The organism is Streptomyces sp. 1-11 (assembly GCF_007176755.1).
Taxonomy (GTDB): domain Bacteria; phylum Actinomycetota; class Actinomycetes; order Streptomycetales; family Streptomycetaceae; genus Streptomyces.
The window spans coordinates 170,496-285,838 of the sequence record NZ_BJTV01000004.1 but is presented as its reverse complement, the minus strand read 5'-3'; the positions used below and the strand labels follow the sequence as shown (position 1 = coordinate 285,838).

90 protein-coding genes (2 of these 90 cut by a window edge) are annotated in these 115,343 nt (G+C 74.5%); 48 read left to right on the top strand and 42 right to left on the bottom strand.

Annotation, left to right across the window (positions count from 1 at the left end; genetic code table 11):
* The 3 genes in view from TNCT1_RS10945 to mgt are tightly spaced (at most 56 nt apart) and all read left to right on the top strand, a layout consistent with a single transcriptional unit that may run on beyond the window.
* On the top strand, positions 1 to 804 hold the 3' portion of the coding sequence (locus tag TNCT1_RS10945; protein ID WP_143630671.1) for a carbohydrate ABC transporter permease. Its footprint begins 33 nt before the window's first position; 804 of the gene's 837 nt are visible here — the last part of the coding sequence; its start codon lies beyond the left edge, outside the window; its stop codon occupies positions 802 to 804.
* Positions 804 to 2,102, top strand: a complete 1,299-nt coding sequence (locus TNCT1_RS10940; protein ID WP_143630670.1) for an ABC transporter substrate-binding protein — start codon at positions 804 to 806, stop codon at positions 2,100 to 2,102. Before TNCT1_RS10945 ends, TNCT1_RS10940 begins: the two co-directional genes overlap by 1 nt.
* Before the next feature lie 56 nt (positions 2,103 to 2,158).
* Positions 2,159 to 3,355, top strand: coding sequence for a macrolide-inactivating glycosyltransferase (mgt, locus tag TNCT1_RS10935; protein ID WP_143630669.1), 1,197 nt, complete (start codon positions 2,159 to 2,161; stop codon positions 3,353 to 3,355).
* Between the two features lie 78 nt (positions 3,356 to 3,433).
* Here the strand turns inward: mgt and TNCT1_RS10930 are convergent, their stop codons facing one another.
* The gene (locus TNCT1_RS10930) at positions 3,434 to 5,683 is read right to left on the bottom strand and encodes an MMPL family transporter (RefSeq protein WP_143630668.1); all 2,250 of its coding nucleotides are present in this window, start codon (positions 5,681 to 5,683) and stop codon (positions 3,434 to 3,436) included.
* A gap of 396 nt (positions 5,684 to 6,079) precedes the next feature.
* On the opposite strand from TNCT1_RS10930, the gene TNCT1_RS36920 reads away from it, so the two are divergent.
* The 3 genes from TNCT1_RS36920 (at position 6,080) to TNCT1_RS10915 (ending at position 7,612) form a co-directional block, all read left to right on the top strand.
* A complete protein-coding gene (locus tag TNCT1_RS36920; RefSeq protein WP_143630846.1) occupies positions 6,080 to 6,142 on the top strand; it encodes a DUF1697 domain-containing protein in 63 nt (20 codons plus the stop codon).
* A 43-nt stretch (positions 6,143 to 6,185) separates the two neighbouring features.
* Positions 6,186 to 6,827, top strand: coding sequence for a DsbA family protein (locus TNCT1_RS10920; protein WP_143630667.1), 642 nt, complete (start codon positions 6,186 to 6,188; stop codon positions 6,825 to 6,827).
* 467 nt (positions 6,828 to 7,294) lie between these two features.
* Entirely contained in the window at positions 7,295 to 7,612 is a 318-nt protein-coding gene (locus tag TNCT1_RS10915) for a hypothetical protein (RefSeq protein WP_143630666.1), read from the top strand.
* Positions 7,613 to 7,654: 42 nt separating this feature from the next.
* Here the strand turns inward: TNCT1_RS10915 and TNCT1_RS10910 are convergent, their stop codons facing one another.
* The 15 genes from TNCT1_RS10910 to TNCT1_RS10840 all read right to left on the bottom strand — a co-directional run bounded on the left by TNCT1_RS10910 (position 7,655) and on the right by TNCT1_RS10840 (position 22,708).
* Complete coding sequence (locus TNCT1_RS10910; RefSeq protein WP_143630665.1) at positions 7,655 to 8,404, bottom strand: sirohydrochlorin chelatase; 750 nt, start codon at positions 8,402 to 8,404, stop codon at positions 7,655 to 7,657.
* A gap of 5 nt (positions 8,405 to 8,409) precedes the next feature.
* A complete protein-coding gene (locus TNCT1_RS10905) occupies positions 8,410 to 9,294 on the bottom strand; it encodes an ABC transporter permease (RefSeq protein ID WP_143630664.1) in 885 nt (294 codons plus the stop codon).
* Positions 9,281 to 10,066 carry an ABC transporter ATP-binding protein gene (locus TNCT1_RS10900; RefSeq protein ID WP_143630663.1) on the bottom strand — a complete coding sequence of 262 codons (786 nt, stop codon included), beginning with the start codon at positions 10,064 to 10,066 and terminating at the stop codon, positions 9,281 to 9,283. The genes TNCT1_RS10905 and TNCT1_RS10900 overlap by 14 nt, the downstream gene beginning before the upstream one ends.
* Positions 10,067 to 10,100: 34 nt before the next feature.
* Entirely contained in the window at positions 10,101 to 11,213 is a 1,113-nt protein-coding gene (locus TNCT1_RS10895; RefSeq protein ID WP_143630662.1) for an aliphatic sulfonate ABC transporter substrate-binding protein, read from the bottom strand.
* A gap of 209 nt (positions 11,214 to 11,422) precedes the next feature.
* Complete coding sequence (locus TNCT1_RS10885) at positions 11,423 to 12,757, bottom strand: sulfate adenylyltransferase subunit 1 (protein WP_143630660.1); 1,335 nt, start codon at positions 12,755 to 12,757, stop codon at positions 11,423 to 11,425.
* 2 nt (positions 12,758 to 12,759) lie between these two features.
* Positions 12,760 to 13,704, bottom strand: coding sequence for a sulfate adenylyltransferase subunit CysD (cysD, locus tag TNCT1_RS10880; RefSeq protein WP_143630659.1), 945 nt, complete (start codon positions 13,702 to 13,704; stop codon positions 12,760 to 12,762).
* Complete coding sequence (gene cysC / locus TNCT1_RS10875; RefSeq protein WP_235902517.1) at positions 13,701 to 14,333, bottom strand: adenylyl-sulfate kinase; 633 nt, start codon at positions 14,331 to 14,333, stop codon at positions 13,701 to 13,703. Before cysC ends, cysD begins: the two co-directional genes overlap by 4 nt.
* Complete coding sequence (locus TNCT1_RS10870; protein ID WP_143630658.1) at positions 14,330 to 15,040, bottom strand: phosphoadenylyl-sulfate reductase; 711 nt, start codon at positions 15,038 to 15,040, stop codon at positions 14,330 to 14,332. Before TNCT1_RS10870 ends, cysC begins: the two co-directional genes overlap by 4 nt.
* Positions 15,037 to 15,219 carry a hypothetical protein gene (locus TNCT1_RS10865; RefSeq protein ID WP_143630657.1) on the bottom strand — a complete coding sequence of 61 codons (183 nt, stop codon included), beginning with the start codon at positions 15,217 to 15,219 and terminating at the stop codon, positions 15,037 to 15,039. The genes TNCT1_RS10870 and TNCT1_RS10865 overlap by 4 nt, the downstream gene beginning before the upstream one ends.
* Positions 15,216 to 16,916 (bottom strand): nitrite/sulfite reductase, encoded by a 1,701-nt coding sequence (locus TNCT1_RS10860; protein WP_143630656.1) that lies wholly within the window; start codon positions 16,914 to 16,916, stop codon positions 15,216 to 15,218. The genes TNCT1_RS10865 and TNCT1_RS10860 overlap by 4 nt, the downstream gene beginning before the upstream one ends.
* 129 nt (positions 16,917 to 17,045) lie before the next feature.
* Positions 17,046 to 17,129: a putative leader peptide gene (locus TNCT1_RS36915; RefSeq protein WP_310739661.1), complete on the bottom strand. Its 84-nt coding sequence runs from the start codon at positions 17,127 to 17,129 to the stop codon at positions 17,046 to 17,048.
* Positions 17,130 to 17,267: 138 nt separating this feature from the next.
* Complete coding sequence (locus TNCT1_RS10855) at positions 17,268 to 17,831, bottom strand: GNAT family N-acetyltransferase (protein WP_143630655.1); 564 nt, start codon at positions 17,829 to 17,831, stop codon at positions 17,268 to 17,270.
* 69 nt (positions 17,832 to 17,900) lie between these two features.
* Positions 17,901 to 19,229 carry a hypothetical protein gene (locus TNCT1_RS10850; RefSeq protein WP_143630654.1) on the bottom strand — a complete coding sequence of 443 codons (1,329 nt, stop codon included), beginning with the start codon at positions 19,227 to 19,229 and terminating at the stop codon, positions 17,901 to 17,903.
* 247 nt (positions 19,230 to 19,476) lie between these two features.
* Positions 19,477 to 20,769 carry a GAF domain-containing protein gene (locus tag TNCT1_RS10845; protein ID WP_143630653.1) on the bottom strand — a complete coding sequence of 431 codons (1,293 nt, stop codon included), beginning with the start codon at positions 20,767 to 20,769 and terminating at the stop codon, positions 19,477 to 19,479.
* A gap of 301 nt (positions 20,770 to 21,070) precedes the next feature.
* Complete coding sequence (locus TNCT1_RS10840; RefSeq protein WP_143630652.1) at positions 21,071 to 22,708, bottom strand: acyl-CoA dehydrogenase family protein; 1,638 nt, start codon at positions 22,706 to 22,708, stop codon at positions 21,071 to 21,073.
* 132 nt (positions 22,709 to 22,840) lie between these two features.
* Here TNCT1_RS10840 and TNCT1_RS10835 point away from each other — a divergent pair, with 132 nt between their 5' ends.
* Together TNCT1_RS10835 and TNCT1_RS10830 are read left to right on the top strand one after the other, a co-directional pair.
* Positions 22,841 to 24,070, top strand: a complete 1,230-nt coding sequence (locus tag TNCT1_RS10835; RefSeq protein ID WP_235902516.1) for a YihY/virulence factor BrkB family protein — start codon at positions 22,841 to 22,843, stop codon at positions 24,068 to 24,070.
* Positions 24,071 to 24,164: 94 nt separating this feature from the next.
* Positions 24,165 to 24,848, top strand: coding sequence for a helix-turn-helix domain-containing protein (locus tag TNCT1_RS10830; protein WP_143630651.1), 684 nt, complete (start codon positions 24,165 to 24,167; stop codon positions 24,846 to 24,848).
* On the opposite strand, the gene TNCT1_RS10825 is transcribed toward TNCT1_RS10830, so the two are convergent.
* The 3 genes from TNCT1_RS10825 to TNCT1_RS10815 form a co-directional block, all read right to left on the bottom strand.
* Positions 24,834 to 25,232 carry a VOC family protein gene (locus tag TNCT1_RS10825; RefSeq protein ID WP_143630650.1) on the bottom strand — a complete coding sequence of 133 codons (399 nt, stop codon included), beginning with the start codon at positions 25,230 to 25,232 and terminating at the stop codon, positions 24,834 to 24,836. The two genes, TNCT1_RS10830 and TNCT1_RS10825, sit on opposite strands and share 15 nt — an antisense overlap.
* Before the next feature lie 93 nt (positions 25,233 to 25,325).
* On the bottom strand, positions 25,326 to 25,511 hold the full coding sequence (locus tag TNCT1_RS10820; RefSeq protein ID WP_143630649.1) for a DUF397 domain-containing protein: 186 nt from the start codon (positions 25,509 to 25,511) through the stop codon (positions 25,326 to 25,328).
* On the bottom strand, positions 25,508 to 26,332 hold the full coding sequence (locus TNCT1_RS10815; RefSeq protein WP_143630648.1) for a helix-turn-helix transcriptional regulator: 825 nt from the start codon (positions 26,330 to 26,332) through the stop codon (positions 25,508 to 25,510). Before TNCT1_RS10815 ends, TNCT1_RS10820 begins: the two co-directional genes overlap by 4 nt.
* Before the next feature lie 603 nt (positions 26,333 to 26,935).
* On the opposite strand from TNCT1_RS10815, the gene TNCT1_RS10810 reads away from it, so the two are divergent.
* Positions 26,936 to 28,507: a carboxylesterase/lipase family protein gene (locus TNCT1_RS10810; RefSeq protein WP_143630647.1), complete on the top strand. Its 1,572-nt coding sequence runs from the start codon at positions 26,936 to 26,938 to the stop codon at positions 28,505 to 28,507.
* Between the two features lie 253 nt (positions 28,508 to 28,760).
* Here the strand turns inward: TNCT1_RS10810 and mmuM are convergent, their stop codons facing one another.
* Positions 28,761 to 29,690: a homocysteine S-methyltransferase gene (mmuM, locus tag TNCT1_RS10805; RefSeq protein WP_143630646.1), complete on the bottom strand. Its 930-nt coding sequence runs from the start codon at positions 29,688 to 29,690 to the stop codon at positions 28,761 to 28,763.
* Between the two features lie 273 nt (positions 29,691 to 29,963).
* Between mmuM and TNCT1_RS10800 the strand changes: the two genes are divergently transcribed.
* The gene (locus TNCT1_RS10800) at positions 29,964 to 30,422 is read left to right on the top strand and encodes a hypothetical protein (RefSeq protein ID WP_143630645.1); all 459 of its coding nucleotides are present in this window, start codon (positions 29,964 to 29,966) and stop codon (positions 30,420 to 30,422) included.
* 33 nt (positions 30,423 to 30,455) lie between these two features.
* Here TNCT1_RS10800 and TNCT1_RS10795 read toward each other — a convergent pair whose 3' ends face one another.
* The 4 genes from TNCT1_RS10795 to TNCT1_RS10780 form a co-directional block, all read right to left on the bottom strand.
* On the bottom strand, positions 30,456 to 31,040 hold the full coding sequence (locus tag TNCT1_RS10795; protein ID WP_143630644.1) for a TetR/AcrR family transcriptional regulator: 585 nt from the start codon (positions 31,038 to 31,040) through the stop codon (positions 30,456 to 30,458).
* 101 nt (positions 31,041 to 31,141) lie between these two features.
* Positions 31,142 to 34,006: a glycoside hydrolase family 2 TIM barrel-domain containing protein gene (locus TNCT1_RS10790; RefSeq protein ID WP_143630643.1), complete on the bottom strand. Its 2,865-nt coding sequence runs from the start codon at positions 34,004 to 34,006 to the stop codon at positions 31,142 to 31,144.
* A 22-nt stretch (positions 34,007 to 34,028) separates the two neighbouring features.
* Complete coding sequence (locus TNCT1_RS10785) at positions 34,029 to 35,285, bottom strand: ROK family protein (protein WP_373920466.1); 1,257 nt, start codon at positions 35,283 to 35,285, stop codon at positions 34,029 to 34,031.
* A gap of 110 nt (positions 35,286 to 35,395) precedes the next feature.
* Entirely contained in the window at positions 35,396 to 36,649 is a 1,254-nt protein-coding gene (locus TNCT1_RS10780) for an FAD-binding protein (RefSeq protein ID WP_143630641.1), read from the bottom strand.
* A gap of 123 nt (positions 36,650 to 36,772) precedes the next feature.
* On the opposite strand from TNCT1_RS10780, the gene TNCT1_RS10775 reads away from it, so the two are divergent.
* The 13 genes from TNCT1_RS10775 (at position 36,773) to TNCT1_RS10715 (ending at position 61,868) form a co-directional block, all read left to right on the top strand.
* Positions 36,773 to 37,780, top strand: coding sequence for a hydroxyacid dehydrogenase (locus tag TNCT1_RS10775; protein WP_143630640.1), 1,008 nt, complete (start codon positions 36,773 to 36,775; stop codon positions 37,778 to 37,780).
* Positions 37,781 to 37,892: 112 nt separating this feature from the next.
* On the top strand, positions 37,893 to 39,212 hold the full coding sequence (locus TNCT1_RS10770; RefSeq protein WP_143630639.1) for a radical SAM protein: 1,320 nt from the start codon (positions 37,893 to 37,895) through the stop codon (positions 39,210 to 39,212).
* A gap of 255 nt (positions 39,213 to 39,467) precedes the next feature.
* Positions 39,468 to 40,976: a cellulose-binding domain-containing protein gene (locus TNCT1_RS10765; protein ID WP_143630638.1), complete on the top strand. Its 1,509-nt coding sequence runs from the start codon at positions 39,468 to 39,470 to the stop codon at positions 40,974 to 40,976.
* A 329-nt stretch (positions 40,977 to 41,305) separates the two neighbouring features.
* Positions 41,306 to 42,028, top strand: a complete 723-nt coding sequence (locus TNCT1_RS10760) for a Crp/Fnr family transcriptional regulator (protein WP_143630637.1) — start codon at positions 41,306 to 41,308, stop codon at positions 42,026 to 42,028.
* 108 nt (positions 42,029 to 42,136) lie between these two features.
* On the top strand, positions 42,137 to 42,994 hold the full coding sequence (locus TNCT1_RS10755; protein ID WP_143630636.1) for a hypothetical protein: 858 nt from the start codon (positions 42,137 to 42,139) through the stop codon (positions 42,992 to 42,994).
* On the top strand, positions 42,991 to 45,591 hold the full coding sequence (locus TNCT1_RS10750; RefSeq protein ID WP_143630635.1) for a hypothetical protein: 2,601 nt from the start codon (positions 42,991 to 42,993) through the stop codon (positions 45,589 to 45,591). Before TNCT1_RS10755 ends, TNCT1_RS10750 begins: the two co-directional genes overlap by 4 nt.
* Positions 45,584 to 47,326, top strand: a complete 1,743-nt coding sequence (locus TNCT1_RS35975; RefSeq protein WP_216856609.1) for a hypothetical protein — start codon at positions 45,584 to 45,586, stop codon at positions 47,324 to 47,326. Before TNCT1_RS10750 ends, TNCT1_RS35975 begins: the two co-directional genes overlap by 8 nt.
* Positions 47,323 to 47,877: a Pycsar system effector family protein gene (locus TNCT1_RS10740; RefSeq protein WP_143630634.1), complete on the top strand. Its 555-nt coding sequence runs from the start codon at positions 47,323 to 47,325 to the stop codon at positions 47,875 to 47,877. The genes TNCT1_RS35975 and TNCT1_RS10740 overlap by 4 nt, the downstream gene beginning before the upstream one ends.
* A gap of 59 nt (positions 47,878 to 47,936) precedes the next feature.
* Positions 47,937 to 50,267 (top strand): VWA domain-containing protein, encoded by a 2,331-nt coding sequence (locus TNCT1_RS10735; RefSeq protein ID WP_216856608.1) that lies wholly within the window; start codon positions 47,937 to 47,939, stop codon positions 50,265 to 50,267.
* Between the two features lie 127 nt (positions 50,268 to 50,394).
* Positions 50,395 to 54,162, top strand: a complete 3,768-nt coding sequence (locus TNCT1_RS10730; protein ID WP_143630633.1) for a tubulin-like doman-containing protein — start codon at positions 50,395 to 50,397, stop codon at positions 54,160 to 54,162.
* The gene (locus TNCT1_RS35525) at positions 54,159 to 57,128 is read left to right on the top strand and encodes a hypothetical protein (RefSeq protein WP_160160388.1); all 2,970 of its coding nucleotides are present in this window, start codon (positions 54,159 to 54,161) and stop codon (positions 57,126 to 57,128) included. The genes TNCT1_RS10730 and TNCT1_RS35525 overlap by 4 nt, the downstream gene beginning before the upstream one ends.
* A gap of 76 nt (positions 57,129 to 57,204) precedes the next feature.
* Positions 57,205 to 59,307: a hypothetical protein gene (locus TNCT1_RS10720; RefSeq protein WP_235902512.1), complete on the top strand. Its 2,103-nt coding sequence runs from the start codon at positions 57,205 to 57,207 to the stop codon at positions 59,305 to 59,307.
* A complete protein-coding gene (locus TNCT1_RS10715) occupies positions 59,304 to 61,868 on the top strand; it encodes a hypothetical protein (protein WP_143630632.1) in 2,565 nt (854 codons plus the stop codon). The genes TNCT1_RS10720 and TNCT1_RS10715 overlap by 4 nt, the downstream gene beginning before the upstream one ends.
* A gap of 53 nt (positions 61,869 to 61,921) precedes the next feature.
* Here the strand turns inward: TNCT1_RS10715 and TNCT1_RS10710 are convergent, their stop codons facing one another.
* Together TNCT1_RS10710 and TNCT1_RS10705 are read right to left on the bottom strand one after the other, a co-directional pair.
* Entirely contained in the window at positions 61,922 to 63,661 is a 1,740-nt protein-coding gene (locus TNCT1_RS10710) for a DEAD/DEAH box helicase (protein ID WP_143630631.1), read from the bottom strand.
* An 87-nt stretch (positions 63,662 to 63,748) separates the two neighbouring features.
* Positions 63,749 to 63,952 (bottom strand): cold-shock protein, encoded by a 204-nt coding sequence (locus tag TNCT1_RS10705; protein WP_030180551.1) that lies wholly within the window; start codon positions 63,950 to 63,952, stop codon positions 63,749 to 63,751.
* A gap of 440 nt (positions 63,953 to 64,392) precedes the next feature.
* Between TNCT1_RS10705 and rsgA the strand changes: the two genes are divergently transcribed.
* The 4 genes from rsgA to TNCT1_RS10685 all read left to right on the top strand — a co-directional run bounded on the left by rsgA (position 64,393) and on the right by TNCT1_RS10685 (position 68,917).
* Entirely contained in the window at positions 64,393 to 65,532 is a 1,140-nt protein-coding gene (gene rsgA / locus TNCT1_RS10700) for a ribosome small subunit-dependent GTPase A (RefSeq protein WP_143630630.1), read from the top strand.
* A gap of 139 nt (positions 65,533 to 65,671) precedes the next feature.
* Complete coding sequence (locus TNCT1_RS10695; protein WP_308789277.1) at positions 65,672 to 67,066, top strand: DNA-3-methyladenine glycosylase 2 family protein; 1,395 nt, start codon at positions 65,672 to 65,674, stop codon at positions 67,064 to 67,066.
* Positions 67,063 to 67,587 carry a methylated-DNA--[protein]-cysteine S-methyltransferase gene (locus TNCT1_RS10690; RefSeq protein WP_143630628.1) on the top strand — a complete coding sequence of 175 codons (525 nt, stop codon included), beginning with the start codon at positions 67,063 to 67,065 and terminating at the stop codon, positions 67,585 to 67,587. Before TNCT1_RS10695 ends, TNCT1_RS10690 begins: the two co-directional genes overlap by 4 nt.
* 154 nt (positions 67,588 to 67,741) lie before the next feature.
* Positions 67,742 to 68,917, top strand: coding sequence for a GDSL-type esterase/lipase family protein (locus TNCT1_RS10685; protein WP_143630627.1), 1,176 nt, complete (start codon positions 67,742 to 67,744; stop codon positions 68,915 to 68,917).
* Between the two features lie 4 nt (positions 68,918 to 68,921).
* Here the strand turns inward: TNCT1_RS10685 and TNCT1_RS10680 are convergent, their stop codons facing one another.
* Positions 68,922 to 69,404, bottom strand: a complete 483-nt coding sequence (locus tag TNCT1_RS10680; RefSeq protein WP_143630626.1) for a DUF456 domain-containing protein — start codon at positions 69,402 to 69,404, stop codon at positions 68,922 to 68,924.
* Between the two features lie 53 nt (positions 69,405 to 69,457).
* Entirely contained in the window at positions 69,458 to 70,447 is a 990-nt protein-coding gene (locus tag TNCT1_RS10675; RefSeq protein WP_143630625.1) for a LuxR family transcriptional regulator, read from the bottom strand.
* Positions 70,448 to 70,852: 405 nt separating this feature from the next.
* On the opposite strand from TNCT1_RS10675, the gene TNCT1_RS10670 reads away from it, so the two are divergent.
* The 3 genes from TNCT1_RS10670 (at position 70,853) to TNCT1_RS10660 (ending at position 75,188) form a co-directional block, all read left to right on the top strand.
* Positions 70,853 to 72,586 carry a protein phosphatase 2C domain-containing protein gene (locus TNCT1_RS10670; RefSeq protein WP_143630624.1) on the top strand — a complete coding sequence of 578 codons (1,734 nt, stop codon included), beginning with the start codon at positions 70,853 to 70,855 and terminating at the stop codon, positions 72,584 to 72,586.
* A 78-nt stretch (positions 72,587 to 72,664) separates the two neighbouring features.
* A complete protein-coding gene (locus tag TNCT1_RS10665) occupies positions 72,665 to 74,407 on the top strand; it encodes a pyruvate dehydrogenase (RefSeq protein ID WP_143630623.1) in 1,743 nt (580 codons plus the stop codon).
* 328 nt (positions 74,408 to 74,735) lie between these two features.
* Positions 74,736 to 75,188, top strand: coding sequence for an ATP-binding protein (locus tag TNCT1_RS10660; RefSeq protein WP_143630622.1), 453 nt, complete (start codon positions 74,736 to 74,738; stop codon positions 75,186 to 75,188).
* Between the two features lie 86 nt (positions 75,189 to 75,274).
* On the opposite strand, the gene TNCT1_RS10655 is transcribed toward TNCT1_RS10660, so the two are convergent.
* Both TNCT1_RS10655 and TNCT1_RS10650 read right to left on the bottom strand, forming a co-directional pair.
* Positions 75,275 to 76,312 carry a DUF2637 domain-containing protein gene (locus TNCT1_RS10655; RefSeq protein WP_143630621.1) on the bottom strand — a complete coding sequence of 346 codons (1,038 nt, stop codon included), beginning with the start codon at positions 76,310 to 76,312 and terminating at the stop codon, positions 75,275 to 75,277.
* A gap of 302 nt (positions 76,313 to 76,614) precedes the next feature.
* Complete coding sequence (locus TNCT1_RS10650; RefSeq protein ID WP_143630620.1) at positions 76,615 to 77,454, bottom strand: (2Fe-2S)-binding protein; 840 nt, start codon at positions 77,452 to 77,454, stop codon at positions 76,615 to 76,617.
* Positions 77,455 to 77,619: 165 nt separating this feature from the next.
* Here TNCT1_RS10650 and TNCT1_RS10645 point away from each other — a divergent pair, with 165 nt between their 5' ends.
* Positions 77,620 to 78,402 carry a GntR family transcriptional regulator gene (locus tag TNCT1_RS10645; RefSeq protein ID WP_143630619.1) on the top strand — a complete coding sequence of 261 codons (783 nt, stop codon included), beginning with the start codon at positions 77,620 to 77,622 and terminating at the stop codon, positions 78,400 to 78,402.
* Between the two features lie 276 nt (positions 78,403 to 78,678).
* On the opposite strand, the gene TNCT1_RS10640 is transcribed toward TNCT1_RS10645, so the two are convergent.
* The 3 genes from TNCT1_RS10640 to TNCT1_RS10630 all read right to left on the bottom strand — a co-directional run bounded on the left by TNCT1_RS10640 (position 78,679) and on the right by TNCT1_RS10630 (position 81,880).
* On the bottom strand, positions 78,679 to 79,200 hold the full coding sequence (locus tag TNCT1_RS10640) for a DUF2231 domain-containing protein (protein ID WP_143630618.1): 522 nt from the start codon (positions 79,198 to 79,200) through the stop codon (positions 78,679 to 78,681).
* 71 nt (positions 79,201 to 79,271) lie between these two features.
* Positions 79,272 to 80,039, bottom strand: a complete 768-nt coding sequence (locus tag TNCT1_RS36235) for a hypothetical protein (RefSeq protein WP_174266230.1) — start codon at positions 80,037 to 80,039, stop codon at positions 79,272 to 79,274.
* A 167-nt stretch (positions 80,040 to 80,206) separates the two neighbouring features.
* On the bottom strand, positions 80,207 to 81,880 hold the full coding sequence (locus TNCT1_RS10630; protein ID WP_143630616.1) for a PucR family transcriptional regulator ligand-binding domain-containing protein: 1,674 nt from the start codon (positions 81,878 to 81,880) through the stop codon (positions 80,207 to 80,209).
* A 343-nt stretch (positions 81,881 to 82,223) separates the two neighbouring features.
* Between TNCT1_RS10630 and TNCT1_RS10620 the strand changes: the two genes are divergently transcribed.
* From TNCT1_RS10620 to TNCT1_RS10600, 5 genes are all read left to right on the top strand, one after another.
* Positions 82,224 to 83,117, top strand: coding sequence for a xanthine dehydrogenase family protein subunit M (locus tag TNCT1_RS10620; protein WP_143630614.1), 894 nt, complete (start codon positions 82,224 to 82,226; stop codon positions 83,115 to 83,117).
* Positions 83,117 to 83,686, top strand: a complete 570-nt coding sequence (locus TNCT1_RS10615; RefSeq protein ID WP_143630613.1) for a (2Fe-2S)-binding protein — start codon at positions 83,117 to 83,119, stop codon at positions 83,684 to 83,686. The genes TNCT1_RS10620 and TNCT1_RS10615 overlap by 1 nt, the downstream gene beginning before the upstream one ends.
* 1 nt (position 83,687) lies before the next feature.
* On the top strand, positions 83,688 to 86,108 hold the full coding sequence (locus tag TNCT1_RS10610) for a xanthine dehydrogenase family protein molybdopterin-binding subunit (RefSeq protein ID WP_143630612.1): 2,421 nt from the start codon (positions 83,688 to 83,690) through the stop codon (positions 86,106 to 86,108).
* 194 nt (positions 86,109 to 86,302) lie between these two features.
* Positions 86,303 to 87,760, top strand: a complete 1,458-nt coding sequence (locus TNCT1_RS10605; protein WP_143630611.1) for an NCS2 family permease — start codon at positions 86,303 to 86,305, stop codon at positions 87,758 to 87,760.
* Between the two features lie 115 nt (positions 87,761 to 87,875).
* Entirely contained in the window at positions 87,876 to 89,027 is a 1,152-nt protein-coding gene (locus tag TNCT1_RS10600) for an XdhC/CoxI family protein (protein ID WP_143630610.1), read from the top strand.
* Positions 89,028 to 89,042: 15 nt separating this feature from the next.
* Here TNCT1_RS10600 and TNCT1_RS10595 read toward each other — a convergent pair whose 3' ends face one another.
* Both TNCT1_RS10595 and TNCT1_RS10590 read right to left on the bottom strand, forming a co-directional pair.
* Positions 89,043 to 89,483 carry an SRPBCC family protein gene (locus tag TNCT1_RS10595; RefSeq protein WP_143630609.1) on the bottom strand — a complete coding sequence of 147 codons (441 nt, stop codon included), beginning with the start codon at positions 89,481 to 89,483 and terminating at the stop codon, positions 89,043 to 89,045.
* Positions 89,484 to 89,566: 83 nt separating this feature from the next.
* Positions 89,567 to 90,340, bottom strand: coding sequence for a polysaccharide deacetylase family protein (locus TNCT1_RS10590; RefSeq protein WP_174266245.1), 774 nt, complete (start codon positions 90,338 to 90,340; stop codon positions 89,567 to 89,569).
* 185 nt (positions 90,341 to 90,525) lie between these two features.
* Between TNCT1_RS10590 and TNCT1_RS10585 the strand changes: the two genes are divergently transcribed.
* Together TNCT1_RS10585 and TNCT1_RS10580 are read left to right on the top strand one after the other, a co-directional pair.
* On the top strand, positions 90,526 to 91,167 hold the full coding sequence (locus TNCT1_RS10585) for a phosphoribosyltransferase (protein ID WP_143630608.1): 642 nt from the start codon (positions 90,526 to 90,528) through the stop codon (positions 91,165 to 91,167).
* 23 nt (positions 91,168 to 91,190) lie between these two features.
* Positions 91,191 to 91,658, top strand: a complete 468-nt coding sequence (locus TNCT1_RS10580) for a TIGR03668 family PPOX class F420-dependent oxidoreductase (protein WP_143630607.1) — start codon at positions 91,191 to 91,193, stop codon at positions 91,656 to 91,658.
* Positions 91,659 to 91,849: 191 nt separating this feature from the next.
* Here the strand turns inward: TNCT1_RS10580 and TNCT1_RS10575 are convergent, their stop codons facing one another.
* Positions 91,850 to 92,143 (bottom strand): hypothetical protein, encoded by a 294-nt coding sequence (locus TNCT1_RS10575; protein ID WP_143630606.1) that lies wholly within the window; start codon positions 92,141 to 92,143, stop codon positions 91,850 to 91,852.
* Between the two features lie 212 nt (positions 92,144 to 92,355).
* Here TNCT1_RS10575 and TNCT1_RS10570 point away from each other — a divergent pair, with 212 nt between their 5' ends.
* From TNCT1_RS10570 to TNCT1_RS10550, 5 genes are read left to right on the top strand one after another with little or no spacing between them, the layout of a single operon-like run.
* A complete protein-coding gene (locus TNCT1_RS10570; protein ID WP_143630605.1) occupies positions 92,356 to 94,050 on the top strand; it encodes a serine protease in 1,695 nt (564 codons plus the stop codon).
* Positions 94,047 to 96,326 (top strand): serine/threonine-protein kinase, encoded by a 2,280-nt coding sequence (locus TNCT1_RS10565; RefSeq protein ID WP_143630604.1) that lies wholly within the window; start codon positions 94,047 to 94,049, stop codon positions 96,324 to 96,326. Before TNCT1_RS10570 ends, TNCT1_RS10565 begins: the two co-directional genes overlap by 4 nt.
* 40 nt (positions 96,327 to 96,366) lie before the next feature.
* Positions 96,367 to 97,902, top strand: a complete 1,536-nt coding sequence (locus tag TNCT1_RS10560; protein ID WP_143630603.1) for a VWA domain-containing protein — start codon at positions 96,367 to 96,369, stop codon at positions 97,900 to 97,902.
* On the top strand, positions 97,899 to 98,966 hold the full coding sequence (locus TNCT1_RS10555) for a hypothetical protein (RefSeq protein WP_235902509.1): 1,068 nt from the start codon (positions 97,899 to 97,901) through the stop codon (positions 98,964 to 98,966). The genes TNCT1_RS10560 and TNCT1_RS10555 overlap by 4 nt, the downstream gene beginning before the upstream one ends.
* A complete protein-coding gene (locus tag TNCT1_RS10550; protein WP_143630602.1) occupies positions 98,963 to 100,267 on the top strand; it encodes an ABC transporter substrate-binding protein in 1,305 nt (434 codons plus the stop codon). Before TNCT1_RS10555 ends, TNCT1_RS10550 begins: the two co-directional genes overlap by 4 nt.
* Before the next feature lie 22 nt (positions 100,268 to 100,289).
* On the opposite strand, the gene TNCT1_RS10545 is transcribed toward TNCT1_RS10550, so the two are convergent.
* Positions 100,290 to 101,138 (bottom strand): patatin-like phospholipase family protein, encoded by an 849-nt coding sequence (locus tag TNCT1_RS10545; protein WP_143630601.1) that lies wholly within the window; start codon positions 101,136 to 101,138, stop codon positions 100,290 to 100,292.
* 176 nt (positions 101,139 to 101,314) lie between these two features.
* Here TNCT1_RS10545 and TNCT1_RS10540 point away from each other — a divergent pair, with 176 nt between their 5' ends.
* Positions 101,315 to 102,658 carry a diacylglycerol kinase family protein gene (locus TNCT1_RS10540; RefSeq protein ID WP_143630600.1) on the top strand — a complete coding sequence of 448 codons (1,344 nt, stop codon included), beginning with the start codon at positions 101,315 to 101,317 and terminating at the stop codon, positions 102,656 to 102,658.
* A gap of 199 nt (positions 102,659 to 102,857) precedes the next feature.
* Here the strand turns inward: TNCT1_RS10540 and TNCT1_RS10535 are convergent, their stop codons facing one another.
* Positions 102,858 to 103,868, bottom strand: a complete 1,011-nt coding sequence (locus TNCT1_RS10535) for a polyphosphate kinase 2 family protein (protein WP_143630599.1) — start codon at positions 103,866 to 103,868, stop codon at positions 102,858 to 102,860.
* Positions 103,869 to 103,998: 130 nt separating this feature from the next.
* Between TNCT1_RS10535 and TNCT1_RS10530 the strand changes: the two genes are divergently transcribed.
* Positions 103,999 to 105,105 carry a winged helix DNA-binding domain-containing protein gene (locus TNCT1_RS10530; protein WP_143630843.1) on the top strand — a complete coding sequence of 369 codons (1,107 nt, stop codon included), beginning with the start codon at positions 103,999 to 104,001 and terminating at the stop codon, positions 105,103 to 105,105.
* Positions 105,106 to 105,261: 156 nt separating this feature from the next.
* Here the strand turns inward: TNCT1_RS10530 and TNCT1_RS10525 are convergent, their stop codons facing one another.
* From TNCT1_RS10525 to TNCT1_RS10510, 3 genes are all read right to left on the bottom strand, one after another.
* Positions 105,262 to 106,053, bottom strand: a complete 792-nt coding sequence (locus tag TNCT1_RS10525; RefSeq protein WP_143630598.1) for a trypsin-like serine protease — start codon at positions 106,051 to 106,053, stop codon at positions 105,262 to 105,264.
* A 238-nt stretch (positions 106,054 to 106,291) separates the two neighbouring features.
* The gene (locus TNCT1_RS10515; protein ID WP_143630596.1) at positions 106,292 to 109,117 is read right to left on the bottom strand and encodes a helix-turn-helix transcriptional regulator; all 2,826 of its coding nucleotides are present in this window, start codon (positions 109,115 to 109,117) and stop codon (positions 106,292 to 106,294) included.
* 168 nt (positions 109,118 to 109,285) lie between these two features.
* Positions 109,286 to 110,122 (bottom strand): helix-turn-helix transcriptional regulator, encoded by an 837-nt coding sequence (locus tag TNCT1_RS10510; RefSeq protein ID WP_143630595.1) that lies wholly within the window; start codon positions 110,120 to 110,122, stop codon positions 109,286 to 109,288.
* A 126-nt stretch (positions 110,123 to 110,248) separates the two neighbouring features.
* Between TNCT1_RS10510 and TNCT1_RS10505 the strand changes: the two genes are divergently transcribed.
* Complete coding sequence (locus tag TNCT1_RS10505; protein WP_143630594.1) at positions 110,249 to 111,922, top strand: AMP-binding protein; 1,674 nt, start codon at positions 110,249 to 110,251, stop codon at positions 111,920 to 111,922.
* Complete coding sequence (locus TNCT1_RS10500) at positions 111,919 to 113,529, top strand: AMP-binding protein (protein ID WP_143630593.1); 1,611 nt, start codon at positions 111,919 to 111,921, stop codon at positions 113,527 to 113,529. Before TNCT1_RS10505 ends, TNCT1_RS10500 begins: the two co-directional genes overlap by 4 nt.
* 19 nt (positions 113,530 to 113,548) lie before the next feature.
* Here TNCT1_RS10500 and TNCT1_RS10495 read toward each other — a convergent pair whose 3' ends face one another.
* Positions 113,549 to 114,211 (bottom strand): hypothetical protein, encoded by a 663-nt coding sequence (locus TNCT1_RS10495; protein ID WP_143630592.1) that lies wholly within the window; start codon positions 114,209 to 114,211, stop codon positions 113,549 to 113,551.
* A gap of 304 nt (positions 114,212 to 114,515) precedes the next feature.
* On the opposite strand from TNCT1_RS10495, the gene gcl reads away from it, so the two are divergent.
* A protein-coding gene (gene gcl, locus TNCT1_RS10490; RefSeq protein ID WP_143630591.1) for a glyoxylate carboligase crosses the window boundary here: on the top strand, positions 114,516 to 115,343 show its beginning. Its footprint extends 960 nt past the window's final position; the window shows 828 of its 1,788 coding nt (coding positions 1-828); its start codon is at positions 114,516 to 114,518; the stop codon falls past the right edge of the window.

Genomic DNA, 115,343 nt, shown 5'->3' with positions numbered 1-115,343 from the left:
CAGTACGCGGCCCTGCTCGCCTATCTCGTCTTCCTCGCGTTCCCGCTGCTGTGGCTGCTGTCCACCGCCTTCAAGCCGCCCCGCGAGCTGGGCAGCCTCCACCCCACCTGGATCCCGCGCCACCCGACCCTCGCCAACTTCCGGCAGGCCTTCGATGAGCAGCCGCTGGCGCACGCCGCGCTGAACTCCCTGCTGGTGGCGCTCGGGTCCGCCGTCGTCGCCGTACTGATCGCCACCCCGATGGCGTACGTCATGGCGCGGCACCGCTCGGCGCTGTCCCGGGCGGCCACCGCATGGGTGGTGGTCAGCCAGGCGTTCCCGTTCGTGCTGGTGATCATCCCGTTGTTCCTGCTGCTGAAGCACTTGCGGCTGATCGACTCCCTGGTGGGGCTGGTGCTGGTGTACGTGGTGTGGGCGCTGCCGTTCGCGCTGTGGATGCTCGCCGGGCACGTCCGGGCGGTGCCGGCCGAGCTGGAGGAGGCGGCGGCCGTGGACGGCGCGGGCCGGCTGCGGACGCTGGTCTCGGTGACCGCGCCGCTGCTGGCCCCGGGGATCGCGGCGACGGCCCTGTTCGCTTTCGTCACCGCGTGGAACGAGTTCTTCTTCGCGCTGGTCCTGCTGAAGAGCCCCGGCAGACAGACCCTCCCGGTCGTGCTCACCCACTTCATCGGCGCCGAGGGAGTCGCCGACCTCGGCCCGCTGGCCGCCGCCGCGTTCCTGGCCACGCTGCCCTCCCTGCTCGTCTTCGCCCTCGTCCAGCGCCGGATCACGGGCGGCCTGCTCGAAGGGGCGGTGAAGAGCTGATGCGGCACCCGCGCGGAACCGGCCTCGGGGCGGTCGCGGCACTGACCGTCCTGCTGCTCCTCCTCGCGGGCTGCGCCCCGTCGCGGAGCGGGCGCGGCGGGCCCGTCACCCTGCGCTTCCAGTCCCTGGCCTGGCAGCAGGAGTCGGTGGCCGTCAACAAGGAACTGGTCGCGGAGTGGAACGCCGCCCATCCGGACGTCAGGGTCGAGTACGTGCAGGGAAGCTGGGACAGCGTGCACGACCAGCTGCTCACCTCCTTCGAGGGCGGCGAGGCCCCTGACGTCATCCACGACGCCTCCGACGACCTGGCCGACTTCGCCTACGGCGGCTACCTCGCCGACCTCACCGGACTGCTGCCGGCCCGGCTCCAGTCGGACATCCCGCGGCGCAGTTGGCGGGCGGCCGCCTTCGGGGACGGCGTCTACGGGGTGCCGTTCCTCCAGGAACCCCGGGTGCTGATCGCCAACCGCGCCTGGCTGCGCTCGGCGGGCGTGCGCATACCGACCGCCGGGCGCCCGTGGAGCTGGGCCGAGTTCCGGCGGATCACCGAGCGCCTCAGCGGTCCCGGCAGGTACGGCGTGGCCTGGCCGCTGAAGGAACCCGTCTCCGCCACGCTGAACCTGTCCCTGTCGGCGGGCGGCCGGCTCTTCCACCGGGGCGCCGACGGCAAGGTGACGGTACGGTTCGGCGCCGGTGACGCGGTCGTGCCGCGCACGGTCCACGACCAGGTCGCCACCGACCGCAGCGCCCCCGCCTCGACGCTGGGCAGCGGCGGCTCGGACACCCTGCCCGGCTTCTTCGGCGGCCGGTACGCGATGGTCCCGCTGGGCTTCTCCTACCGTCAGCAGATCGCCCAGCAGGCGCCGAAGGGCTTCGACTGGCAGGTGCTGCCCGCCCCCGCGGGCGCCGGGGGACTCACCCAGGGCGTCAGCCCGCAGACCCTGTCCGTCGCCGCGGACTGCCCGCACAAACGGGAGGCCGCCGAGTTCATCGGCTTCCTGCTCCGCCCCCGGAACATGGTCCGCCTCGCCCTCGGCGACTGGATGCTGCCCACCGGCACCGAGGCACTGAAGGACCCCGCGCTGCACACCGCCGATAACGGCTGGGCCACCGGCACCGCGCTCGCGGCCCACCTCCGCCCCGCCCCCGCCCAGTCCGTGCGCGGCTACCCGGAGTGGAAGGACAAGGTCGCCACCCCCGCCTTCCAGGAGTACTACAGCGGCTCGATCGGCCTGGCCGGCCTGCGGGAACGCCTGGAGCGTGACGGCAACCTGGTGCTGGCCCGCTACCAGCGCTGAACCGGCCGCCGTAATCCGTTTGAACGAGACGTCTCGTCTCGCCTAGCCTCGTCGGCATGACCGCTCCCGCCCACATCGCCATGTTCTCCGTCGCCGCCCACGGACACGTCAACCCCAGCCTCGAGGTGATCCGCGAACTCGTCGCCCGCGGCCACCGGGTCACCTACGCCATCCCGCCGGCCTTCGAGGAGAAGGTGGCCGCGACCGGGGCCCGGCCCGTGCTCTACCACTCCACGCTGCCCGGCCCCGACGCCGACCCCGAAGCCTGGGGGAGCGGCCTGCTGGATCACGTGGAGCTCTTCCTGGACGACGCCGTCCAGGCGCTCCCGCAGCTCGCCGCGGCCTACGAGGGCGACGAACCGGACCTGGTGCTGCACGACATCACCTCCTACCCGGCCCGCGTCCTCGCCCACCGCTGGGGCGTCCCCGCGGTCTCCCTCTCGCCGAACCTGGTCGCCTGGGACGGCTACGAGGAGGAGGTCGCCGAGCCCCTGTGGGCGGAGCCCCGGAAGACCGAGCGCGGCAGGGCCTACTACGCCCGGTTCGGCAACTGGCTCACCCGGAACGGGATCACCCGGCACCCGGACCGGTTCGCCGGGCACCCCGACCGCTCGCTCGTCCTCATCCCGAGGGCGCTCCAGCCGCACGCCGACCGCGTCGACGAGCGGGTGTACACCTTCGTCGGCGCCTGCCAGGGCGACCGGTCCGACGAGGGCGGCTGGCAGCGGCCCGCGGACGCCGAGAAGGTGGTCCTCGTCTCCCTGGGCTCGGCGTTCACCAAGCGGCCCGCGTTCTACCGCGAGTGCGTCCGCGCCTTCGGCGGCCTGCCCGGCTGGCACCTGGTCCTGCAGATCGGCCGCCAGGTGACCCCGGCCGAGCTGGGCGACGTGCCCGCGAACGTGGAAGTGCACCAGTGGGTGCCGCAGCTTGCGGTCCTGCGGCAGGCCGACCTGTTCGTCACCCACGCCGGCGCCGGCGGCAGCCAGGAGGGGCTGGCCACCGCCACCCCGATGATCGCCGTACCGCAGGCCGTCGACCAGTTCGGCAACGCCGACGTGCTGCAGTCCCTCGGCGTGGCCCGGCGCCTGCCCACCGAGGAGGCCACCGCCGGCCGTCTGCGCGCCGCCGCCCAGGCCCTCACCGGCGACCCGGAGGTGGCCCGGCGGCTGAAGGAGATCCAGGCGGGGATGGCCGAGGAGGGCGGCGCGCGGCGCGCCGCCGACCTGATCGAGGCGGAGCTGCCCGCGCGCTGACCTCCGCGCCCGCACGTCACGCGCGCACGGGGGCCCGCCGGTTCCCCAGGACCGGCGGGCCCCCGTCCACGGGCCGGATCAGACGGTCAGCCGCTCGCCCTCCTCGCGCACGGGGGCCGGCGCGACCGGCTCCGGGGCCTCGTCGTGGGTGAGGTCCGGCAGGCGGTGCAGCCACTTCGGCAGGTACCAGTTGCGCTCGCCGAGCAGCGCCATCACGGCCGGCAGCAGCACCCCGCGGATGACCGTCGCGTCGATCAGCACCGCGGCGGCCAGGCCCACGCCCATCTGCTTCATCGACTGCATGGACAGCGTGCCGAAGATCGCGAACACCGCGACCATGATGACGGCGGCGCTGGTGACGACGCCGGCCGTGGTGACCACGCCGTGCTGGATGGCGTCCCTGGTGCTGCGGCCGCGCAGCCGGGCCTCGCGGATCCGGGAGACCACGAACACGTGGTAGTCCATGGACAGGCCGAACAGGATCACGAAGAGGAACAGCGGCAGCCAGGTGACGATCGCGCCGACGCCCTGCGCGCCCACCAGCGAGGCGCCCCAGCCGTGCTGGAAGACGGCGACGAGGATGCCGTAGGCGGCACCCACCGACAGCAGGTTGAGCACGATGGAGGTGATCGCGACGGTCAGCGAGCGGAACGACAGCAGCATCAGCAGGAAGGCGAAGACGACCACGAACACGAAGACCGGGAGGACGGAGCCGACGAGCTGGTCGTTGAAGTCGTGGTTGCCCGCGACCTGCCCGGTGATCGGCGCCCGGACGCCCGCCACCTTGCCGAGCGTGGCGGGCCGCACCTCGTCGCGCAGCTTGTCCAGGCTCCGGACCGCGTGGTCCATGTCCGAGCCGCCGACCAGGGGTACGGAGACCAGGGCGACGTTCTGCGCCCGGTGCACCTGGATGTCGACGGGGCCGCGCGAGGCGCCCGAGGAGATGGCCTGCCGCTTGAAGTCGGCCAGCGCCCGCCGCACCTGCGGTGCGCCGATGTCCTTGGCGCTGACGACCACCTGGGCGGGCTCGGAGCCGCCGGGGAAGGCCTCGTTGAGCCGGTCGTAGGTCTGCACGATCGGCAGCGAGTCGCCGAACTCCTGGTCCAGCGTGAGCTGCTGGGTCTTCATGCCGAGCGCGGGCGCGGCGACGGCGAGCAGCGCGCCGGCCGCGACGGCCACGGCGACCAGCGGCTTGGCCAGCACTCCGCGCAGCACGGCGGTCCAGAACCGGCTCTCGCCGCCGCCGGCACGCCGGCGCCGGCGGCCCAGGAACGGGATGCGCCCCTTCTCCACCCGCTCGCCCAGCAGGGAGAGCAGCGCGGGCAGCACGGTCACCGAGCCGACCATGGCGACGGCGACCACCATCAGCGAGGCCAGGCCCATCGCCTCGAACTCGGCCAGCCCGGTGAACAGCATGCCCGCCATCGCCACGCACACCGTGACCCCGGAGACGATGATCGCGCGGCCGCTGGTGGCGGCCGCGATGCGCAGCGCGGCGCCCGCGTCCCGTCCGGCGTCCCGCTCCTCGCGCTCGCGGCGCAGGTAGAACAGGCAGTAGTCGACGCCGACGGCCATGCCGACCAGCAGCATCACGGAGTTGGCGGTGTCGCTCATCGGCTGGACGTGGCTGACGAGGCCCATCAGGCCCATCGTCGCCACGATCGCGGTGATCGCCAGGGCCACCGGCAGCAGCGCGGCCACCAGGGCGCCGAACGCGATCAGCAGGATGCCGAGGGCCACCGGCACGGCCGAGTACTCGGCCTTCCGGAAGTCGTCCCCGAAGGCGTCCTTGTACTGCTTGTTCATGCTGGCGCCGCCGATCTCCTCGATCCGCAGGCCGTCGTGCGCCTTCTGCACCCCGGCGACGGCGGTCAGCACCGGCTCGACCCGGTCGGCGGCGGTCTCCGCGTCGCCGCGCATGTCGAACTGCACGAGCGCGGTACGGCCGTCCCGGGAGATGGTGTGCGTGTCGTACGGGGAGGTCACACGGGTGACCTTCCCGGTGCCGCCGACGGCCCGGACCACGTCGGCGACGGCGGCCCTGAACTCGCCGCTCGTGGCCTTGAGGGCGCCGTCCCGGGACTGGATCAGCACGGTCTCGCCGGCCGGCTGCTCGATGCCCGCGTCCTCGATGATCTTCGCCGCGGTGTGTGTCTCCCCCTTGAGCTGGTCGCTCTGGTCTACGTCGACCCGGCCGGCCGCCGAGCCGAACCCCATGGCCAGGACGACGAACAGCACCCATATGCCGACGGCGGCCCAGCGGTGCCGGGCGCTCCAGCCGCCGGCGCGGGCGGCCAGTCCCCGCACGCGCACGTCCGTGTTCCCCATGACGGGCTTTCCCCCTCGTATGCGGTGACGGCCCCCTGCCGCCACGTCCTTCCTCGTTCCGTTCCGACGGTATGGGCCGCGCGGGAGGGTCTCGTCGTACTGCCCGGTGAACCGGCGCCGGCCCGGGTCATCGCCGGGGAGGACACCGGGCCCTTACATCTTTCGGGGCTTCCCGGGGGCGCGTCTCGGGGTGAGGACCGCCCGCGCCGGGCCGTGTCCGATCCGCCGTCGTAGATCCACTTTGTGATTACGAAAGCTTGTTGAACAAGTCACAGGTGCGTGTAGAGGTTGAACCGCGGGCCGTCGATCGGCCAGAGTCTCACGCAACCCGGTTCGTCCCGGCCCGGCCGTCGTGCCCGCCCCCACGGGGCACGACGGCCGTTCTAGTCTGTCCGGGTGACGACTTATGCGGCGCTGCTGCGCGGGATCAACGTCGGCGGCAGCAGGAAAGGGCCGTGATTGGACCGGGATTCCACGCCACCGGCTGACTAGCGTGACCGGTATGACACACGCCGACCACAGCCGCGACGCCGGTTCCGGCCCCATCCGGGTCGACTTCTGGTTCGACTCCGCCTGCCCCTTCGCCTGGATCACCTCACGCTGGCTGCTGGAGGTCGAGCGCCTGCGCCCGCTCGACCTCCGCTTCCGCCCCATGAGCCTCTACCTGCACAACGTCGGCAACGAACTCCCGGACTGGTACCGGGACCTGGTCGACCGGTCGATCGGGCCGGTCCGGGTCGCGGTGGCCGCGGCCGAACGGCACGGCGAGAAGGTGCTGCGCGACCTGTACACCGCGTTCGGCACCCGCATCCACGAACGCAAGGCCGCCGACTTCGACGTGGTGATCGCCGAGTCGCTGGCCGAACTCGGCCTGCCGGCCGACCTGGCGGACGCCGCCCACGACCCCGGGTACGACGCCGCGGTGCGCCGCGGTCACGACGCGGGCGCCGAGCCCGAGTCGGGCGGCTACGTGGGCACGCCCACCATCCACGTCGACGGCACGGTGTGGTTCGGCCCCGTCCTGCGTGCCGTGCCGCGCGGCGCCGAGGCCGCGGAGCTCTTCGACAGCTTCCGGGTGCTGGCCCGCCACCCCGACTTCTTCGAGCTCAAGCGCACCCGCACCGGTGCGCTCCGCTTCGACTGACTCCTAGGTCGTGTCCGCACGACCTAGGGCACGAGGGTCCGCGAGTGACCCACGAGGTCCCGGTCGGCGGGAAGCGGGTGGCCGATAAGCACCCCTCCGGCGCGGCGGGCCGCGAGACCCGGTGACGCGTCCGCCGGGCCGCGCGCAGAACGGGGTGCCGGCCCCGGTCCGACGTCACAGGGGAACGCCGGACCGCGGCCGGCGGTCGCGCGACGCCCGCCCCGCCGCGGCCCGCGGGGAGGCGCACCGCGCTCCCCGGGGCGGCGCCCTGTCCGTTCCGCCGGGAGTGTCCGCCCTGGTCAATGGGCCCGGATCACTCGTACGGGTGACTGTTTTCGGCCCTTCCGCACGCGTGGGCGCGACGGCACCAGACTCCTGGACGTGGCCGGAGCCACGGCGTCGGTGACGTCGGCGCTCCCGGACCCAGCCCGGTACGGCCCCTCCAGACCAGGAGTCAGGACAGGACGATGAGCACGTACTACCACGGGAACATCAACGGCCCCGGTCACCTGGGCGCCCACGGCCGGACCGGCGACGACGGACCGGACCCGGAGACCGTCTTCCGGCTCGCCGAGGGGCTCCTGGCGGCGCTGCGCGCCGAGCTGCCGGGGCTCGCCGTCCACGGGGAGGTCATCATGGCCGCGCTGGAGGAGGCCGCCGCGGACGGCGGCCCGCCCAACCGGGGCCGCATCCGTTCGAGCCTGGACGACATCGCCATCGGCGCCCCGGCCGGCACCGGCAGTCTCGCCTTCACCCAGCAACTGGCGCACCTGCTGCAGCTGTGAAAGGGGCCGGGCCCCGCCGCCACGGGGTCCGGCCGCGCGTCGTCAGGCGCCGAGCGCCGCCCGGGCCGGCAGGCCCGCCGAGTCGTAGCGGGCCAGCAGGAGCCGTGCCACCTCGGGGGCCGGGCCCAGCACGTCCGCCAGGACGTCCGCGTCCGCAGCGCCGCGCGCGATGCGGTCCGGCAGGAAGCCGGGGGCGAGGACGTAGGGCGCCACGGCGACCCGTTCGCAGCCGAGGGCGCGCAGTTCGCGTACCGCGTCCTCGGTGCGGGGAAGGGACGCGGAGGCGAACGCGGGCCGCACGGCGCACCAACCGGTGTGCCACCACTCCCGCGCGATGTCGGCGATCACCGCGATCGCCTCCGGGTCGGAGGACCCCGCCGAGGCCAGCACGACCCCGGTCGAGGACTTGTCGGCGGGCGTCAGCCCCGCCTCGTACAGGCGCCGTTCCAGTGCCGACAGCAGCAGCGGCGACGGCCCCAGCACCTCGGCCTGCCGGATACGCAGGCCGCGCGGCGCGTCCCGCAGGACCGCCGGGATGTCGGCCTTCGCGTGGAAGGCGCGGGTCAGCAGCAGCGGCAGCGCCACCACGTCCCGCACGCCCTCCGCGGCCAGCGACTCCAGTACCCCGTGCACGGACGGGATGTTGAAGTCCAGGAAGCCGGCCTCCACGCGCAGCCCGGGCCGCAGCGACCGCACCCGCTCCACCAGGGCGTGCACGGTCGCGGCGTGCCGCGGATCGCGGCTGCCGTGGGCGATCACCAGCAGAACGGGCCGAACCGGCTTGCCGTACACGGGAATCAGCTCTTCACCAGGAGGCCTCGGCTGCGCAGCACCCACCGCTCGAGCGGGGAGAAGATGAGCAGGTCGATGGCGATGCCGACGAACAGGATCAGGAAGATCGCCTCGAACACCATGGACATGGAGCTGGCGTTGCGGCCGTTCTCCAGCAACGCGCCCAGGCCGATGCCGAGGTCGGGGGAGGAGGCGATGATCTCCGCCGCCATCAGCGAGCGCCAGGAGAAGGCCCAGCCCTGCTTCAGGCCGGCCAGATAGCCCGGCAGCGCGGCCGGCAGCACGATGTGCCAGGCGCCCCTCAGTCCGGTGGCGCCCATCGTGCGGCCCGCGCGCAGGAACAGCGGCGGCACCTGGTCGATGCCGGACACCAGGCCGTTGGCGATCGACGGCACCGCGCCGAGGAGGATCACCGCGTACATCATCTGGTTGTCCAGACCCAGCCAGATCACCGCGGGCGGCACCCAGGCCACCGACGGCAGCGACTGCAGACCGGACAGCACCGGGCCGATGGCCGCCCGCACGAACCTCACCCGGGCCACCAGCAGGCCCAGCGGGGTGCCGATGGCCAGCGCGAACAGGAAGCCCAGCAGACCGCGCGAGACGCTGGTCCAGATGTAGCCGAGCAGCTTGCCCTCCAGCCAGGCACGCCTGAACTCGGCGCCCACGTCGGCGGGCGAGGGCAGCTTCGTCGGGTCGTCGACGATCTTCAGCGAGATCAGCGCCTGCCAGACGGCCAGCACCACCACGGTGGCGACGACCGGCGGCAGGATCTTGCGGACGAAGGTCTGCCGCAGGGGAGCCCGGCCGGCGACGGAGGTCTCCAGGGCGTCAAGGCCCGCCTCGACGCTTCCCGAGTCCGTTGCGGCTCTCGTCTCAGTGCTGGCCATGGCGGCGGATCTCCCCACGCAGTACCTCGGTGATCTCCAGGGACAGTTCGGCCACGGGCGCGTCCTCGATGCGCCGCGGCTGCGGGATGTCCACCCGCCACTCCCGGGCCACCCGGCCCGGCCGGGACGACAGCAGCACCACCCGCTGCGCGAGCCGGACCGCCTCCCGCACGTTGTGCGTGACGAACAGGACGGACAGCCCCGTCTCCTCCCAGATCCTGGTCAGTTCGTCGTGCAGCAGGTCGCGGGTGATGGCGTCCAGCGCGGCGAACGGCTCGTCCATCAGCAGGAGCTGGCTGTCCTGTGCGAGTGCCCGGGCCATGGCAACGCGCTGCCGCATACCGCCGGACAGCTCGTGCACCCGCTTGCCGTACGAGCCCTGCAGCCGGACCAGTTCGAGCAGCTCCTCGGCCCTGCCGCGCCGCTCGCTCTTCGCGACGCCCCTGAGTTTCAGGGCGAGTTCGATGTTCTTGCCCGCGGTCAGCCACGGGAACAGCGCGTGCTCCTGGAACATCAGGGCGGGGCGCCCGTGGGTCGCGATGCTGCCGGCGGTGGGCCGGTCGAGCCCCGCCACCAGGTTCAGCAGCGTCGACTTGCCGCAGCCCGAGGCACCCAGGAGGGTGACGAACTCGCCGGGCGCGACGTCCAGTGTGATGTCGTCGAGGACGAGTTGCCGTCCGGCCGGCCCGGCGAAGGACTTCGAGACGTGCTCGATGCGGGCCGCGTACTCGACCGCTTCTGCTTCTTCGGCCTTGGCGAGGGCGGTTGCCATGGTCGTCACCTCCTGGGGACGCTCGGATCCGGGCTCAGCCGACGCCGAGACCGGCGTCGTCGACGGTGCTCTCGCCCTTGGCCTTCAGGACCTTGTTCAGCGGGGCGAGGTCGTAGATGCCGTCCAGCTTCGGGTCCTGAAGGAGGCCCGCCTTGACCGCGTGCCGCGCCTCGGTGCCGAGGGTCGCGGCCAGCGGGTCGTCGGTGATCTGGATGGACTTCCAGGCCGGGTCCAGGACGCCGGCCGGCAGCTCCTTGCCGGAGTCGACGCCGAGCTGCTTGTTCGCCGCGGTCCTGGCCTCGTCCGGGTGGGTGTTGATCCACGCGTTGGTGTCGACCGAGGCCCGCAGCACCGCTTCGACGGCCTTCGGGTGCTCCTTCAGGAACTTCTGCGACACGATGATGTTCGTGATCACGAACTTCTCGCCGGGCCACAGCGACGCCTCGTCCAGCAGCACCTTGCCGCCCTCGGCGACCAGCTTGGACGCGGTCGGCTCCGGCACCCAGGCGCCGTCGACCGAGCCTGACCTGAAGGCGTCCGGGGTCACCTTGTTGTCGGTGCGGACGACGGAGACGTCGCCCTTGCCGCTCTCGGCGTCGACCTTCCAGCCCTGCTCCGCGACCCAGTCGAGGAAGGCCACGTCCTGCGTGTTGCCGAGCTGAGGAGTCGCGATCCGCTTGCCCCGGACGTCCTTCAGGGACTTGACCTTCTTGGGGTTCACCACCAGCTTCACCCCGCCGGAGGCCGAACCGCCGACGATCCGCAGGTTCTTGCCGTCCGACTTGGTGTAGCCGTTGATCGCCGGGGACGGCCCGATCCATCCAATGTCGACGGAGCCCGAGTTCAGCGCCTCGATCTCGGACGGACCGGCGTTGAACACCTGGTAGTCCGCGCTGGTCGCGCCGAGCGCCTTCTGGAAGAAGCCCTTCTGCCTGCCCACCAGCGCGGTCGCGTGGGTCAGGTTGCCGAAGTAGCCGATCCGCACGGAGTCCAGGCCGTCGGTCTTCTCGGCTCCGGCGGCGATCCGGGCGCCCGCGTCGCCGCCCTCGGCCTCGGACCCGTAGCCGCAGGCCGCGAGCGTCAGCAGGGGGAAGGCGGCCAGCGCGGCCAGGCCGCGGCGAAGCAAGGTGGAACCACTGGCAGGCACGGGAGGTCTTCCTCTCGTCGGCCCGGCGGTCACGGTCTCAGGCCGTGGCCGGGAGGTCGGCAGGGGGTCTTCGTCGCTGGGCGCGCGTGCGGTGCGCGTACGTCACCGCGCACATCGCGCCACTCCGCCCTGCCCGCTGCCGAGGGCGCCGCTGCCGACGCGGCCGCCCTCCTTGGCGAACGTCGAGTAGAAACCGAGGGAGTTCATGGTCAGAAGTCCCAGCCGTCCTCGTCGGAGGCGTCCTTGACCGGCTCGGGGGAGGCGAACGACTCGCCGACCATGCCGGCGGTCAGCGTGGTCCCGTCGCTCGGGTCGATCAGGATGAAGGAGCCGGTGCGGCGCGAGTCGGCGTAGGAGTCGGCCGGCAGCGGTTCGGCGGTGCGGATCTTCACCCGGCCGATGTCGTTGGCGACGAGCTGCCCGGGATGCGGGTGCAGGGAGAGGTCGTCGAGCGTGAGCCGGGACGGGATGTCCTTCACGATCGCCTTGACGGTGCGGGTGCCGTGCTTGAGCAGCACCCGGTGCCCGACGGCCAGCGGCTGGTCGGCGACGTGGCAGACGGTCGCCTCCACGTCCTGGGTGACGGCCGGGGCGTCCTTCGCCGGCACGATCAGGTCGCCGCGCGAGACGTCCAGGTCGTCCTCGAGCAGCACGGTCACCGACTGCGTCGTCCACGCCACGTCGACCGGCCGGCCCAGCAGGTCGATGCCGGAGATCCGGGTGGTCCGCCCCGAGGGCAGCACGGCGACCCGGTCGCCGACCCGGAAGGTGCCGGCCGCGATCTGGCCCGCGTAACCCCGGTAGTCCGGGTGCTCGGCGGTCTGCGGCCGGATCACGAACTGCACGGGCAGCCGCGCGTGGCAGTGCGCCAGGTCGTGGCTGACCGGGACCGTCTCCAGGTGCTCCAGCACGGTCGGGCCGCCGTACCAGTCCATGTTCGCGGACGGCTCCACCACGTTGTCACCGGCCAGCGCCGAGATCGGGACCGCGGTGACCTCCGGGACGCCCAGCTCGGTGGCGTACGCGGTGAACTCCTCGGCGATCGCGGCGAAGACGGACTCCTCGTACGCGACGAGGTCCATCTTGTTGACCGCGAGGACCACGTGCGGCACCCGCAGCAGCGCGGCGATCGCCGCGTGCCGGCGGGTCTGCTCGACCACGCCGTTGCGGGCGTCGACGAGGACCACCGTCAGCTCGGCCGTGGAGGCGCCCGTCACCATGTTGCGGGTGTACTGCACATGGCCGGGGGTGTCGGCGAGGATGAACCGGCGCCGGGGCGTGGCGAAGTAGCGGTACGCCACGTCGATGGTGATGCCCTGCTCCCGCTCGGCGCGCAGGCCGTCGGTGAGCAGCGCCAGGTCCGGGCCCTCCTGGCCGCGGCTCGCGGACGCCCGTTCCACGGCCTCCAGCTGGTCGGCGAGGACCGACTTGGAGTCGTGCAGCAGCCGTCCGACGAGCGTGGACTTGCCGTCGTCGACGGAGCCCGCGGTGGCGAACCGCAGCAGGGTGGTCTCCGGGAGCGTCCCGGTCGTGGTGGTGCTCATGCTTAGAAGTACCCCTCGCGCTTGCGGTCTTCCATCGCGGCCTCGGAGAGCTTGTCGTCGGCGCGGGTCGCGCCGCGCTCGGTGAGCCGGGACGCGGCGATCTCGGCGATGACGGCCTCCAGCGTGGTCGCGTCGGAGTCGACGGCCCCGGTGCAGGACATGTCGCCGACCGTGCGGTAGCGCACCAGGCGCCGCTCGACGCTCTCGCCGTCCTTGGGGCCGCCCCACTCGCCGGCCGTCAGCCACATCCCGGCGCGCCGGAACACCTCGCGCTCATGGGCGAAGTAGATCTCCGGCAGCTCGATGCCCTCGCGGGCGATGTACTGCCAGACGTCCAGCTCGGTCCAGTTGGACAGCGGGAAGACGCGGACGTGCTCGCCCGGGGCGTGCCGCCCGTTGTACAGGTTCCACAGCTCCGGACGCTGCCGGCGCGGGTCCCACTGGGAGAACTCGTCCCGCAGGGAGAACACCCGCTCCTTGGCGCGGGCCTTCTCCTCGTCGCGCCGGCCGCCGCCGAAGACCGCGTCGAATTTCTCGCTCTGGATCCTCTCCGTCAACGGGAGGGTCTGCAGCGGGTTGCGGGTGCCGTCGGGACGCTCCTTGAGCACACCGCGGTCGATGTAGTCCTGTACGGACGCCACGTGGAGGCGCAGCCCGTGTTCGGCGACCACACGGTCCCGGTACTCCAGCACCTCGGGGAAGTTGTGTCCCGTGTCCACATGCAGCAGTGAGAAGGGGATCGAGGCCGGGGCGAACGCCTTCAGCGCGAGGTGCAGCATCAGGATCGAGTCCTTGCCACCGGAGAACAGGATCACCGGGTTCTCGAACTCGCCCGCGACCTCGCGGAAGATGTGCACCGCCTCGGACTCCAGCGCGTCCAGGTGCGACAGGGCGTACGGAGTGTCCGTGCCCTCGCCACCGGCCGCGGTCTCGGCGACGGTCGTCATGCCAGTCCCCTCTCACTGAGCAGGGCATGCACCGAGGCCGCGGACTCCCGCACGGTCTGGTGCTGCGATTCGATCCGCAGGTCGGGTGTCTCGGGCTCCTCGTACGGGTCGTCCACGCCCGTCAGCCCCGACAGCTCACCCGCCGCCTGCTTGGCGTACAGCCCCTTCACGTCCCGCACCGAGCACACCTCGACCGGGGTCGCCACATGGACCTCCAGGTAGGGCGTCCCGTTCCCGGTGTGCCGCTTGCGCACGGCCTCCCGGCTGTCCGCGTAGGGCGCGATCACCGGGACCAGCGCCTTCACCCCGTTGCGGGCGAGCAGTTCGGCGACGAAGCCGATGCGCTGCACGTTGGTGTGCCGGTCCTCTCGGCCGAAGCCGAGGCCCGCCGAGATGAACTCGCGGATCTCGTCGCCGTCGAGCACCTCGACGCGGTGGCCCTCGGCGCGCAGCCGGCCGGCCAGCTCGTACGCGATGGTGGTCTTGCCGGCGCTCGGCAGACCCGTGAGCCAGACGGTGGCTCCGGTGGTCACGTGGTTCTCCTGGATGTCGGTGGCGTCGGTGGCGTCGGTGCGAGCGGTGACAGCCGGACCCGCGGGCGAGGTGCGGGCGGCTGTGCGCGCCGTCATCCGTGCAGCCCGCACTCGGTCTTGGCGCGCCCCGCCCAGCGGCCGGCGCGCGCGTCCTCGCCCTCCAGGACGCGGCGGGTGCAGGGGGCGCAGCCGATGGACGGGTAGCCGTCCGTCAGCAGCGGGTTGGTGAGCACGCCGTGCTCGGCGACGTAGGCGTCCACGTCGTCCTGCGTCCAGCGGGCGATGGGGGACACCTTGACCTTGCGCCGCTTCTCGTCCCACCCGACGACCGGGGTGTTCGCCCGGGTCGGGGACTCGTCGCGGCGCAGGCCGGTCGCCCACGCCCGGTAGCCCTGCAGCCCCTCCTCCAGCGGCCGCACCTTGCGCAGCGCGCAGCACAGGTCGGGGTCGCGGTCGTGCAGCCTCGGGCCGTACTCCGCGTCCTGCTCGGCGACCGTCTGCCGCGGGGTGAGGGTGATGACGTTGACGTCCATCACCGCGTCCACGGCGTCCCGGGTGCCGATGGTCTCCGGGAAGTGGTAGCCGGTGTCGAGGAAGACGACGTCCACGCCCTTGCGGACGCGGGAGGCGAGATGGGCGACCACGGCGTCCTCCATGGAGGAGGTGACGCAGAACCCGGCTCCGAAGGTGTCGACCGCCCACTGGAGGATCTCCAGCGCGGAGGCGTCCTCCAGGTCCCGGCCCGCCCGCTCGGCGAGCGCCTTCAGCTCTTCCTCGGTGCGCTCCTGCTGAGTCGTCGTCATATCCGCTCGTCCCCTCCGTTGTCGGCCCGCTCCAGCCCCCGGGCCAGCAGCCCGAGGAACTTGAGCTGGAATGCGCGGTTGCACGCCGCGCACTCCCAGACGCCATGGCCCTGCTCGCCGGGACGCAGGTCCTCGTCCCCGCAGTAGGGGCAGTAGAAGGGCGCCGCCCGCTCACTCACGACAGCGCCTCCTCGGAAGCACGGGCCGCCCAGGTGGCGAAGCGCTCGCCGTCCTCGCGTTCGGCCTGGTAGCGGGTGAGGACCCGCTCGATGTAGTCGGGCAGCTCGGCCGAGGTGACCTTCAGGCCGCGGACCTTGCGGCCGAAGGCCGCCTCGAGGCCGAGCGCGCCGCCGAGGTGCACCTGGTAGCCCTCGACCTGGTTGCCGTCCGAGTCCAGGACGAGCTGGCCCTTGAGGCCGATGTCCGCGACCTGGATGCGGGCGCAGGCGTTCGGGCAGCCGTTGAGGTTGATGGTGATCGGCTGGTCGAAGTCCGGCAGCCGGCGCTCGAGTTCGTCGATGAGCTGCGCGCCGCGCTGCTTGGTCTCCACGATGGCCAGCTTGCAGAACTCGATGCCGGTGCAGGCCATGGTGCCGCGCCGGAACGAGGACGGCCGGGCGGTGAGGTCCAGCGCCTCCAGGCCCTCCACCAGCGAGTCGACCTGGTCCTGCTCGACGTCCAGGACGATCATCTTCTGTTCCACGGTGGTGCGGACCCGGCCCGAGCCGTGCGCCTCCGCGAGGTCGGCGATCTTCGTCAGGGTCGCGCCGTCGACCCGGCCGACGCGCGGGGCGAACCCGACGTAGAACCGGCCGTCCTTCTGCCGGTGCACGCCGATGTGGTCGCGCCACTGCCGCACCGGCTGCTCGGGCGCGGGGCCGTCGGTCAGCCTGCGGCCGCCGAGGTACTCGTCCTCCAGCACCTGGCGGAACTTCTCCGGGCCCCAGTCGGCGACCAGGAACTTCAGCCGGGCCCGGTTGCGCAGCCTGCGGTAGCCGTAGTCACGGAAGATCGAGATGACGCCCTCGTAGACGTCCGGGACCTCGTCGACCGGCACCCAGGCGCCGAGCCGCACGCCCAGCTTGGGGTTGGTGGAGAGACCGCCGCCCACCCACACGTCGAAGCCCGGGCCGTGCTCGGGGTGCCGGACGCCCACGAACGCGACGTCGTTGATCTCGTGCACGACGTCCAGCACCGGCGAACCGGAGATGGCCGTCTTGAACTTGCGGGGGAGGTTGGAGTACGCCGGGTTGTTCAGGACCCGGCGCTTCATCTCCTCCAGCGCCGGCGTGCCGTCGATGATCTCGTCCTCGGCGATGCCCGCGACCGGCGAGCCGATCATCACGCGCGGGGTGTCACCGCACGCGGTGACGGTCGACAGGCCCACGCCCTCCAGCCGCTGCCAGATCTCGGGCACGTCCTCGATCCGGATCCAGTGGTACTGGATGTTCTGCCGGTCGGTGATGTCCGCGGTGCCCCGCGCGAACTCCTGCGAGACCTCGCCGATGACCCGGAGCTGCGCCGTGGTGAGCGCGCCGCCGTCGATGCGCACCCGGAGCATGAAGTACTCGTCGTCCAGCTCCTCCGGCTCCAGGATCGCGGTCTTGCCGCCGTCGATCCCGGGCTTGCGCTGGGTGTACAGGCCCCACCAGCGCATCCGGCCGCGCAGGTCGCTGGGGTCGATCGAGTCGAAGCCCCGCTTGGAGTAGATCGTCTCAATGCGTGTCCGCACATTGAGACCGTCGTCGTCCTTCTTGACCTGCTCGTTGCCGTTGAGCGGGGTGAAGTGGCCCGCGGCCCACTGACCCTCGCCGCGGTGACGGCTCACCTTGCGACGGGGCGCGGAGGCGGCAGGGTTCTGCGGGGTGGCGGCCATGGTTGTTACGTCCTTCGGAACAGGCGGGAAACGCGGCTCTGACCTGCGCATACGGGCGCGTGGAGGCATGCGTGCGCGACACTGCGCAGCAGCGGGAGAGGTGCGAGGAGATCGGCGGTGCTGGAGCTGTCAGCTCGCCGGACAGATGGCGCTGGACATGCGGCCGAGGTCGACGTGCCGCCGACTCACCAAGGCAATTCCAGTTCCAGGCATGACGGAAGCGTGTCACGCGGATCTCCGGCCAGTCCACCATTGTCCGTAGTGTGGACGGAACTATTCTGAATGGTGAGACGAGTGCTCTGGGTCACGCTCCGGGGGTGTCGTGGGAGCGGGGGAACGGGCGGCCGGGGGTCACGCCCCGGGCCACGGGCCGGGCGTCGCCACCTCGGGCTCCAGTTCCACCTTCGTGTCGAACAGCCGGAAGCCGCGCCGCTGGTAGTTGTCCATGGCGAACTCGCCGTCCTTGCTGCACGTGTGCAGCCACACCCGCTTCGTGGGCGGCCGCCCCGGCCACCGCTCGGCCAGGTCCCAGGCGCGGGCCGCGCCGTGGGACAGCAGGTGGCCGCCGATGCGGCGGCCGCGGAAGGCCGGGATCAGACCGAAGTAGACGATCTCCACCACGCCCTCGTCCTGCGCCTCCAGTTCCACGTACCCGGCGGGGGTGCCGTGGTCGTACGCCACCCAGGTCTCGACGCCCGGACGGCCGAGGAACTCCTGCCACCGCGCGTAGGTCCACCCGAGCCGGTCCGTCCAGCGGATGTCGCCCCCGACCGAGGCGTAGAGGAAGCGGCTGAACTCGGGGGAGGGGACCTCGGCGCGGACGATCCGGACGTCGCCCTCGGGGGCGGCGGCCGGCAGGAGGTCGGCCTGCGAGGTCTGTTCCAGGGACCAGGTGGTGACAGTGACGCTGCTCATGCGGGCCAGGGAACCATCCCAGCGGCCCGCCTGTCGATCGGCCGGGTCACAGGGCCGGTTCCTGGTCCGTCACCTCAGCGACCGGTCGAGCGCGGTCAGGGGCACCGCGAAGAGCATGCGGTCGGAGAGGGACCACACCTCGCCCGTCCGCGCCGAGTACGACAGGGAACCCGACGACTCGGCCCAGCAGTGGCGGGAGGAGTCGGCGCCGCAGCGCGCCGCCCTGGCGTGCGCGCTGTCCTGCCGCCACAGGCCGCCGTGCCCGTCTCCCGTGCCGGACGAGCGTCCCACGTACCAGGACGGCGAGCCCGCTCCGGGCCGCCGGTGGGACAGCGCGCCGCTGATGCCGCTCACCCGCGTCCGGTAGGCCTCGACGGCGTCCGCCCGCCCGGCGGAGTCGGTGGCGAGCAGTCCGCGGCGCGCGGGGTCGCCGTCGAACGCGTACCGCCACAGCCGGGCGCTCCGGTCGCCGCCGGGAGCGGTCCGCTCGGCGGCGACCAGGCTGTCCGGCGCGGTGCCGCTGTCCAGGGAGAGGGTGGCCGGGCAGGGCGGCCCGGAGGCGGTGCAGCGGCCGTCGGCGAAGCGGTAGGAGCCGACGGCGGGCATCACGTACCGGTAGCCGTCGGCGGACCAGCCGCCGGGCACCCGGCCGACGGCGGGGGTGCGGGCCGTGGTGCGCTGGATGCGGTCGAGGTCGTAGACGTAGAGCGCCTCGGAGCTGCCGGTGCGGGTGGTGACGAGCAGCTTGTCCTGGTACCAGACCATGCCGGACATCGCGGAGGACAGGCCGCGGTAGTCCCGGCCGCCGTCGACCGGCACCACCAGCAGGACCCAGCGGTAGACGGGCCGGGCGGGGTCGTCCGCGTCGACGAAGGCGACCCGGGCCAGCTCCCTTCCGGGCCCGCCGGCGGCGGCCCGGGTCCAGCCGGTGAGGATCACCCGGTGGGTGCCCCGGACTCCGTCGTCGGCGGCGTCAGCGGAGGTGGTGACGGAGTGCGGCCGCCAGGAGGTGTCGGCGGCGTCGGCCCGGTCCCAGCAGTAGGCGCGGCCGGCGGGCGGGCTGACGGGCAGGCTCTCGCGGTCGTCCGCCGTGCAGTCGGCGGCCCCGCGCAGGGAGCGGTCGGCGCTCGCGAGGACGGCGCTCACCCCGACCGGGCGGCCCATGGACGCGGCGAGCCGTTTCAGGTCGCGGGCGGGCACCAGGTGTTCCTGGAGCCTGAGCCGGGCGGTGTCGGAGGGGGCGGTCAGCGGCTTGAGCGCGCCGGGGTTCTCGGCGACCTCCGCCTGTGAGGCGCTGATCATCGTGGCCGCCGCGGTGAGCGCCAGCGCGGTTCCGGCGAGGACCGCGCGCAGGGCGGTACCCCGTCTGCGCCGGCGATGTCTGCCACGATGCCTCATGTCGCCCTCCTTCCGGGCTCCGTCACCTCCGTGGCGTTCCGGCCGGTGCCGGGAGGCGGGTCAACTGCGCCTGACGGTCCGTACGTTGACCGAGGAGCAGGTGGGGAGACCCACTGGGATGCTACGGCAGTAAGGGGCGGCGGAGGGTCAAGACCCCCAAATACGCGAAAGACACCCGCGTGAACGGGGCGGTCGGCCCGCGCCGGCGGCGCCCGTGCGCGGCGTCCGCCACCGCTCGCCCGTCCCGTCAGCCGGCGCCCGCCGCCGTCCGCCGTCGTGCGACCACGGCCGGGGCCACCGACTGGGGCAGCAGGTCACGGAGGTCGCCGGGAAGCAGCACCTCGATCTCGGCGTCCTCGCGGAAACGGTAGGGCCGGTGCTGCAGGAGGTCCCCCAAGTAGCGCCGGACCCTGGACATCTCGGCCCGCACCGTGACCGTTCTGGACGGATCGCCGAAGAGGTCCTCCGCGAGGGCCGCCGCGCCCCGCCCGCCGGGGTGTTCGGTGAGCACGTACAGCAACTCGGCGTGCCGGGGACTGAGTTCCCGGCTCCAGGAGCCGGCCGCTCCCGACACGGTCACCGAGGTACGCCCCGCCCCGCCCAGGTCCAGCCGGATCCGGCTCGCGGCGCCCGGCGGCGGCTCGTCCGCCACCCGCAGCAGCCAGCCCCCGGCCAGCGGCTCCACCGCGCAGTGGCCCAGCGGCGGCAGCCACCGGCGTCCCGGCGCCAGCGACTTGGGCAGGCTGAGCCGCCGCACGTACGGCATCCCGGTCACGGCCGCCGCCCAGCCGTCCCGGTCCACCACCAGTGCCGGGCCGTCGAGCCGGGCCAGCACCGGCGCGCCCACCGCGCGCAGCCGTTCCAGCGCGTCCAGGTGCAGCTCCCGCAGCCGGGCCTCGGCGAGTCTGGCGACGGAGTCCACCCAGGACAGGGTCGCCGGATGCATGGTGCGCAGCGGGCCGCTGACGTCCACCACCCCGATGAGCCGGCCGTCCCTGGGGTCGGTGATCGGGGCGCCGGTGCAGGTCCAGGAGGTGTGCGAGCGGACGAAGTGCTCGGCGGCGAACACCTGCACCGGCCGCCGCACCACCGCCGGGGTGCCCACGCCGTTGGTGCCGACGACGTCCTCCCGCCAGTCGGCGCCGAGTTCGAAGCCGAGGCCGTCGGCCTTGCGCAGCACCTGCGGGGACCCCTCCCGCCACAGCACCCGCCCCTCGGCGTCGGCGACGACCATGATGTGCTGGGCGACGTCCGCGACCGAAAGCAGTCCCTCGCGCAGCACCGGCAGCACGTGCCGCAGCGGTGACTCCTCGCGTCTGCGCCGGACTTCGTCGGCGGACAGCAGTCCGGACCTGAAGTCGTGGTCGGGGTCGACCCCGCCGCGCAGCATCCGTCCCCAGGACTGCTCGATCACCGGCCGGGGCGCGATCCGCGCGCGCCGCCCGGCGAGTGTCGCCTCGCGCACCTCGCTCAGCATCCGCGCCGCCCGCGCCGTGTCCACGGCGGCCAGACGCGCCAGGTTCGTCGGCGGGTTCACCACTGGTGGTCCTTCCGGAAGGCCTCGAACACACTTGTCAAGCCGCACCGGGCAGCGGTTTCCGGTCGGCTTCGGTGCCCATACTGCCGCCGGGCGCATGCCGGAGGCACAGACTCCGCGCACAGTCACCGATAAGTTGCAACCCCCTGCAACCCTGGTGAACCCGGCCGGGACGTCCGAGACTTGTCCACGGCGTCGCCCGAGGGCGGCGTTCTGGCCTTTCAACGGGCCCGTTCGGCGGGGGTGGTGCCGTGTCGGCGCAGCACCACCCCCGTCCGTTCCCGCGCGCGGCGCGACGGCCGGATCAGGACACCGGACGCGCCCGCTCCACCAACGGCGCCAGGTCCAGGCCCCCGGGCAGCGTGCCGAACGAGGCGCCCCGGTCGCCGCCGAACCGTGAGGCGCAGAAGGCGTCGGCGACCTCCGGCGGCGCGAACCGCACCAGCAGCGACCCCTGGAGCACCAGCGCGAGCCGCTCCACGAGACGCCGGGCCCGGCCCTCGGCGCCTTCCATGTCGGCCAGTTCGGTGAACAGGTCCTTCACCGCCCGGTCCAGCCGGTGGTCGGCGCCGTGCGCCCGCCCGATCTCGGTGAGGCAGGCGTCCAGCGCGCCCGGCTCGCGCCGCAGCGCCCGCAGCACGTCCAGCGCCTGCACGTTGCCCGCGCCCTCCCAGACGGAGTTCAGCGGCGACTCCCGCACCAGCCGGGGCAGTCCCGACTCCTCGACGTACCCGTTGCCGCCCAGGCACTCGGCGGCCTCCACCGCGACCGGGGCGCAGCGCTTGGTGATCCAGTACTTGGCGGCGGGCACCGCGAGCCGCAGGAAGGCGCGCTCGTGCTCGCTTCCGTCGTCGTGGGCGGCGGCCAGCCGGAGCGCCAGCGTGGTCGCGGCCTCGGACTCCAGCGCGAGGTCGGCCAGGACGTTGCGCATCAGCGGCTTGTCGGCCAGCCTGCCGCCGAACGCCTCCCGGTGCTCGCAGTGGTGCACGGCCTGGGCCACCGCCTGCCGCATCAGGCCGGCCGAGCCGAGCGCGCAGTCCAGCCGGGTCGCCGCGACCATGTCGATGATCGTGCGGACCCCGCGTCCCTCCTCGCCGACCACGCGGGCCCAGGTGCCGTCGAACTCGACCTCGGCGGAGGCGTTGGACCGGTTGCCGAGCTTGTCCTTCAGCCGCTGGATCAGGAACACGTTGCGGCCGCCGTCGGCGAGGACGCGCGGCACGAGGAAGCAGGTGAGGCCCCCGGGGGCCTGCGCGAGCACCAGGAAGCCGTCGGACATGGGCGCCGAACAGAACCACTTGTGCCCGGTGAGCTCGTACGTCCCGGCCTCGGCGAGCGGCCGGGCCCGCGTGGTGTTGGCCCGTACGTCGCTGCCGCCCTGCTTCTCGGTCATGCCCATGCCGAACAGGGCGCCGGCCTTCTCCGCGGCGGGCCTGAGACCGCGGTCGTAGATGGTCGACGTCAGCCGCGGCTCCCACTCGGCGGCCAGCGCCGGATCGGTCCGCAGCGCGGGCACGGCCGCGTGGGTCATCGACAGCGGGCAGCAGTTGCCCGCCTCGACCTGGGTCCACACCAGGAACGCCGCCGCCCGGCGCACATGCCCCGCGGGGCGGTTCCAGGCGGAGGTCAGCCCCGCCGAGACGCCCTTGCCGAGCATCCGGTGCCAGGCCGGATGGAACTCCACCTCGTCGATCCGGTGTCCGTAGCGGTCGTGCGTGCGCAGCCGCGGCGGGAACTCGTTGGCCTGCGCCCCCCACTCCTGCACCTGCTCCGACCCGGCGGCCCCACCCAGCCCGGACAACTCCGCGCGCACCTCGTCCTGCACCTCGGCGGCGGTGTGCCGATCGACGGCCTCCACGAGGGCCCGGTCGGCGCCGAAGACGTCGTAGCCCACCAGCGCGGGCGGCTGGTTCGTCACCGTGTGCGTCGGATTGCCTGCCATGACTGCGAACCTACCCGCGATCGCGCCGATCCTGCTTCCCGGGGCGCCGCCGTGCCGTTGCGGAACCGGCCGGGCCCGGACCGCCACCCCCGGAAGGTGAGGGCGGCCCGGTACGGCGGATACCGTTAGGTCGTGCAGTCAGGAAGTGAATCCCCCGAGCGGCCCGCCGGCCGTCTCCACCGGGCCAGAGCCCTCTACCGGAACGTATCCAAGCGCAGGACCGCCTGGCTGCTTCTCAAGGACACCGTCAACTCGTGCATGGAGTACCGCATCCTGGGCCTGGCGGCCGAGGCGGCGTTCTTCACCCTGCTGTCGGTGCCGCCGCTGCTGCTGAGCCTCATCGGCCTCCTCGGCTACGTCGACGCCTGGACCGGCGCCGACACCATCCAGGGCGTGGAGCACAACATCCTGGAGGCCTCCCGGACCGTCCTGTCGGACAAGGGCGTCAAGGAGATCGCGGAGCCGATCCTGCGTGACGTGATGGCGGGCGGCCGGCCCGACGTCATCTCCATCGGCTTCCTGTTCGCGCTGTGGTCCGGCTCCCGCGCGGTGAACGTCTTCATCGACACCATCACCGTCATGTACGGCCTCGACGGCGTGCGCGGCATCGTCAAGACCCGGCTGATGTCGTTCCTGCTGTTCATCGTGGCCCTGCTGATCGGCTCGGTGGCGCTGCCGCTGATGGTGGCGGGGCCGGACGCCGTCGTGCGGATCGTGCCCTGGTCGGCGACGCTCGTGCAGGTCCTGTACTGGCCGGTCGTGCTGCTCCTCTCGGTCGTCTTCCTGACGACCCTCTACCACGTCTCGGTGCCCGTGCGCTCCCCGTGGATCGAGGACGTGCCCGGGTCCCTGGTGGCCCTCGCCATGTGGGTCCTGGGCAGTCTGCTGCTGCGCATCTACCTCACCCACACCATCGAGGGCGCCACGATCTACGGGTCGCTGGCCGCCTCCGTCGCCGTCCTGCTGTGGATCGGCGTGTCGGCCTTCGCGGTGCTCGTCGGCGCGGCGGTGAACGCCGCCATCGACCGGGTCTGGCCCGCCGCCGCCACGGCCGCCGCCCGCGAGGCGAACGAGCGGGTGCTGGACGCGCAGGTCGCCGAGTACGTCGCCCGGGCCGCCGCGGCGCGCGAGAGCGACCCGGACGATCCCGACATGCCCTCGGAGTTCCCCGAGCGCTGGTCCCGCTTCCTGCCCCCGGAGGACGTGACGGCCCGCCTGCGCAGCCACGCCAGGAACCCGCACCACCACGCCCACAAGGGGGACCGGGCGGCCGGCGGGCCCCGCGCTGCCGGATCCGACGGGGCGAACGGGGTGAACGGCGGCGACGCGGAGCACGGCGACACGCCCCCGCACGGCGGCTGACCGCCGGCGAGGGCGCACGGGGCGGTGCCCTTCGGCTGCCCGCCGGTGACGTTTCCGCCGCCCGGGGCGCCGACCGCGGCGTAGCCTGGCCTCCGTGTACGAGGAACGGCCGTCGCGGCTCGCCGGCGCCGTGGTGTGGCGCCTGACCCCCGGGGACGACGCCGCCCGGACGGTGCTGCCCGACGGCTGCATGGACCTGCTGTTCAGCGAGGGCCGGCTGCTGGTCGCCGGCCCCGACACCCGTGCCCACGTCCCGGAGGGCCCGCCCCGCGCCTGGGCGGGCCTGCGCTTCTTCCCCGGCACCGCGCCCGCACTGCTCGGCGTGCCGGCCACGGAACTGCGCGACACCCGCGTCGAACTGACCGACCTGTGGCCCGCCGCGCGGGTGCGGCGGCTGCGCGACCGCGTCATGGCGGCACCCGACGCGGCCACGGCCCTGGAGGACATCGCCCTGGACCGGGCCGCCGAGTGCGGCCGCCCGGACCCGCTGCTGCGCCGGCTGGTGGAGTCCCTGGACGCGGGCCGTCCGGTCGCGGCGACGGCCGCCGAACTCGGCGTCGGCGAACGCGCGCTGCACCGCCGCTGCCTGACCGCGTTCGGCTACGGCCCCAAGACCCTGGCCCGCATCCTGCGCCTGCAGCGCGCCCTCGCCCTGGCCCGCTCCGGGGTCCCGTACGCCGAGACGGCGGCCCGCGCCGGCTACGCGGACCAGCCGCACCTCGCCCGCGACGTGCGGAACCTGGCGGGCCGGACGCTCGGCGAGCTACTCGGCGGCTAGTGCGGCGAACAGGTCGACGCCGTTGCCGTCGGGGTCGTGCACGGTCGCGTACCGCTGCCCCCAGAAGGCGTCCCAGGGCTTCAGCTCCCCGTGGTACCCGGCGCCCACCAGATCCTCGTACACGGCGTCCACCTCGGCCGGCGAGCCGCACCGGAAGGCGAGCGCGACCCGGCCGCCGGGGGCGGGGGGCCGCCACGCCGGGTGGAAGGACCGTACGGTCTCCTCGGTGTCCAGCGCGAGCACCAGCCCGCCCGGCAGCTCCGCCTCGACATGCGGCTGCGTCTCGGCCCCCTCGGGGAAGACCAGTCCGAGGCGACGGTAGAAGGCGAGCGAGGCGGCCAGGTCGGAGGCCACCACGCCGATCACGGCGAATCGTGGAGTCATGGGCCCACGCTAGGCGGGAGCCGGACCCCGGGTCTTGAAGGAATCGGACAGCACCCGTCGCACTGGCGGTCGCACCCGGGCGGCCCTGCTGCGTCAGACGCCCCTGGTCAGCCTCAGGAAGGCGGCCCAGGAGGCGGGGGCGACGGTGAGGTGGGGTGCGGCGGGGGTCTTGGAGTCCCGGATGTGGACGGCGGTGGGGGCGGCTGCTACTTCGAGGCAGTTGCCGCCCTCGCTGCCGCTGTAGCTCGACCTGAACCACCGAAGTGCGGTGCCGCTCATTGCTCTCCTAGTAGTCGATCCAGCAGGTCCCGGGTGTCCTCGGGGGTCAGGGCCTGCGATCGCAGCATCGCACACTTCTGCGTGAGGATGGCCACCTCGTCCGGATCGGCGATCAGTTGGCTGCCGCGCTGCGTCTCGACGTACGCGAGCCGCTGATGTTCGGGGGTCTCCAGCAGGACGAACGGGCCGTCGAGCGAGGCGTGCGTCGAGCGGTCCAGCGGCAGTACCTGGAGCATCAGGCCGGGAAGCTCCGAGCAGGCGAGCAGATGGCGCAGTTGCGCGGTCCAGACGCCCCTGCCGCCGATCGGAGCGCGCACCACCGGCTCCCAGACGACGAAGCAGGTGATCGGTGCCTCCTTGTGCTTCAGGATCGCCTGACGTTCGAGGCGTGCCTCCGCCAACTGCGTGATCTCGTCCTCTCCGTAGACCGGCACACGGCTGCGGAACACCGCCCGTGCGTACGGACCCGTCTGCAGCAGACCCGGCACCACCTGGTTCTCGTACGACGAGATCGCGATGGCGGCCCGCTCCTGGTCGAGGAACTCCTCCGCCCACATCGGAACCAGATCGACCTCCGGCATCCTGCTCAGGGCGACGGACAAGGCCCCTCTCGTGTCGAGGAGTTCGTCGAGCTGCTCGGCGAGGTCCGGCTTCAGCGGACGTCTGCCCTGCTCGATCGACGCGATCTGCTGCTCGCCGACGACGAACCGCTCGCCCAGCGACCTCTGCGTGTACCCGGCGGCCTCGCGGTGGAGGGCGAGCAGCGCACCCACCATCCGCATCGCCGAGGCGTTCCTGCGTGCCCGTCGGCTCGTTCCCATGCGGTCGAACTCCCCATGTGTGTGCCCGTGTTCACCAACCCGCACCCGTACAAACGAGCTGTACGGGCGCAGGTGGCGGCGGCCGTGGGCCGCCGCGCGGACGGATCGCCGCCCGCCGTGGGCAGGACGGCGCACCGAGTGACGTTTCTGCGGTGAACCCGTTCCGCCATCGAGGTGAGTGGAGCGCACGCATTGCCGGGGCCGGCCGCCCGTCCGGGGGAAGCTTTCGGCTCGGTGAAGGGCCGCGCCCGGGTCCGCGGCGATCGCGGTGGTCACGGCAGTGGTGCTCGGGGCCGGTGCCGTGGCCACCGTGACCGCGCGGGCTCTCGCCGAAATCCCGGGTCACTCGACTCGGCGTGCGCCCCATCCGACATGTCCGCACGGCCGGGGAGGCCGGTGAACCCCCGCAGGGGAGTGCCGGCCTCCCTTTACGGCGTCCGCCGCGTCCCGCTCGGGCGCGTCCCGCGTCCCTCGTACGGCCCAGCCGGAACTCCGTGCACCGGAATACATCCGCGCGGTGTGGTGCTCTGAAGTGAGCGGTGCTCGATCGGTGCCCGGGCGGCCGTACGGCACGGTCCGGGCGTGGTGAAGGGCTGGTGGGCGATGACGGCAGTGCAGCCGACGGGGCCCGAGGTCGGGACACCCCACGGGGCCGTGCGCGGCCGGTACGAGCGGGGTGTCGCGGTGTTCCGGGGGATTCCGTACGCGGCTCCGCCCTTCGGTCCCCGGCGGTTCCGGCCGCCGGAGCCGCCCGAGCCGTGGGACGGGGTGCGGGACGCCGGCGCCTTCGGGCCCACGCCGCCGAAACCGGCGTACTCCGAGGCGTTCGCCCGGTACCTGTCCGACCCCGTGATCGCCGGCGACGACTGCCTCAACCTCAACGTGTGGACCCCGGAACCGGGCCCCGGCGCCCGCCTCCCGGTGCTGGTGTGGCTGCACGGCGGCGCCCTGACCAGGGGTTCCTCCGCCGTACCCGTCTACGGCGGGCACGCGTTCGCGCGGGACGGGGTCGTGCTCGTCTCGGCCAACTACCGGCTGGGCGTCGAGGGCTACGGACTGTTCCCGGACGCGCCGCCCAACCCGGGCCTGCGCGACCAGCTCGCCGCCCTGCGGTGGGTCCACGACAGCATCGCCGCCTTCGGGGGCGACCCCGGCAACGTCACCCTGTGCGGCCAGTCGGCCGGGGCGATCAGCGTCGGCGCCCTGATCGCGGCGCCCCAGGCCCAGGGCCTGTTCCGGCGGGCCGTGCTGCAGAGCGGCGCACCGGAGGTCTCCGAGCGCGACCGGGTGCGCCGCATGGTGCGCCGCATGGCCGGACGGCTGAAGATCCCGGCGACCGCCGAGGCCTTCGCCGCCGTCGACCGCGAGCTGCTGCTGCGCACCCAGGCCGATGTGAGCCGGCTGAGCAGCCCCGTGCTCGGCGGCCCCGCCTTCGGCATCGTCGTCGACGGGGACCTCGTGCCCCGCGACCCGCTCAGGGCCCTGATCGACGGGGAGGCGGCCCGGGGCGCCGACCTGCTCATGGGCTGGACGCGGGACGAGTACCGGCTGTGGCTGGTGCCCGGCGGGCTGGTCGAGCGCGTCGACCGGCTGGGCACGGTCGCCCTGGCCGGGGCCATGGCCCGCTGTCACGCCGGTCACGAGGTGCCGCGCGGCTACCGCGCCGCGCGGCCGGGCGCCGGCACCGCCGAGATCGTCGGCCAGATGGTCACCGACCACCTGCTCCGGCTGCCGCTGCACCGGCTCGCCGACGCCCGCCCGGGCAGCTCCTACCTGTACGAGTTCGCCTGGCCGTCCCTGCTCCCCGGACTCGGCGCCTGCCACGCGCTCGAACTCGGGTTCGTCTTCGGCACCGGCGAGGTGCCCGAGTCGGTCAAGCTGGCGGGGGCGGGCGCGCCGCAGGAGCTGTGTGACGCGATGCACTCGGCCTGGGTGCGGTTCGCCGCGTCCGGGGACCCGGGCTGGCAGGCCTGGGACGCCTCGCATCCGGTGCGGATCTTCGGTGGCGGTGAGCCCAGTGTCGTGTACGGCCCGAGGGACGCCGAGCTGGGTCTGTGGCCGGCCCCCGCCGCCGTCCCCGAGCCCGCGTCCGCCACCGGCGCCAGACCGCCGGGAGCCGTCCGCGCCTCGGCGGTGAGACGCCTGCGTCGCTCGGTCGGCGCCCTACGCCGGTGACGCGGGGGGCCGGAGGGCGTCGGCGTGGAGGCCGGTGCGCCGGGTGACGTCCGGACGGTGTGACGGCGGCGGCGGCGTGCCGCGGGGGGCCGGTGGCGTCGGCGTCCGGGCGAAGCGACCGTGACGTCGTCCGCGTGGACGCCCGCCCCTGCGGACGCCCGCGACGAGGTCGCAGGCGGCGGCGCCGGTGCCGGGGCCCGTCGTCAGGCGCCCGGGAGCGTAGCGCCCCGCTTCCAGGAGCGCGGCGCCCCGCTCACAACGCCCCGGCGATCGCGGTGATGTCCTCCGGGCCCACCCGGCAGCAGCCGCCGATCAGGCGTGCCCCGGCGTCCAGCCACGCCCCGACCTGGTCCGCGCCGAACCTGGACCGGCCGGTCCAGGTGTGCGTCCGCGGGTCCCAGGACTCGCCGCTGTTGGGGTAGACGACGACCGGCTTGCCGGTGACCCGGGCCGCGGTCCGGGCCGCGTACGGCACGTCCTCCGGCGCGCAGCAGTTTACGCCGACCGCGATGATCTCGTCGGCGTCCGCCGCGGGCGCGAACGCCTCCTCCAGCGGCTGCCCGGCGCGCGTACGCCCGCCCTCGACGGTGTAGGAGAGCCAGGCAGGCACCCCCAGCCCGCGCACCGCCCGCACCAGCGCCGCCCCCTCCTCCGCGTCCGGAACCGTCTCCAGGGCCAGCACGTCCGGCGCGGCGGCGGCCAGCACCTCCAGCCTCGGCCGGTGGAACCGTTCCAGCTCCCCGGCGCTCAGCCCGTAGCGCCCCCGGTACTCGGAGCCGTCGGCGAGCATCGCCCCGTACGGACCGGCCGAGGCCGCCACCCACAGCGGGCGGGCCGCCCCGGCCGCCCGCGCCCGGCGTGCCGCCTCCCGGGCCAGCTCCACGCTGAGCACCAGCAGCCGCGCCGCCCGAGCCCGGCCGATCCCGTGCCTGCCGAAGCCCTCGAAGGTGGCCTGGTAACTGGAGGTGATCGCCACGCTCGCGCCGGCCTCGTAGTAGGCGAGGTGCGCCTCGGTGATCGCCTCGGGGCGCTCGGCGAGCAGCCGAGCCGACCACAGTTCGTCGCCGAGGTCGTACCCGGCCGACTCGAGCCGGTTGGACAGGCCGCCGTCGAGCACGACCGGGCCGGCGGCGAGGGCTCCGGCGAGGGCGGGGGAGGCGCCGCCGGGCGGGCTGCTGGTCATGTCTCGACGCTAGTCCAAGCGCGCCGCGCTGACGGCGCGCCCGGCGGGGCGAGGGGTGGAAAGGGTTTGCGCCCGAGCGGTGCGGTCTCGGGCGGCCGGGACTCAGGCCGGCCGGGTCCGGGGCCGGCCGGGTCTCGGGTCGCACCGGCTGGGTGGTCCTCGGCGCCCCCGGGGGAACGAGGTCCGCGTGGAGCGCGGCGCCGCCGAGCGGGGCGGCGGAGGGCGCGGACACTTCGGCCGCCGCCGAACGGATCGGGACCTAGCGTCCTTCCCATGAGCGACACCGAACACGCAACGCCCGCACGGGCCGTCACCGCCATGGTCGAGCACGTGCTGGACCTGGCCGCCGGCTGGACCGCCTGGGACGGCACGCCCGTCCGGGCCGACGACCGTGTGTACACCCCGCACAAGGCGATCCGCAGGGTCGCCGACCACCTCATCGACCATCTGGCCGAACTGGAGGCCCGGCTGGCGGGCGAGACGCCCCAGCCGGACCACTGGCACGCCTCCGCGAGCACCACGGCGGCGGACCTGGCCCCCTTCACCGCCGACGACCTCGACGAGGCCCGCAGCCGTCTCACCCGGCTGGCCCGCGTCTGGGCCGTGCGTCTGGACGCGCTGACCGGCGAACAGCTCGACGCGTCGCCCGGCGAGGGCTGGACCTTCCGGGAACTGGCGCACCACGTGGCGGAATCCGCCTACTACGCCGACGCGGTGGGCGACCTGTCCTGACCGCGTCCGCCCGCGCCGCCGTGGCGGCCCCGCTCAGTGCCCCGGACCCGCCTCCCGGGGCCAGTGGGTGAGGGCGATGTGGAGAGCCTCCACCGCCTTGTCCCAGGAGGCCTGGACGTCCCGGGGGGAGCCGAAGCCGCCGGTCGACTCCAGCGCGCAGTAGCCGTGGAAGGTGCTGCGCAGCAGGCGTACGGCGTCGGTCAGGTCGGGCTCGGCCAGGCCGTAGGCGCGGAGCATGCCGTAGGTGATCTCGGCCGTGCGGCGCAGGGCGGGGGAGTCGGCGACCAGGCGCTGGTCGACGCGGATCTGGGTGGCCGCGTAGCGTCCCGGGTGCTCAAGGGCGTACGCGCGGTAGGCGCCCGCGAAGGCGGCCAGCGCGTCCCGGCCGGCCCGGCCGGCCACGGCGTCCGCGATCCGGTCGATCAGCTCGCCGCCCGCGTGCAGGGCCAGCCGGGTGCGCAGGTCGTTCAGGTTGCGGACGTGCGAGTACAGGCTGGCGTCCTTCACCCCGAAGCGCCGGGCCAGCGCGGAGAGCGTCACGTTGGGGAAGCCCGCCTCGTCGGCGAGTTCGGCGGCGGCCGAGACGATCCTGTCCACGGTGAGCCCCGCACGGGCCATGGGGCACCTCCTTGGCTGCCAAGCGGGCATCCTAGGGCATCGGGTCCGGGCGTCCGGGACGCGGTGCGCGTCCCGGCGGCCCGTGCGTAACCGCTGGTCCGTCAGGCGGGAACCGCCGAGAAGACGAACGAGAACCGGGCGGGCTCGGCCCGCAGGAAGTACCGCGGCAGCGGGCCCGGACCGCAGGACTGGGACCCGAGGCCGTGCAGAGCGTGGTCGAGGTTGACCCACACCGTGTCACCGGGGACGAGGTCGGTCAGGTGGGCCGCCGCGTCCAGGTGCTCGGTGGTCCAGCGCCGGGCGGTGAGGAAGAACTCCGGGTCCCCCTCGACGCGCAGACCGCCGAGCTCCGCCCAGCGGACGCCGGCCCGGGCGCCGTTCTCCTGCGGACGGACGTACGGCGTCTGCAGCTCGTCCACGTCCGACTGCCAGCGGCCGACCTCCGCCGCCGTCACACTGTCCGGGTACGCCTCGCCGGGGCCGCCGCCGTACCACCGCACCCGGTCGGCCGCGGCCAGCCCGAAGCGGACGCCGAGCCGGGGCAGCGGTACCGTCCAGTCGCCGTCCGGGGTCACGGACACCGTCAGTCCGAGCCGCGTCGCGTCCGCCGTCCAGCGGTACACGGCCGACAGCCCGAACTCCCGGGCCGCCGGCGCCACCCGGGTGCGCACCGTCAGCGCGTCCTCGGCCACCTCCACGGCGTCCAGCCGGTGGCGCATGCGGTGCAGGCCGAGCTCGCGCCAGAGCGGGCCGTGGCGGACGTCGCTCTGCCAGGGGGCGCCGTCGTCGTTGTCGGTGGTGGCCCGCCACACGTCCAGGCGCAGCCCGGTCACCGCCACCGGGCCGATCGCGCGCAGGGCGCCGGTACGGGCGTCGAAGGAGGCCGGGCCGAGGGTGATCAGCGACCCGCCGCGCACCGGGCCGCGGGACGCCGGGACCGAGGGGCGGGGGCGTGCGGACACCGCGAACTGGCCCCAGGCGACGACGTGTCCCGCCGGCGCCCAGGCGGTGCCGGCGGCGAGCAGCGCCCGTACCGTCCAGTGGGCCTCGCCCGCCGGGGCCGCGGCCGGCGGTTCCGGCAGCTTCACTTCGGCCGACTCGCCCGGCGCCAGCGGGGGCACCGGCAGGGCGCCGGACGCCACCGTCTCGCCGTCCACCTGGTAGGCCCAGGCGAAGGCCAGGGCCGAGAGGTCGGCGAAGTCGTGCTTGTTGGTGACGCGGACGGCGCCGCCGACGGGGTCGCCCTCGATCGCGACCGGCTCGATCACCTTCTTGTACTCCACCAGGCCGGGGGAGGGCCGCCGGTCCGGGAAGACCAGCCCGTCGCAGACGAAGTTGCCGTCGTGCAGCTCCTCGCCGAAGTCGCCGCCGTAGGCGTAGCCGAACCGCTCGTCCTTGACTCCGTGGTCGATCCACTCCCAGACGAAACCGCCCTGCAGCCGCTCGTGCGCCTCGAAGAGCCGCTGGTAGTCGGCGAGCCCGCCGGGGCCGTTGCCCATGGCGTGCCCGTACTCGCAGAGGAAGAAGGGCAGTTCGCGGCGCCGCCGGGCGCCGCCGTCCAGGCCCCGGCCGATCCGCTCCACCTCGGCGTGCGGGAGGTACATCCGCGAGTACACGTCGGTGTCCCGGCAGTCGAAGTCGCCCTCGTAGTGCACCGGCCGGGAGGGGTCGCGGCCGTGGATCCACTCGGCCATCGCGGTCAGGCCGCGGCCGGTGCCGGCCTCGTTGCCCAGCGACCAGACGACGACGGCGGGGTGGTTCTTGTCCCGCTCGACCATGCGGGCCGCCCGGTCGAGCAGCGCCGGGGTCCAGCGGTCGTCGTCGACGGGGTTGTCCCGCCAGCCCTGCTCGATGAAGCCGTGCGTCTCCAGGTCGCACTCGTCGACCACCCACAGGCCCAGCTCGTCGCACAGGTCGAGGAAGGCCGGGTGCGGCGGGTAGTGGGAGGTGCGGACGGCGTTGACGTTGTGCCGCTTCATCAGCAGCACGTCCTCCCGCATCGTCGCGAGGTCGAGCGCGCGGCCCCGCTCCGGATGCCACTCGTGCCGGTTGACCCCCTTGAACAGCACGGTCCTGCCGTTGACCTTGATCAGCCCGTCCGACAGCTCCACCGTGCGGAAGCCGATACGCAGCGGCACCTGTTCGCCCCCGGCGGCCAGCACCCCGTCGTACAGCCTCGGGGTCTCCGCCGACCACGGCTCGACGGGCACCGTCACCGGCTCCCCGGTGGCGACGTCGATCCCGAGGTCCGGCACGCTCACCCGGCCCAGCGCGCCGGAGTCGACGCGCAGGGTGCCGGTGCCGGCCGCGTGGTCGTAGGAGGCGTGCACGAAGAAGTCGGGGGCGCTGCCCGCCGGGCGGTGCAGCAGCGTGACGTCACGGAAGATGCCCGGCAGCCACCACTGGTCCTGGTCCTCCAGGTACGAGCCCGACGACCACTGGTGGACGCGGACCGCCAGCACGTTGCCGGCCGGCTTCAGCAGAGCGCCGACCGTGAACTCGTGCGGCAGCCGCGAGCCCTTGAACTCGCCCAGCTCGGCGCCGTTCAGCCAGACGCGGGCGCAGGACTCCACACCGTCGAACCGGAGCACCGCACCGCCGTCCGACCGGTCCGGCCAGTCCCCGGGCAGGTCGAAGACGCGCAGGTGGTCGCCGGTCGGGTTCTCGGTCGGGACGCGGGGCGGGTCGACCGGGAACGGGTAGAGGTGGTTGGTGTAGGCGGGTGACCCGTGGCCCTGGAGGACCCAGTGGCCGGGGACGGCCAGCTCGGCCCAGCCGGACGCGTCGTACCCCTCGCGCGCGAAGGAGTCGTCCTCGGCGTCCGCGGTGTCCGACAGCCGGAAACGCCAGCTTCCGTTCAGGGAGAGGGACTTGGCGTCCGAGGCGGCGTACCAGGCCCGGGGCGGCAGCACCCCGGAGCCCGGCGAGACGTCCTCTACGTACGCGGTGTCGGTGCGGAAGGACATCGGTCTCCTAGCTCGTCGGGAGTCAGGTGGCGGCCCGGAGCGGGGTCGCGGCGCGCCTGCCGGCGCGCGGTCTGCCGGCGGACCGCAGTGCCCCCTCCAGCGCGAACGTGGCCGCGCCCAGGGACACCGGGTCGGTGGGGATGGGGGAGAGGACGATCTCGGTGGCCGCCAGCGGCCGCCGCAGCGCGTGCCGGGCCACGGCCGCGCGCACCCCGGCGAGCAGCGGCGCGCCCAGCCGGGACGCCACCCAGCTGCTCAGCACGACCACTTCGGGGTTGAGCAGGTTGATCAGGTCGGAAATCCCGGCGCCCAGATGACGGGCGGTCTCGCGCACCACCTCCAGCGCCACGGGGTCCGCCGCGGCGGCCGCCGCGGCCAGGGCGTCGATGGTCGCCGTCTGGTCCCCGGGGTGCAGCAGCGGTGACCGCGGGCTCAGTTCACTCAGGTTCCGCATGATGCCCAGGGCGCCGACGTAGGTCTCCACGCAGCCGCGGCTGCCGCAGTGGCACAGCCGGCCGTCCAGCACGAGCGTGGTGTGTCCCCACTCGCCCGCGCTGTTGCTGACCCCCCGGTACAGTCCGCCGCCGAGCGCGAGACCGGCGCCGACCCCCGTACCGAGGTTCACCACCACCGCGTCCCCACGGCCCCGCGCGGCCCCGAACCACAGCTCGGCCACCGTGCAGGCGCGCAGCGGGTTGTCCAGGTACAGCGGGCGGTCGATGTGCCCGGCGAGCAGATCGAGCAGCGGGACGTCGTGCCAGTCCCAGTTGGCGGCGTACTCGGCGACCCCGCGGTCCCGGTCCACCTGGCCGGGCACGCTCACCCCGACGCCGAGGACCCGGGCCGGCTCGACCCCGGCCCGGGCCACCACGGTGCCGACGGCGGCGGCGACCAGGGCGGCCACCCGCTCCGGGGCGCTCTCGCCGGGCGGCACGTCCTCGTCGGCGCGAGCCAGTACGTTCAGCGCCAGGTCGAACAGCTCGGCGTGGACGTAGGTCTCCGCGATGTCCACGCCGATCAGGGCGCCGCCGGAGGCGTCGACGGCGACCAGGCCCCGGGGCCGGCCGCCGGCCGAGTCCTCGAAGCCGACCTCGGCGATCATGGACAGCTCCGTCAGCTCGCCGACCAGCGTGGCGATTGTGGCCAGGCTCAGCCCGGTGGCGGCCGCCAGTTCCTGCCGGGAGGTGGGGGAGCCGGCGATGATCTGGCGCAGCACCTCGTAGCGGTTCGCGGTGCGGATGTCGCGTGACGTGCGCTGCACGGGGGCCGCCCCTCCCATGGCGTCGGGCCGGGCCGGGACGGGACCGGCACCGGCGCGGCGACAGGCTATGGGCTGGTGGTGCTTTCGACAAGGGGTTGGGAAAGGGGGTGGGGAAAGCCGCCGCGGGCTCAGTCCCCGAGGACCTCCCGGACGAAGGCGTTGCTGAACTTTCCGGTGGGGTCGAGGGACCGGGCCAGGTCGCGGAAGGCGGCCAGGCGCGGGTACCGGCGGCGCAGCTCGGCGGGCGGCACGGTGAACACCTTGCCCCAGTGCGGGCGGGCGTCGAACGGCTCCAGCGCCTCCTCCACCCGGCGGACCACCGGCAGCACGGCCGGGGTGTCCTCGATCCAGGTGAAGTGCAGCGCCACCGAGTCCCGGCCGTGCGCCGGGCTGAGCCACTGCGGGTCGGCGGCGACGGTGCGCACCTCGCAGGTCTGCAGGACGCCGGCCACCGTCGCCCGGACGGCGTCGAGCGCGTGCAGCGCGTCCAGGGCGGCCGGCCGCGGCAGCAGGTACTCCGACTGCAGCTCGGCCCCGCTGCTCGGGGTGAACTCGGCCCGGAAGTGCGGCAGCCGCTCGTGCCAGGGGCCCGGCTCCCCGAACTGCGCGGTGCAGTTCACCGCCGGCATGCCCGGCACCGGGTGCATCGCGCCGGTCGCGGCGGCGGCCCACGGGAAGTCCACCGGCGCCTGGTCGGTGCGCCGCTTCACCCACACCTGCCGGAAGCCCGGCTCCCGCCAGTCGGTGAACAGACTCACGCTGTACGCCGCCCCCGCCACCGCCTCGTAGTCCAGCCCGGCCAGGGGCAGTTCGGTGAACACGTACTGCTCGACCTCGTACGCCGGCTCCAGCTCCAGGGTGAGGGCGGTGACCACGCCGAGCGCGCCCAGCGAGGTCACCGCGCCGTCGAAGCGGGCGTCCCCCCGGGCGACGACGGCCGTGGAGCCGTCCGCCGTGACCAGCTCCACCTCCCGCACCGCCGTGGCGAGCGGCCCGTTGCCCACGCCCGAGCCGTGGGTGCCGGTCGCCACCGAGCCGGCCACCGAGATGTGCGGGAGCGAGGCCATGTTGGGCAGCGCGAGTCCGTGCGCGTGGACCGTACGGGCGAGTTCCGCGTACCGGACACCGCCGCTCACGCGCACCGTGCGGGCCACGGTGTCCACGTCGACCACCGGCGGCAGGCCGGCGAGCGACACCAGCACCCCGTCGCGGCCGGGCTCGGCGATCCGGTTGAAGGAGTGGCCGCTGCCCAGCACCCGCACCCGCGCGCTGCCGGCCACCAGGGACCGCAGCGCGTCCTGGGTGCCGGGGCGGTGGAACTCCTTGGCCTCGTAGGTGATGTTCCGGGCCCAGTTGGTGACCGTCCGCGCCGTCTGACTCATCCTTGCCGTCCCTTTCTGGGGTGCGTCTTCGTTGACCCTCTCATCCGCCGGGACCTACCGTGGAGAGCGGTTGCTGTCCCAGCGCCCGCGGTCCGCGCGCCGACGACACGGAAGGTTGCTGCGTTGCCCGAGCGCCCCAAGGCACTGTTCGCCATGACGGCACGGAACGTGCCGCGCGTCTTCCCGCCGGACCTGCTCGCCGGGCTCCGTGAGCACGTGGACATCGACCCGGGCCTCGTGGCGGAGGACTTCACCGGCCCCCGGGTCCGGGAGGCCCTGGCCCGCACCGAGATCCTGATCACCGGCTGGGGCTGCCCGCTGCTGGACCCGGCCGCCCTGGACGCCGCGCCCCGGCTGCGCGCCGTGCTGCACGCGGCCGGCTCCGTCAAGGGCTTCACCACGCCCGAGGTCTTCAAGCGCGGCATCGCCGTCTCCTCGGCCGCCGCCGCCAACGCCCTGCCCGTCGCCGAGTACACCCTCGCCATGATCCTGCTCGCCGGGAAGGACGTCTTCGCCGCCCGGGACCTGCTGCGCACCCGCGGCTCCGCCGCCTACGGCGACATCCTGCCCGGCACCGGCAACCACGGCCGCCGGGTGGGCGTCGTCGGGGCCTCCCGGGTCGGCCGCCGGCTGATCGAGCTGCTGCGGCCCCACGACCTCCGGGTGGGCCTCGCCGACCCCTACGTCGACGCGGCAGGGGCGGCCCGGCTCGGGGTCCCCCTGCTGGCCCTGGACGACCTGCTGCGCGCATCCGACGTCGTCACCCTGCACGCCCCGGACACCCCCGAGACCCGGCACCTGATCGGCGCCCGGGAACTGGCCCTGATGCCCTCCGGGGCGGTGCTGATCAACACCGCGCGCGGCGCCCTGGTCGACCACGACGCCCTGGTGGCGGAGCTGCGCACCGGCCGGCTCGGCGCCGTGCTGGACGTCACCGACCCGGAGCCGCTGCCGGCCGACTCGCCCCTGTTCGGCCTGCCCAACGCGTTCGTGACCCCGCACCTCGCCGGCTCGCAGGGCAACGAGGTCGCCCGGCTGGGGCGGACGGTGGTGGCGGAGGCGGCGCGGCTGGCGGCGGGCGATCCCCTGGAGCACGCCGTCGACCACACCGTCCTGGAGCGGACGGCCTGATCCGGGGCGGACGGCACGGCGGCACCGCCGTAGCGGGGGACCCGGCCGGGCCGGCGCGCGGACGGGGGCATACGGTGAGAGCCGAATGTCCGAGCCGGGAGGAGATGACGGAATGGGCAGCCGTACCGCGCTGGTCGAGGATCTGATGGAGCGCTTCCCGCATGTGCCGCGGGAGGCCGTCTTCAAGGAGGACCTGCTCCGGGGCGGAGTCGCCTTCGACGCGTCGGCGCTCAGCGACAACGAGAGCGGCGAGGTCAAGCCGAAGTCGTACTTCATCTTCTCCTTCGACCACGGCACGCTGCCCGAGCTGGGCGAGGCCGCGCTGCGCCGGCCGCCGGAGGAGATCATCCTCACGGGCGGCCCGTACGACCTGCGCCGCACCGTCGTCTCCGTACGGGTGAACCCCGCCTCGCCGTACCGGGTCGCCGCCGACGAGGAGGGGCTGCTCGGCCTGTACCTCGACGGCAGCCGGATCGCCGACGTCGGCGTGCCGCCCATGCCCGAGTACTACCGGCACAAGCTCTCCAACGGGAAGTCGGTGATGGAGGTCGCCCCCACCATCCAGTGGGGCTACCTGATCTACCTGACCGTCTTCCGGGTCTGCCAGTACTTCGGCGCCAAGGAGGAGTGCCAGTACTGCGACATCAACCACAACTGGCGCCAGCACAAGGCGGCCGGCCGGCCCTACACCGGGGTGAAGGACGTCGAGGAGGTGCTCGAGGCCCTCGAGATCATCGACCGGTACGACACCCAGAAGGCGTCCACCGCCTACACCCTCACCGGCGGCGCCATCACCAAGACGGTCGCCGGGCGGGACGAGGCCGACTTCTACGGCCACTACGCCAAGGCCATCGAGGAGCGCTTCCCGGGCCGCTGGATCGGCAAGGTCGTCGCCCAGGCGCTGCCCAAGGCGGACGTGCAGCGCTTCAAGGACTACGGGGTGCAGATCTACCACCCCAACTTCGAGGTGTGGGACCGCCGGCTCTTCGAGCTGTACTGCCCCGGCAAGGAGCGATACGTCGGCCGCGACGAGTGGCACCGGCGCATCCTGGACTCCGCCGAGATCTTCGGCGCGCGCAACGTGATCCCGAACTTCGTCGCGGGCGTGGAGATGGCCGAGCCGTTCGGCTTCACCACCGTCGACGAGGCCATCGCCTCCACCACCGAGGGCCTGCGCTTCTTCATGTCGCACGGCATCACGCCCCGCTTCACCACCTGGTGCCCGGAGCCCACCACCCCGCTCGGCAAGGCGAACCCGCAGGGCGCGCCGCTGGAGTACCACATCCGGCTGCTGGAGGCCTACCGGGCCACGATGGAGGACTTCGGGCTCTCCTCGCCGCCCGGCTACGGCCCGCCCGGACCCGGCCGCGCGGTGTTCTCGGTCAGCTCCTTCATGGACAGCCTGCCCGCCGCGGAGCCGGTGGAGGTCTGACCGGCCGGGAACCTGCCCGGAACCTGCCGGGAACCGGCCGGCCGCACGGTGAGCGGATCGGGGCCCGCGTCCGTATGAGGTACGGGAGTCGCGGGCCCGGCCGCGGTCACGGCGCGCGACGCCGTGATCACTCGGTCCGAACACGGCGCTTGTCAGTCGTGTCGGAGGCGTGAAAGGCTCCTGCCCCGCCGCGGGGTTCGCCCAACTTCCTTGTCTGTGCGGTGAGTTGACCCTGTTCGTGGATGCAGGAGTGCCATGCCCGACCTGCCGGCCCCGGCCCCCAAGGACGCCACCGAGGCGGAGCTGTTCTCGGAGTGCTGGGACGCGGTGCTCAGCTACGCCGACCTGTGCACCTCCGGATCGCTGACGGCCCATCAGCTCGCCACCGAGGCCTTCACGCTGGGCATGCGTGAGCTGCGGGCCGGGGACGGCGCCGTACCCGGGCGCGGCCCCGGCCGGCGTCCGGGCCGGCTGCCGGCGATCCCGGAACTGCTCACCGCGGTGCGGAACACGGCCGCCGGCTGGGAGGCCGGCGGACAGGGGCACAAGCTGGACCCCGACCTGCGGCTGTGGCTCAACTCCGGCCAGGCGGCCAGGTACGCCGGGCCGCCGCCCGGGCGGCCGGTCGCGCTGCGGGGCCTGAGGGACCTGCAGCAGGCGGACGCCGCGCTGCTGTGGCTCGCCGAGGTGGAGGCGCTGCCGCTGCCCGCCGTGGCCCGCAGGCTCGGCCTGGACCCGGCCACGGCCGCCGGTGAACTCGAAGAGGTGCGGGGGCTGTTCCGGGGCCGCTGCCACCGCGCGCACCTCGACTCGCCGTTGGAGCCGGAGTGCCGCGCCTACGCCCGGCTGCTGGACGCGGTGACCCGGTCGGCCGGCGCCGAGACCCCGGCCGACCTCTCGCGGCACCTCGCCACCTGTGCGCGGTGCGCGGAGGCCGCGGCCTGTCTGCGGCCGCACGGCGGCGGCCTGCCCGCCGCGCTCGCCGGCGGGATCGTCGGCTGGGGCGGCCTCGCCTACCTGGAGCGCAGACGGCGCGCCGCCGAGGTCCGGCTGGGCGCCGGCCGCCCGGGCGCGGCCGACGCCGGCCCGGAGCAGCCGGCGGGCCGCGGCCGGGCGCTGCGGGGCGGCCTGCTGGCCGCGGCGGTACTGCTGTCGGCGCTGGCGCTCGGGGTGTCGATGATGCCGTTCGGCGGCTCCGGCGACGACGAGGCGGCGGCCCGCGACGACCGGCAGCCGGTCGCCGACCCCGGCACGTTCCCGCCCCCGGGCGGCTCCCCGGCGTCCCGGGAACCGGCGCCCGGCGACTCCGCGTCCGGGACACCCGCCTCCGCCGCGCCCTCCGCGACCGCTCCCCGCCCCCGGCACGAGACCGGCGGCCCCGACCCCGAACCGCAGGGCACCTCCTCCGGCACCACCGCCGCCGGCCCCGCCCGGCCGGACGCCCCCGCCCCCGTCTGCCGGGTCGCCTACCACCTGGACAACCAGTGGCCCGACGGCTTCCAGGCCACCGTCACCGTCACCACCGACGAGGCGCTCGACGGCTGGCGGGTCGCCTGGAGCTTCCGGGACGGCCAGCAGGTCGGCCAGATGTGGGACGCGACGGCCCACCAGGACGGCTCCCGGGTCACCGCCACCGCCGCCGACTACGACCGGGCGGTCGCCGCGCACTCCTCGCTGTCCTTCGGCTTCATCGCCTCCTGGCAGGGCCGGAACCGGACACCGTACGGCTTCACACTCGACGGGAAGACCTGCGCCGCAGGCTGAGATCCGTGGCGCCGGACTTGCGGAAAACCTGAGTTTCCGCCAATTCACCCCGGTCGCCGACTTGGCGCATTTATGCGAGGTGTCACCCGTAGGGGGTGCTGACCTCGCCGTAGTCGATCGACGCCGACGACCGGAACGGCCCCGCGCCACCGCGCCGTGCGGCCGCCGCGCGCCCATGACACGCACCGTCCGGACGACCTACCTGGCAGTTCCGTCATTACCGGACGGTACCCCCGATGTGGCGCAATTCACTCGCCCGAAACCCGCGTTCTGCCACCATCAACGCCATCGAAAAACCGGCCATCGGCACTGCGGCGGGGGGCGTGGCCATGGGACTGCTCGGCAATGACCTTGCGTTCGCGCAGGCTCTGTCCGCCCAGGAGCGCGAGGGCGTCATGGCCCTCGGCAGCCGCAAGCACTTCCCGCCCGACGCCCACCTCCTGACCGAGGGGGACCGATCCAGTCATGTGCTGATCCTCATCGAGGGCTGGGTCACCGTCTCCGTCTCCACCGACCGCGGCGCCACCCGGCTGATACTCGGCCTGCGCGGGCCCGGTGAGCTGCTCGGCGAGATGGCCGCGCTCGACCCGCACCCGCGCAGTGCCACCGTGCGCGCGCTCGGCCCGATAGAGGCCCAGGTCATATCCGGGGACGCCTTCCGGCGCTTCCTCGCCCTGCACCCCCGCGTCAGCGGACTGGTGATACGCCAGCTCACCTTCCGGCTGCGCAGCGCCGACCAGGAACGGTCCGCGCTCGCCTCCCTCACCGTCCTGCAGCGCCTGGCCGGCCGGCTCAACGAACTCTCCGCGGCCGAAGCCGCCGGCCCCTACGCCCCCGCCGCGGCGGGCCGCCCGTCCGGCCCCGCGCCCGCCGGCTCCGTCGTCCACCTGGCCCAGGACGAGCTGGCCGCCACCATCGGCGCCACCCGGGAGGCCGTCGCCAAGGCCCTGCGGCTGCTGCGCGGCCAGCGCATCGTGCGCACCGGCAACCGGATGGTGGAGATCCTCGATCCGGCCCTGCTCGCCCTCCTCGCGGACGGCCATCACGAGTAACGCACCGTTCGCCGTGTGTAAACGGCTACAGACGGCCCCGCGTCCCGGGCCCGACGCTGATGGGACGACCACCTCTTCTACGAGCGGACAGCACTGCAGGGGGCACGGGTGAACCACGACGCACCGGAACTCACCGAAGAACATTACGAGTTGGTGATCAGCGTCGACGCCAGACGGTCCGGGGAGTACGACGACGTCGACAAGCCGCGGATGCGCGCCCGGATCTACCGGGTGCTGGAGACCGCCTTCGCCCACGCCTCGGTGTCCCGTGACGCACTCCACCTGGAAGACCGCGGGGACGGTGTGCTGGTGGCCGTGACGGGCCGCGTCGCGGTGAGCCGGCTGCTCGGCCTGTGGCTGGTCGAGGTGCGCGAGAAGCTCCGGGACGAGAACCGCGGACTGCGCGTGCCGCTCGGACTGCGCATCGGCATGCACGTCGGCCCGGTCCGCCACGACGAGCGGGGCATCAGCGGCCGCGCGGTCGACCTGGCCTGCCGGCTGGCCGACTCCGCCGTCGCCCGCGACCTGCTGGACGCCAACGGGGCCGACCTGGTGCTGGTGACCTCCCAGTCCCTGTACGAGGACGTGGTCAGCGGCGGCGGCAAGTTCATCGAGCCCGGGCAGTACTCGCGGGCCCGGCTGAAGCTCAAGGAGGGCGAGGTCACCGCCTGGTGCCATCTGCCGGGCCTGCCCGCCCCACGGATCCCCGCCGCCGCCCCGTCCGCGCCGGCCGGCGACACCCTGCCCGCGGACCCCGCCGGCGCCCCGCGGCCCGCCTCCGCCCAGGACCCGGACACCGGCCCGGCCGCGCGCGCGGCCGGCCCGGCCCGGCAGCGCCCGTCAGGCAACCAGTACACCGTGCACGGCGACATGTCCGAGCACCACGACAACGTCTACCAGCAGCCCGTGCACATCGGCCGGATCACCGAACGCGACGGCGAGCGGCGGAAGGGCGGGGACGCGTGAGCGACGACAAGCAGCCGGCCGGCCCGGCCGAGGACACCCCCGACAGGTCCGGCCAGGACCGCTCGCCCGAACCCGGGGACAGGAAGGGGCCCGACGGCGGGAAGGGCCGCGGCGAGCAGAACCGCGACGACGGCAAGGACGACGGCAAGGACGACGGCAGGTCCGGCGGGGACGACGGCGGACCCGGCAAGGACGGCGAGGCCGAGGACGAGGCCGCCGAGCGGGAGAAGGAGCGCGAACGCGAACGGGAGCGCGCCGCCGGGCGGTTCAAGGAGTACACCCGCGACCCCCTGGGCGCCGAGCAGAACGAGGACGGCCCCACCGACCTCGCCGCCGCCGCGCGGACCCGCCGCGCCACCCGGCTGCTGTTCGACGTCGGCCGCGACCTGACCAGCTTCGACCGCTCCTACTTCGGCAACGCCCACATCGGCGACATCAACCTGCGCCTGGACGCCCGCCGTTCCGGCGCCGGGATGCGCAGCGGACCCGTGCCCGACGAGGAACTGCGCCGGCTGCGCCGCGTCCACGTGGAACCGGACGGCTACATACGGCTGCGCAACGCGCTGCGCGCCCGCCGGCTGCTGGTGCTCGGCGCCGCTCCGGGCACCGGGCGGAGCAGCACGGCGCTCTCCCTCCTCGACGAGGTCACCTCCGCCTCGGCCAACGGCGACGACCCGGAGCCCGGCACCGGATCGCGGGTGCGCCGGGTCGACCCGGACGGCGGGGTGCGGCAGCTCGCCGGGTCGCTGGGCGACTCCCACGACGACGGCGAGGAGTCCCGGCGCGGCACCGGCTACCTGCTGGAACTCTCCCTCACCCGGCCCGGCACACTGCCACCCGCCGAGATGGACCTCGACGAGCTGGCCGCCGCCCTGGACCGCCGCGAGGCCTTCGCGGTGATCGTCGTCACCATCGGATCGGCCGCCAACGCGCTGCTCGCCGGCCGGTACGGCATGCTCTGCCCGCCCGCGCCCACCCGGGAACTGCTGCGCACCCGGCTGCTGGAACGGCTGGAGCGCCACGCGGCCACGGCGCCGGACGAGGACGCCGGGCCGGCCGGACTGCTGGCCCGCGCCGAGGAGCTGTGGGCCCGCGAGGAGGTCGAGAACGTCGTCGGGCTGAAGGACCTGCGCCCCGCCGAGGCCGAGCTGATCGCGTCCCTGCTCGCCGGCCACGTGCTCGGCGACATCTCCTACGAGGAGCTGCTGGCCGGCTGCCGGAGCCTGGCCGCCGGCCAGGCCCAGGAATGGTTCGCCGGGGTGGACCGGGCGCTGACGGCACGGCCCGCCGGTGCCGACGCCGACACGCGACGCCCGGACACGGCCGACCTGTTCCACCCGGTGGCGTTCCGGATCGCCCTGGCCGTGCTCGGCGGCGCCTCGCACAGCGCGGTGGCCGCCGCCGCCCACCTGCTGACCTGGGAACTGTCCGTCCAGTGCGACCCCGACAACACCCCGGCCCGCCCGCTGTTCTGCGACGACCCGGAGGCCGACCTGGCGCTGTCCCGCGCCGAGGTGACCGACGGTCAGGTCGAGGTGGCCGGCGCCGAGGTCCCGGCCCGGCTGATCTGGTACCGGGGCACCGCCCTTCCCTCGGCGGTGCTGACCGAGCTGTGGGACCGGCACTTCCCGGTCCGGGCGCCGGTGGTGCGCTGGCTCAGGCTGCTCGCGGACGACCCGCGCTCCCAGGTGTGGATGCGCGCCGCGGTCGCCGCCGGCGAGCTGTGCGTACGGGACTTCGACTACGGCTACGCCGAGCTGGTGCGGCCGCTCGCCGAGGCGGGCACGCCCCGCCGCCGGATCTTCGCGGCCACCACCCTGGACCAGGCCGCCGGCCACGACACCCACCGCAAGACGGTGCACCGGCTGGTCGGCGACTGGAGCCGCGCCGGCGCCCCGGCGCTGCGCTGGACGGCGGCGATGGCGCTCGGGTACGGCAACGCGGCGGCCGGCATGGACGACACGCTGGACGCGCTGGCCCGGATCGGGGTCCGCGACGACGGGGAACAGCTCGCGGCCGCCTCCTTCAACGTCGTCCGGCTGCTGGCGCTGCCGGACGCGGACCAGGTGCTGGCGCGGATGGCCGAGTGGACCCACCACAAGCGCGAGCCGTACCAGGACCTGGGGCTCGTGACCACCGTCCGGCTCGCGCTGACCACGGTGGACGAGCTGCTGACGGCGGACCTCGACGCGCCCCTGGCCAGCCGGGGCGACTGGCCGCTGCCGCTCGCCCTGGCCGCCACCCGCCCCGAACTGGTCGCCCCCATGGCCGACCTGCTGTGGACGGCGCTGAACACGGCACGGGCCAGGGACGTGGCGATGGACGCGCTGGAACGCCTGCTCCGGTCCGCCGTCCGCAAGGACGGCGCCGAATGGACCCGGCCGGGGCTCGCGGCGCTGCTGCCCGCGCTGGCCACCGAGGAGTACGACCGGCGGCGGCTGGACTGGCTGCTGCGCCACATGATGAACGACCCCGAGAACCCCCTCCCCGACGCGCGGGCGCGCGACCTGTGGTGGCTCGCCGTCTCGCCGCGGCGGCCGGACCGCCGGGAGCGGACGCGCCGGGAGAGGACCCGCGAGGAGGACACGCATGGCTGAGGACGAGGACGAGACGGCGGCCGGGGGCACGGCGCCCGCTGGACCGTTCCTGCGGGAGTACGCGCCGCTCGGCGCGTACCCGGTGGCGAGCGCGCAGAAGGCCTGCGTGCTCTTCTACCGCAACGGCGGCCACAGCGTGATCACCGTCGCCGGCGTGCGGCACGTGGACAAGCGGACGCTGGCCCGGCCGTACAACGTCTGCGAGATCGCGCAGGGCACGCACGTCTCGCCGCTCCAGCTCGAACTGCCGGCCGCCGGCGGCACCAGCTTCTTCAAGGCCGAGGTAGACATCGAGTGGGAGGTGACCGACCCCTATCTGGCCGCCGTCCAGGTCGTCACCGACGTCGCGGCCCGGCTCACCTCCCCGGTGCTGGAACGGCTGCGCGAGATCACCCTCACCTACCGGGTGACCGACGCCGAGCAGGCGAACCGCGTCATCACCCGGGAGTGCGTCGGCGGCCGCTGGAGCGACCTGGGCAGCGAACTCGGGCTGCGGGTACGGCTGTACGTCCGGCTCGGGGTGGACGACGAGGCCATCGAGTACGCCAGGCAGCGGCGCGGGGCACAGGCCGACGCCGAGGTCACCCGGGTCCGCCAGGAGTCGTTCCGGCGCATGCTGCAGGGCGGCGAGCTGGAGCAGCTCAGCTTCATGCTGGCCGCCGACCCCGAGGGCGCCAAGGACTTCCTGGAGAAGATCCGCCAGGAGGGCCGGCAGGACGAGCGGGAGCGGGTCGACCGGCTCTACACCATGGCCCTCAGGGGCGAGCTGCACTCGGCGGACGTCGAGACCCAGGTCCTCAACCTGCTCAACCAGGAGCAGCGCCGCCCGCTCCAGGGGCCCATCGGCGCGGTCCCGGCCCGCCGGGAGACCCGGCAGCTCGAGCCCGCCGCCGAAGGGCCGTTCACCCCGGACTGGGTGTCGGACGAACCTCCCCGGCGGCAGTCGCACCGGGCCGAGTCGCACCGCGCGGAGACCTACCGGACGCAGACGTACCGGTCCGAGACCCGCGAGGAGGTGCACCGCGCCGAACTCCACCGGGACGAGGACGCCGTCATGGACGAACCGCCCTCCCGCCCGCGCCGCCGCGCCGAGCCCGGTCCGGCGGACGACTACGACCGGGGGCCCGCCCGGAACCGGACGTACCGGCCGGAGGACTCCGCCGGGGACTACGCGCCGGACCGCCGCGACGACGAGCCGTACCGGCGGACCGACCGCCGTCCGGCGGACGGCCACGACGCCGGACTCCAGGGCGGGCGCGCCCACCGGCCCGGGCCGTACCCTGCGGACGACTACGACCGGGACCCGGGGCGCGGCCGCGCGTACCGCCCGGAGCTCGAACCGGCCGACGACTACGACCGCGAGCCCTCGCGGGGCCGGACGTACCGGCCGGAGCTCGAACCGGCCGACGACTACGACCGGGAGCCCTCGCGGGGCCGGGCGTACCGGCCGGAGCTCGAACCGGCCGACGACTACGACCGCGAGCCCTCCCGGGGCCGGACGTACCGCCCGGAGCTCGAACCGGCCGACGACTACGACCGGGAGCCGCGGCGCGGCCGGACGTACCGGCCCGAGCCCCTTCCGGCGGACGACTACGACCGCGAGCCGTCCCGGGGCCGGACGTACCGGCCGGACCACGCCGGCGACTACCCGGCCGACGACCCCGACCGGGAGCCGCCGCGCGGCCGCAGGCGCCCGCGGGACGACGGCTGGTCCTGGGCGGAAGGGGACGGATGACCGCCGAGGACGAGGCCCCCAGGACCTCCCCCGCCCCGATCGTGCTCGTGCCGGACGGGGGTCGGCACAGCCACGACGGGGCGGGGGAGCGCATCGCCGAACGACTGCTGAGCACGGTCCGCGAGGACGTCGGACGAGCCGACTCCAAGGCCGCCGTGCTGCTGTCCGGGACGCTCGCGCTGCCCGCCTTCCTGCTCGGCCGGCACGGCGCGCCGGGCTGGCACGGGGCCGCCGACGTGACGCTGGTCCTGGCCGGGGCGCTGTGGGCCTGCGCGGTGATCGCGCTGATCGGCGCGGTGATGCCGCGCACCGGCACCCGGCGCGGCCGGGACGGGGTCACGTACTTCGGCGACCTGGTGGCCGCCCGCGACCTCGCGGGGCTGTCCGCCCGGGTGGCCGAGGCGGGGCGCGACCCCGCCGGGTGGCTGCTCGTCCAGGCCGTGGACGTCAGCTCCATCCTGTCCGCCAAGTACCGGGCCATCCGCTGGGGCATGGGCTCGCTCGCCCTCTCGGCGGCATTGGCCCTGGCCTGGGGTCTGACCCCGCGCTGAGCGGGTCCGCCCGCACCGAGCACTCCATGCAGAGACGAACGAGGAATCAGGGGACCGCCGTGGAAACAGTCACGGGAAGACGGCAAGCGCTATGGGGCGGGGCACGCCGCGCCGCGGTCGCGGTGCTGGCGGGCGCCGCGTTGTCCGGCGCCCTCCTGGCGCCGCCGGGCCACGACCCGGCGCCGGCGGCGGACACGCGGCCGGCGTTCCCGGCGGTCAACTACGCCGTGGCCGTGGACGAGTCCGCGAGCCTCGCCGCCGCGGACATGAAGGCCGAGAAGGCCGCCGCGGCCCGGATCGCGCTCGGCGACGTCTCCTCCCAGTCCCACGTCACCGTCTTCGGCTTCGCCGCCGCCGAGTCCGACGGCCAGCGCGCGGTGGACCCGGTGTGCCCGCGGACCGCGCTGGACGCGGCGGGCCGCGACACCGTCGGCGCCTGCGTCACCAAGCTGCGCAGCCGCAGCAGGAGCCAGGGCACCGGCACCGACTTCCCGAGCGCGATACGCCAGGGCGTGCACGACCTCACCGACGGCACCGACCCGTCGCAGCCCCGTGTGCTGTTCCTGCTCACCGACGGCTACATGGACGTCGGCGACAGCCCCAAGTACGGCGACCCCGCGCACCGCGACGCCGAGGGGGACCGGCAGCTCGGCCTGGCGCTGAAGGAGGCCAGGAACGAGCACGTGCAGGTGTGGCCGCTGGGCTTCGGGGACCAGCCGCGCATGGACGAGCTGAAGCGGATGGCCGCCGGCGGGTACCAGAAGGGCTGCGTCGACCTGCCGTCCGCGACCCCCGGACCCAGGAAGGTCGAGCCGGACGCCATCGGCACCACCCTGGAGGACATCTTCGCCGCCGCCCACTGCCTGCGGCACGAGCGCGGACCCGCCCCGACACCGCCGCCGTCCACCCAGGAGATCGACATCTCCCCGCTGGCGACCGTCGGCAGCATCGTGGTCGACAAGGGCGACCCCGCGGTCGAGATCACGTACTACGACCCCAAGGGCCAGAAGGTGCCCACGCACGGCACGTACCACAAGTCGTCCTTCGAACTGGCCGGCGGCAGCGGTGTGGTGGAGGCGCTGAAGATCGTCGACCCGCTGCCCGGCCGCTGGAAGGTGAAGGCCGAGGCGCCCGAGGGACACCGCTCGCTGCCCGTCTCCGTCAGCGTCCTGTGGCAGGGCGAACTGCGCGGCGCCATCACCATGGACCCGCCCTCCCCGCAGGCCGGCGACGAGGTCACGGTGACCATGCGGCTGCAGACCCGCGAGGGCTACCAGATCAGGCACCCCCGCGACTACGCCGGGCTGCGGGTGCGCAGCACGCTCACCGGCGACGGCTTCGCCCCGATGGACCTGGACCTCGCCGACGACGGCAAGGCGGCCGACCCGACGGCGAGCGACGGATCCTTCACCGGTTCCGCGCGCGTCCCGAAGGGCGCCGACGGCGCGCTGAAGGTGAGCGCCACGCTGACCGCCGCCGGACTCAGCGCCGACACCCGCAGCGAGACCGGCGAGGTCGCCCCCGGACAGCTGCCCGTCACCACCTCCCTCGACCTGCCGGCCGCCGGCGTCCACCCCGGCGACAAGGTCACCGGCACCCTGGCCGTGCACAACACCAGCCGCGCCGCGCACACCCTGCGCCTCGCCGTGACCGACCTCCAGCCCGGTCTGCTCTCCGTCGGTCCCACGCGGATCACGCTCGCACCCGGCGAGAGCGGCACCCGGAAGGTGACCGTCGAGGTCGCCCCCGCCGGGGTCTTCGGCGACCGCCTCGGCCACGACGGGCTGAAGCTCGCCGGCACCGTCACCGTCGCCGACACCACCGACCACGACCGGACCCTGGTACGCGCCCCGCTCTCGGTGCGGGTGACGCCCCGGCCGGGCATCTGGGACCAGTACAAGCTGTACTTCCTGGGCGCCGCCGCCCTGCTGGTGGCGCTGGTCCTGGTGGCCGCGGCCTGGACGCGGCAACGCCGGCGCGCCAGGGACCCCTACGGCCTGACGCTGCAACTGGTCGCGGAGGACGGCACCCTCCTGGCGGGACACCAGGCCGGGCACGGCCACAAGCAGTGGTACGAGTTCACCGTCGCCGAAGCGCACCGCAGCCCCCGCATCGAACGCCGCCCCCAGGGCCCGTACGCCGTCCAGCGCAACCCCAAGGGCGGCGGAGCGGTCCTGCGCAGGAAGGGCGGCGGCCGGACCCTGATACCGGTCCGCGGCCAGGTCCCCCTGACCGAGACGCTGCAACTGGCCCTCGGCGAGGACAGACGCCCCCCGAAGAAGCGGAGCCGCCGCCCGCAGCAGCCCGGCAGCCGCCCCGCGCCCCCCACCGCCGACAGCGCCGGCGTGTCCGGAACCACCGGCACCGGCGCCTACAGCTCCTACGAGTGACGCCGGGGCGTGCGGGAGCCGACCGCTCACCGCCCGCCCCGCACCCCACCGCGGCCCCGGCCGCACCCACAACGGACGTTCCCAGCACGAACCCGCGGCCGCCCCGGCCGCGAGCGGGGAGGAAACCATGAAGATCTTCCAGCCGATGCTCTTCGTCGGCCTGGGCGGCACCGGGGGACTCGTCGGCGCCGAACTCGAACGCAGGCTGCGCACCGAACTGTGCGGCCCCGACGGCATGGCACTGACCCGGCAGAGCGGCCACGCCCCCTACCAGCTCCCCGACTGCCTCCAGTTCGTCTACGCCGACTACAGCGAGAGCGACCTGCAGCGGCTGCCGCAGTTCAACGTGGACCCGTCGCTGCGGGCCGCGTACGCCAGGACCTCCCGCGCCACCCACAACCTGCTGCCGAACTTCGACAGTTCGCCCGAGGTCACCAAGATGCTCCGGGCCAGCCTGCGCGAGGAGGTCGCCGGCTGGCTGCCGCCGGTCATCGGCGAGCCCGAGGTCACCCCGCTGCACAACGGCGCCGGCCAGCTCCCCACCGTCGGCCGGGCAGCCCTGTTCGCCACCCTCCGCTACGGCCTCGCCCCGGTCCTGGAGCCGCTGCTGCAGGCGATCGACGCCATGGCCAAGTCGGCCGGTGAACTCAGCGAGCTGGGCGGCGGCAGGGTCACGGGCTGCGACGTGTTCGTCGCCTTCTCGGTGGCCGGCGGCACCGGCGCCGGGATCTTCCTGGACTACCTGCACCTCATCAACCACGCCTTCCAGCTGCGCCGGTTCGACGGGGTGAAGATCTACCCGCTGGTCGTGATGCCGTCCTCGTTCGCCGCCGCCACCGGCGGCGGACGCGAGGCGGAACTCAACGCGGCCCGGGCCCTGGTGGACCTGTTCCGGCTGGTGGACCGGCAGAACGCGCCGACCGAGGGCGCCGAGATCGGCGACCTCGACCACGACGCGGGATTCGGCATCCGCTACCCCGGCACCACACCCGTCCGGCTGCGCACCGGAATCCTGCCCACGGCCTTCCTGTTCAGCCCGACCGCCGGCATCCGGCCCGACGACCTGCGCCGTTCCATCGTCTCCCTGATGATGTCGCTGATCGGCACCGAGCTGGGCGACGGCCGCTCCCGGGGCCGCAAGACGGCCGCCGACGACGACTACCAGACCTTCTCCGCGAGCTTCATCAACCGCGGCGTCGCCCGCAGTTCGCTGTCGCCGACCGGCATCGGCCGGCAGGGGGTCTCCACCAGCCTGGTCGCCTCCATGACCGCGCCCATGGACCAGCTGGCGGACCTGGTGGCCGGCCGGATGCTGCGCGAGGCGGTCACCGAGCTGGTGGAACGCCCCCGGGCCGCGCTGCGCGGCGACAACGGGGTGCTGATGATCCGGCAGCTGTTCGCCGACTCGCACCTCGAAGCGCTGTGGGAGCGGCGGCAGTTGCCGGTGCCCGAGCCCGAACCGCTGCCGCGCGGCGGCAAGAACGTCGAGCAGGCGCTGGGCGAGCGCATCGTCGACATGCAACGTCAGCTCGCCGCCCTGCGCGGGGACGCCGAGCACCAATGCGCGGTCATGGCCGAACGGTTCGCCCCGCGCCCCGCCGTCGACAAGCTGCTCCAGGGCGCCGACCCCTTCCTCGTCGAACGCGTCGTACGCGGCATACCGGACAGCGACAACGGGATCGTCCGGCTCGGTTTCCTCGGCATGCTGGACAGCCGCGCCCGCGCACCGCAGCGCCCGGCGGGGGTCACCGAACAGCCGCCCAAGATCCCCCGGATCAAGGGCCAGCTCGCCGGCATGGCCCCGGCCCGCTGGGGCGACGAGGCCGTCCAGGCCGCCATCCAGGAGCAGGACGCCTGGTACGAGTGGCGCTGCCGCCTGATCTGGCACGAGGCCTGGCGCGACCAGCAGCAGCTCTGGCAGCCGCAGGCGGACGCGGCCGGCGCCGACCTCGACCGGCTGGTGCGGGCCTTCCGCAACCACGGCGACCAGGAGCGCAAGGCCTCCGCGCAGAAGGGCCACGAGCTGTACGAGGACCGCACCGGCATCTCCTACCTGCTGCCGCCGCAGCGCACCCTCAACCACTTCTACGAGGACGTCGTCGCCCGCCTGATCCGGCGTGAGGGCCTGCGGGAGACCGACTACGAGGCGGCGCTGCTGCTCAAGCTGGTCGACGGGGACACCTGGCGGCGCGTCCACACCCGCAGCCGCCGCGACCCGGACGGCGCCGTCGCCCAGGTCAAGGGCCAGCTGGAGGCCCGGATCACCCGGCTGTTCGCCGAGAGCGGCACCCACCTGGAGGAACGGCCGCTGCTGCCGTCCATGGGGACCCTGCTGTCCGCCGCCGCGGGCGACCAGGAGGCGACCGACCAGGTCAGCAAGGAGGCGCTCGACCTGTTCGGACGCAAGCTCGCCGGGCTGCTGCCCGTCGGGTTCACCCCGGAGGGCACCGGACCGCTGCGGGTCCTGGTCACCCACCCGCGGGTGCAGTCGGGGGAGGAGGTGCAGGAGTACCTCGCCAAGACGCTGCGGCTGCCCTCGGACGCGAAGCACTCCGTGGAGTACCGCGGCGTGGAGAGCGACTCCATCACCGTCGTCCTCTTCCGCAGCGAGATGAGCCTCACCCAGGTACCCGAGGCCCGCAAGGTGCTGCGCCAGTGGGCCCGGGCGAAGGAGTCCGAGCAGGCCCAGGACGTGCTGCGCTGGAGGCAGCGCCTGGGGCACCGCGACAGCTGGATGGTCAGCGGCGAGGAGGACCGGCGCACCATCCTGCACCGGCTGCTGTGCTGCATGTGGAACGGCCAGGTGGACGTGGTCGACGGCGACCCGGCCTCCCCGGAGCGGGTCAGGCTGCGGCTGTTCCCGGAGACCGGCCCCCATGTGCCCGGCGTCCGGCTGCGCCTGGGCGACTTCCCCGGCGGGGTGTCGAGCTGGGCGGAGCTGCTGCGGTCGTACGAGCGCTGGACGGTGCTGGATGACGAGCGGACGGTCGAGGACTACTGCCGCAAGCTGATGGGCGCGCAGCCGCTGGGCCTGGCCCGCACCGGCAGCGAACCGCACCCGCTCTTCGTCGAGCTGGTCGAGAAGATCGCCCCGCGCCAGCTCGAGCTGCTGGCCGACCGCCGGGAGCGCGGCGGCGAGCGGGTCGAGGGCTGGGTGCGGCCGCTGTGGGAGTTCTGGGCGGAGACCCTGCCGGCCGCGCTGGACGAGGAGTTCGGCGACCAGCGCGCCGTCCAGCCGACCCTGCGCACCCTGCTGGAGCACGTGCGCGGCGGCTCACCGGACCGGCCCCGCCGGGACGCGACGGAACCCCGGCGCCCGGTGGCCGACGACGACGACTGGGGCACCGCCCCCGTCTCCTCCTACGACACCCACCGGGGAGCACCCGACCGAGGGGACCCCGCCGACGGCGACGCCGCCCGCCCGCGCGGCTACGACCGCGCGCACACGGAGGAGCGGCCGTACGCGGAGGAGCGGCCTTACGGGGCGGAACGGTCCTACGGCGAGCGGTCGTACGGCGAGCGTCCGTACGACGAGCGGCCGTACGGCGACGAGCGGCGGCGCGGCGAGGATCGCGGCGACCGGTTCCGCAAGGACGACGACGAAGGCTGGGGCGGCGACCGGGAGGGCGCCCGCCGGCGCGGCTACGAGCGCCCCCACGGCGAGGACCGCGACGGCCGGCGCGGCGCCGAGGACGACGGGGGCAGGGAGACCTGGACCGAGCGGGAGGGCCGCCGGGACGACCGTGACCCCGCCGGGAGCGGTGCGGAGGAACGGCCGCGCCGCCAGGACGTGCCCGCGGCGCCCTGGGACGACCCCGCTGGACCGGGAGGGCACGGCGGCGGCGCCGACCGCGACCGGACCCGCCGCAACCCCTGGGACGGTGACGCCCAGTGAGCACCGCTCAGGACTTCGCAGCCGTCATCCACCTGGACCTGCGAGCGGGTGCGGCGGAGCTGGACAGCGCCTCGGCCCTGCGCTCCCGGGTGGCCCGGCAACTGGGCCGGGCCGGACTGCCGGAACCCGACGACCCGCTCTTCCTGGTGGTCGACACCCCGGCCGGGCTGACCGACCACCAGCTCCAGTACGAACTGCTCACCGGCTACCGCGCGGTGGGCGAGGTCAGGCTCCTGGTGCTGCTGGTCGGCAGCGCGCCCGGCTCGTACGCCGGTGAGGGCGAGGCGTTCCAGCCCGACCGCAGGCTGGTGCGGCCCGCCGTGCTGCGGACCTCGGGCACCGGGCTGCTGTGGGCCGGTGACCTGCGCTCGGCGCACACCGCCCTGGAGCAGCCCGCCGCCGACGACCCGGACGCGCTGGCCGTCCTGGTCGACGTGCTGTCGGTGCCCGACCTCTACCGCGGGGTGCTGCGGGCGATCGGGTCGCTGCCCGAGGCCGTCGCGGCGCCCGGGGTGCGGCTGCTGGAGCAGGACCTGCCGCCGGAGGTGCGTGACCGGGCCTGGCGCGACGCGCTCACCCGGTTCGCGGGCGAGGACACCGAACTCCCGCCGGACGTCTCGCTGACCGCCTCCTCCGGCGCCGATCTGCCGGAGCCGCTGCGCCGCCTGGTCGCGGCCCGCGGCGGCCGGGACCAGCGGCACCGGGAGCCCGGCGGAGCGGCCGACGACGCCCACCGCGCCTGCGCGGAGGCACTCGACCGCGCCGAGGAGTCGCTGGCCGGGCTGCAGGGCCTGCCCGGGCTGCTGCGGCCCGGCCGCCGGGACGCGTTCGAGGCGGACGTCGACCAGGCCCGCCGGGCGCTGGAGGAGTACCGGGACCTCGTCGGAGCCGCCCTGCGCGGCGGCGGCGCGACCGCGTCGCCCGCCGAGTCGGCCGCGCGGCTCACGGCCCTCGGCCTGCGGGTCCCGTCCGCCGAGGGCATCGGGGACCGGATCGGCGAGGGCCTGCGGGAGTTCGCCGGGAAACTGCTCGGCCAGGCGCTGCCCATGCGGTCGGTGGCCCAGCGGTTCACCGGTCTGGCCGGCCGGGTGGAGCCGGTGCCCGGTTCGGCGCTGCTGCCGAAGCTGGCCGCCGTCCCCGGCGGCGACGCGCGCACGGCCGCCACCGCGGGCGGCACCGCGGCACGGCGGTCCGGGACGGCGGACGGCGCCGAGACGCCCGGTCTCCCGGCCGCCACTCCGCTCGCGGCTCTCGCCGGGCTGCTCGGCGCGCTGTGGCGGGGGCCGTTCCTCCCGCTGGCGCTCGTCGTCCCGCTGCTGTTCGTCGGCGTGGCGGCGCTCGGCGCGGCCCGGCTGCGCGGCGCCGGACGCCCTGGCCGCTGGGCCGTCGCCCCGCGCGTCGCGGCGTTCGCGGGCGCCGCGGCCGGGGTGGCCGTGGCGTACGCGGCCGGACCCCCGCTCGTGGCGGCCGGCCTCGCCCTGGCGGCCGGGTCCGGCGTCGCCGTGGAGACGGCCCGCCGGCTGTGGCGGGCGGCGGCCGCCGCCTGGGAGCCGGGGCGTACGACGGCCGCTCTGCGGCACACCCTGGACCGGCTCGACGCCCTGCTGGCCGAGGCGGTCGGCGAGCACTGGGCCGTCGAGGAGCGCCTGTACTGCGCCGACGCGGCCCGGTCCGTCGCCGGCATGCTGCGCGCGACGGCCGCCGCGGCCGAGGCCGAGGCGGCGCCCGAGGCCGAACGGTTCGACGCGCCGGGCGCCTTCACCGCGCCGGACGCCGGCCCGCCCGCCGAGGACGACTGGCTCACCGGCCCCTCCGCCCTGGAGCCGGACGACGCCGGCCCCGACGACGCGGAGGGCGACTGGGCCAGCGTGTACGCCTGGCAGGACGGGCCGGCCTGGCAGGACGGACCCGCGTGGGAGGAGCCCGCGGGGGACGAAGCGCACGGGAAGGGGCCGCAGGAGAGCCGGGGGAGGACTCCGGGCGGGTCGCGCGGGGACCGCGCCAAGGGGGTCTCGCGCTGGCTCGAGCGGGACAGCGGCGAGGGCGGACCGGAGCTGGTCGCCACCCTGGCCGCCGACCTGACGGACGCCGCCCTGGAGGCGATGAAGCCGTACTGGGGCGCCGTCGAACGCGGCCAGGCCGGCGCCCTCGCCGTGCGGCGCACCGAGGAGCGGGTCCGCGAGGTGCTGTCGACGGCCCGCCGCCACCTCCAGCACAACGGGGTGCTGGCGGCACCGCCGTTCGCCGCCCCGCGCCGGGTCCGCGCCACCTCGGCGAACCTGCTCGGCACGGACCCGCACCGGCCGGCCGAACTGGTCGGCGCGGAGACCGAGCGGCAGTCCGTGGTGCAGCTCTCCACACCCGAGCAGGGCGCGCTGCTCAGCCGCGACCCGGCGGCCGCCGTGTGGCTCAGGTTCGCGCCGCTGGCCGTGCGCGACGAGGTGGAGAAGGCGTGGCGGTCCAGCGGTTCGGCCCAGCCGGAGGACGTCCTGTGGACCTCCTCGGGACGGTACGCCGGCCTGGTCCGGCTCACCCCGCTGCGGATGGGCGTGGTGGAGACCGTCCGCCCCCGCTACGGCTCCGGCCCCGACGACGGCACGGACCCGTACGGCCGCAGGACCCCGGAGGAGCCGGGGAACCCGCACGAGCCGGGGAACCCGCACGAGCCGGGGAACCCGTACGACCGCCCGCGCACCACCGGCAGGCAGGAGCCGTACGACCGTCAGGAGCCGTACGAGCGTGAGGAGTCTTACGACCGTCAGGACTCCTACGACCGTCGTGACTCCTACGACCGCACGGACGCCTACGACCGAACCGACCCGTACGACCGAACGGACGCGTACGGGACCGGCTCCCACGCGTACGACCCGCCGTCCACGGCGTACGAGCAGGCGGCCCCGTACGAGCAGGCGCCCCGCTACGACGGTCCCGACCCGGAGGACCGAGGGGACGGCGACCGCTGGTGACCCGTACCCCGCACCCCGGCCGCCCGCCCGCGCACGGGTGCCGGCCGGCGCACGCGCACGAAGGAGAGGACCGCCGGTGACCAGCCCGCCCACGGACAAACTCGCGTTCAACCTGCCCTCGGGCCGGCGCCGCGTCACCCCCGCCCGCTTCGGGCCCGAGTCCCGGCGCGACCGGCTGCTGCCGCAGCTCATCCGCAACTGCGTGCTCGACGACGAGGGGCAGCAGTGCCTGCAGGTGCGCCTGGGCGCCGCCGAGGCGGCCAACCCGGCGGCCCGCGCCCTGCTGGACACCGAGGCGGGCACCGCGCTGCACCTGCACCGGGTGCTCGACGACACCGAGTACGCGGCGCTCTTCCCGCGCATCATCGGCTACGAACCGGACGCCGCCGAGCCCTTCCTGCTCTACGCGGCGCCCCGGGGCGTCCCCGCCGCCCGCACCCATGTGATGGCCGCCACCGACCAGCAGCGCCTCACCCGGGACCTGATGCTCGCCCTGTGCCTGCTGGCCGACCAAGGCCTGGTGCCGCGCGGCGTCTCGCCCGCCACCGTGCTCTGGGACGGCGCCCGGGTCCAGCTCTGGGGGCTGGAGGCGATGACCCGGACCGGACGGCCGCGGACCCCGTGGGGCCGGCCGCCCTACTGCTCGCCCGAACAGCGCCGGGGCGACGGGCCGGCCGACCCGCGGGATGCGGTGTGGAGCGCCGCCCAGGTGCTCTACCGGCTGGTGACCGGACGGCCCGGACCCGCCGACCGGGCCCCCGCCGACCTCGGCGAACACCGGGCGCTGGACGGGACGTTGCGGCAGGCCTTCGCCCCGCGCGCCGCCGACCGGCCCACGCCCGCCCAGCTGCTCGAACTCCTCGCGCCCGGCGCCGCCCGCCGGGTCCGGCTCGCCCTGCCCGCCGACGAGGAGCGCCCGCACCGGCAGGCCTTCGAGGAGGCCCTGCGGCTCAAACGGCAGGCACCGGCGGCCCGGCCCGCGGACGGCTCCGGGGCCGCGGCGGACGGCCCGGGCGCCGGCGAAGTGCTGTGCCCCTACTGCCTGGAGACCATCCGGCTCGACCTCGGCAAGCTGTTCGTCACCGACAGCAGGATGCAGTACAAGCCGCTGGACCTGGCCGGCATCAACAACCCGGTCCGGCGGAACGACGTCATGCGCGGCGCCGTGCAGAAGTGCACCGCCGACCCGGACTTCCCCGAGCACTTCATCCCGGTGCCCTACCTGACGTACGGCCGCCCGCTGACCGTCGCGATGGTCGGCCAGTCCTCCACCGGCAAGAGCCATCTGCTGACCCAGATGATCGCGGCCGTCACCGACGGCGGCCTCGAACCGTTCGGACTCAAGTGGCAGTCGGTCAACCCCGAACAGCACGCGCGGTTCGTACGGGAACGGGTGCAGCCGCTGCGCAGCGGCCGGGTCCTGGACCACACGGCCGCCCTCGGCCTGGACGACTTCGCCCGCTTCGTGGAGTCGCTGCTCATCACCGACGCGCGCGGCCGGGTGCGTCCGGTCGCCTTCTTCGACCTCGGCGGCGAGGACCTCGTACGCACCGACGCGGCGCTGCGCTTCCTGCTCGGCGTCGACGCCCTGATCTTCGTCGTCGACCCGGCGCTGGCCCTGCCGCTGCCCCAGCTCGACCACGTCAGGGAACGCCTGGACGTCGAGGTGAACCGGGACGGCGACCTCGCCTTCGGCACCGTACTGGACCGGCTGCCGAAGAACGGCCCGTACCTGGACGTGCCGGCCGCGATGGTGCTCGGCAAGGCGGACCTGCTCAGGTTCCAGCCGCCCGTCGACCGCTGGCTGGCCCGCCCACCCGCCACCTCGCTCGACCCCGCGCGGGTCCGCGAGGAGAGCCGGGACGTCTACGGGCTGCTGCGCCGGCACGCCGGCCAGGCCTGGCTGCGCCCCTTCGACGCGATCCGCCGGTGCACCCTGCACGTCGCCTCCGCCACCGGCGGACAGGAGGCGCACGGCCGCTATCCGGCCGGCGCCGGCCCGCGGCGGGTGCTCGAGCCGCTGCTGGCGCTGCTGGCCATGCACGGGCTGATCGACGTGCCGGGCGGCGCCGAGGCGCTGGCGGCCGGGGAGAGCCCCGTGCTGGAGACGGTGCCGTGGGAGGAAGGGCAGAGAGCCGGGGGGCCCGTGGGCTCGTCCGGGGGAGGGGAACATCAGTGAACGGCTTCCAGGACCGGGGTGCGGTGCACCAGGTCGTCTTCCGCTGGGACGGCAACCACGGCCGTCAGGGCACCGGCATGAGCGCCGTCGCCCACTCCTGCTCGCCCGAGCGGGCCGAGCGGCTGGGCCGGGAACTCGGCCGGCTGCTGTGGGTGTCCGGCACGGCGGCGGCCCGGCCGAGCGTGGTGCGCGCCGTGTCCCGCGACGGCGACGTCATGCTCGTCCAGCGCTGGCCCACCACCGACCGGGGCGGCCGGCCGTCCACGGTCAGCCATGTCCTCTTCGGCGGTCCCCGGGCTCTGATGACCCGCCAGTGCCTGGGTCTCGCGTACCGGGGCTGGGGCACCCAGGAGAAGGCCGAACAGGTGAAGGGCCCGCAGCCCGTGATCGACTGCGCGGACCTCGACGAGCTGGCGCGCGGACGGCTGCGCGGCATGCGGGACGCGCTGCCCGGCGTCCAGCACGCGCTGATCCTGGCCACCGCCGAACTGCTCCGGGACCCGGCGCAGCGGGTGTCGCTGCTCCTGGAGGACAAGCCGCCGCGCGACTGGCCGGACGCGGACCAGGTGCCGCTGGTGTACCTCGGGCTGTTCCTGATCTTCCACTCCTGGCTGCGGCAGGAGTGGACGTTCGCCACCTACGACACCGTGGACACCCACCCGCTGCGGCTGATGGCCGTGCCGCGCTGGGAGCCGGACACGGGCGGGTCCGGCCCGCTGGCCCGGATCAGGGGCCGCCGGACGGGGGAGCCCCAGTTCGAACAGCGGGCGGCCGCACGCCTGGTGGAGCACCTCCTCGCCAACCGCGACGCGCCGCCCGGGGTGCCCCAGCTCGTCAAGGAACTCGCCGACGGCGCGGGCCTCGACTGGGAGCGGCGGCGCGCCCGCCTGCGCGACATCCTCGGCCCCGACCGCCCACCCGCCCGGACCCGGCACCAACCCGCTCCGGAGCCCGCACCGCTACGCGAACCCGATCCGGTACGCGAGCCGCCACCGCACGACTCCACGGCCCTGCGCGAACCCCCGTCACATGGCTCCGCGCCTTCGCGAGAGCCGTCGCCGTACGACCCGGTGGCCCTGCGCGAGCCATCGTCACGCGGCTCTGGGTCTTTGCGTGAGCCGTCGCCGTACGACCCGGCGGTCCCGCGTGAGCCATCGTCACGCGGCTCTGAGTCGCGTCGTGAGGCGTCGCCGTACGATCCGGAGGCCTTGCGTGAGCCATCGTCACGTGGCTCTGAGCCGGGGCGTGAGCCGTCGCCGTACGACCCGGCGGCCCTGGGTGAGCCACCCGCACGCGACCCCGCGTCACCGCGTGAGCCGTCGCCGTACGACCCGGCGGCCCTGGGTGAGCCACCCGCACGCGACCCCGCGTCACCGCGTGAGCCGTCACCGCATGATCCCGCAGTGCTGCGCGAGCCCCCGTCCCGTGACCCCGGGCCGCTGCGCGGGTCGTCGTCGCGCGACCCCGCGGTGCAGTCCCCGTCACGTGGCCCCGCACCCACGCCTGGGCATGAGCCCCGCCCCGCGCCTCCGTACGAGCCGCCGCCCCAGCCCGTGCGCGCACCCGAACCCGCGGCCCCGCCCCGCCCGGTGCGCGCGCCCGAACCGGTCTCCCCGCCTCGTCCCGCGCGTGTTCCCGGCCTCGCCCCCGGCGAGTACTCGCCCACCTCAGGACCGGGCCGCGGTGATCCCGCTCCCGCCCCCGGCGCCTCGACCGGGTACGGGACCGGCGGGCGGCCGGTGCCGTCGCTCCCCGACGGGTTCGACACCGCGGCGGCCGCGGCGGTCGGAGCCGTACCGGGCGCCCCGGACAGCCGAGCCCGCCACCGGGACCCGCGCGACCACCGGCGCGGGGACGGCACGGGCCTCCGGATCCCGGCAGCGGAACTGCGCGGACAGTCCGACGAGGTCCTGCTGGACGAACTCCGCTCCCGCCGACTCCCGCCGGACGCGCTCGACCTGGTCCTGGAGGAGCTGGGCAGGACGGACCGCCTCCGGGCGCGTCACCCGGACACACGGCACGCGCTGTGCGCCGAAGTGCTGGCCCGGAACCTCTACTTCGCGCCGCATCCGCCCGGCACCGAGCCCACCCTGTCGAGGGCCGCGATGGCCGACCGCGCGGCCCGGGTGTTCCAGTGGGCCGTGGCGCCGCTGGCCCGGGACGACCGCTATCTGGCCGATCTGCGGGAGCTGTTCTACAGCATGAGCCGGGACCGGCACCCCACCACGGGCAACTGGCTCTGGCAGACGGTCGTCGAACCGGCGAACGGGCAGGTCCCCGACCTGCCGCCGGAGCTGTGGAGCCTGCTGCTGCGGGAGGCGATCCGCAACGCGGCGGCGTCCGCCGCCCCGCCGGCGCCACCCACGGCGCAGCCCACAGCGCGGCCGGCCCACCGGGCCCCCGCCACGTCCCCGGACTCGCCCGGGCCGCCGGCGGGCACCGGACGGCTGTCCGCCGTCCGGGCCCGGCTGGGCGAGCTGACGAGCAACCCGGGCTGTGTGATCGGGGGCCTGGTCGGCCTGATCGCCGTGATGATCACGGCCGTGCTGGTCCTGGTCTGAGCACCGGGCGCTCCGGGAACGCCGTGCGGTGCCCGGGGAGCCGGTGTGGCTGCCTAGGTGGCCGTGGGACGGCGGCCGCCCCGGCGGTCGGTACCGCGGCCGCCGGTGCCGGCGGCGCCGCCGGTGGCTCCGCCGGTGGCTCCGCCGCCCGCCGCCCGGCGCCGGGATCCGCGTCCGTCCTTCCCGGCCGTGGTGCCGGCGGCCGCGCCTGCCCCGGACCGGCGTTCGGCGCCGCGGCCGCCCGTGCCGGAGGCAGTGCCCGCGGCCCGGGCGGACCCGGTACGGCGGCCGGAGCCGCGCCCGCCGGTCGCGGAGGCGTCACCGCCCGCTGCCCCGGCGGCGGCCCTGCGGTCCGGTCCACGGCCGCCCGTCGTGGCGGCCGCACCCGTCGCCGCGCCGCCTCCGCCGCCGCTCCGGCGCCGTCGTCCGGACCGCCCGCCGCGCCCGGCGCCGGCCTTCTGCTCCGGGCGGGACGCCGCAGGCGCCGCCGGCTGCGGGACCTCGATGGTGACGGGCACACCGGACGGCTCGCGCGCGCCGGTGATCGTGACCAGTTCCGCGTCGCTCGACTTCACGCGGGCCGTGCGGGGGCGGATGCCGGCGTCCGACATGAGCCGGGTGATGTCCCGCTTCTGCTCCGGCAGGACCAGGGTGACCACACTGCCGGAACCGCCGGCGCGTGCCGTGCGGCCGCCCCGGTGCAGGTAGTCCTTGTGGTCGGCGGGCGGATCGACGTTCACGACGAGGTCGAGGTCGTCGACGTGTATGCCGCGGGCCGCGACGTTCGTCGCCACCAGCGCGGTGACCCGGCCGTCCTTGAACTGCTCCAGGGTGCGGTTGCGCTGCGGCTGGGAGCGGCCTCCGTGCAGGGCCGCCGCGCGGACGCCGACGGCCAGCAGCCGCTTGGCGAGCCGGTCGGCGGACCGCTTGGTGTCCAGGAAGAGGATGACCCGGCCGTCACGGGCGGCGATGCGGGTGGTGACGGCCTCCTTGTCGGTGCCGTCCAGGACGTGGAGCACGTGGTGCTCCATGGTCGTCACCGCTCCCGCCGACGGGTCCACGGAGTGCACCACGGGGTCGGTCAGGAACCGCTGCACCAGGCGGTCGATGTTCTGGTCCAGGGTGGCCGAGAAGAGCATCCGCTGCCCGTCGGGCCGTACACGCTGGATCAGCTTGGTGATCTGCGGCAGGAAGCCCATGTCGGTCATCTGGTCGGCCTCGTCCAGCACCGTGATGCGCACGTCGTCCAGGACGCAGTCGCCGCGCTCGACGAGGTCGTTGAGCCGGCCGGGGGTGGCCACGAGCACCTCGGCGCCGCGCCGCAGGGTGGTGGCCTGCTTGGTGAGGGACAGTCCGCCGACCACGGTGGCCAGCCGGAGGTTCACCGACGTCGCGTACGGGGTCAGCGCGTCCGTCACCTGCTGGGCGAGTTCCCGGGTGGGCACCAGCACGAGGGCGAGCGGCGCCTTGGGCTGCGCGCGCAGCCCGGCCGTGCGGGCCAGCAGCGCCAGGCCGAAGGCCAGGGTCTTGCCGGAGCCGGTACGGCCCCGTCCCAGCAGGTCACGCCCGGCGAGCGAGTTGGGCAGCGTGGCGGCCTGGATGGGGAAGGGGGTGGTGACACCCTGCGCGGTGAGCGTCTTCAGCAGAGCCGCCGGCATGTCCAGGGCGGCGAAGTCCTCGACGGCGGGGAGTGCGGGTGTGGTGTTCTCCGGCAGCCGGAATTCCCTTGCCGACGACGCGGGCGATGGGGGTGAAGAGGCGCGCCGGTTCGGCTTCTGGGGTCTGCGGGGCATGCGGTGGTCTGCCTTCCTGGAAACAGCACAAACCGGGGTCCGCACCATTTCGGTGCGGGCCCCGGTGAGCGGGTACGCGTCCGGCGATCAGGCGGGGACGATGTTCTCCGCCTGCGGGCCCTTCTGGCCCTGCGTGACGTCGAAGGAGACCCGCTGGCCTTCCTGGAGCTCACGGAAGCCCTGGGTCTGGATGTTCGAGTAGTGGGCGAAGACGTCGGGGCCGCCGCCGTCCTGCGCGATGAAGCCGAAACCCTTTTCGGCGTTGAACCACTTCACGGTTCCCTGTGCCATGACTTTCTCCTTCTGTAGGCAGAGGCCCCATCCGGAGATGCCGGAAAAACAACAAATGCGCCTGAGGATGAACATTCCCGTCAGGCGCACATGAATTCATGGGTACCACAACTGCAACTCCGCAACCCTAGCACAGCCCGGCCGCCCGCCGTCGAGCCGCGGGCCGGCGGCGGGCGGCGGGCGGCGGGCGGCGGGCGGCCGGCGAATAAACCGGTGGCGCCGGGGCGGGCGCCGCCCTAGTGTGAAGAACGCTTCGAGCGGCGGCCGTTGGCCGTCGCCGTCGGCTGATCGAGGAACGGGAGGTGTGACCGATGACTGTCTCCGTGACGGGCGCTGTCCGCGACCAGAAGACCATCCACTCCACCCCCGTGGTCCCCGGCTGACCTTTCCCACGGCGCACACGTGCGCGGAGCCGGGGCCGCCCTTGTGAAGGGTTCCCCTTGTCTTCCTCCGCTTTCTCCGCTTCCCCTTCTTACCCGACTTCCTCCGCTTCCCCGGCTTCCCCGCACCCTCTCGCCGCCTACGGCTGGGACGAGGGCTGGGAGACCGAGTTCGCTCCCCATGCCGAGCTGGGCCTGCTGCCCGGCCGCGTCGTGCGGGTCGACCGCGGCCAGTGCGACGTCGTCACCCCGGCCGGCGTCGTCCGCGCCGACACCGAGTTCGTCGTCCCCCACGACCCGGTGAAGGTCGTGTGCACGGGGGACTGGGCCGCCGTGGACCCCGAAGGCGGCGATCCGCGGTACGTGCGGGCGCTGCTGCCCCGCCGTACCGCCTTCGTCCGGTCGACCTCGTCCAAGCGGTCCGAGGGACAGATCCTCGCGGCCAACGTCGACCACGCCGTGGTCGCCGTCTCCCTCGCCGTCGAACTCGACCTCGGGCGCATCGAACGGTTCCTGGCGCTGGCCTGGGAGTCCGGCGCCCAGCCCGTGGTCGCGCTCACCAAGGCCGACCTGGTCCCGGACCCGGTGACGCTGGCCCACCTCGTCCAGGACGTCGAGACCAGCGCGCCCGGCGTGCCCGTGCTCACCGTCAGCGCCCTGCACGGCGACGGCCTGGACGTGCTCACCGCGCTCGTCGGCGGCGGCACCACCGTGCTGCTCGGGCAGTCCGGCGCCGGCAAGTCGACCCTCGCCAACGCCCTGGTCGGTGCGGACGTCATGGACGTCCGGGCCGCCCGGGACGTCGACGGCAAGGGCCGGCACACCACGACCACCCGCAACCTGCTGCCGCTGCCCACCGGCGGTGTGCTGATCGACACCCCCGGGCTGCGGGGCGTCGGGCTGTTCGACGCCGAGAGCGGGGTCGGGCAGGTGTTCGCCGAGATCGAGGAGCTGGCCCGGCGGTGCCGGTTCCAGGACTGCGCGCACGAGAGCGAACCCGGCTGCGCGGTGCGCTCCGCCGTGGACGACGGGGAGCTGCCGGTCCGGCGCCTGGAGAGCTACCGCAAGCTGCTGCGGGAGAACCAGTGGATCGTCGCGAAGACGGACGCCCGTCTACGCGCCGAGATCAGGAAGGACTGGAAGCGGAAGGGGGCGCAGGGCCGGGCCGCGATGGAGGCAAAGCGGGGCCGCCTGCGGTAACGGCTGCCGGAACCGTCCGAAGACCGTCCCGACCGGAACGCGTCCCGGCGGCCGCCCGCCGGTCCGCTGCCGCCGCCCATCTGCGTGTCCGATTTCCGCCAGCCCGCCCCCGCGGGGGCGGGCCACACTGGAACACGTGATGGACGATGACAGCAGGTACGAGGCGGTGCGCAGCCGGGACGGGCGGTTCGACGGCGCGTTCTTCTTCGCCGTCGTGACCACCGGCATCTACTGCCGGCCGAGCTGCCCGGCGGTCACCCCCAAGCGGTCCAACGTGCGGTTCTTCCGCACGGCCGCCGCGGCGCAGGGTTCCGGCTTCCGGGCCTGCCGGCGCTGCCGGCCGGACGCGGTGCCGGGATCGGCCGAGTGGAACGTCCGCGCCGACGTGGTCGGCCGGGCCATGCGGCTGATCGGGGACGGCGTCGTGGACCGTGAGGGCGTCGCCGGACTGGCCGCCCGGCTCGGCTACAGCGCCCGGCAGGTGCAGCGGCAGCTCACCGCCGAACTCGGCGCAGGACCCGTGGCGCTCGCCCGCGCCCAGCGGGCGCACAGCGCCCGCACGCTGCTGCGGACCACCGACCTGCCGGTCACCGAGATCGCGTTCGCGGCCGGGTTCGCCAGCGTGCGGCAGTTCAACGACACCATCCGCCAGGTCTACGACGCCACGCCGACCGGGGTGCGGGCCGCCGCGCCGCGGGGCCGCGGCGCCCGCCGGGCCACCGCGGACGCGGGTGTCCCGCTGCGGCTCGCCCACCGCGGCCCCTACCAGCGCGCCGCCGTCTTCGACCAGCTCGCGCGCGAGGCCGTACCGGGCGTCGAGGAGGTCACCGGCGCCCTGGGCCGCCGTACCTACCGGCGCACCCTGCGGCTGCCCCACGGCACCGGGATCGCCGCCGTCGAGGAGCGGGCCCGTGCCCCGAAGCCGGGCGGCGGCCGGCACCCGGGCGGCTGGCTCCAGGCGCGGCTGCACCTCACCGACCCCCGGGACCTGACCACCGCCGTGCAGCGGCTGCGCCGGCTGTTCGACCTCGACGCCGACCCGTACGCGGTCGACGAGCGGCTCTCGGCCGATCCCCGGCTCGCCCCGCTGGTCGCCGCCCGGCCCGGCCTCCGTTCGCCCGGCGCCGTCGACCCCCTGGAGCCCGCCGCGCGCGCCCTCGTCGCAGTGGCCGGGGCCGCGGGGCTGGTCCAGCGGTACGGCAAGGCGCTCGACGCGCCCTGCGGCAGCCTCACCCACCTCTTCCCGGAGCCCGGGGCGCTCGCCGGGCCCGAGCCCGGCGGCCCGCTCGGCGCGCTGGCCGCCGCCCTCGCCGACGGCACCGTACGGCTCGACCCGGGCGCCGACCGGGACGAGGCCCACCGGGCGCTGCTCGCGCTGCCCGGCATGGACCCGGCCGTCGCCGCCACCCTCCGGGTCCGCGCCCTCGCCGACCCCGACGTGGCCCCGCCCGGCCTCGACACCCCCGACGCGTGGCGGCCCTGGCGGTCGTACGCCCTCCAGCACCTGCGCACCTCAGGAGAGTTGAACCCGTGACGGACCTGACCTACTGGACGACCGTGGACGCCCCGGTCGGACGGCTGCTGCTCACCGCCGGCCCGGACGGCGCCCTCACCTCGCTGTCCGTGCCCGGCCAGAAGGGCGGCCGGGCCGTCGAGCCCGGCTGGCGACAGGACCCGGGGCCGTTCCGGGCCGCCCGGGACCAGCTGGCCGCCTACTTCGCCGCCGAACTGAAGGAGTTCCGGCTGCCCCTGCGCGCCCACGGCACCGAGTTCCGGCAACGGGTGTGGGACGCCCTCGACACCGTGCCGTACGGCGCCACCACCACCTACGGCGAGATCGCCGCCCGGATCGGCGCGCCCCGCGCCGCCGTACGCGCGGTCGGCGGCGCCATCGGCGCCAACCCCCTGCTCATCCTCCGCCCCTGCCACCGCGTCATCGGCGCGACCGGCGCCCTGACCGGCTACGCGGGCGGCCTCGACCGCAAACTCTGGCTGCTGGACCTGGAGAACGCCCTGCCGGACACCGCCGGCGGCACCGGCGCGGTGACCGGGTAGCGGTACGGCCGGCGGACCCCGGCCGGGACGCCCCGCCCCCGGATCCGGCCACCGCCCTGGGCCGAGCGGGTGGACTCTCGGTGACGTTCCGGGCCCGCGCGCCCGCCCTGTGGCACGGTCGCCTGCGACGGTTCACGGGAAGGGCGGGCGGTACATGGTCAAGGCCGGGCGGGTGCTCGCGGCGCTGTTGCTCGCGTCGGTGCCGGGTACGGCGGCGAAGGCGGTCGCGGAAACCACCGCGCCCCGCTGGACCGGCAGTTGGGAGGCGGCGCCCTCCGGTACCGCCGCCGCGCTGCGCGGCGCCGCCTTCCGCAACGTCGTCCACCTGAGCGTCGGCGGCGGCGCCGTGCGGGTCCGGCTCAGCAACCGGCTGGGCACCGCGCCGCTGCGGCTCGGCGCGGTCACGGTGGCGCTGCGGCGGGGCGCCGGTGCGGACGCCGTGCCGGGTACCCTGCGCACCGCGACCTTCCAGGGCGCGCCGACGGCCACCGTCCCGCCCGGCCGGGACCTGCTGACCGACCCCGTCCCGCTGGCCGTGCCGGCCGCCGCCGATCTGCTGGTCACCGTCCTCACGCCGGACGGTTCCGGCCCCGCGACGTTCCACCGCACCGCCCTGCAGACCAGCTACCTGGCCCCCGTCGGCACCGGCCACGCGGCCGACGAGACCGGCGCCGCCTACACCCGGGCCACCAGCTCCTGGTACTACGTCACCGGCGTCGACGTCCTCGGCACCGCCGAGGGCAGCGTCGTGGCGTTCGGCGACTCGCTCACCGACGGCAACGGCTCCACCCCCGGCGCCAACCACCGCTGGCCGGACCGGCTCGCCGGGCGGCTGACCCGGCTCGGCGTCCTCAACGCCGGTGTCGCCGGCAACCGCCTGCTGCGCGACGGCACCGGGCCGAGCGCCCTGGCCCGGCTGGACGCCGACGCCCTGGACCGGGCCGGGGCACGGACCCTGGTCGTGCTGGAGGGCATCAACGACATCAAGGGCACCCCGGTCGCGGACGACCCGGCCGCCTTCGCCGACGCCTACCGCGCCCTCGTCGCCCGCGCCCACGCCCGCGGCATCCGGGTCGTCGGCGTCACCCTCACGCCGTACGCCGGGTACACCGCGTACACGGCCGCCGGTGAGGCCGTACGCCGGAAGGTCAACGCGTTCATCCGCACCGGCGGCGCCTTCGACGCCGTCGCCGACGCCGACGCCGCCGTACGCGACCCGGCCCGCCCCGAGCGCATCAGGCCCGGCTACGACCCCGGGGACCACCTGCACTTCAACGACGCGGGCATGCGCGCGATCGCCGACACCGTCGCCGCGGTCCTCGCCCGCTGACAGTTCAGCCCCACACCACCGCGCCCAGCCAGGCGCCCGCGATCAGCAGACAGGCGAACAGTTCGGCGAACACGCTGGAACCGCCCGACCGCATGGCCGTGCGCAGAGCCGACACCGCCTCGCCGTGCCCGCCCAGCCGCCGCCGCTCGTGCAGGTAGACGCCGGCCAGGAAACCCGGCAGCGCGCCGAGCACCGGAAGCAGCACGAACCCGACGACGGCGCCCGTCCCGGCGTACCCGGCCATACCGGGCGTGGCGCCGCCCGCCCGCAGCCGGCGCGGGGGCAGCGCCCAGCGCACCACCAGGGACAGCATCAGCACCCCGGACGCGCCGACCAGCACCGCCCAGGCCACCGGACGCGGGTCCTTCAGCGCCCACCACAGCACCGCCGCCCACACCAGCCAGGACCCGGGCGCCCCGGGCACCAGCACTCCGCCCAGGCCCAGCGCGATCACCACGCCGACCAGCAGGAGTTCCCACGCTCCCATCCGCCCAGCCTGCCCGAGGAGCGAAGAAGCCGCAGGTCAGGGGAAGCCGCAGGTCAGCGGGAATCCTCGCGGGACACCCAGCCCCGCTCGTAGGCGTGCCAGCCCAGTTGCAGCCGGGTCGTCACCCCCGCCAGCTCCATCAGCCGCTTCACCCGGCGCTGCACGGTCCGCAGGCCCAGGTCGAGCTGCTTGGCCACGCTCGCGTCGGTCAGCCCGGCCAGCAGCAGCGACAGCACCTCCAGGTCGGTCGAATCCGGCCCGTCCGGCAACTGCTCGGACACTCCCTGGGCGCCCAGCCGGAGCGGCAGCGCCTCCCGCCACACCGACTCGAAAAGGCCCGCCAACAGCTCCAGCAGCCCGCTCGCGTGCACCACCAGCGCGGCCGGCTCCACCGTCCTCGTGGTGAGCGGCACCATGGCGAGCGACCGGTCGGCGATGACCAGCTTCGTCGGCACCCGGTCCACCACGCGCACCCGCTCGTTCCGGCCCAGCGCCGCCGTCAGCTCGGTCAGCCCGTGCGGCGAGTCCAGCACCGAGCGCTCCACCACCACCCGGTAGCGGACCCCGCGCCCGGCCGCCTGCTCCTCCGCGTCGTTCTCCATCCCGGAGACCACCATCGGCTTGCCGGTGACCAGCGCGCACACCTCCTCGGTGGCGCCGAGCTGCATCTGCAGGAAGCGCTGCGCCACCGCCGAGGCGCCGGTCACCACCTCCACCAGGTCGTGCACCTCCGGCTCGGCAGCCGTGACCCGGTACTCCTCGGCCAGCAGCGCCGCCGCCAGCTCGGCCTTCTCCAGCTCGTGCCGCCGCTGCGTCAGCAGCGCGCCGAGCGCCACCCCGGGCGGCGCCGCCACCCAGCGGCCCGGCCGCGCCGGGGACTGGGCCGCCAGGCCGTGCCGCTCCAGCCGGCGCAGCGCGCGCTCGGTGTCCGGCTCGGCCAGCGACAGCCGCCGCGCCAGATCGGCCACCTCGGCGGCGCCCACGGACACCAGCGCCCGGTACGCCGACTCGTGGGTCTCGTCCAGGCCTATCGCTGCCAGCATCGAGCCGCGTTCCCCTTTCCTGAGAACAAGCCGTCCACGCGTGCGCTTGGTGGCGGGAACCGGCCACGGCGCAAACCCGCCGCCGCACATCATCGCCGTACCGGTGGCCACTCTGCCAGGCTGAGCTGCACCGGAGGACACCCGGCCGGGCCCGGGGCGCACAGCCGCGCCCCAGGAGTCCAGGCATGATCCGGCCGGATCCGGCCACTCGTCCGGCGTGGCACCGGTCACCAGACGTCGCCGGGCGGTCCTCCCGTGGGGGGTGGGATCGCCCGGCGGCCATCATGCCGTCCCCGTACGGCGGTTGGGGCTCGCACAGGCGCGCGCCGTGCCACGGCCGACAGCGGCGCCGGAATTTTCCGATGCCCCGTTTCCACGGCCCCCGTGCGGTGGACAATCAGGAACATGAGCCAGCAGGGGGGCAGGCCCGCCCGTCACGACGACGACTGGTGGGGAGAGCTGTACGACGACTCCACCGAGGACACGGGGCCCACACCGGCCCCGGACTCCCTGGACGACCGCTTCACCTCGGCGCGGAACGCGGTGGGGGAGCGGCCCGGCGGTGGCGACGCACCCGGTGAGCCCGGCGGGGGCGCGGGGTCCGGTGCCGCGCCGGCGCACCAGCAGCCGCCGCCCGGCCGGCCGCCCGTGGAGCGCGCCTCCCCGGGTCCGGCGGCGTCCGGGGAACGCGCGGTGCCGTTCCAGCGCGTTCCCGGCCCACCGGACGCACCTCCGGCGGTGCCTCCCACGCCCCCGGCCGCACCTCCTCAGCCTCCGGCGGTGTCTGCCGGGGCCCCGGCCGCGCCTCCCCAGCCCCCGGCTGCACCTCCTGAGCCCCCGGCGGTCCCTCCCGGGCCTTCGGCTGCACCTGGTGAGCCTCCGGCGGTGCCTGCCGTGCCCACGGCCGCTCCACCCCGGTACTCGGCAGCGCATCCCCAGTCTCCGGCGGTCCCTCCCGGGCCCTCGGCTGCACCTCCTGAGCCCCCGGCGGTGCCGCCCGCGCCCTCGGCCGCACCTGGTCAGCCGCCAGTAGCGCCCCCCGGGCCCTCGGCCGCATCTCCCCAGCCCCGGGGCGTACTTCCCCCGCCCCCGACGGTGTCTCCCGCGCCCCCGGCGTTCCCGTCCGCCTCCGCCACCCCCGTGGCGCCCTCGGTTCCCTTGCCTCCCTCCGCGCTCGACCACGTCGGCTCCGGTCCCCCCACCTACGACCCCGAGCCCACCGCGCTGCCCCTCGCCGATCCGGAGGAGCTGGCGGAACAGGTCGCCGACACCGCCCTGGACGGCGCCCGGTACGGGGCCTGCACCCTGCGGGCGGTGTCGCTGCGCGGGGACTCGGCGCGGTACCGGGGCGAGCCGCGCCGGGACGCGCTGCTGACCGCGCGCTTCGGCACGGGCGAGCAGGCGCTGGTGCTCGTCGCCATGGCGACCGGCGCACGGGCGGCGCCGGACGCGCACCGGGCGGCCGCGGAGGCGTGCCGGCTGATCGGCCGGGCCGTCGGCCGCAGTCACGGGCGGCTCGTCGAGGACATCCGGGCCGCCCGGCGCGGTGACCTGAAGTCCGGTCTGCAACGGCTGACCGAGCGCGGTCTCGGCAGACTGCGGGCCGACGCCGCCGAGCGGGGCCTCGACCCGGAGGAGTACGTCGCCGGGCTGCGCTGCCTGCTGCTGCCCGCCGACCCGGACTGCCGTACCCGGGTGTTCTTCGGCGCCGGCGCCGGTGGACTGTTCCGGCTGCGCGGCGGCGAGTGGCAGGACATCGAGCCCGGCGTGCCGGCCGGCGGCGCGGGCGGCGACCCGGTCGCCGGCTTCGGCTCGGCCCCCGCCGAGACCCCCGAGGGCGACCGGCTCACCATGGACTTCGGCATCCCGGTCCCGCCGAGCCCGTTCGAACCCGCGCCCGAACCGCCCCGCGAACCCTTCCGCTTCCGCGCGTCGGTAGCCCGCCCGGGTGATGTGCTGGTGATGGCGACCGGCGGCCTCGCCGAACCGCTGCGCGGCGAGCCCGCGCTCTGCGCCTACCTCGCCCGCCGCTGGTCCGGCCGTACGCCGCCCGGCCTCGCCGCTTTCCTCGCCGACGCCCAGGTACGGGTGAAGGGTTACGCCGACGACCGTACGGCGGCGGCCGTGTGGGAGGCGTGACGGCCGCTCCTGTGACTTGATGGACCGGGAGGGCCCATCCCGGGACAGCGAGGGACAGCGAAGGGGCAGACGACAGCCATGGCCAAACAGAACGTCGCCGAGCAGTTCGTCGACATCCTCGTCCGGGCCGGCGTGCGCCACCTGTACGGCGTGGTCGGCGACAGCCTCAACCCGGTCGTGGACGCCGTGCGCCGCAACTCCGCCATCGACTGGATCCACGTGCGCCACGAGGAGACCGCCGCCTTCGCGGCCGGTGCCGAGGCCCAGATCACCGGCCGTCTCGCGGCCTGTGCCGGCTCCTGCGGCCCGGGCAACCTGCACCTCATCAACGGCCTGTACGACGCGCACCGCTCCATGGCCCCGGTGCTCGCCCTCGCCTCGCACATCCCCTCCAGCGAGATCGGCCTCGGCTACTTCCAGGAGACCCATCCGGACCGGCTCTTCCAGGAGTGCAGCCACTACAGCGAGCTGATCTCCAACGCCAGGCAGATGCCCCGGCTGCTGCAGACCGCCATCCAGCACGCCGTCGGGCAGCGGGGCGTGAGCGTGGTCTCGCTGCCCGGTGACATCGCCGACGAGCCGGCCCCGGAACGCGCCGCCGAGAGCGCGCTGGTCACCTCCCGGCCCACGATCCGGCCCGGCGACGCGGAGCTGGACCGGCTCGTGGACATGATCGACGCGGCCGGCAAGGTCACCCTCTTCTGCGGCGCGGGCACGGCCGGCGCGCACGCCGAGGTGATGCGGTTCGCCGAGAAGATCAAGGCCCCGGTCGGACACGCCCTCAGGGGCAAGGAGTTCATCCAGTACGACAACCCGTTCGACGTCGGCATGAGCGGGCTGCTCGGCTACGGGGCCGCCTACGAGGCCACCCACGAGTGCGACCTGCTGATCCTGCTGGGCACCGACTTCCCGTACAACGCCTTCCTGCCGGACGACGTGAAGATCGCCCAGGTCGACGTACGGCCGGAGGTCCTCGGCCGCCGCTCCCGGCTGGACCTCGCCGTGTGGGGCGACGTGCGCGAGACGCTGCGCTGCCTCGTCCCGCGGGTGCGGGAGAAGACGAACCGGCGCTTCCTCGACCGGATGCTCAAGCGGCACGCCGACGCGCTGGAGGGCGTGGTCAAGGCCTACACCCGCAAGGTCGAAAAGCACGTGCCCATCCACCCGGAGTACGTGGCCGCCGTCCTCGACGAAGTCGCCTCCGACGACGCGGTGTTCACGGTCGACACCGGCATGTGCAACGTCTGGGCCGCACGCTACGTCTCGCCCAACGGCCGCCGCCGGATCATCGGTTCCTTCTCGCACGGCTCGATGGCGAACGCGCTGCCGATGGCGATCGGCGCCCAGTTCACCGACCGGCGCCGGCAGGTCGTCTCCATGTCCGGCGACGGCGGGTTCGCCATGCTGATGGGCGACTTCCTCACGCTCGTGCAGTACGACCTACCGGTCAAGGTGGTGCTGTTCAACAACTCCGCGCTCAGCATGGTCGAGCTGGAGATGCTGGTCGCGGGCCTGCCCTCGTACGGCACCGCCAACACCAACCCCGACTTCGCCGCCGTGGCCCGGGCCTGCGGCGCCTACGGGGTGCGGGTGGAGAAGCCCAAGCAGCTCGCGGGGGCGCTCAAGGACGCCTTCCGGCACAAGGGGCCGGCGCTGGTGGACGTCGTCACCGACCCCAACGCCCTGTCCATCCCGCCGAAGATCAGCGCCGACATGGTCACCGGGTTCGCGCTGTCCGCCTCGAAGATGGTGCTGGACGGCGGCGTCGGCCGCATGGTCCAGTTGGCCCGCTCGAATCTGCGCAACGTGCCCAGGCCCTGAGACAGCGTCCCGCATCGGTGCTTTCCGGCCACTTTCACCGCCCGTGACGGCGGACCGCCCGGCGGTGCCACACGTCCCGATCCGTCCGTCCTGGGGCCCCCGTGGCACGCCACGGCGGTCCCGCCCGGCCGGGCGCGGGCGCGGAGGCGTCCGGGGCGGGGCGCGAGCGGCGGGCGGCCGTGGCCGAACACCCGGCGGTCGGCGGGACTCCAGGACTGGCCGGATGCGCTTTGGGAATGGATCCCCGTGAACGTGTTCGACCAGGAGGGGCAGGGCCGGAAACGTGCGGGCGGGGGTCATGAAGAGGCAGGCGCGAGGGGGCGGTCCCGTGACCATAGGGGCCTCCTCGGCTCAAGCGGGGGAAGAGACCGGCACCATCACGGAACACGACTGGCGCCAGCAGCGGCTCAGGCGCCGGCTGGGGCGGGCGGACCTCAGGGCGGTGCCCGAGGCGCGCCGGGAACTGCGCGAACTGCTGCGGCACTGGGGAAGGCCGGGCCGCTCGGAGATAGCCGAACTGCTCACCAGCGAACTCGTCACCAACGCGCTCGTGCACACCGACCGCGACGCGGTCCTGACCGCCGTCGTCTCGGCGGGCGGACTGCGCGTGGAGGTACGGGACTTCGTGGCCCGCAGACCACAGCAGCGCACACCGGACACCGGTGAGGACACCAACGGCCGCGGCCTGGTCCTGGTGGACTCCCTGGCTGACTCCTGGGGCGTGCTGCCGCACGGCCTGGGCAAGTCGGTCTGGTTCGAACTCGGCGCGGAGGCGGCCTGAGGCGGCCCGGAGACGGACGCGGGACGGGGGCGTGACCACGCGGTCACGCCCCCGTCCCGAGATGAGTCCGGGTCCCGCCCCAGGACCTAGCCGAACTGCTGCTCCAGGTCCTTCAGCTTGCGCTCCAGGGAGTCCAGGCGCGGCAGGGCCATCGTGTCGTCCTCCGCGGTGAGGTCGACGGTGACCGCCTCAGTGCCCTTGCGGACCGGCTGAAGGGACGGACGTGAGCTTACGGGCAGTTCCGGCGCCGATATGGCAGGCTCCGCGGTCGACGCAGCGGGGCCGCGCTCCATGGCCTGCACCTCGACCTGCCGGCCGCCGCGGCCGCCGAAGCCGCGGTGACCCCGGCTGATGGCACGCAGCTGGGCGCGCTCCACCCGCTGCTGGTCACGCCGGCGCCGGCGCGTCTCGTCCTTCTGCCGCTTGTCGTCGCGCACCTCCTCGACCGCCTCGTCCAGGCTGCGCACGCCCTCCAGGAGCATGAGGGACCACGCCTTGAAGGTCTCGCGCGGGGCCCGCAGCCAGCGGACGATGCGGATCTGGGGCAGCGGGCGGGGCACCAGGCCCTGCTCGCGCAGCGCGGCCCGGCGGGTCTGCTTCAGCGCGCGGTCGAACAGCACGGCCGCCGACAGGGACATGCCCGAGAAGAACTGCGGGGCGCCCGCGTGACCGATGCCGCGGGGCGCGTGCACCCAGTTGAACCAGGCCGCCGCTGCGGCGAACATCCAGACCAGTATCCGGGAGCCGAGGGCGGCGTCGCCGTGGCTGGCCTCGCGCACCGCGAGGACGGAGCAGAACATCGCCGCGCCGTCCAGACCGAAGGGCACCAGGTACTGCCAGCCGTCGGTCAGCCCGAGGTTCTGCTCACCGAAGCCGACCAGGCCGTGGAAGGAGAGCGCGGCCGCGACCGCCGCACAGCAGAACAGCAGCACGTAGGAGGCCGTGCCGTAGATGGCCTCCTTGCGCCTGCGGCGCTCCTCGCTGCGCTCCCAGGAGTCGTCCGCACTCGCGTTCTCCCCGGAGGAGCGCTTGCCGCGCGCGAGCACCGCCACCGCCGCCAGCACGCCCAGGAGCAGTACGGCGCCCGGAAGCAACCAGTTCAGCGATATGTCGGTCAGTCTCATCAGGGGTCCCTTGCATTGGGATAGGGCGTGACGCCCGCCATGGTGGCCCACTCCGGACGGCCCTCAGGGGGTTTCGGGGCAAGAGGCCGCCAAGGAGGTGCAAGGGAATGCCCAGGGCGACGTTCTGCTCGAACTGCCGCATGAGGGGCGGGAGTTGAGTTCGAACAAGACTACCCGTACGGATGGTTCCCCGGAAAGTTCCCGGTGCGGGAGGGGGAGTTGTGAATTGCCTGTCCGCGGCGGGTGGTCCGATCGTGATGATCTTAAGGGACGCGCGGGCGTCCCGTGCACCTGAGGGTGTCTCAGGCGACCGCGGCGGCGGCGAGTTTGGCGATCCGGTCGCCGTCGCAGGTGCGCGGGCAGGTGGCGCAGGTGTCCTCCGGGCGCACGGTGTAGAACATGCAGCAGCTCGCCCGGTCCCGGGTGGCCAGCGGCTCGCCGTCCGGGCCGGCCAGCACCCGGAACGCCGCCGAGCCGGCGTACGGCCGCGTCGCCCCGGGCAGCAGCAGTTCGAGTTCCCGCACGGCCCGCCGCGCCTCCTCGGCGCCGAACAGGTGGGCGACGTACCAGAGTCCTTCCACGACCTCGTCGGTCGCCATGCCCCACAGTGCCCGCCCGCGCCGCCGCATCCGCGGCCCGAAGGCGGCGAGCACCGGTTCCAGGTGCTCGGCGACGGCCGCGCGCACCTCGGCCCGCAGCGCCTCCTCGTCCGGCACGACGACCGCGCCGGGCAGCGCGGCCGCCGGGTCGTCCGGCAGGCAGGCGAAGGAGACGGGGCGGACGGCCATACGGCCGGCGGCGCGGTCGTAGGCGACCCGCGACACGGGCAGCCGGGGCACCCGGCGGTGCAGGAACCAGGGGACGGTGATCAGCAGGCAGGCCGGCCAGGCGTAGCGGTGCAGGCCGAAGCTCGCGACGACATCCGGGCGGGCCTGCCGGCCGTAGTCGCGCAGCACCTGGGCCTCGTCCCAGGCGAGGAAGGCGTCGAGCCGCTCCCCGCCCTCGGCGAGCCGGGCGGCGCCGATCCAGCCGCCGCCCTCGGGCAGTTCCCGCGCCGGGCCCGGCTCGGTGACCGTCAGCCCCGGGTAGGCCGCGCTGAGGCGGGTGTACGCGGCGGTGAACGGCGTGGCCGTAGCGGGCATGACGGGATCACCGGACCTTGATCGCGGGACGGCTGCAAAGGTAAGCCTAACCTTATCCATTCTCCAGGGAATTTGAAGAGCCGTCCCGTGCGCCTATGGTGCTTGACGGACAAGTGACGACCCGCCGTTAATGACCCCAAGTGCCGACAAGCCGGAGGAGGCCCCGTGGAGCAGGGTGCGCAGGGCTCCGCCGACCCCTTCGGCCAGTCCCGGGCCCCGGCGCGGCAGCACGCCGCCGAGCCGGCCGCCCGGCCGGACGCCGGCCCGCCCGGGGCGCGGGGCGAGCACACCCACGGGGAGCATCCGCTCCCGCGGCCCAGGGCCGCCGTGCGTCGCTCCTCGGTGCGCGGGCAGATCCTCGACGCGCTGCGGACGGCCCTGGTGGCGGGCGAGCTGACACCGGGCGAGGTCTACTCGGCGCCGGCCCTCGGCGAGCGCTTCGGGGTGTCGGCGACACCGGTGCGCGAGGCCATGCAGCAGCTCACCCTGGAGGGCGCCGTCGAGGTGGTGCCCAACCGCGGCTTCCGGGTCGTGCGGCGGGGCGCGCGGGAGCTGGCCGAGCTGGCCGAGGTGCGGGCGCTGCTGGAGGTGCCGGTGGTGCTGCGGCTGGCCCGTACGGTGCCCGCCGAGCGCTGGGCCGAGCTGCGGCCGCTGGCCGAGGACACGGTGCGCGCCGCGTCCTCCGGCTGCCCGGCCGCCTACGCGGAGACCGACCGCGCCTTCCACGGGGCGGTGCTGTCGCTCGCGGGCAACGCGCAACTGGTCCGGATGGCGGAGGACGTCCACCGGCGCTCCCAGTGGCCCCTGGCCGGCGCCCCGGCCCGGCACCGCAGCACCGACCTGGTGGCCGACGCCGCCGAGCACACCGCTCTGCTGGACGCGCTGATCGCCCACGACCTCGACGTGGTCCGCAACCTGGTCGGCGACCACTTCGCAGGCGCCGCCTGAGGGCGCCCGGCCGTGGCCGGGTCGCGGTCGTGCCGCCCCGGCGTGGTGGCTGGGCCGGATCGTGCCGCCCGGCGTCATGGCCGGGGCGGGTCGTACCGCCTCCCGCCATGGCCGGGTCGGGTCATGCCGCCCCGCGTCGTGGCGCGTCGTACCGCCCAGCCTCGCGTCGTGGCCGGGGCGTACCGCCCGCCGGGTCGTACCGCCTCCCGCCGGGCCCGGAGCGAGGTCGTACCGCCTGGCCGGAGCGGGTCGTGCCGCTCCGGCCGGGGGTGTGGGTCAGGAACCGTCCCGCTCGCTGTGCGCGCTCTTGGAGTAGGCGTCGTGCCAGGCGGCCTTCGCGCCGGAGTCGCCGATGCGGTACACGTCCACCACGGCTCCGGCCGCCACCGCCAGGGACAGCACCGAGACCACGATCCGCACCGGCAGCGCGGTCAGCCGGGCGGCCCGCGCCGGGCCGCCGTCCGCGTCCTGCTGCCGCGGGCCGCGGGCCGACCACCACACGACCGCGGCCAGCACGAACAGGCCGAGCGCCCACGGCAGCAGCCCGTCGCCCAGCTCGGTGTGCCGCCGCACCAGCACGTCGTCGTCGACGTGCCGCTCCAGCCACTCACCGGCCTGGGTGGTCAGCGGCACGCTGACCAGGGCGACGAGGGCGAGCGAGGGCAGCAGCACGCCGAGCCGCCGGGCGGCCCGCGGCCAGACCGCGCCGGCCACCAGGGCCAGCGCGGTCAGCGGTATCAGCACGACGACTATGTGGACCAGCAGCACATGGGCCGGCAGGCCGTTGAGCAGACTCATCGAGCACTCCTGAGGGGGTCGGGGCGCGCCACACTGGCACAGCAACCTCTCAGCCCGCTCTGAGACCGCCCTCAGGCCGTCGCGGCACCCGGCGCCGGCGGCGCCAACTGGCGGGCCAGCCAGGTCGGGACGCCGCCCAGCAGCCGGAACAGCCGCCGGGCCTCCTCCCGCAGCCGTGAGGCCTCCGGCTCCGACTCCGCGTCCGCCAGGGAGGCCAGCGCGGGGGCCGTGCCCACGAGGTAGCCCAGTTCCTCGCGGATCCGCAGCGACTCGGCGAAGCCGTGCCGGGCCTCCGCCAACTCCCCGTCGCGCAGCGCCAGTCCGGCGAGGTGGCGCCAGGTGAAGGACAGCAGCAGCGGATCGGCGTGCGCCGTGGCGCCCGCGTGGGCGCGGCGGTAGGCCGCCCGCGCCGCCTGCGGGGACCGGGCCAGGTTCTCCGCCAGCAGCCCCCGCCGGAAGTCCAGCACCGCCCGTCCCACGGCCCCCGGCGGGATCAGCGCCGCCGCCCGTCCCAGCGCGGCCCGGGCCTCGTCCGCCCGGTCCCGTACGCCGTGCAGCGTGGCCGCGTAGGCGAGTTGGCCGCGTTCGCAGGCGGCCGCCCCACGCTCCTCGTCGGTGTGCGCCTGCGCCTCCGCGGTGCGCAGCGCGTCCTCCGCCTCGGCCCAGCCCCGCTCCGTGTACAGGCACCGTTCGACCAGCAGCGCCGCCCGCTGCAGGGTCGCGGCCGGGGTGTCCGCCGGCAGCAGGGCCGCCGCGTCGGCCCAGCAGGCCCGCGAGCGCAACCGCCATACCGCGGTCTGGAGCGGATCGTCACCGGCGGTCGTTCCGTTACCAGACATGGCGGAATGCGCCACGTTGCCCTCCCCGAGCACGCCGTCGAGCTGTTGAGTGGTGGCGGCATTCCAGCACCAATCATGGTGCTGGGCCAAGGGGATGGGTGAAAGAATTCACAAAGTCGGGGGACCTCGGCGTGACCCGGATCCGGCCGCGCCGTGCCCGCGTCGTCTCAGCTCATCCGCAGCGCCAGGAAGAAGTCCAGCTTGTCCTCGAGGCGCGACAGGTCCCGTCCCGTCAACTGCTCGATCCGGCCGACCCGGTAGCGCAGCGTGTTGACGTGCAGGTGGAGCCGGGTGGCGCAGCGGGTCCAGGAGCCGTCGCAGTCGAGGAACGCCTCCAGGGTCGGGATCAGCTCGGCGCGGTGCCGGCGGTCGTAGTCGGTCAGCGGGTCCAGCAGACGTGCCGTGAAGGCGCGGCGGACGTCGTCCGGGACGAACGGCAGCAGCAGCACGTGCGAGGCCAGCTCCTGGTGGCCGGCGGCGCAGACCCGGCCGGGGCGGGCCGCGGCGACCCGGCGGGCGTGCCGGGCCTCCTCCAGCGCGCCGCGCAGCCCCTCCGCCGAGTGCACGGCGGCGCTGACGCCGAGGGTCAGCCGCCCGTCGTCGGCCAGCCCCGCCGTCAGCGGCTCCCGCACGGCCTGCAGCAGCGCGTCGGCGAGCAGCCCGGTCTCGGAGCCGTCCTGGTCGGCGGAGACCGCCGGGAGCGGCACCAGGGCGATCGCCTCGTCCCCGGTGTGGGCGACGGCGATCCGGTCCGAGGGCTCGGGGCCGGTGGCCTGGGGGTCCACCAGGACCTCCTCCAGCAGCGACTGGGCGACCGGGCCGCCCTCCACCGCCGCGCCGTCCCACTCGACCCGGGCCACGACCACCTGCCAGTGCGGGGCCGCCCCGAGCCCGGGCAGCAGCACCGGCGCGGCCACCCGCAGCCGCGCGGCTATCTCGGCGGGCGCCGCACCGGTCTGCACCAGCTCCAGCACCTCCTGCGCGAGCCGGCGGCGCACGGTGCGCGCCGCGTCCCGCCGGTCGCGTTCCACGGCGATCAGCTGGGTGACGCCCTGCAGCAGGTCGAGGCGCTCCTCCGGCCAGTCCCCGGCGTCCGCCTCCACCGCCAGCAGCCAGTCCGACAGGACCGTCTCGCGGGAGTCGCGGGCGGCCTGCGGGGAGCGCCCGGAGGAGCGGATGGGGAAGAGGGAGTAGGTGGTGCCGTCCAGCGGCACCCGGTGCGGGCCGCGCCGGCCGGTGCGGACGGCGGCCAGGTGCTCGGCGGCGAGCCGCGCGCAGGTCCCGGCCGGCAGCGCCGGACCCGCGACCTTGGAGCCGGCGATCAGCCGGCCGGTGGGGGAGAGCACCCAGGCGCGCAGGTCGAGGTCGGTGCCGAGCAGGTCCAGGACCACGTCGGGGCCGCCGCCCGCCGGGCCCGAGGTCATCATCCGCCGGTGCCGGTCCACCACGGCCGCCAGATCGCCGGCCCGCTCCCCGGAGACCTGCCGCACCACGTGCTCGGTGATCGTCGCGAACGCCACCGACTCGTGCACCGCGAACAGCGGCAGCCGGTGCCGCGCGCAGGCCAGCACCAGGTCGTCCGGCACATCGCCCAGCTCGGCCTCGCCGGCCGCCAGCGCCGCCACCCCGGCCTGCACCAGGATGCGCACGAAGGGCTCGGAGTCGCCGGCGTCGCGGCGCCAGGCCAGGCCGGTCAGCACCAGCTCGCCACCGGACAGATAGCGGCTCGGATCGCGCAGGTCGGTGGTCATGACCCCGCGCACGGAGCGGTCCAGCTCGTCCTCGCCGCCGAGCAGCCGCAGCCCCAGCGCATCGGTGTCCAGCAGTGCGCGCAGCCGCATCTCGTCGCCGCCGTTCTGTGTCTCGAAATCTACGATGAATCCTGATGGGGACCCGTGACGGGCCCGGAACCCGGGTGTCCGGGCCGTACGGCGGGGCCGCCGGGCCGGCACCCCGCGTTTCCCGGGGAAAACGGAGAGGTTACCGATGGCCTCCGTTCATACGAATCTACAAGATGCCCGTCGTGGCCAGCCAACTCCTTCATGGTTTCAGTGACTGACCCCGCCGGAGTACGGGACGGTGTACTGAGCCCACTCCGCGTAAAGAGCACATGAACGAGCCGGGACCGCCGCACACGGATTGGCTCAATCTGCACGACTCACGAGACGAAGAAGAGAGCCGGTCATGGACTTCCTTCGCCCCGCCAGCTGGGAGGAGGCGCTCGCCGTGAAGGCCGAGCACCCCACCGCTGTGCCGATTGCGGGTGGCACCGACGTGATGGTCGAGATCAACTTCGACCACCGGCGGCCCCAGTACCTGCTCGACCTGGGCCGCGTGGGCGACCTGTACGAGTGGGAGGTCGGCGAGGACATCGTCCGGCTGGGCGCCTCGGTCCCCTACACGAAGATCATGGAGAACCTCCGCGCCGAGCTGCCGGGCCTCGCGCTCGCCTCGCACACGGTCGCCTCCCCGCAGATCCGCAACCGCGGCGGCGTCGGCGGCAACCTCGGCACCGCCTCGCCCGCCGGCGACGCCCACCCCGCCCTGCTCGCGGCGGGCGCGGACGTCGAGGTGGAGTCGGCCGCCCGCGGCACCCGGCTCATCCCGATCGACGCCTTCTACACCGGCGTCAAGCGCAACGCCCTCCAGCCCGACGAGCTGATCCGCGCGGTCCACGTCAAGAAGGCGGACGGCCCGCAGCAGTACTCCAAGGTCGGCACCCGCAACGCCATGGTGATCGCCGTGTGCGCCTTCGGCCTCGCCCTGCACCCCGAGACCCGCACCGTGCGCACCGGCATCGGCTCCGCCGCGCCCACGCCGGTCCGGGCGAAGGCGGCCGAGGAGTTCCTGAACGCGGCCCTGGAGGAGGGCGGCTTCTGGGACAACGGAAAGATCGTCACCCCGTCGGTCGCCAAGCGGTTCGCGGAGCTGTGCTCCGGCGCCTGCAACCCGATCGACGACGTCCGGGGCACCGCGAGCTACCGCCGGCACGCGGTCGGCGTCATGGCCCGCCGGACGCTCACCTGGACCTGGGAGTCCTACCGCGGCGCCCGCCGCACCACCGAGGGAGCTGCGTGATGCGAGTCAACTTCACCGTCAACGGACGCCCGCAGGAGGCCGACGACGTCTGGGAGGGCGAGTCCCTGCTGTACGTGCTGCGCGAGCGCCTCGGCCTGCCCGGCTCCAAGAACGCCTGCGAGCAGGGCGAGTGCGGCTCCTGCACGGTGCGCCTGGACGGCGTGCCGGTGTGTTCCTGCCTGGTCGCCGCCGGCCAGGCCGAGGGCCGCGAGGTGGTGACCGTCGAGGGTCTGGCGGACTACGCCAGGCAGCGCTCCTGCGGCGGCTCGGCCGGCACCTCGCTGGACGAGGCCAAGGCCTGGCAGGCCAGGGGCACCGACTCGCAGACCGGTGAGGGCGCCGAACTCAGCCCCGTGCAGCAGGCGTTCATCGACGCCGGCGCCGTGCAGTGCGGCTTCTGCACCCCGGGCCTGCTGGTGGCCGCCGACGAGATGCTGGAGCACAACCCCAACCCGACCGACGCGGACATCCGCGAGGCCCTGTCGGGCAACCTGTGCCGCTGCACCGGCTACGAGAAGATCATGGACGCGGTCCGCCTGGCCGCCGCCCGCCAGTCCGAGGGGGTCTGACATGCCGTCCCCCGCTCTCGGCTCCGCTCGAACGGGCGGTGCCCCCACCGGCACTCCTACGAAGATCACGCAGGGCTCGCAGACCAAGGGCGGCGTGGGCGAGTCCACGCTCCGCCCGGACGGCACCCTGAAGGTCACCGGCGAGTTCGCGTACTCGTCCGACATGTGGCACGAGGACATGCTCTGGGGCCAGATCCTGCGCTCCACCGTCGCGCACGCCGAGATCGTGTCCATCGACACCTCCGAGGCCCTCGCCCTGCCCGGCGTGTACGCGGTGATGACCTACGACGACCTGCCCACCGAGGTGCGCCACTACGGCCTGGAGATCCAGGACACCCCGGTCCTCGCCCACGGCAAGGTGCGCCACCACGGCGAACCGGTCGCGATCGTCGCCGCCGACCACCCGGAGACGGCCCGCCGCGCCGCCGCCAAGATCAAGGTCGAGTACCGGGAACTGCCCGTCATCACCGACGAGGCCTCCGCGACCGCCCCGGACGCGGTCCTCGTGCACGAGAACCGCGACGACCACCACTTCGGGCACGTCCCGCACCCGAACATCGTGCACCGCCAGCCGATCGTCCGCGGCGACGTGGCGGCGGCACGCGGGCGGGCCGACGTCATCGTCGAGGGCGAGTACACCTTCGGCATGCAGGACCAGGCCTTCCTCGGCCCCGAGTCCGGCCTCGCGGTGCCCGAGGAGGACGGCGGCGTCCACCTCTACATCGCCACCCAGTGGCTCCACTCCGACCTGCGCCAGATGGCGCCCGTCCTCGGCCTGCCCGAGGACAAGGTGCGGATGACCCTGGCCGGCGTCGGCGGGGCCTTCGGCGGCCGCGAGGACCTGTCGATGCAGATCCACGCCTGCCTGCTGGCGATGCGCACCGGCAAGCCGGTGAAGATCGTCTACAACCGGTTCGAGTCCTTCTTCGGGCACGTCCACCGCCACCCGGCCAAGCTGTACTACGAGCACGGGGCCACCCGCGACGGCAAGCTGACCCACATGAAGTGCCGCATCGTGCTGGACGGCGGCGCCTACGCCTCCGCCTCGCCGGCGGTGGTCGGCAACGCCTCCTCGCTCAGCGTCGGGCCGTACGTCGTCGAGGACGTCGACATCGAGGCCGTCGCCCTCTACACCAACAACCCGCCCTGCGGCGCCATGCGCGGCTTCGGCGCGGTCCAGGCGTGCTTCGCCTACGAGGCGCAGATGGACAAGCTGGCCGGTGAACTCGGTATGGACCCGGTGGAGTTCCGGCAGCTCAACGCGATGGAGCAGGGCACCCTCATGCCGACCGGGCAGCCGGTCGACTCCCCGGCCCCGGTCGCCGAACTGCTGCGCCGGGTCAAGGCGATGCCGCTGCCGCCCGAGCGCCAGTGGGAGTCCAGCGAGGGCGCCGACGTACGGCAGCTCCCCGGCGGTCTGTCCAACACCACGCACGGCGAGGGCGTCGTCCGCGGCGTCGGCTACGCGGTCGGCATCAAGAACGTCGGCTTCTCCGAGGGCTTCGACGACTACTCCACCGCGCGCGTCCGGATGGAGGTGATCGCCGGCGAGCCGGTGGCCACCGTGCACACCGCGATGGCGGAGGTCGGCCAGGGCGGCGTCACCGTGCACGCGCAGATCGCCCGCACCGAGCTCGGCGTCAGCCAGGTGACCATCCACCCCGCCGACACCCAGGTGGGCAGCGCCGGTTCGACCTCGGCCTCCCGGCAGACGTACGTCACCGGCGGCGCCGTGAAGAACGCCTGCGAACTGGTCCGCGAGAAGGTACTGGAGATCGGGCGCCGCAGGTTCGGCTCCTACCACCCGGCCTGGGCCACGGCCGAACTCCTGCTGGAGGGCGGCAAGGTGGTCACCGACGGGGGCGAGGTCCTCGGCGACCTGGTCGACGTCCTGGAGGACGAGGCCGTGGAGATCGAGGCGGAGTGGCGGCACCGGCCGACCGAACCCTTCGACCTGCGCACCGGCCAGGGCAACGGCCACGTCCAGTACTCCTTCGCCGCGCACCGCGCCGTCGTCGAGGTCGACACCGAACTCGGCCTGGTCAAGGTCGTCGAACTGGCCTGCGCCCAGGACGTCGGCAAGGCGCTCAATCCCCTCTCCGTCGTCGGCCAGATCCAGGGCGGTACGACGCAGGGGCTCGGAGTCGCGGTGATGGAGGAGATCGTCGTCGACCCGAAGACCGCGAAGGTCAAGAACCCCTCCTTCACGGACTACCTGATCCCCACGATCCTCGACACGCCGACCATCCCCGTCGACGTGCTCGAACTCGCCGACGACCACGCCCCGTACGGGCTCCGTGGCATCGGCGAAGCCCCGACCCTGTCGTCCACCCCGGCCGTCCTCGCGGCGATCCGGAACGCGACCGGACTGGAGCTGAACCGCACACCGGTCCGCCCGGAACACCTCACGGGCACCGTGTAGCACCCCGGCCGCCGTCGCGTGCGACGCCGCGACGGCGGCACCCCGGCGCCGGGCAACGCCCGGCCCACAGCCACCCCGGCGCCGGTCAGCGAGTACCACGTTCGTCTCGGGCCGTCCCCCGGGCCGTCCAATCCCAAATCCCGCCTGCCGCCCGACGGCAGCCGGGTGCCCCTGTGAACCTTGGGAGTTGGCCCATGACCCAGCAGTCAGTGGAGCCCAGGACCACAGCCGAAGACGCGGGTGAAGGCACCCGCGTCCCGGCCGGCAGATCCTGGCTCGACCGGTACTTCCACATAACCGGCAGAGGATCGACGGTCGCGCGTGAGGTGCGCGGCGGCATCACCACCTTCATGGCGATGGCGTACATCCTGCTGCTCAACCCCCTGATCCTGTCCGGCAAGGACGTCGCGGGGGACACCCTCGGCCAGAAGGCCCTGATCACCGCGACCGCGTTCGCCGCGGCCCTCACCACCCTGCTGATGGGCTTCGTCGGCAAGGTGCCCCTCGCGCTCGCCGCCGGACTGTCGGTCTCCGGCGTCCTGTCCTCGCAGGTCGTCCCCAACATGACCTGGCCCCAGGCCATGGGCATGTGCGTGCTGTACGGCGCCGTCATCATGCTGCTGGTCGTCACCGGCCTGCGCGAGATGATCATGAACGCGATCCCGCTCGCGCTCAAGCACGGCATCACCATGGGCATCGGCCTGTTCATCGCCCTGATCGGCTTCTACAAGGCCGGCTTCGTGCACCAGGGCAAGGCCACCCCGGTGAGCCTCGGCCCGGCCGGCGAACTCACCGGCTGGCCGGTCCTGCTCTTCGCCGGCACCCTGCTGCTGATCTTCATGCTGCAGGCCAGGAACGTCCCCGGCGCCATCCTCATCGGCATCGTCACCGGCACGGTGGTCGCCGCCGTCCTCAACGGCCTCGGCGTGGTCGCCCCCCAGCAGTGGGCCGGCGGCGCGCCCGCCCTCGAGGGCAGCGCCGTCTCCATGCCCGACTTCTCGCTCTTCGGGCACGTGGAGTTCGGGGGCTGGGGCCAGGTCGGCGCGATGACCGTGGGCATGATCGTCTTCACCCTGGTGCTGGCCGGCTTCTTCGACGCGATGGCCACCATCATCGGCGTCGGCACCGAGGCGAAGCTCGCCGACGACAAGGGCCGGATGCCGGGCCTGTCCAAGGCGCTGTTCATCGACGGCGCCGGCGGCGCGATCGGCGGTGTGGCGGGCGGCTCCGGCCAGACGGTGTTCATCGAGTCGGCCACCGGGGTCGGCGAGGGCGCCCGCACGGGTCTCGCCTCGGTCGTCACCGGACTGTTCTTCGCCGCCTGCCTGTTCTTCACCCCGCTCACCGCGATCGTCCCGCAGGAGGTCGCCTCCGCCGCCCTGGTCGTCATCGGCGCCATGATGCTGATGAACGCCCGGCACGTGGACTGGGCCGACCGCGCCACCGCCATCCCGGTCTTCCTGACCGTCGTCCTGATGCCATTCACGTACACCATCACCACCGGTGTGGCCGCGGGCGTCATCTCCTACACGGCCATCAAGACCGCCCAGGGCAGGGCCCGGGAGATCGGCGCCTTCATGTGGGGGCTGACGGCCGTCTTCCTGGTCTACTTCGCCCTCCACCCGATCGAGGGCTGGCTGGGCGTCCGCTAGGACCTGTCGTCACATTCCCGTCTGCCCTGCGGGCGTACGACGGGAATGTGACGACAGGACCCAGGACCCGCCCGGCCGACTCACCCGAACCGCGATCCCGTTAGGAGACCGACAGATGCTGGACATCGCCGAGGAGCTGAACCGGTGGGTCGAGCAGGGCCGTGACTTCGCCGTCGCCACCGTGGTGGCCGTCGGCGGCAGCGCCCCTCGGCAGCCGGGCGCCGCTCTCGCGGTGGACGCCGACGGCACGGCCGTCGGCTCGGTCTCCGGCGGGTGCGTGGAGGGCGCCGTGTACGAGTTGTGCCGGCAGGCGCTCGAGGACGGGGAGAGTGTCCTCGAGCGCTTCGGATACAGCGACGAGGACGCCTTCGCCGTCGGTCTGACCTGCGGCGGCGTCATCGACATCCTCGTCACGCCGGTCCGGGCGGACGGTCCCGTCCGGCCGGTGCTCGCGGCTGCGCTGGCCGCCGCCGCGAGCGGCGAGGCGGCGGCGGTCGCCCGGATCGCCGAGGGCCCGGCCGCACTGCGCGGCCGCGCCCTGCTGGTCCGGCCCGACGGGTCCCGCGAAGGCGGCTTCGGCGACGTGCCCGAACTGGACCGCACGGTGGCCGCCGAGGCCGGCGCCTTCCTGGACGCGGGCCGCACCGGCACCCTGGAGATCGGCGCCCGGGGCTCGCGCTGCGGGTCCCCGCTGACCGTGCTGGTGGAGTCCTCGGTCCCCGCGCCGCGCATGATCGTCTTCGGCGCGATCGACTTCGCCTCCGCGCTGGTGCGGGTCGGCAAGTTCCTCGGCTACCACGTCACGGTGTGCGACGCCCGCCCGGTCTTCGCCACCCGGGCCCGCTTCCCGGAGGCCGACGAGATCGTCGTCGAGTGGCCCCACGAGTACCTGGAGCGCACGGACGTCGACGGGCGCACCGTCCTGTGCGTCCTCACCCACGACGCCAAGTTCGACGTGCCGCTGCTGCGGCTGGCCCTGCGTCTGCCGGTCGCCTACGTCGGAGCCATGGGCTCGCGCCGCACCCACCTGGACCGCGACGAGCGGCTGCGCGCGGTCGGCGTCAGCGAACTCGAACTGTCCCGTCTGCGGTCCCCGATCGGCCTCGATCTCGGAGCCCGCACCCCCGAGGAGACGGCCCTGTCGATCGCCGCGGAGATCGTCGCGGCCCGCCGCGGCGGCAGCGGCGTCCCGCTCACCGGCGCCCACACCCCGATCCACCACGACACGGCGCCGGCGCGCGCGGACCGCGTCGGTTCGGTGGCCTGAGCGGCTGTCAGCCGGTCACGCCCGCCGGAGCAGCCGGTTCGCCGTGTGTCCGAAAATCGCCCGCGCCGTGCGGGCCACGAGCCCGTCGAAGAGGCGGGGGACGAAGCGGATCCGCGCGTCCTCCCGCCACACCACCCGGGTCCGGCCGCCCGGCCGGGGCGAGACCTCGATCTCGGCCCAGCCGAGGATCAGCCGCCCGTGCTTCTCCAGCCGGCACAGCCCCGCTCCGCCGTCCGCGGGCGGGCGCCAGACGGTGACCTCCATCGGGTCGTCGAAGCCGAACGGGCCGACGCCCGTGCGGGCCACGAAGCCGGTGCCTTCACGGGTCGGCTCGGGGGTGAGGACGGTGATCCGGGTGAGCGGCACCGCCTCGCCGTGGCGGGGCCACTCGGTGAGCCGCCGCCACGCCTCCTCGGGCGGGAGCGGCACGGTGCGTTCGACGGAGAAGAAGGGCACGGCACGATCGTAGGCGTGCGTCGCCGGCCGCCCGCGCCACCGGGACCCCGGATCACCCGCCCGGCCGCGCGCCCCCGGCCCGCTCAGGGCCGGTACACCTTGCCCGGCTCGGCCTTCCCCGGGGCCAGCAGCTGGGGCACCGTCACGAAGACGTAGCCGCGGGCCTTCAGCGCGTCGATGATGCCGGGCACGGCCGGCACGGTGCCCCGGTAGATGTCGTGCAGCAGGATGATGCCGTCCCGGGAGGCCTGCTCCAGGACGCGCTCGGTGATCAGCGCCGAGTCGTCGGTCGTGTAGTCCTTCGCGGTCACGCTCCACAGCACCTCGGCCAGGCCCAGCTCCTTGCAGATCCGGTGCACGTCGGCGTCGGTGCGGCCCTGCGGCGGGCGCATCAGCGTCGGCCGGCGCCCGGTGAGCCGCTCTATCTCCTCGTTGGGCCGCGTCAGTTCCTCGCGTATCCGCTCGTCGGAGATCCGGGTGAGGATCCGGTGGTCCCAGGTGTGGCTGGCGACCTCGTGGCCCTCGGCCGCCATCCGCTTGACCAGCTCGGGATAGGTGTCGATGTGCCGCCTGCCGAGCAGGAAGAAGGTCGCCGGCACCTTCTTCTCCTTCAGGATGTCGAGCAGCCGCGCCGAGTTCTCGCTCGGCCCCGCGTCGAAGGTCAGCGCGATGCACTTCGCCGCACGGCAGTCCACCGCCCCCATCCCGGCCGGCGCCCCGTGGGCCCCCGCCCCCTCGGCGCGCACGGTGCTGGGCGAGGTCGTGTCGACCTGTGCGCAGCCGGAGAGCGCCAGCGCCAGACAGGCGGCCGCCGAGGAGAGCGCGGACAGACGCAACCCACGCGCCGGTCGGCGCATCTTCATGGACGCGGGCAGCGGGGCCGGGCTCTTGCCGGCCGGAGTCATCAGAGGCATGCCGGGACTATACACTCAGTTTATAGCTCCTATGTTCGATTTATTTCGGCCAAGCGAGCGCCCGGCGGCCGGGTCGTAGCACCATGGAGGGGCGGGGGAGTGAGGGACTTCCGGCGAGAGGACCGCGCATGCGCTTCAGCGACCGCGCCGAGGCCGGACGGGCGCTCGCCCGCCCGCTGGGCGACCTGCGCGACCGGGGCGACCTGCCCGACCCCGTCGTCCTGGCCCTGCCGCGCGGCGGGATCGCGGTCGCGGTGCCCGTCGCCCGGGCCCTGGGCGCCCCCCTCGACGTGCTCGTCGTGCGCAAGATCGGCGCCCCGCACCACGAGGAGTTCGCCGTCGGCGCCCTCGCGGCCGGCGACCCGCCGCTCTTCGACGCCGCCACCCTCGGCCATCTGGGCCTGAGCGAGGAGCGGCTCGCCCCGGTCGTGGAGCGGGAGCGGCGCGAACTGGCCCGCAGGGCACGCCGGTACCGCGGCGACCGCCCGCCCCCGGAACTGCGCGGCCGCACCGTGATCGTCGTCGACGACGGCCTGGCCACCGGCGCCACCGCCCGCGCCGCCCTGCGCCATGTGCGGCGCCGGGAACCCGCCCGGCTCGTCCTGGCCGTCCCGGTCGGCGCCCCCGACTCGCTCGACGCGCTCGCGGCGGAGGCGGACACGATCGTCTGCCCTCACCGGCCCGCCGCGTTCAGCGCCGTCGGCCAGTTCTACGACGACTTCGGTCAACTCAGCGACGCCGACGTGCTCGACGCCCTGCACGTGAGCTGACCGGGCGGGGGCGAGGAGCGGACATGCCCCGACTGGGCGAGGCCGAGGCGCGGCGCCGGTTCACCGCCGCACCGGTGGCCCGGCTGGCCACCGTCGACGCGGCGGGCCGCCCGCACCAGGTGCCGGTCGTCTTCGCCCACCACGCCCCCGGCGGCGCCGACCGGCTCGTCACCGCCGTCGACCACAAACCGAAGACCACCACCCGCCTCAAGCGGCTGGCCAACCTGGCCCGGCACCCCGCGGTGTGCCTGCTCGTGGACGCCTACGACGAGGACTGGGACCGCCTGTGGTGGGTACGCGCGGACGGCGAGGCCCGCGTCCTGCCACCCGGCGCCGCCGACCCAGACGCACGGCGGGCGCGGGAGACGGCCCTGGCGCTGCTGTGCGCCAAGTACCCGCAGTACCGCTCGCGTCCGCCGGCCGGACCGGTGGTCGACATCACCGTGCGGCGCTGGACCGGCTGGCGCGCCGAGGCGTCCGAATCGCCGTGAGATCGAGGAAAGATCTGCCCGAGCATGGCGGTGGCCGGCGACAGGAAGAACTTGTCGAGCAGGAGGCGCCCGACGACGGCAAGAGGACCTACGTCAACGGGTGCGGCGGGAACGACTCGACGCTTCCCGCCGGATGCGCCGATCACGAGAACCTGTGGGGGCCTCCACGGCGTTGATCCGGGCGGGAGCCCCTAGGGGTGCGAGCAGATCAGCCCCTCGCTCTTGTCCTTGTACTCCTCCATCTCCTCGGCCGTGTAGCCCGATTCCTTCAGGCTCTGCATCAGCGCCGCGGTGTCGCCGCACAGGCGTGGGCGCTGCCGTGCGAGGTAGGACTTGACGCCTTCCGCGCTCAGGTCCTCCCACGCCCGCTTGAGCTCGTCGTTCTTCTCGTGCGCGTAGGAGAACTCGACCCATTCCCGCTGCGGGGCCGTCAGACGGGACGTGTCGACGGACGTGTCGTTCCCGCCGCACGAGGTGGCCAGCAAGGTGCACGCCACCAGGGCGAGACATGGACGCGCTTTCTTCACGGCTCTCTCTTCCGCAGGGACCGCAGGCGGGCGCATCTTACGGCATGTACGTGCCAATAATGGAGGGCGGGCGTCCGTTCCCGTTCACGTGCCCGGCCCGGCCGCTCCGTCGCGACGACCCCGTGCACACCAGTGGTACCGGGAGGCCACGGGGAGTAACCTCGGCTGACATGACGCGCACGGGGGAGCGAGCCGTCAAGTCACGGTTACGGATACCGTCCTGGATCGCCCGCATCGGGGAACCGGACGGGCCGGTGCTCGGAGCGGGGGTGCTGCTCGCGCCCGACCGGGTGCTCACCGCCGCCCACGTCGTCAGCCCCGGCCGGCCCTACGTCGTCCACTTCCTCGGCGTGCCCGGAGTGCCCGGCGTGGCCGCCACGGTCCGCGCGGACGAGCACGTGCCGCAGCGCGAGGACGCCTTCGGCGACCGCAGCGGCGACCTGGCCCTGCTGCGGCTGGCCGAGCCGCTGCCCGCCGAGCACACCACCCGGCTGCACCGGCTCGCCGCGCCGCACGGACCGGTCAGCATGTACGGCTTCCCGGACGGCGACGCCGGCGGCCGCTGGCACGGCGCCACCCTGGTCGCCGCCCGCGGCCGGGACAGCCAGGTGCAGCTGCGTCCGCAGACACCGGGCGAACTGGCCCTGCCCGGCTTCAGCGGCGGGCCGGTGATCGACCACGAGACCGACCAGGTCATCGGGATCGTGCTCAGCGTCGACGAGGGGTCCGGCTCCGTCTTCAGCTACATGAGCCCCACCGAGACCGTGCTGAGCCATCTGCCGCAGGCCGCCGCCTGGAGCGCCGGCGCCGAGGCCGTGGACCCGGCGCTGCGCAGCACCGCGACGCCCGCCGCGGGCCGGCTCGACGTGCCCTTCGCCACCGAACTGGCCTCCTGGTTCCGGGGCGAGGGCTGGCCGGTGCTGGTCACGGTCGTCCCCACGCGCGGCGCCCGCGCCTGGACCCTCGCCCGCGCGGTCACCCTGGCCGACCGGGAACTGCGCACCCGGCAGACCACCAGCGCCTTCACCCACGACCCGCCCGAGACCGTGCCCCCGGCCGGCGGACACGACCTCGCGCTGGACGTCGCCGACCTGACGGCCGGCCAGGTCATGCGCCGGATCGCCGAACGGCTCGGCATCAGCGGCGACCCCCGGCCGGAGCGGCTCGGCGCCCTGCGCGTCCCGCTCGCCGCCGTACTGGCCGGCGTCGACCGGGCCGCCGACCCCGACGACCTGCTCGCCCTGCTGGAACGGCTCGCCCAGCAGGGCGCCCGGCTGCTGCTGGTCTTCCGCCGCCGGGGCGGCCGCGCGGACCAGGCGGCCGAGTCCTTCGTGCGGCGGCCGCTGCACGGCCGCTGGAGCCGGCTCGGCAGCGAACTCGACCGCATCGTCGACGAGCTGGGCCCCGCGCTGGACGAGCGCCGGGACCGGGTGCTGGCCGACCCCGGCACGCGGCTGCTGCTGGACCAGGCCGAGGCCGGCGTACGGCGCACCCGGATGCTGCGCGAGTGGGTCGCCCACACCCCCGAACGGGAACGCGAACCCGGGCGCGCCGACCTGCTGTTCACCTTCGAGGACGCCGCCGAGCGCCGCCGGCAGCGCCTGGAGCAGGCGCTGGACGCGCTCGGCTCCCGGCTGCGCCGCCGGGAGGAGCTCCTCGGCCGGGTCACCGCCGAGTGGCCGCTGTGCCGGCAGCGTGCCGGGTCCGGGGACGACCGGGTCATGGAGGCCTACCGGCTCTACGAACGCGCCCTGTCCCTGCTGCGGCAGACCCCCTGCGACGTCGAAGAGGCGGAGCGCGCAGCGGAGCGGTTCGTCGGCTTCTGCTCGGCGCCCGCCTCCGGGAACGGGGGCGGCGCCCGATGACCTCGTGCCTGCGGCCCGGCTGCGCCGGCCACGTCATGGCCACCGGCTACTGCGACACCTGCGGCCACCGCCACCAGGAGCCGGCGGGGGGCCGGCGCACCGGACAGCGCCCCGAGCCCCCGGCCCCCCGGCCGGGCGCCGGCGCCGGCGCCGAGGAGCCGCCGGGCCCGGCCCCGGTGCACGTCGTGGCCGGGGTGGGAGAACTCGACCAGCACGGACTGGTCCTGCTGCCCGACGTGCCCGTCCCCGAGGGCGGACTCGTCGAGGACCCCCGGCCGCCCGCCGGCGGCCGCCGCTGCGGCGCGAACGGCTGCACGATGACCATCGGCGTCGGCTACGGCGGCCAGCCCGCCCGCGCCACCGGCCGCTGCCCGCGCTGCGGCACCCACTACTCCTTCCTGCCCCAGCTGGAGAAGGGTGACGTGGTCGCCGGGCACTACCGGATCCTCGGCTGCCTGGCCCGCGGCGGCCTCGGCTGGATCCACCTCGCCGAGGACACCCGCGCCGACGGCTACCGCGTCGTCCTCAAGGGCCTGATCAACGTGCACGACGCGCTCGCCCGCCGCAACGCCGTCGAGGAGCGCCGCTCGCTCACCGACCTGCACCACCCCGACATCGTCCGCATCATCACCTACGCCGAACACCAGGCCGCCGGCCGCTCGCCCACCGGCCACCTCGTCATGGACTACATCGCGGGCCGCTCCCTGCAACAGCTCTTCGACGCCGACGACGTCGAGCGGATCTTCCAGGGCCGGCCCCGCCTCGACCACGTGCTCACCTACGGCTGCAAGATCCTCGGCGCCCTGCAGTACATGCACGAACGCGGCCTGCTCTACTGCGACATGAAGCCCGCCAACGTCATCCACTTCGGCCGCGCGATCAAGGTGATCGACCTCGGCGCGGTCCGCGCGATCGGCGACCGCGCCTCCGCCTACGTCTACACCGCGACCTTCGCCCCGCCGAAGGAGGAGATCGACAGCCGGGGCTGGCACGTCGACAGCGACCTCTACACCGTCGGGATGACCCTCCAGGCCCTGGCCCGGGGCGCCGAACCCGCCCGCGGGCTCGCCCCCGACTCCTTCCGCCGCGTCGTCGACCGCGCCACCCACCGCGAACCCCGCGCCCGGTTCCGGTCCGCCGCCGAGATGTCCCGTCAGCTCTGGGAGGTGCTGCGGGAGTTCCGGTCGCTGCAGTTCGGCGAGCAACTGCCCGAGAGCTCCACCCGGTTCCGCGCCTCCGAGGCCGGACTGGACGCCGGGCTCGGCGCCATCCCCGCCCTGGACCACTGGACCGGCCGCCCCGGCGGAGAGCCCGCCGCGCTGGACGTGTCGCCGCCGCCGCCCGCCCAGGTCGCCGGCGCCCTCGCCGAACCGGTCCCCGACCCCGAGGACGGCGCGGCCCTGCTGCTCGACACCTTCCCGCCCGACGCCCCCGACCGGGTCGCCCGGCAGTGGCCCCGCGAGTCCCGCCTGGGCACTCCCGAGACCGCGCTCTGGCTGTGCCGCGCCTATCTGCGCAAGGGCGAACAGGGCGAGGCGGAGAGCTGGCTGGCCGAGGCCGAGACGCTACTCGGCGAACGCTCCGCCGCCTACGACTGGCGCATCGCCTGGCACCGGGGCGTACTGCACCTGAGCAAGGCCGAGGTACGGCAGGCCGGAAGCTGCTTCGAGGCCGTCTACCGGGCGCTGCCCGGCGAGTACGTGCCCAAGCTCGCCCTCGGCCACTGCGCCGAACACGCCGCCGACGGCAGCCGGGGCCGCGCGATGCGGTTCTACGAGGCCGTGTGGGCACGGGACTTCGCGCACACCGCCGCCGCGTTCGGACTGGCCCGCGGCCACCTGGCCGCCGGTGACCGGGACGCGGCCGTCCACGTCCTCGACGACGTGCCCGCCACCTCCCGCCACTACGACGCCGCCCGCATCGCGGCCGTACGCGTCCGCGCCGGTCTCCTGCACGGCCGTCCGCCCACGCCGGCCGACCTGCGGGACGCCGTACGGCGGCTGCCGGAGCTGCGCCTGGACGGCGGCGCCGCCGACGGCGGGTCGCGGGCCCGGCTGGTAGCCGAGGTCCGGGAGAACGTCCTGCACTGCCGCCCCGAACAGGGCTGGGGTCCGGACTTCCCGGCCGGCGAGCTGCTCGGATCCGGCGCCGAGAACCCGCTGCGCGTCCTGCTGGAGCAGTCCTTCCGGCAGCTCGCCGCGCAGGCGGGCAACGCCGCCGAGCACGGCCGGCTGCTCGACCTGGCCCATGCCGTACGGCCGATGACCACGTTCTGAGCACACCGACCGGACCCGGGAAGCCCGAGAGGAGGCGGCGATGAGCACGGGGAGCACGGAGAGCGCCGGTGAGATCGAGGTGACCCTCGCCGTCGGCCAGAACAAGGAGCTGCCCGTGGCGCCGGCGGCGGAGCGGCCCCGTGTCCGGGAGATGCACGCCATCCTGGAGATCGGCGTCAGCGGCGGGGGCGCCCCGTTCGCCGCCGGCCCCGCCCGCGGCGCCGGGCCCGCGCTCGCCGAGGTGCTGATCGTCGACACCTCCCGCTCCATGCTGCACCCGGCCGCCAAGCTGCACGCCGCCAAGGACGCCACGGCGGCGGCCCTGCGGCTGCTCCCGGAGGGCACCGCATTCGCCGTGCTGTCCGGCCGGTTCGACGCCTCGGTGGTCCATCCCGGGCCAGGCCAGGAGACGATGGCCGTCGCCGGACCCGCCGAGAGCGCGGCGGCCGAGCGCGCCGTACGGCTGCTGGACGCGGACGGCGGCACCGCCATCGGACACTGGCTCGACCTGGCCCGGCGGCTGCTGACCAAGCAGTCCGCGCCGGTCAAGCACGTGCTGCTGCTCACCGACGGGCGCAACGAACACGACCACCGGGCCGCGATGTCCCTGGACACCGCCCTGGAGGCCTGCGACGGACGGTTCGTCTGCGACGCCTGGGGGATCGGCGACGACTGGGACGCCGACCTCCTGCTGCGCATCACCCGGCGGCTGCACGGCCGGGCCGGCGCGGTCCGCCGCGAGTCGGAACTCCCGGCCGCGTACGAGGAGTTGATGAACACGCTGCTCGGCACGGCGGTCCCCGAGCTGCGCATCCGGCTCACCCCGACCCCCGGCACGGTGATCCGCCAGGTCAAGCAGGTGGTGCCGGGCGAGCAGGAACTCCAGCCCGCGGAAAGCGCCCTGGGCGAGCGCGGCGCCGAGTACGTCACCCGCGCCTGGGGCGAGGAGACCCGGCACTTCCAGGTCGTGCTGAGCGCCGACCCGGCCGGCCGCGAGACCGGCGAGGACCTCCAGCTCGCCGCCGTGGAGGTGGCCGTACCAGACTTCGGGCACCCGGTGCGGCTGCCCGCACCGCGGCCCGTGCTGGTCCGCTGGACCGACAACCCGCTCGACGCCTCCGAGCGGCACCCCGGGGTCCGCCGCCACGAGCTGTACCAGCAGACGAGCGCGGCCGTCGCCCGGGCCTACCGGGCCTGGCTGCGCCGCGCCGAGGGCAGGGCGGAGGCGGACCGCGCCCTCGCCAGGGCGCTGTCCCTGGCCGGGGAGCTGGGCGACGCCCAACTGCTCGGCGCCCTGCGCCGGATCGAGGCCGGCCCGGGCTCCGGCCGGGTCCGGGACGGCCTGAAGGACGTCGACTGGCAGCACCTGATCCTCTCCAGCGCCATGACCACACCGCCCCAGCCACCGCCCGCGGGGCCGCCGCCCGCCGCCGCGGCGGCCCAGCCGGAACCCGGGCCGCTCGCCCCGGCCGGGTCCGACGACCTGGTCGAGTGCCCGGACTGCGCCTGGCTCGGCCCGGCCGACTCGGTCTACTGCGGGGGCGAGTGCGGCCGTCTGCTCAGGGGGACGGCGTGAGCGCCGCGGGGGAGCCGGCGGCGGCGCGCGCGGAGCGGGGCCGGTCGCCCGGCGGCCCGCGGTCCGCGCGCCGCACCACGGTCCCGCGCGACCGCGCTCCGCTGCCCCGCCTGCTCGGCCGCCTGCTCGGCGCCGGGCGGCGGCCGGCGGACGGCGGCAGCACCACCGCCTACGACCTCGCGGTGCGCCGGCGCCTGCTGCTGGCCCTGTCCGCCCTGCTCACCGTGTCCCTGTTCGCCTCCTACCAGGGCGTGCACGGGGACGCCGGCCCGCTGCGCACCTCCAGCGCGCCCGCCGTCGTCTCGATCGACACCGCGCTGTACGCGCTCGGCGAGGCGGAGGCCGACGCGACCGGGGCGACCCCGTCGACCAGCGAGTTCCAGAAGCAGATCTCGGTGGCCGCGCAGAGCCTCGCCCAGGCCGCAGCCGACGACGTGGGCGGACCGGCCGGCCGGCAGGCCGTGCAGACGGTCGCCGGTCTCATCACCGAGTACACCGGAATGGTCCAGAAGGCCCAGCTCCAGCCCAGCGGCAGCGTGCTGCGGGAGGCCTACCTCAGCTACGCGAGCAGCATGCTGAAGAGCGACGAGTCCGGGATAGAGGCCCGGCTGAAGCTGCTCCAGGACCAGCAGCGGGCCGCGGTGCGGCGGCAGACCTCCTTCGGCGGGCCGCTGTGGCTCGGCTGGAGCGTGGCCGGGCTGTGCGCCCTCGCGCTGGGCGCGGCCCTGGCGGAGACCCAGCTCTTCCTGCGGCGCCGCTTCCGGCGCCGGTACAACCGCCAGCTCATCGGCGCGGCGGTGCTGACGGCCGGCGGGTTCGTCACCCTGGTGCTGTTCACGGTGTGGACCCACCGGGGCATGGCCGACACGCGCGGCCTGCTCGACCGGGTGGTGGCCGGGCAGGCCGTCTCCGACGCGGGTCCGCGCACCGCCTCGTACCTGGCGCACACCGGCTTCCGCGCCGCGGCCTCGGCGTGGATCGTGATAGGAGGCGTCCTGCTCATGGCACTGACCGAGACCGGTCTGCGCCCGCACATCGACGACTACCGGTTCAGGCCCCGGTGAGCGCCCCCGAAAGCGGCCGGGACGCCCCCGGCACCCGGCGCCGCGCGGTCCGCACCGTCACCGTCGTGGCGAGCTGCCTGGCCGTGCTGGCGGTGGCCGTCGTGGCCGGCGTACACGTCCTGGGGAGCGAGCCGACCGTGACCCTGCTGGCCAACTGGACCGGCAGGGACGCGCGGTACTTCCGCCAGGCGGTCATCGAGCCCTTCGAGCGCGAGAACCACATCCGCGTCGACTACCAGGGCAGCTCCGCCGAGAGCCAGGTGCTCAGCGCCGACGTGGAGACCGGCACACCACCCGACGTGGTGGTGCTCACCGGCCCCGGCGAACTCGCCGACTACGCGGGGCGGCAGCGGCTGGAGCCGCTGGAGGGCCTGATCCGCCGGGAGGACTTCAGCGAGTCCTGGGCCACGCCCCTGAACGGACACGTGTACTGGTTCCCGCTGAAGGCCGACCTGAAGAGCATCGTCTGGTACCCCGCCCGCACCCGTCCGGGCACGCTGAGGGAGGTCGCGCGGCGGCCCGGCCAGTGGTGCCTGGGCATGGGCTCCGGCGCCACCAGCGGCTGGCCCGGCACCGACTGGATCGAGGACATCCTGCTCCAGCAGTACGGCCCGGGCACCTACGAGAGCTGGGCGCGCGGCCGGCTGCCCTGGCAGTCCAGGCAGGTGAAGCGGGCCTGGACCACCTGGGGCCGGCTGGTCGGCGCCGGCGGCCCCGACGACCTCGTGCGGCGCGCCCTGAAGACCGAGTACCAGAAGGCGTCGGAGCTGGTCACCACCGACCCCCCGCAGTGCACGCTGGAACACCAGGCCTCGTTCATCCGCGACCTCGGCCCCTGGAAGAAGGCCGACGGCCGCTACACACCCTCGGCCCGGCTGATCCCCGGCGCCACCGCCGACGGCGCCTGGGAGGTCTCCGGCGACCTGGTCGCCCTGCTGCGCGCGACCCCGCAGGCCGAGAAACTGATCCGCCACCTCGCCTCCGCCGGGGCCCAGCGGGCCTGGAGCGCCAAGGAGTCCGGCTTCTCCGTGCACGCCGGGGCCCAGCCGTCCGCCGGGGACGGCGGCGCCGAATGGCACCTCTCACTGGCCCGGACCCTCCTCGACCCGGACGCCGTGCACTGCTTCGACGCCTCCGACGCGATGCCGCCGCAGGTCCGCGACGCGTTCGCGCAGGCGACCATCGACTTCCTCGCCGACCCGGGCGAACGTCATCTGGACGAGCTGCTGAAGAACCTCGACACCCTCAGCAGCCCGGAGAGCCTGACCTGGCTCAGCTCCGTCTGCGACCACGGCACCTGAGCGCGGGCGGCCCGGGCCCGCCTCAGCCGTGGCGCCAGGGCAGCCGCAGCGCCCGGCCCTGCGCCCGGCCCGCCTCGGCGGCCGGGCCGCGGGTGCCCGGGTCCAGCGGGTTGTCCCCGATCGCCGCCCGCGCCGCCTCGTCCGGCGCCACGACCACCACCTCGGCGCCCCGGGCGCGCAGCTCCCGCACCGACCGCTCCACCGGCCGCTCGCTCGGGAAGGGCTCCGTCATGCCCATCGGCACGATCACCATCACCCGGTCGGCGCCGGTGTCGTCCACGTAGTCGAGGTTGGCCATCGAGCGCACCCCGCCGTCGACGTACCGGCGCCCGTCGATGCTGACCGGCGGCCACACCCCCGGCACCGCGCAGCTCGCCGCCACCGCGTCCACCAGCGGCACCCCGGAGTCCTTGTCGAAGACCCGCGGCTCCCCGCTCTCGGCGTCCACGGCGACGATCCGCAGCGCGCGCTCCGGCCAGCCGTGCGAGGGCAGCCGGGACTCGATCACCGCCCGCCGCCGCGGCTCCGGAACGGTCGGCGCCGCCAGCGCCGCCCGCCCCACGGCCCGGCGCAGCTCCGGCACGGAGGCGGTGGCGGAGGTCGCGGCGCCGATCTCGGCGGCGAACCCCTCCAGGTCCATCACGGCCATGATCTCGGCGGACTGCAGCGCCGGGTCCACCTGGCGCGCGTACAGCTCCGCCAGGCCCAGCCCGCTGCCGAGCTGCGCCGAGACGGTGGAGCCGGCGGAGGTCCCGAGCAGCAGGTCCGCCCCGGTGACGTCCTGCCCCGCGTCGGCGAGTCCCGCCAGTACCCCGGTGATCCAGGCGATCCCGCCCACACCGCCGCCGCCCAGCACCAAAGCCTCGGACATCCCTGCTCCTCGGTAGTCGGATCTTGAACCACCGGAATGACACCACACGAGGTGAAGGCGACCGTCCGGATGTGGCCACCGGGCGTCCACGCCCGGCCGCCGGGCGCGTCCCGGCGCGGACGTGCCGTCCGCGGTGACCGCTCGTAGCCTGGGACGACGGAACGGGAGGTTGCCGTATGAACAGGCGCTGGACCGCGCGTCTGGCCCTGGCGGCGGGCGCGGCGGCGGTGGCGGTGCTGCTGGTCTTCGCCGGGCTCGGCAGCGTCTTCCTGGTGGCCGTGGGCGCGGCCGGTCTCGCGCTCACGGCGGCCGGTGTGTGGTGGCTGCTGAGCCGCACCGGATGGGTCAGGACGCTGGCCGTGCTGCTGGTGGCCGCCGTACCGCTCGCGGTCCTCGCCCTGTACGCCGCCGCCGGGCTGCTGTGGGTCGTGCTGGTCTCGCTCGGCCTGTGGGCGCTGGCCGTCTCCGCGGGCCGGGCGGCGCTCGCCGGCGAGGGCACGCCGGCCATGCCGGAGCGGCCGGCGGAACGGGCCCGGCACCCGTTCCTGATCATGAATCCGCGCTCCGGCGGCGGCAAGGTCGGCAAGTTCCGCCTAGCCGAGCGGGCCAGGGAACTCGGCGCCGAGGTCGTGGTGCTCGACCCGGCCGCGCCGCGGGACGTGGCCGAGCTGGCCCGGCAGGCCGTACGGCGCGGGGCCGACCTGCTCGGCGTCGCGGGGGGCGACGGCACCCAGGCCCTGGTCGCCGGGGTGGCCGCCGAGCACGGGCTCCCGTTCGTGGTGATCAGCGCCGGCACCCGCAACCACTTCGCCATGGACCTGGGCCTCGACCGGCAGGACCCCGCGGCCTGCCTGGAGGCGCTGACCGACGGCGTCGAACTCCGCGTCGACCTCGGCCGCATCGGCGGCGGCCCGGGCCACGGGGACGGCGGGGCCGGGCGCGTCTTCGTCAACAACGCCTCGTTCGGCGTGTACGCGGCCGTGGTGCAGAGCCCCGCCTACCGCGAGGACAAGGCGCGCACCACCCTGGAGATGCTGCCCGACCTGCTGACCCGGCACACCGGCCCACGGCTCGTCCTGCGGGCCCGCGGCCGGACCCTGACGGGGCCCCAGGCCGTCCTGGTCAGCAACAACCCCTACCACGGCGACGACGCGGCGGGACTGGGCCACCGGGACCGCCTGGACTCGGGCCGGCTGGGCGTGCTGGCCGTCGAGGTGAACGGCACCACGGAGGCGACCGAGCTGCTGCTGAGCGGGGGACGCAGCCGCGGGCTGACCGCCTTCGAGGCCGGGGAGGTCGTGGTGGACGCCGACGCGCCCACCGTCCCGGCCGGTGTCGACGGCGAGGCCCTGATGCTGCCCACCCCGGTGCGCTGCCGGATCGAACCGGGCGCCCTGCGCGTCCGGGTGCCGCGCCACCGCCCCGGCGTGCCCCGCACGGCCCCGGCCATGAACTGGCGCGAAGTCCGCCGCCTGGCCCTGTCGATGGGCCGCGCCGCCACCGGCCGCGACACCCGCTGACCCGACCGGGCCGGGTCGCCGGGCGCTGACCCGACCGGGCCGGGTCGTCGGGCGTCCGCTCACCCCCGGCCCCCGGCCCCCGGACGGCCGCCGGCCCCCGGCCCGGACGGGCGGACGAGGAACTTGCCCGGCTACCCGACGAGCGCATGCGCGAGGGCGGACAGCGGGACTTACCCCGGTCCGCCGTTCCCGGCCCGTGTCACTTCGCGCGCCGCCGGGGTCCGCCGTGCTTACCGCCCTTCGCGGGGCCGCCCCGCTCGGCGCCGCCCGGCCCCGCGTGCCGTGCCGCGTACGGGTCGGCCGGGGCGCCGGAGGGCGCCTCCCGCTCCAGCTCGCGCCGGGCGGCCAGCAGGTCCCTGCGCGCCTCCTCGCTCACCTCGGGGTAGCGGGGGCCGATCTCGATCAGGGTGTGCGCGAGGACGGCCGCCGTGCAGATCCGCGCGAACCACTTGCGGTCCGCCGGCACGACGTACCAGGGGGCCCAGGGGGTGCTGGTGGCCGACAGCATCGCGGAGAAGGCCCGCTGGTACTCGTCCCAGTGACGCCGCTCGCGGACGTCGGCCGCGGAGAACTTCCAGTTCTTCTCCGGCAGGTCGATCCGTTTCAGGAAGCGGGCGCGCTGCTCCTCCTTGGAGAGGTTCAGGAAGACCTTCACGACCTTGAACCCGCTGTCGGTGAGGTGCCGCTCCCACTCGTTGATCTCGCGGTAGCGCCGCTCCCAGACGTCTGGACCGCGCGCTTCGGCGGGCAGCCGCTGCCGCAGGAGGTTCTCCGGGTGCACGCGCACGACCAGGACCTCTTCGTAGTGGGAGCGGTTGAAGATGGCGATCTCGCCCCGGGCGGGCAGCCGCTGGGCGTAGCGCCACAGGTAGTCGTGGTCCAGTTCCTCGTCCGAGGGCACCTTGAAGCTGCTCACGCGCACGCCCTGGGGATTGACGCCGCTCATCACGTGCCGGATCGTGCCGTCCTTGCCGCCGGCGTCCAGCGCCTGGAGGCACAGCAGGACGCCGTAGGTGTCCTGCGCGGCCAGCCGCTGCTGGTACTCCGCCAGCAGGGCCACCCCGGCGCCGAGCGTCCTCTCGGCGTCACGCCTGCGCAGCCCCGCCCGGTAGCGGGGGTCGAAGTCCCGGCCGACGTCCACCCGCGTGCCCGGCGGCACCCGCAGCGGCCCGATGAGTTCCGCGATGCGTGCGGCCGGATCGTCGGTCACCTGCGCTCAGCTCCTCTCCGGCTGGGGCGCCCTCGCTCATTCTCGGCTCGCCCGGACAAGATCGCCCCCGGAGCCGGGCCGCCGATCGCGGACAGAAGGTGTCCGCAAGGCCGGTTAGCGTGCCACCATGATGCAGCGCAGCACGGCCCCGGCTCCCCTCCTGGACACCCGCGCCCTCAACCGCGCCACCCTGGAGCGGCAGCTCCTGCTGCGCCGTTCCGCGCTGTCCGCCGAGGAGGCCGTGGGGCATCTCCTCGGCCTGCAGGCGCAGAACACCGAGCCGCCGTACCACGCCCTCGCCGCCCGGCTCGAGGGGTTCGCGCCGGAGCGGCTGTCCCGGCTCATGGCCGACCGCGCGGCCGTCCGGATCGTCACCCTGCGGTCCACGATCCACACGCACACCGCCGACGACTGCCTGACCCTGCGGCCGCTGGTCCAGCCCGCCCGGCAGCGGGAGCTGACGCTCTTCCGCACCGGACTGGCCGGCGTGGACCTGGGCCGGCTGGCCGCGGTCGCCCGTGAGCTGGTGGAGGCGCAGCCGCGGACGATGGGCGAGCTGCGCGAGGGCCTGAGCGCCGAGTGGCCGGACGCGGACCCGGGGTCCCTCGCGGTCGCCGCCCGCTGCACCCTGCCCCTCGTCCAGGTGACCCCGCGCGGTCTGTGGGGCCGCTCCGGCCGGGTCGCCCTCACCACCGCCGAGCACTGGCTGGGCCGCCCCGCCGAACCGGCCCCCGCACCCGAAACCGTGATCCGGCGTTACCTCGCCGCCTACGGGCCGGCCTCGGTCAGGGACATGCAGACCTGGTCCGGACTCACCCGGCTGAGGGACGCCTTCGAGCGGCTGCGCCCGCGGCTGCTCACCTTCCGCGACGCCACCGGGGCCGAACTGTTCGACCTGCCCGACGCGCCCCGCCCCGACCCGGACACCCCGGCCCCGCCCCGCTTCCTGCCCGAGTACGACAACCTGCTGCTCTCCCACGCCGACCGCGGCCGCGTCGTACCCCCCGCGTACCGGGGCCGCGCCCGGCGCGGCAACCAGGCCTACCGCACGCTCCTGGTCGACGGCTTCCTGGCCGGTCTGTGGAAGCCCGACGGCGCCACCCTCGTCGTCGAGCCGTTCGCGCGGCTGACGGGGGCTCAGCGGGAGGCGGTCGCCGAGGAGGGCGTCCGCATGCTCGCCGCGCTGCACCCCGGCAAGCCGTACGACGTCCGGTTCGGCACCGTCGTACCGCGGTGAGCCGCCCGCGCGTCCGGACCGGTGGCCCGACGCCCGCGCCGAACGGGCGTGCGCGGTGACCGCGGGAGTTGGAGAGGGGGGCGCTGCGGGCCGCTCGTGGTGGCTCGCAACGCCCCCCCGGCATCTACCCGAGGGGTACTCGGGTGGTCCTCGGGGCTAGGAGGCGACCTGCGCCTTCACGAGGTCGGAGAAGGTGGTCAGCCGGGTGTACACACCCGGGTAACCGGCCTCCGCGCAACCCTCGCCCCAGGAAGTGATCCCTGCCAGGACGCCCCTGATCAACAGGGGACCGCCGCTGTCGCCCTGGCAGGTGTCTACGCCGCCGGAGGTGTATCCGGCGCAAACCATGTCGGACTGGACGTAGTCCGAACCGTAGGAGCTCCCGCAGCCGGCGTCCGACACGACCGGAACGGTCGCGGTCCTGAGCTGGTTGGAGGAGCTTCCGCTCTCCGAGGTGGTGCCCCAGCCCAGGATGCGGGCCGTGGTGCCGGCCGCGTACAGGCCGGTCTGGGAGGAGGAGACGTACGGCGCCTTCGCGTACGGCATCGCCGTCGCCAGGGTCAGCACGGCCACGTCGTCGCCGTTGGTGGCGTCGGTGTAGTCCGGGTCGATCCAGATTCTGCTGACCTTGCTGACCGTGCCGTCGGTGCCGTTCAGATAGGTCCGCCCGCCGACCACGCGGACGCTGCCGGTCGTCTCGCCGACCATGCAGTGGGCCGCCGTCACCACCTTCTTGGCGGCCACCAGGGTGCCGCCGCAGAACTGGCTGCCGGAGGCGTCCGTGACCTGCATGACGAACGGGTACGCCGTCGTGGTGGTGGTGGTGCCCCCGACGATGGGCTGAGGAGCGTCGGCCGCGGCGGGGGAGGCGATGAGCGCGGTGGCCGCGGCGGCGGCCGTCGCAAGGAGCGCGGCGGTGGTCTTTCTGGCACGTCTGAGGCCGGTCATGCGTCTCCTCGGGTTGGCCGGTGGGGGTTCGCACGGGCGTGGGGGTGGTGCACGTGGGTGGGGGAACCCCCTGCTCGGGCGAGACCGAGCGGCTGGGGGAGGGACCGACCCCGTGTGCCCGGGCGAGCGGCACGCCCTTTACGCTAGGACCCGGGTCCCCCGGCTCCCAATGAGGGAACCCCCTAGGGGGTTGGGTGAGGGAAAACCCTCGGTCCGGCTCAGTTAACTAGCGCCCCGCTCACCGCGCTCGGCGAGCCGCCGCCAATCGGACGATGTCGACGCGCGACCGGATCCCCAGCTTGCGGTACACCCGGGTGAGGGTGGCCTCGACCGTCTTCACACTGACGAACAGCCGGGACGCTATCTCCCGGTTGGTGGCGCCCTCCATGACGAGCGCGGCGACCTGACGCTCCATCGAGGCCAGACCGTCCAGCGCGTCCAGGGGGTCCCGGGCGGGCGGCGCGGGCTCCGGCTGCGGGGCGCGCAGCGCCTCGTCCACCTGGCGCAGCCACGGCAGCGCCCGGCAGCGCCGGAAGAGCCGCACCGCCTCGTCGTACGCCGCCCTGCGCCTGGCCGGGCTCTCCGCGTTCCGGGCGCGCAGCCGGGCCAGCGCGAACGCCGCCCGGGCCTCCTCCAGACCGTTGCCCAGCTTGCCGAGCCGGTTCTGAGCGGACGTCAGCCGGGCGACGGCGGCCTCGTGGTCGCCGCGGGCCGCCCGGACCAGCGCCTCCGCCCGGTCCAGGACGGCCAGGACACTCTCCCGGCCCAGCCTGACGGCGTGTGCCCGGGCGCCGTCGATGACCTGCTGCGCCTGGCCCGGCTCCCCGACCAGCACCAGGGCCTCCGCCAGGTCGCCGTGCCAGCGGCCGCGCGCCGGGTCGGTGATGCCGAGCCCCAGCTCCAGCTCCCGCACCCGGCCCAGCGACTCCACGGCGGCCCGGGCGTCCCCGGCGACGAACTGGGCGTAGCCGAGGGCGGCCAGGGCGCGGGAGAGGTACATCTGGTCGCCGTCCTCCTCGGCGTGCCCGACCGCCTCGCGGGCCAGCTCCAGGGCCCGTTCGGTGTCGCCCCCGGACGCCTCGGCGAGCGAGGCCAGCATCGCGGACGCGCTCTCCCCGATGCCCGCGTCCCGGGCCAGCCGCAGACTCTCCCGCGACAGGTCCAGGGCCCGCCCGCAGTGACCGGCGCGCAGCTCGGTCTCGGCGCACATGCGCAGGTAGTGCACCTCGCTCTCGACCATGCCGCGCCGGCGCACCTCGCGCAGCAGCGCCGTGATCGTGGCCCGGGCCTCGGTGAGCTGGTCGCTCATCAGCAGCCAGCGGTAGCGGGCGTAGCCGACGCCGTTGTGGTGGCAGGCGACGTACGGGTCCTGCGGCTCCTCCAGGGCCCGCTGGGTGGTGGCGGCGGCGTCCGGGTGGCCCATCAGGGTCTCGGTGGAGGCCTGGAAGGCGCGCGCCATCAGCTCGGTGCGCCGGTCGCCGGCCCGCGCGGCCAGTTCGGCGGCGTGCGCGGCCTCCTGGCGGGCCTCGGTGAAGTCGCCCTCGACGACCAGGGCGCGCCAGGCGAGCTGGTAGCGGACCAGGGCGAGCAGTCTGGGGTCGTCGCCGGCGTCGGCCAGCGCCTGCGGGAAGACGGCGTCCACGTCGCCGAGCGCCTGCCCGGCCGACTCGATGACCACCATCCACGCCCGCACCCGTTCGGCGGGCCGCACGGCCCGGGAGAGCACCTCGCGCGCGATGTCCCGGGCCAGGTCGGCCTCGCCGGCCGTGATGGCGTCCTCGGCGGCCCGCAGCCGCCGCTCGTCCGGCCCCGGTTCGCCGCCGGCCGGGGTGTGCCGGGCGGCCAGCAGCCCGAGCGAGGCGGCCACCGAGGGCGCCCCGCGGTCCCGGGCCAGGGCGGCGGCGCCGGCGAGCCGGCCGGCCACGTCCGGGTCGGTGCCGGTGGTGGCGAGGGCCAGGTGCCGAGCCCGTTCGATGGGGTCGAAGGCCGCCGTCGACAGTGCGGCGTGCACCGCGCGCCGCTCCTGCGCGGGCGCCTCCGCGTACAGGGCGGCGGATATGAGCGGGTGCGCGAACCGCACGGCCGGGTCGTCCGTCTCCGTTGCCAGCAGCCCGAGTTCGGCGGCCTGGGCGCACTCGGCCTCGGCGTTCTCCCGGCCGGCCGCGTGCAGCAGGGCGAGGGTGGGGCGGGCGCCCGCGCTGGCCAGCAGCAGGGTGCGGCGGGCCTCCACCGAGAGCAGGTCGAGGCGGCTGAGGACCAGGGCGCGCAGCGAAGTGGGCACCGGCAGCGGCTCGCCCGGCCGGGGCGGGGCCGGGTTCTCGGCCAGGACGCGGCCCAGCTCCAGGGCGAACAGCGGGTTGCCGCCGCTGGTGCGGTGCACCTCCCGGACCGTGGAGCGGGGCAGGCCGTCGTAGCCGCGGTGGTTCAGCAGCGTGGTCAGCTCGGTGCGGGAGAGCGGGCCGAGCCGCACCGAGAGGGTGTCCGGCGGGCAGGCGCGCAGGTGGCGGTCGTAGGCCTCGTCCTCGGTGCGCACCGCGCACAGCATCTGCACGGGGGTGTCGCCGAGCCGGCGCGCGGCGAAGCCGAGCAGTTCGGCACTGGCCGGATCCAGCCACTGCAGATCGTCGGCGACGATCAGGACCGGGCCCCGGTCGGCGAGCGCCCGCAGCGCGGAGAGCACGGCGAGGCGCAGGGCGAGGCCGTCGCGTTGGAGGCTGGACTCGCCGCGGCCGGTGAGCGCCGACTCCAGGGCCGTGAGCTGAGCGGCGGGCAGCCGCGGGGCGACCTCGTCGAGGGCCTGGCCGAGGAGGTCGGCGAGGGCCAGGAACGGAAGGTGGGATTCTGACTCGGTCGCCGAGCAGCGCAGGACCCGGCGCGCGGTGGCGCCGTATTCCTCGGCCAATGCCCGCAGGACCGTCGATTTCCCTATTCCGGCGGGGCCGTGCAACAGCACGCTGCCACCGGAGTCGAGTCGGTCCCGCGCGCTCACGAACAGCTCTTCGCGGCCGATGACCAGGTCGGGACGGCATCGCACCGACTCCTGGAAGTCCCGTCGCACGGTCACCGCTCCCCTCCTGTCTCGTGTCCGGGCCAAATTCTAGGCAACGATCCTTGAAATTCGGACGGAAGCCGTGGTGAGGGAAATAACAAACGGTCAAGCGCAGGAAAAAATTCGCAGCATGGCCACAACAATGGGCAGGTTTCCTTACGAGCACCGCCGGCCGGCCGGTCTCTACGGCAGGAGCCCCGCCCGGCGTGCCGCGGTCACCGCCTCCCCCCGGGTGTGAGCGCCCAGTTTCCGCATCGCCGAGCGCAGATAGCCCTTCACCGTCTCCGGACGAAGACCCAGCCGCTCGGCCACGGCCGCGTTCGTCGCGCCCGCCGCCACCCAGGACAGCACGTCCAGCTCCCGCGGCGCCAGGCTCGCGCCGCCGGCCGGGCGGGGCGCGGTCAGCAACCCGCAGGCCGCCAGCAGTTCGGCGCGCAGTTGCGGGTCGGTGATCCGCGGCGCCAGCGCGCGCAGTGCCGCGTGCGCCTCGCGCACCTGCTCCTGGCCGGTTTCCGCCGTCCGGCGCCCGCCGGCGGGCTCGGTCCGGGCCGCCGCGAGCAGCCCCCGCGCCTCCTCCCGCACCACCAGCGACTGCTCCACGTCCCGGGCCGCCGCCACCGCCGCGCCCAGCGCGCGGTCGCCGAGCGGCTGGGCCGAGCGCAGCGCGCCGTACAGCACCCCGCGCACCCGGCGCCGCACCACCACCGGCACCGCCAGCACCGAGTGGATGCCCTCGGCGGCCACCGGGACGTCGTACTCGTGGCTGATCTGCCGGGAGCCGGCGTAGTCCGTCACCGCGCACGGCCGGGCCAGCGCCACCGCCCTGCCGCCGAGCCCGTTGCCGGAGGTCACCGCGAGGGATCGGAGGGCGGCGGTGTGGGTGCCGCTCAGTTCGCTGATCCGGATCTGCGGCCGGCCCGCCTCGACCAGTCCGCCGAAGGCGACCGGGAGCCCCGTGGCGTGCCGCAGCCTGGCCAGCGCACCGCGTATCTCCGTCGTCGCCACGGCCTCTGCTGCCACCTCATCGCTCCTTCGGCGCGGCTCACCGTGGACCACACCCCCGTTCGGGGGTAGTGAGACCTGCATCACGGATTAGACGATGCCAGAGAGCCGCCCGGCAATGGTCCGGATTCTAGGAGGACACCGATGACGACGGCGACCGAGGTCTTCAGGACCGCGCGGGACTTCCTGCTGGAGCACCGCGAGGACTACACCCGCGCCTACGAGGGCTTCGCCTGGCCGCGCCCCGAGCACTTCAACTGGGCGCTGGACTGGTTCGACGTGATCGCCGAGGGCAACGACCGGACGGCGCTGCACATCATCGAGGAGGACGGCACCGAGACCAGGGTCTCCTTCGCCGAGATGGCCGAGCGCTCCGACCGCGTCGCCGGCCACCTGCGGGCGCGGGGCGTCGCCGCCGAGGACCGCATCCTCGTCATGCTGGGCAACCAGGTCGAGCTGTGGGAGACCGCGCTGGCCGCGATGAAGCTGCGCGCGGTGGTCATCCCGGCCACCCCGCTGCTCGGCCCGGCCGACCTGCGCGACCGGGTGGAGCGGGGCCGGGTCAAGCACGTGCTGGTACGGGCCGAGGACACCGCCAAGTTCGCCGAGGTGCCCGGCGCCTACACCCGGATCGCCGTCGGCGGGCTGCCGGAGGAGGGCTGGGAGCCGTACGAGGACGCGTACGCCGCCTCCGCCGACTTCGTCCCCGACGGGCCCACCCTGGCCGACGACCCGCTGATGCTGTACTTCACCTCCGGGACGACCGCCCGCCCCAAGCTGGTCGAGCACACCCACACCTCGTACCCGATCGGGCACCTGGCCACCATGTACTGGATCGGCCTCAAGCCCGGTGACGTGCACCTGAACATCTCCTCGCCCGGCTGGGCCAAGCACGCCTGGTCCAACCTGTTCGCCCCGTGGAACGCGGAGGCGACGGTCTTCATCCACAACTACACGCGCTTCGATCCCGCCCGCCTGATGGCCGAGATGGACCGGCACCGCGTCACCACCTTCTGCGCGCCGCCGACCGTGTGGCGGATGCTCATCCAGGCCGACCTGACCCAGCTCGCCACCCCGCCGCGCGAGGTGGTCGCCGCGGGCGAGCCGCTCAACCCGGAGGTCATCGAGCAGGTCCGGCGGGCCTGGGGCGTCACGATCCGGGACGGCTTCGGGCAGACCGAGACGGCCGTGCAGGTCGCCAACAGCCCCGGCCAGACGCTGAAGACGGGCTCCATGGGCCGGCCGAGCCCCGGTTACCGGGTGGAGCTGCTCGACCCGGTCTCCGGCGCCCCCGGCGCCGACGAGGGTGAGATCGCCCTCGACCTGTCCGAGCGTCCCGTGGGCCTGATGACGGGTTACCACGGCGACCCCGACCGCACCGCGGAGGCGATGGCCGGCGGCTACTACCGCACCGGCGACGTCGCGTCCCGCGACGCCGAGGGGTACCTGACCTACATCGGCCGCAGCGACGACGTCTTCAAGGCCTCCGACTACAAGATCAGCCCGTTCGAGCTGGAGAGCGCGCTGCTGGAGCACGAGGCCGTCGCCGAGGCGGCCGTCGTGCCCGCCCCCGACGAACTGCGGCTCGCGGTGCCCAAGGCGTACGTGGTCCTCGCCGAGGGCTGGGAGCCCGGCCCCGGCACGGCCAAGGTGCTCTTCGAGCACTCCCGCCAGGTGCTGGCCCCCTACAAGCGCCTGCGCAGGCTGGAGTTCGCCGCGCTGCCCAAGACCGTCTCCGGCAAGATCCGCCGCATCGAGCTGCGCGAGGCCACCGCCGCCGGCTCCGACCACGAGTACCGCGAGGAGGACTTCCGGTGACCTCGGAACTGTCGTACACGCACGGAACCGGCCCCACCGCCCTGCTCGGCGACACCATCGGCGCCAACCTCGACCGCGCGGTGGCCGCCTGGCCCGGACGCGAGGCCCTGGTCGACGTGTCCGCCGGGCGGCGCTGGACCTACGCCGAGTTCGCCGCCGACGTCGGCCGGCTGGCCCGCGCGCTGCTCGCCGCCGGCGTCGCCAAGGGCGACCGGGTCGGCATATGGGCGGTCAACTGCGCCGAGTGGGTGCTCGTGCAGTACGCCACCGCACGCGTCGGCGCCGTCATGGTGAACATCAACCCGGCCTACCGCACGCACGAGGTCGAGTACGTCCTCAACCAGGCCGGCATCACCCTGCTGTTCGCCTCCGTCCGGCACAAGACGAGCGACTACCGGGCGATGGTGGAGGAGGTCCGGACCCGCTGCCCGCGGCTGAAGGAGACCGTCTACATCGGCGATCCGGGCTGGGCGGCCTTCACCGATCGCGGCTCCGCGGTGCACGAGGACGAACTGCGGGCCCGTGAGGCCGAGTTGTCCTGCGACGACCCGATCAACATTCAGTACACCTCGGGCACCACGGGGTTCCCGAAGGGGGCCACGCTCTCCCACCACAACATCCTGAACAACGGCTACTTCGTGGGCGAGCTGGTCGCCTACACCGAGCAGGACAGGGTGTGCATCCCGGTCCCGTTCTACCACTGCTTCGGCATGGTCATGGGGAACCTGGCGGCCACCTCCCACGGCGCCTGCATGGTGGTGCCGGCGCCCTCCTTCGACCCGGCGGCCACGCTGGAGGCCGTCCAGCAGGAGCGCTGCACCTCGCTGTACGGCGTGCCGACCATGTTCATCGCGGAGCTGAACCTGCCCGGCTTCGCCGAGTACGACATCTCCTCCCTGCGCACCGGCATCATGGCCGGCTCGCCCTGCCCGGTGGAGGTGATGAAGCGGGTGGTCGCCGAGATGCACATGGCGGAGGTCTCCATCTGCTACGGCATGACCGAGACCTCACCGGTCTCCCTGCAGACCCGCGTCGAGGACGACCTCGAGCACCGCACCGGCACCGTCGGCCGGGTCCTGCCGCACCTGGAGGTCAAGGTCGTCGACCCGGTCTCCGGGGTCACCCTGCCGCGCGGCACGGCGGGGGAGCTGTGCACCCGCGGCTACAGCGTGATGCTCGGCTACTGGGACGAGCCGGAGAAGACGGCCGAGGCCGTCGACGCGGGCCGCTGGATGCACACCGGCGACCTGGCGGTGATGCGCGAGGACGGGTACGTCGAGATCGTCGGCCGCATCAAGGACATGATCATCCGGGGCGGCGAGAACGTCTACCCGCGCGAGATCGAGGAGTTCCTCTACGCCCACCCCAAGATCCGGGACGTCCAGGTGGTCGGCGTTCCGCACGAGAGGTACGGCGAGGAGGTCCTGGCCTGCGTCATCCCCCTGGACCCGGCGGACCCGCTCACCCTGGAGGAGCTGCACGCCTTCTGCCGCGACCGCCTCGCCCACTACAAGGTGCCCAGCCGGCTGCAGATCCTGGAGAACTTCCCGATGACGGTCTCGGGCAAGGTGCGCAAGGTGGAGCTGCGGCGGACGTACGGCAGCTGACGGCGGGGGACTCGGCGGCTCAGGCCGGGCCGGGGCCGGCGAGGTCCCGGCCGGGGCCGTTCACCGGAGTGGCCGTCCCGTCGCGGTCGAGGGCGAACAGCGGGACGGCCAGGGCGTCGGCCCGGCCGCGGGCCGCCCCCGTGTAGCCGGCACGGGAGAAGTAGACGCAGTCGGCGGACTCCGTCATGGCCGTCAGCCACAGACACTCCACGTCCCGCGCCGTGGCCGGGCGCCCGGCCGGGTCGACCCGCACGAGGAGGCCGGGCGCGGCCAGGCCGATGCCGCCCGGCGGGCGCCGGCCGGCGCGCCGGATGTCCCGGTGGCCGAGCCGGCGCAGGCACAGCACGGCGGCGGTGACCGCGTCCCGCGCGGAGGAGGCGGCGGACCGCGCCGGAGCACGGTGGCCGGGGCCCGGTGACGGGGTCCCGGCCACCGGTATGCGCAGCACCGTGCCGCACGGGCAGCCCAGTTCGGGGTGCGGCCACTGGTTGCGGCGGCCGCAGGCGGCGCAGCGCACGACGACCCACTCCTCGTCCCAGGCGCGGTGGGCGAGCACGGCGGGCCCGGCCGCCGCGTCCAGCCGTGGGGCACTGGGCGCGCCGCAGGCGCAGGGGTACGGGGGCGCGGTGTAGACGTGCTCGCGCCGGCAGGCCGGACAGTGCAGCGGAACGCTCTCGGGCATCGCCCATCCACTCCCAGGCGTCGCTTCGGGGCAGCGCCCCCATCGTCCTCCATCCCCGCCCGCCTGTCCGGCTCTTGGCGCCGCTGTCCGGCCCGGCTCCCCGCGGCGCCCCGGCTCTCTTGACGGCACCCGGCCGTCACCTTACATTGATTCCAGATAGTAGAAGTTGTCTTCCGTAATGCGGAAAATGCTACGGAAAACAGCACGGAAAACGTATCGACGTCAGAAGTGACGACCCTGGAGACAGTGCTCACCGCGGGGCGCGACGGGAGTACGCATCCGACAGCCGAAGCAGGAGTACTCGATGGCCCGAATGACCGCTGCCCGCGCGGCAGTTGAGATCCTCAAGCTCGAGGGCGTCAGCGACGCCTTCGGCGTGCCCGGCGCGGCGATCAACCCGTTCTACAAGGCGCTGAAGGAGGGCGGCGGCATCCACCACACGCTCGCCCGCCACGTCGAGGGCGCCTCGCACATGGCCGAGGGCTACACCCGCGCCCGCCCCGGCAACATCGGCGTCTGCATCGGCACCTCCGGGCCGGCCGGCACCGACATGATCACCGGCCTGTACTCGGCCATCGGCGACTCGATCCCGATCCTGTGCATCACCGGCCAGGCGCCCACCGCCGTGATGCACAAGGAGGACTTCCAGGCGGTCGACATCGCCTCCATCGCCCGGCCGGTGACGAAGATGGCGGTCACCGTCATGGAGGCCGCGCAGGTCCCCGGCGTGTTCCAGCAGGCCTTCCACCTGATGCGCTCGGGCCGGCCCGGCCCGGTCCTGATCGACCTGCCGATCGACGTGCAGCAGACGGAGATCGAGTTCGACCCGGAGACGTACGCGCCGCTGCCGGTCCACAAGCCCGTCGCGACCCGGGCCCAGATCGACAAGGCCCTGTCCTTCCTGCTCGCCGCCGAGCGCCCGGTCATCGTCGCCGGCGGCGGTGTCATCGGCGCCGACGCCTGCGACCTGCTGACCGAGTTCGCCGAGCTGACCGGCACCCCGGTCATCCCGACCCTGATGGGCTGGGGCGCGCTGCCCGACGACCACGAGCTGAACGCCGGCATGGTCGGCGTCCAGACCTCGCACCGCTACGGCAACGCCACCTTCCTGGAGTCGGACTTCGTCCTCGGC

Bases quoted from the DNA above. Each gene is read 5' to 3' on its own strand.
- TNCT1_RS10525 (WP_143630598.1), bottom strand. From the start codon at position 106,053: ATGACCGGCCTCAGACGTGCCAGAAAGACCACCGCCGCGCTCCTTGCG.
- TNCT1_RS10685 (WP_143630627.1), top strand. From the start codon at position 67,742: ATGGTCAAGGCCGGGCGGGTGCTCGCGGCGCTGTTGCTCGCGTCGGTG.
- TNCT1_RS10630 (WP_143630616.1), bottom strand. From the start codon at position 81,880: ATGCGGCTGCGCGCACTGCTGGACACCGATGCGCTGGGGCTGCGGCTG.
- TNCT1_RS10820 (WP_143630649.1), bottom strand. From the start codon at position 25,511: ATGAGCGGCACCGCACTTCGGTGGTTCAGGTCGAGCTACAGCGGCAGC.
- TNCT1_RS10560 (WP_143630603.1), top strand. From the start codon at position 96,367: ATGAGCACGGGGAGCACGGAGAGCGCCGGTGAGATCGAGGTGACCCTC.
- TNCT1_RS10710 (WP_143630631.1), bottom strand. From the start codon at position 63,661: ATGCCCCGCAGACCCCAGAAGCCGAACCGGCGCGCCTCTTCACCCCCA.
- TNCT1_RS36235 (WP_174266230.1), bottom strand. From the start codon at position 80,039: ATGTCTGGTAACGGAACGACCGCCGGTGACGATCCGCTCCAGACCGCG.
- TNCT1_RS10885 (WP_143630660.1), bottom strand. From the start codon at position 12,757: ATGAGCACCACCACGACCGGGACGCTCCCGGAGACCACCCTGCTGCGG.
- TNCT1_RS10730 (WP_143630633.1), top strand. From the start codon at position 50,395: ATGAAGATCTTCCAGCCGATGCTCTTCGTCGGCCTGGGCGGCACCGGG.
- TNCT1_RS10915 (WP_143630666.1), top strand. From the start codon at position 7,295: ATGAGCACGTACTACCACGGGAACATCAACGGCCCCGGTCACCTGGGC.
- TNCT1_RS10540 (WP_143630600.1), top strand. From the start codon at position 101,315: ATGAACAGGCGCTGGACCGCGCGTCTGGCCCTGGCGGCGGGCGCGGCG.
- TNCT1_RS10585 (WP_143630608.1), top strand. From the start codon at position 90,526: ATGCGCTTCAGCGACCGCGCCGAGGCCGGACGGGCGCTCGCCCGCCCG.
- TNCT1_RS36915 (WP_310739661.1), bottom strand. From the start codon at position 17,129: ATGCCTGGAACTGGAATTGCCTTGGTGAGTCGGCGGCACGTCGACCTC.
- TNCT1_RS10850 (WP_143630654.1), bottom strand. From the start codon at position 19,229: ATGAGGCATCGTGGCAGACATCGCCGGCGCAGACGGGGTACCGCCCTG.
- TNCT1_RS10770 (WP_143630639.1), top strand. From the start codon at position 37,893: ATGGGCAGCCGTACCGCGCTGGTCGAGGATCTGATGGAGCGCTTCCCG.
- TNCT1_RS10940 (WP_143630670.1), top strand. From the start codon at position 804: ATGCGGCACCCGCGCGGAACCGGCCTCGGGGCGGTCGCGGCACTGACC.
- TNCT1_RS10530 (WP_143630843.1), top strand. From the start codon at position 103,999: ATGCAGCGCAGCACGGCCCCGGCTCCCCTCCTGGACACCCGCGCCCTC.
- TNCT1_RS10810 (WP_143630647.1), top strand. From the start codon at position 26,936: ATGACGGCAGTGCAGCCGACGGGGCCCGAGGTCGGGACACCCCACGGG.
- TNCT1_RS10565 (WP_143630604.1), top strand. From the start codon at position 94,047: ATGACCTCGTGCCTGCGGCCCGGCTGCGCCGGCCACGTCATGGCCACC.
- TNCT1_RS10665 (WP_143630623.1), top strand. From the start codon at position 72,665: ATGGCCAAACAGAACGTCGCCGAGCAGTTCGTCGACATCCTCGTCCGG.
- TNCT1_RS10610 (WP_143630612.1), top strand. From the start codon at position 83,688: ATGCCGTCCCCCGCTCTCGGCTCCGCTCGAACGGGCGGTGCCCCCACC.
- TNCT1_RS10920 (WP_143630667.1), top strand. From the start codon at position 6,186: ATGACACACGCCGACCACAGCCGCGACGCCGGTTCCGGCCCCATCCGG.
- mmuM (WP_143630646.1), bottom strand. From the start codon at position 29,690: ATGACCAGCAGCCCGCCCGGCGGCGCCTCCCCCGCCCTCGCCGGAGCC.
- TNCT1_RS10930 (WP_143630668.1), bottom strand. From the start codon at position 5,683: ATGGGGAACACGGACGTGCGCGTGCGGGGACTGGCCGCCCGCGCCGGC.
- TNCT1_RS10675 (WP_143630625.1), bottom strand. From the start codon at position 70,447: ATGCTGGCAGCGATAGGCCTGGACGAGACCCACGAGTCGGCGTACCGG.
- TNCT1_RS10780 (WP_143630641.1), bottom strand. From the start codon at position 36,649: ATGAGTCAGACGGCGCGGACGGTCACCAACTGGGCCCGGAACATCACC.
- TNCT1_RS10900 (WP_143630663.1), bottom strand. From the start codon at position 10,066: ATGGCAACCGCCCTCGCCAAGGCCGAAGAAGCAGAAGCGGTCGAGTAC.
- TNCT1_RS10815 (WP_143630648.1), bottom strand. From the start codon at position 26,332: ATGGGAACGAGCCGACGGGCACGCAGGAACGCCTCGGCGATGCGGATG.
- TNCT1_RS10650 (WP_143630620.1), bottom strand. From the start codon at position 77,454: ATGCCCGCTACGGCCACGCCGTTCACCGCCGCGTACACCCGCCTCAGC.
- TNCT1_RS10860 (WP_143630656.1), bottom strand. From the start codon at position 16,916: ATGGCCGCCACCCCGCAGAACCCTGCCGCCTCCGCGCCCCGTCGCAAG.
- TNCT1_RS10590 (WP_174266245.1), bottom strand. From the start codon at position 90,340: ATGCGCCGACCGGCGCGTGGGTTGCGTCTGTCCGCGCTCTCCTCGGCG.
- TNCT1_RS10795 (WP_143630644.1), bottom strand. From the start codon at position 31,040: ATGGCCCGTGCGGGGCTCACCGTGGACAGGATCGTCTCGGCCGCCGCC.
- TNCT1_RS10670 (WP_143630624.1), top strand. From the start codon at position 70,853: ATGAGCCAGCAGGGGGGCAGGCCCGCCCGTCACGACGACGACTGGTGG.
- TNCT1_RS10705 (WP_030180551.1), bottom strand. From the start codon at position 63,952: ATGGCACAGGGAACCGTGAAGTGGTTCAACGCCGAAAAGGGTTTCGGC.
- TNCT1_RS10855 (WP_143630655.1), bottom strand. From the start codon at position 17,831: ATGAGCAGCGTCACTGTCACCACCTGGTCCCTGGAACAGACCTCGCAG.
- TNCT1_RS10760 (WP_143630637.1), top strand. From the start codon at position 41,306: ATGGGACTGCTCGGCAATGACCTTGCGTTCGCGCAGGCTCTGTCCGCC.
- cysC (WP_235902517.1), bottom strand. From the start codon at position 14,333: ATGACGGCGCGCACAGCCGCCCGCACCTCGCCCGCGGGTCCGGCTGTC.
- TNCT1_RS10680 (WP_143630626.1), bottom strand. From the start codon at position 69,404: ATGGGAGCGTGGGAACTCCTGCTGGTCGGCGTGGTGATCGCGCTGGGC.
- cysD (WP_143630659.1), bottom strand. From the start codon at position 13,704: ATGACGACCGTCGCCGAGACCGCGGCCGGTGGCGAGGGCACGGACACT.
- TNCT1_RS10840 (WP_143630652.1), bottom strand. From the start codon at position 22,708: ATGGCAGGCAATCCGACGCACACGGTGACGAACCAGCCGCCCGCGCTG.
- TNCT1_RS10790 (WP_143630643.1), bottom strand. From the start codon at position 34,006: ATGTCCTTCCGCACCGACACCGCGTACGTAGAGGACGTCTCGCCGGGC.
- TNCT1_RS10905 (WP_143630664.1), bottom strand. From the start codon at position 9,294: ATGGCCAGCACTGAGACGAGAGCCGCAACGGACTCGGGAAGCGTCGAG.
- TNCT1_RS35975 (WP_216856609.1), top strand. From the start codon at position 45,584: ATGGCTGAGGACGAGGACGAGACGGCGGCCGGGGGCACGGCGCCCGCT.
- TNCT1_RS10545 (WP_143630601.1), bottom strand. From the start codon at position 101,138: ATGTCCGAGGCTTTGGTGCTGGGCGGCGGCGGTGTGGGCGGGATCGCC.
- TNCT1_RS10695 (WP_308789277.1), top strand. From the start codon at position 65,672: ATGGACGATGACAGCAGGTACGAGGCGGTGCGCAGCCGGGACGGGCGG.
- TNCT1_RS10785 (WP_373920466.1), bottom strand. From the start codon at position 35,285: ATGGGAGGGGCGGCCCCCGTGCAGCGCACGTCACGCGACATCCGCACC.
- TNCT1_RS10505 (WP_143630594.1), top strand. From the start codon at position 110,249: ATGACGACGGCGACCGAGGTCTTCAGGACCGCGCGGGACTTCCTGCTG.
- TNCT1_RS10825 (WP_143630650.1), bottom strand. From the start codon at position 25,232: ATGACTCCACGATTCGCCGTGATCGGCGTGGTGGCCTCCGACCTGGCC.
- mgt (WP_143630669.1), top strand. From the start codon at position 2,159: ATGACCGCTCCCGCCCACATCGCCATGTTCTCCGTCGCCGCCCACGGA.
- TNCT1_RS10740 (WP_143630634.1), top strand. From the start codon at position 47,323: ATGACCGCCGAGGACGAGGCCCCCAGGACCTCCCCCGCCCCGATCGTG.
- TNCT1_RS10870 (WP_143630658.1), bottom strand. From the start codon at position 15,040: ATGACGACGACTCAGCAGGAGCGCACCGAGGAAGAGCTGAAGGCGCTC.
- TNCT1_RS10600 (WP_143630610.1), top strand. From the start codon at position 87,876: ATGCTGGACATCGCCGAGGAGCTGAACCGGTGGGTCGAGCAGGGCCGT.
- TNCT1_RS10580 (WP_143630607.1), top strand. From the start codon at position 91,191: ATGCCCCGACTGGGCGAGGCCGAGGCGCGGCGCCGGTTCACCGCCGCA.
- TNCT1_RS10495 (WP_143630592.1), bottom strand. From the start codon at position 114,211: ATGCCCGAGAGCGTTCCGCTGCACTGTCCGGCCTGCCGGCGCGAGCAC.
- TNCT1_RS10765 (WP_143630638.1), top strand. From the start codon at position 39,468: ATGCCCGACCTGCCGGCCCCGGCCCCCAAGGACGCCACCGAGGCGGAG.
- TNCT1_RS10800 (WP_143630645.1), top strand. From the start codon at position 29,964: ATGAGCGACACCGAACACGCAACGCCCGCACGGGCCGTCACCGCCATG.
- TNCT1_RS10615 (WP_143630613.1), top strand. From the start codon at position 83,117: ATGCGAGTCAACTTCACCGTCAACGGACGCCCGCAGGAGGCCGACGAC.
- TNCT1_RS10570 (WP_143630605.1), top strand. From the start codon at position 92,356: ATGACGCGCACGGGGGAGCGAGCCGTCAAGTCACGGTTACGGATACCG.
- TNCT1_RS10655 (WP_143630621.1), bottom strand. From the start codon at position 76,312: ATGAGACTGACCGACATATCGCTGAACTGGTTGCTTCCGGGCGCCGTA.
- TNCT1_RS10640 (WP_143630618.1), bottom strand. From the start codon at position 79,200: ATGAGTCTGCTCAACGGCCTGCCGGCCCATGTGCTGCTGGTCCACATA.
- TNCT1_RS10605 (WP_143630611.1), top strand. From the start codon at position 86,303: ATGACCCAGCAGTCAGTGGAGCCCAGGACCACAGCCGAAGACGCGGGT.
- TNCT1_RS10620 (WP_143630614.1), top strand. From the start codon at position 82,224: ATGGACTTCCTTCGCCCCGCCAGCTGGGAGGAGGCGCTCGCCGTGAAG.